This is a genomic window from Alcaligenes sp. 1735tsa3, from assembly GCF_024134565.1.
GTDB lineage: Bacteria > Pseudomonadota > Gammaproteobacteria > Burkholderiales > Burkholderiaceae_B > Alcaligenes > Alcaligenes phenolicus.
Window position 1 is genome coordinate 2,859,800 of the sequence record NZ_CP099862.1, and the last position, 115,343, is coordinate 2,975,142.

Annotated in this window: 104 protein-coding genes (2 of these 104 running past the window's edge); 33 read left to right on the forward strand and 71 right to left on the reverse strand. The window is 56.6% G+C overall.

Annotation, left to right across the window (positions count from 1 at the left end):
- From NIZ92_RS13340 to NIZ92_RS13360, 5 genes are all read left to right on the forward strand, one after another.
- Positions 1-86: the final stretch of a CopD family protein gene (locus NIZ92_RS13340; RefSeq protein WP_035272539.1), read on the forward strand. Its footprint begins 331 nt before the window's first position; 86 of the gene's 417 nt are visible here — the last part of the coding sequence; its start codon lies beyond the left edge, outside the window; it ends in the stop codon at positions 84-86.
- A 1,597-nt stretch (positions 87-1,683) separates the two neighbouring features.
- Positions 1,684-3,033, forward strand: coding sequence for a class I SAM-dependent RNA methyltransferase (locus NIZ92_RS13345; RefSeq protein ID WP_235332513.1), 1,350 nt, complete (start codon positions 1,684-1,686; stop codon positions 3,031-3,033).
- Between the two features lie 214 nt (positions 3,034-3,247).
- Positions 3,248-3,766, forward strand: a complete 519-nt coding sequence (locus tag NIZ92_RS13350) for an RDD family protein (protein ID WP_026483072.1) — start codon at positions 3,248-3,250, stop codon at positions 3,764-3,766.
- Between the two features lie 43 nt (positions 3,767-3,809).
- Complete coding sequence (hslO, locus tag NIZ92_RS13355) at positions 3,810-4,721, forward strand: Hsp33 family molecular chaperone HslO (RefSeq protein WP_009456504.1); 912 nt, start codon at positions 3,810-3,812, stop codon at positions 4,719-4,721.
- 79 nt (positions 4,722-4,800) lie between these two features.
- Entirely contained in the window at positions 4,801-5,628 is an 828-nt protein-coding gene (locus NIZ92_RS13360) for a hypothetical protein (protein WP_254002094.1), read from the forward strand.
- 210 nt (positions 5,629-5,838) lie between these two features.
- Here NIZ92_RS13360 and ftsB read toward each other — a convergent pair whose 3' ends face one another.
- The 4 genes from ftsB to NIZ92_RS13380 form a co-directional block, all read right to left on the reverse strand.
- Entirely contained in the window at positions 5,839-6,144 is a 306-nt protein-coding gene (gene ftsB / locus NIZ92_RS13365; protein ID WP_026483075.1) for a cell division protein FtsB, read from the reverse strand.
- A 45-nt stretch (positions 6,145-6,189) separates the two neighbouring features.
- Complete coding sequence (gene eno / locus NIZ92_RS13370; RefSeq protein ID WP_009456510.1) at positions 6,190-7,476, reverse strand: phosphopyruvate hydratase; 1,287 nt, start codon at positions 7,474-7,476, stop codon at positions 6,190-6,192.
- 354 nt (positions 7,477-7,830) lie between these two features.
- Positions 7,831-8,277, reverse strand: coding sequence for a MarR family winged helix-turn-helix transcriptional regulator (locus tag NIZ92_RS13375; RefSeq protein ID WP_052159446.1), 447 nt, complete (start codon positions 8,275-8,277; stop codon positions 7,831-7,833).
- A 2-nt stretch (positions 8,278-8,279) separates the two neighbouring features.
- Positions 8,280-9,854, reverse strand: a complete 1,575-nt coding sequence (locus tag NIZ92_RS13380) for an MFS transporter (protein ID WP_254002095.1) — start codon at positions 9,852-9,854, stop codon at positions 8,280-8,282.
- 157 nt (positions 9,855-10,011) lie between these two features.
- Here NIZ92_RS13380 and NIZ92_RS13385 point away from each other — a divergent pair, with 157 nt between their 5' ends.
- A complete protein-coding gene (locus NIZ92_RS13385; protein ID WP_254002096.1) occupies positions 10,012-10,737 on the forward strand; it encodes an SDR family oxidoreductase in 726 nt (241 codons plus the stop codon).
- A 125-nt stretch (positions 10,738-10,862) separates the two neighbouring features.
- Here NIZ92_RS13385 and NIZ92_RS13390 read toward each other — a convergent pair whose 3' ends face one another.
- The 8 genes from NIZ92_RS13390 to NIZ92_RS13425 form a co-directional block, all read right to left on the reverse strand.
- Positions 10,863-11,147, reverse strand: coding sequence for a DUF1330 domain-containing protein (locus NIZ92_RS13390; RefSeq protein WP_009456520.1), 285 nt, complete (start codon positions 11,145-11,147; stop codon positions 10,863-10,865).
- A gap of 18 nt (positions 11,148-11,165) precedes the next feature.
- Positions 11,166-12,017, reverse strand: a complete 852-nt coding sequence (gene kdsA / locus NIZ92_RS13395) for a 3-deoxy-8-phosphooctulonate synthase (protein WP_009456521.1) — start codon at positions 12,015-12,017, stop codon at positions 11,166-11,168.
- 76 nt (positions 12,018-12,093) lie between these two features.
- Positions 12,094-12,474 carry a VOC family protein gene (locus NIZ92_RS13400; RefSeq protein ID WP_009456523.1) on the reverse strand — a complete coding sequence of 127 codons (381 nt, stop codon included), beginning with the start codon at positions 12,472-12,474 and terminating at the stop codon, positions 12,094-12,096.
- 88 nt (positions 12,475-12,562) lie between these two features.
- The gene (locus NIZ92_RS13405) at positions 12,563-14,209 is read right to left on the reverse strand and encodes a CTP synthase (protein WP_009456525.1); all 1,647 of its coding nucleotides are present in this window, start codon (positions 14,207-14,209) and stop codon (positions 12,563-12,565) included.
- A 148-nt stretch (positions 14,210-14,357) separates the two neighbouring features.
- Positions 14,358-16,136: an aminopeptidase P family protein gene (locus tag NIZ92_RS13410; protein ID WP_254002097.1), complete on the reverse strand. Its 1,779-nt coding sequence runs from the start codon at positions 16,134-16,136 to the stop codon at positions 14,358-14,360.
- 93 nt (positions 16,137-16,229) lie between these two features.
- A complete protein-coding gene (locus tag NIZ92_RS13415) occupies positions 16,230-16,883 on the reverse strand; it encodes a CoA transferase subunit B (protein WP_009456529.1) in 654 nt (217 codons plus the stop codon).
- A 19-nt stretch (positions 16,884-16,902) separates the two neighbouring features.
- Positions 16,903-17,601, reverse strand: a complete 699-nt coding sequence (locus NIZ92_RS13420) for a CoA transferase subunit A (protein WP_009456533.1) — start codon at positions 17,599-17,601, stop codon at positions 16,903-16,905.
- A gap of 122 nt (positions 17,602-17,723) precedes the next feature.
- On the reverse strand, positions 17,724-18,146 hold the full coding sequence (locus NIZ92_RS13425) for a thioesterase family protein (RefSeq protein ID WP_009456536.1): 423 nt from the start codon (positions 18,144-18,146) through the stop codon (positions 17,724-17,726).
- A 182-nt stretch (positions 18,147-18,328) separates the two neighbouring features.
- Here NIZ92_RS13425 and NIZ92_RS13430 point away from each other — a divergent pair, with 182 nt between their 5' ends.
- The gene (locus tag NIZ92_RS13430) at positions 18,329-19,975 is read left to right on the forward strand and encodes an electron transfer flavoprotein-ubiquinone oxidoreductase (RefSeq protein ID WP_035272529.1); all 1,647 of its coding nucleotides are present in this window, start codon (positions 18,329-18,331) and stop codon (positions 19,973-19,975) included.
- Positions 19,976-20,059: 84 nt separating this feature from the next.
- Here NIZ92_RS13430 and NIZ92_RS13435 read toward each other — a convergent pair whose 3' ends face one another.
- The 3 genes from NIZ92_RS13435 to NIZ92_RS13445 all read right to left on the reverse strand — a co-directional run bounded on the left by NIZ92_RS13435 (position 20,060) and on the right by NIZ92_RS13445 (position 24,499).
- Complete coding sequence (locus tag NIZ92_RS13435; RefSeq protein WP_031232600.1) at positions 20,060-20,947, reverse strand: DMT family transporter; 888 nt, start codon at positions 20,945-20,947, stop codon at positions 20,060-20,062.
- Between the two features lie 164 nt (positions 20,948-21,111).
- A complete protein-coding gene (gene acs, locus NIZ92_RS13440; protein ID WP_254002098.1) occupies positions 21,112-23,097 on the reverse strand; it encodes an acetate--CoA ligase in 1,986 nt (661 codons plus the stop codon).
- A 97-nt stretch (positions 23,098-23,194) separates the two neighbouring features.
- Positions 23,195-24,499: an MFS transporter gene (locus NIZ92_RS13445; protein ID WP_254002099.1), complete on the reverse strand. Its 1,305-nt coding sequence runs from the start codon at positions 24,497-24,499 to the stop codon at positions 23,195-23,197.
- A 346-nt stretch (positions 24,500-24,845) separates the two neighbouring features.
- On the opposite strand from NIZ92_RS13445, the gene NIZ92_RS13450 reads away from it, so the two are divergent.
- Positions 24,846-25,565 carry a C40 family peptidase gene (locus tag NIZ92_RS13450; RefSeq protein WP_026483087.1) on the forward strand — a complete coding sequence of 240 codons (720 nt, stop codon included), beginning with the start codon at positions 24,846-24,848 and terminating at the stop codon, positions 25,563-25,565.
- Positions 25,566-25,678: 113 nt separating this feature from the next.
- On the opposite strand, the gene NIZ92_RS13455 is transcribed toward NIZ92_RS13450, so the two are convergent.
- The 3 genes from NIZ92_RS13455 to NIZ92_RS13465 form a co-directional block, all read right to left on the reverse strand.
- Positions 25,679-26,014 (reverse strand): DUF2325 domain-containing protein, encoded by a 336-nt coding sequence (locus tag NIZ92_RS13455; RefSeq protein WP_009456553.1) that lies wholly within the window; start codon positions 26,012-26,014, stop codon positions 25,679-25,681.
- A gap of 206 nt (positions 26,015-26,220) precedes the next feature.
- Positions 26,221-27,171, reverse strand: coding sequence for a CysB family HTH-type transcriptional regulator (locus NIZ92_RS13460; protein WP_009456554.1), 951 nt, complete (start codon positions 27,169-27,171; stop codon positions 26,221-26,223).
- An 86-nt stretch (positions 27,172-27,257) separates the two neighbouring features.
- The gene (locus NIZ92_RS13465) at positions 27,258-28,751 is read right to left on the reverse strand and encodes a CoA-acylating methylmalonate-semialdehyde dehydrogenase (RefSeq protein ID WP_009456555.1); all 1,494 of its coding nucleotides are present in this window, start codon (positions 28,749-28,751) and stop codon (positions 27,258-27,260) included.
- A 165-nt stretch (positions 28,752-28,916) separates the two neighbouring features.
- On the opposite strand from NIZ92_RS13465, the gene NIZ92_RS13470 reads away from it, so the two are divergent.
- Entirely contained in the window at positions 28,917-29,810 is an 894-nt protein-coding gene (locus NIZ92_RS13470; RefSeq protein ID WP_035272524.1) for a LysR family transcriptional regulator, read from the forward strand.
- 61 nt (positions 29,811-29,871) lie between these two features.
- Here the strand turns inward: NIZ92_RS13470 and lptF are convergent, their stop codons facing one another.
- Positions 29,872-30,981 (reverse strand): LPS export ABC transporter permease LptF, encoded by a 1,110-nt coding sequence (gene lptF / locus NIZ92_RS13475; protein ID WP_035272521.1) that lies wholly within the window; start codon positions 30,979-30,981, stop codon positions 29,872-29,874.
- Positions 30,982-31,037: 56 nt separating this feature from the next.
- Here lptF and NIZ92_RS13480 point away from each other — a divergent pair, with 56 nt between their 5' ends.
- The 4 genes from NIZ92_RS13480 to epsC all read left to right on the forward strand — a co-directional run bounded on the left by NIZ92_RS13480 (position 31,038) and on the right by epsC (position 34,944).
- Positions 31,038-32,531 carry a leucyl aminopeptidase gene (locus tag NIZ92_RS13480; RefSeq protein ID WP_035272520.1) on the forward strand — a complete coding sequence of 498 codons (1,494 nt, stop codon included), beginning with the start codon at positions 31,038-31,040 and terminating at the stop codon, positions 32,529-32,531.
- A 2-nt stretch (positions 32,532-32,533) separates the two neighbouring features.
- Positions 32,534-32,956, forward strand: a complete 423-nt coding sequence (locus NIZ92_RS13485; RefSeq protein ID WP_254002100.1) for a DNA polymerase III subunit chi — start codon at positions 32,534-32,536, stop codon at positions 32,954-32,956.
- 81 nt (positions 32,957-33,037) lie between these two features.
- Positions 33,038-33,748, forward strand: coding sequence for a Bax inhibitor-1/YccA family protein (locus NIZ92_RS13490; protein WP_009456559.1), 711 nt, complete (start codon positions 33,038-33,040; stop codon positions 33,746-33,748).
- Between the two features lie 266 nt (positions 33,749-34,014).
- Entirely contained in the window at positions 34,015-34,944 is a 930-nt protein-coding gene (gene epsC / locus NIZ92_RS13495) for a serine O-acetyltransferase EpsC (RefSeq protein WP_021446866.1), read from the forward strand.
- 245 nt (positions 34,945-35,189) lie between these two features.
- Here the strand turns inward: epsC and rarD are convergent, their stop codons facing one another.
- The 20 genes from rarD to NIZ92_RS13595 all read right to left on the reverse strand — a co-directional run bounded on the left by rarD (position 35,190) and on the right by NIZ92_RS13595 (position 52,471).
- A complete protein-coding gene (gene rarD / locus NIZ92_RS13500) occupies positions 35,190-36,095 on the reverse strand; it encodes an EamA family transporter RarD (protein WP_254002101.1) in 906 nt (301 codons plus the stop codon).
- Entirely contained in the window at positions 36,092-36,697 is a 606-nt protein-coding gene (locus NIZ92_RS13505) for a PIN domain-containing protein (RefSeq protein ID WP_254002102.1), read from the reverse strand. The genes rarD and NIZ92_RS13505 overlap by 4 nt, the downstream gene beginning before the upstream one ends.
- Position 36,698: 1 nt before the next feature.
- Positions 36,699-37,289 (reverse strand): DNA repair protein RecO, encoded by a 591-nt coding sequence (recO, locus tag NIZ92_RS13510; protein WP_026483095.1) that lies wholly within the window; start codon positions 37,287-37,289, stop codon positions 36,699-36,701.
- Complete coding sequence (gene era, locus NIZ92_RS13515) at positions 37,282-38,172, reverse strand: GTPase Era (RefSeq protein ID WP_009456562.1); 891 nt, start codon at positions 38,170-38,172, stop codon at positions 37,282-37,284. Before era ends, recO begins: the two co-directional genes overlap by 8 nt.
- Complete coding sequence (gene rnc / locus NIZ92_RS13520) at positions 38,169-38,927, reverse strand: ribonuclease III (RefSeq protein WP_009456563.1); 759 nt, start codon at positions 38,925-38,927, stop codon at positions 38,169-38,171. The genes era and rnc overlap by 4 nt, the downstream gene beginning before the upstream one ends.
- Positions 38,927-39,811, reverse strand: coding sequence for a signal peptidase I (gene lepB, locus NIZ92_RS13525; RefSeq protein WP_009456564.1), 885 nt, complete (start codon positions 39,809-39,811; stop codon positions 38,927-38,929). Before lepB ends, rnc begins: the two co-directional genes overlap by 1 nt.
- A 64-nt stretch (positions 39,812-39,875) precedes the next feature.
- Positions 39,876-41,669, reverse strand: coding sequence for a translation elongation factor 4 (gene lepA / locus NIZ92_RS13530; RefSeq protein WP_026483097.1), 1,794 nt, complete (start codon positions 41,667-41,669; stop codon positions 39,876-39,878).
- A 243-nt stretch (positions 41,670-41,912) separates the two neighbouring features.
- Complete coding sequence (locus NIZ92_RS13535; protein WP_203145617.1) at positions 41,913-43,421, reverse strand: DegQ family serine endoprotease; 1,509 nt, start codon at positions 43,419-43,421, stop codon at positions 41,913-41,915.
- Positions 43,422-43,445: 24 nt separating this feature from the next.
- Complete coding sequence (locus tag NIZ92_RS13540; protein ID WP_226349220.1) at positions 43,446-44,471, reverse strand: MucB/RseB C-terminal domain-containing protein; 1,026 nt, start codon at positions 44,469-44,471, stop codon at positions 43,446-43,448.
- Positions 44,468-44,965 (reverse strand): sigma-E factor negative regulatory protein, encoded by a 498-nt coding sequence (locus tag NIZ92_RS13545; protein ID WP_009456577.1) that lies wholly within the window; start codon positions 44,963-44,965, stop codon positions 44,468-44,470. The genes NIZ92_RS13540 and NIZ92_RS13545 overlap by 4 nt, the downstream gene beginning before the upstream one ends.
- A gap of 6 nt (positions 44,966-44,971) precedes the next feature.
- Positions 44,972-45,574 (reverse strand): RNA polymerase sigma factor RpoE, encoded by a 603-nt coding sequence (gene rpoE, locus NIZ92_RS13550; RefSeq protein WP_009456579.1) that lies wholly within the window; start codon positions 45,572-45,574, stop codon positions 44,972-44,974.
- Positions 45,574-45,759 (reverse strand): hypothetical protein, encoded by a 186-nt coding sequence (locus NIZ92_RS13555; protein ID WP_254002103.1) that lies wholly within the window; start codon positions 45,757-45,759, stop codon positions 45,574-45,576. Before NIZ92_RS13555 ends, rpoE begins: the two co-directional genes overlap by 1 nt.
- A 274-nt stretch (positions 45,760-46,033) precedes the next feature.
- Positions 46,034-47,266, reverse strand: a complete 1,233-nt coding sequence (gene fabF / locus NIZ92_RS13560; protein WP_021446869.1) for a beta-ketoacyl-ACP synthase II — start codon at positions 47,264-47,266, stop codon at positions 46,034-46,036.
- 140 nt (positions 47,267-47,406) lie between these two features.
- Positions 47,407-47,646, reverse strand: a complete 240-nt coding sequence (acpP, locus tag NIZ92_RS13565) for an acyl carrier protein (protein WP_003800961.1) — start codon at positions 47,644-47,646, stop codon at positions 47,407-47,409.
- A 184-nt stretch (positions 47,647-47,830) separates the two neighbouring features.
- Positions 47,831-48,574, reverse strand: coding sequence for a 3-oxoacyl-ACP reductase FabG (gene fabG, locus NIZ92_RS13570; RefSeq protein WP_247966611.1), 744 nt, complete (start codon positions 48,572-48,574; stop codon positions 47,831-47,833).
- Positions 48,575-49,513: an ACP S-malonyltransferase gene (gene fabD / locus NIZ92_RS13575; RefSeq protein ID WP_021446871.1), complete on the reverse strand. Its 939-nt coding sequence runs from the start codon at positions 49,511-49,513 to the stop codon at positions 48,575-48,577. It abuts the gene before it with no gap.
- A 46-nt stretch (positions 49,514-49,559) separates the two neighbouring features.
- A complete protein-coding gene (locus NIZ92_RS13580; protein ID WP_009456588.1) occupies positions 49,560-50,537 on the reverse strand; it encodes a beta-ketoacyl-ACP synthase III in 978 nt (325 codons plus the stop codon).
- A 25-nt stretch (positions 50,538-50,562) separates the two neighbouring features.
- The gene (gene plsX, locus NIZ92_RS13585) at positions 50,563-51,651 is read right to left on the reverse strand and encodes a phosphate acyltransferase PlsX (RefSeq protein WP_009456590.1); all 1,089 of its coding nucleotides are present in this window, start codon (positions 51,649-51,651) and stop codon (positions 50,563-50,565) included.
- Between the two features lie 41 nt (positions 51,652-51,692).
- The gene (gene rpmF / locus NIZ92_RS13590) at positions 51,693-51,875 is read right to left on the reverse strand and encodes a 50S ribosomal protein L32 (RefSeq protein ID WP_003800968.1); all 183 of its coding nucleotides are present in this window, start codon (positions 51,873-51,875) and stop codon (positions 51,693-51,695) included.
- Between the two features lie 74 nt (positions 51,876-51,949).
- On the reverse strand, positions 51,950-52,471 hold the full coding sequence (locus NIZ92_RS13595; RefSeq protein WP_009456592.1) for a DUF177 domain-containing protein: 522 nt from the start codon (positions 52,469-52,471) through the stop codon (positions 51,950-51,952).
- 340 nt (positions 52,472-52,811) lie between these two features.
- Here NIZ92_RS13595 and NIZ92_RS13600 point away from each other — a divergent pair, with 340 nt between their 5' ends.
- The 3 genes from NIZ92_RS13600 to NIZ92_RS13610 are packed head-to-tail and all read left to right on the forward strand — an operon-like array spanning position 52,812 to position 54,912.
- Positions 52,812-53,366 (forward strand): Maf family protein, encoded by a 555-nt coding sequence (locus tag NIZ92_RS13600; protein ID WP_254002104.1) that lies wholly within the window; start codon positions 52,812-52,814, stop codon positions 53,364-53,366.
- Positions 53,367-53,378: 12 nt separating this feature from the next.
- Complete coding sequence (locus NIZ92_RS13605) at positions 53,379-54,101, forward strand: SAM-dependent methyltransferase (protein ID WP_088450515.1); 723 nt, start codon at positions 53,379-53,381, stop codon at positions 54,099-54,101.
- Position 54,102: 1 nt separating this feature from the next.
- On the forward strand, positions 54,103-54,912 hold the full coding sequence (locus tag NIZ92_RS13610; protein WP_115633915.1) for an N-acetylmuramoyl-L-alanine amidase: 810 nt from the start codon (positions 54,103-54,105) through the stop codon (positions 54,910-54,912).
- Positions 54,913-54,954: 42 nt separating this feature from the next.
- Here NIZ92_RS13610 and NIZ92_RS13615 read toward each other — a convergent pair whose 3' ends face one another.
- From NIZ92_RS13615 to NIZ92_RS13630, 4 genes are read right to left on the reverse strand one after another with little or no spacing between them, the layout of a single operon-like run.
- On the reverse strand, positions 54,955-55,563 hold the full coding sequence (locus NIZ92_RS13615) for a sulfite oxidase heme-binding subunit YedZ (protein WP_203145615.1): 609 nt from the start codon (positions 55,561-55,563) through the stop codon (positions 54,955-54,957).
- The gene (msrP, locus tag NIZ92_RS13620) at positions 55,563-56,516 is read right to left on the reverse strand and encodes a protein-methionine-sulfoxide reductase catalytic subunit MsrP (RefSeq protein ID WP_026483107.1); all 954 of its coding nucleotides are present in this window, start codon (positions 56,514-56,516) and stop codon (positions 55,563-55,565) included. The genes NIZ92_RS13615 and msrP overlap by 1 nt, the downstream gene beginning before the upstream one ends.
- Positions 56,517-56,570: 54 nt before the next feature.
- Positions 56,571-57,224 (reverse strand): HAD family hydrolase, encoded by a 654-nt coding sequence (locus NIZ92_RS13625; RefSeq protein WP_009456607.1) that lies wholly within the window; start codon positions 57,222-57,224, stop codon positions 56,571-56,573.
- A gap of 2 nt (positions 57,225-57,226) precedes the next feature.
- Positions 57,227-58,129 (reverse strand): RluA family pseudouridine synthase, encoded by a 903-nt coding sequence (locus tag NIZ92_RS13630; RefSeq protein WP_254003222.1) that lies wholly within the window; start codon positions 58,127-58,129, stop codon positions 57,227-57,229.
- Between the two features lie 548 nt (positions 58,130-58,677).
- On the opposite strand from NIZ92_RS13630, the gene NIZ92_RS13635 reads away from it, so the two are divergent.
- Positions 58,678-61,989 (forward strand): Rne/Rng family ribonuclease, encoded by a 3,312-nt coding sequence (locus NIZ92_RS13635; protein WP_254002105.1) that lies wholly within the window; start codon positions 58,678-58,680, stop codon positions 61,987-61,989.
- Positions 61,990-62,483: 494 nt separating this feature from the next.
- On the opposite strand, the gene accD is transcribed toward NIZ92_RS13635, so the two are convergent.
- The 4 genes from accD to NIZ92_RS13655 form a co-directional block, all read right to left on the reverse strand.
- Positions 62,484-63,362: an acetyl-CoA carboxylase, carboxyltransferase subunit beta gene (gene accD / locus NIZ92_RS13640; RefSeq protein ID WP_035272491.1), complete on the reverse strand. Its 879-nt coding sequence runs from the start codon at positions 63,360-63,362 to the stop codon at positions 62,484-62,486.
- A gap of 117 nt (positions 63,363-63,479) precedes the next feature.
- Positions 63,480-64,313 (reverse strand): tryptophan synthase subunit alpha, encoded by an 834-nt coding sequence (gene trpA / locus NIZ92_RS13645; protein ID WP_009456611.1) that lies wholly within the window; start codon positions 64,311-64,313, stop codon positions 63,480-63,482.
- 16 nt (positions 64,314-64,329) lie between these two features.
- Entirely contained in the window at positions 64,330-65,529 is a 1,200-nt protein-coding gene (gene trpB / locus NIZ92_RS13650) for a tryptophan synthase subunit beta (RefSeq protein ID WP_009456612.1), read from the reverse strand.
- Positions 65,530-65,604: 75 nt separating this feature from the next.
- On the reverse strand, positions 65,605-67,899 hold the full coding sequence (locus NIZ92_RS13655; RefSeq protein ID WP_035272489.1) for a bifunctional (p)ppGpp synthetase/guanosine-3',5'-bis(diphosphate) 3'-pyrophosphohydrolase: 2,295 nt from the start codon (positions 67,897-67,899) through the stop codon (positions 65,605-65,607).
- An 83-nt stretch (positions 67,900-67,982) separates the two neighbouring features.
- Between NIZ92_RS13655 and NIZ92_RS13660 the strand changes: the two genes are divergently transcribed.
- On the forward strand, positions 67,983-68,501 hold the full coding sequence (locus NIZ92_RS13660; protein ID WP_254002106.1) for a flavodoxin family protein: 519 nt from the start codon (positions 67,983-67,985) through the stop codon (positions 68,499-68,501).
- A gap of 165 nt (positions 68,502-68,666) precedes the next feature.
- On the opposite strand, the gene pncB is transcribed toward NIZ92_RS13660, so the two are convergent.
- Complete coding sequence (pncB, locus tag NIZ92_RS13665; protein ID WP_035272486.1) at positions 68,667-69,842, reverse strand: nicotinate phosphoribosyltransferase; 1,176 nt, start codon at positions 69,840-69,842, stop codon at positions 68,667-68,669.
- Positions 69,843-70,082: 240 nt separating this feature from the next.
- Between pncB and fdxA the strand changes: the two genes are divergently transcribed.
- From fdxA to NIZ92_RS13695, 6 genes are all read left to right on the forward strand, one after another.
- Positions 70,083-70,406 carry a ferredoxin FdxA gene (gene fdxA, locus NIZ92_RS13670; protein ID WP_009456619.1) on the forward strand — a complete coding sequence of 108 codons (324 nt, stop codon included), beginning with the start codon at positions 70,083-70,085 and terminating at the stop codon, positions 70,404-70,406.
- Positions 70,407-70,617: 211 nt separating this feature from the next.
- Entirely contained in the window at positions 70,618-71,841 is a 1,224-nt protein-coding gene (locus NIZ92_RS13675) for a polyhydroxyalkanoate depolymerase (RefSeq protein ID WP_083053269.1), read from the forward strand.
- A gap of 52 nt (positions 71,842-71,893) precedes the next feature.
- Positions 71,894-72,535 carry an RnfABCDGE type electron transport complex subunit B gene (locus tag NIZ92_RS13680; protein ID WP_009456623.1) on the forward strand — a complete coding sequence of 214 codons (642 nt, stop codon included), beginning with the start codon at positions 71,894-71,896 and terminating at the stop codon, positions 72,533-72,535.
- The gene (nth, locus tag NIZ92_RS13685) at positions 72,532-73,170 is read left to right on the forward strand and encodes an endonuclease III (protein ID WP_026483118.1); all 639 of its coding nucleotides are present in this window, start codon (positions 72,532-72,534) and stop codon (positions 73,168-73,170) included. Before NIZ92_RS13680 ends, nth begins: the two co-directional genes overlap by 4 nt.
- A gap of 244 nt (positions 73,171-73,414) precedes the next feature.
- Positions 73,415-74,128, forward strand: a complete 714-nt coding sequence (locus NIZ92_RS13690) for an ATP-binding cassette domain-containing protein (protein ID WP_060186482.1) — start codon at positions 73,415-73,417, stop codon at positions 74,126-74,128.
- Positions 74,129-74,464: 336 nt separating this feature from the next.
- On the forward strand, positions 74,465-75,106 hold the full coding sequence (locus NIZ92_RS13695) for an OmpW family protein (RefSeq protein ID WP_009456629.1): 642 nt from the start codon (positions 74,465-74,467) through the stop codon (positions 75,104-75,106).
- Here the strand turns inward: NIZ92_RS13695 and NIZ92_RS13700 are convergent.
- The 4 genes from NIZ92_RS13700 to NIZ92_RS13715 form a co-directional block, all read right to left on the reverse strand.
- Positions 75,103-75,885 carry an ABC transporter ATP-binding protein gene (locus tag NIZ92_RS13700; RefSeq protein WP_026483121.1) on the reverse strand — a complete coding sequence of 261 codons (783 nt, stop codon included), beginning with the start codon at positions 75,883-75,885 and terminating at the stop codon, positions 75,103-75,105. The two genes, NIZ92_RS13695 and NIZ92_RS13700, sit on opposite strands and share 4 nt — an antisense overlap.
- Entirely contained in the window at positions 75,882-77,714 is a 1,833-nt protein-coding gene (locus tag NIZ92_RS13705) for an ATP-binding cassette domain-containing protein (RefSeq protein WP_254002107.1), read from the reverse strand. Before NIZ92_RS13705 ends, NIZ92_RS13700 begins: the two co-directional genes overlap by 4 nt.
- A gap of 5 nt (positions 77,715-77,719) precedes the next feature.
- A complete protein-coding gene (locus tag NIZ92_RS13710; protein WP_035272757.1) occupies positions 77,720-78,757 on the reverse strand; it encodes a branched-chain amino acid ABC transporter permease in 1,038 nt (345 codons plus the stop codon).
- Positions 78,758-78,896: 139 nt separating this feature from the next.
- Positions 78,897-80,066: an ABC transporter substrate-binding protein gene (locus NIZ92_RS13715; RefSeq protein ID WP_009456635.1), complete on the reverse strand. Its 1,170-nt coding sequence runs from the start codon at positions 80,064-80,066 to the stop codon at positions 78,897-78,899.
- Positions 80,067-80,405: 339 nt separating this feature from the next.
- On the opposite strand from NIZ92_RS13715, the gene msrB reads away from it, so the two are divergent.
- Genes msrB through NIZ92_RS13735 form a run of 4 tightly spaced genes read left to right on the forward strand, consistent with a single transcriptional unit; the run spans position 80,406 to position 82,420 of the window.
- Entirely contained in the window at positions 80,406-80,801 is a 396-nt protein-coding gene (msrB, locus tag NIZ92_RS13720) for a peptide-methionine (R)-S-oxide reductase MsrB (protein ID WP_009456637.1), read from the forward strand.
- Complete coding sequence (locus NIZ92_RS13725; protein WP_009456639.1) at positions 80,798-81,364, forward strand: septation protein A; 567 nt, start codon at positions 80,798-80,800, stop codon at positions 81,362-81,364. Before msrB ends, NIZ92_RS13725 begins: the two co-directional genes overlap by 4 nt.
- Positions 81,365-81,371: 7 nt before the next feature.
- Positions 81,372-81,635, forward strand: a complete 264-nt coding sequence (locus tag NIZ92_RS13730; protein WP_009456641.1) for a BolA family transcriptional regulator — start codon at positions 81,372-81,374, stop codon at positions 81,633-81,635.
- A gap of 8 nt (positions 81,636-81,643) precedes the next feature.
- Positions 81,644-82,420: a peptidylprolyl isomerase gene (locus tag NIZ92_RS13735; protein ID WP_026483124.1), complete on the forward strand. Its 777-nt coding sequence runs from the start codon at positions 81,644-81,646 to the stop codon at positions 82,418-82,420.
- 198 nt (positions 82,421-82,618) lie between these two features.
- Here NIZ92_RS13735 and ligA read toward each other — a convergent pair whose 3' ends face one another.
- The 3 genes from ligA to smc are packed head-to-tail and all read right to left on the reverse strand — an operon-like array spanning position 82,619 to position 89,295.
- Positions 82,619-84,706 (reverse strand): NAD-dependent DNA ligase LigA, encoded by a 2,088-nt coding sequence (gene ligA, locus NIZ92_RS13740; protein ID WP_021446881.1) that lies wholly within the window; start codon positions 84,704-84,706, stop codon positions 82,619-82,621.
- Positions 84,703-85,725, reverse strand: a complete 1,023-nt coding sequence (locus NIZ92_RS13745; RefSeq protein ID WP_035272478.1) for a cell division protein ZipA C-terminal FtsZ-binding domain-containing protein — start codon at positions 85,723-85,725, stop codon at positions 84,703-84,705. Before NIZ92_RS13745 ends, ligA begins: the two co-directional genes overlap by 4 nt.
- Before the next feature lie 45 nt (positions 85,726-85,770).
- Positions 85,771-89,295 (reverse strand): chromosome segregation protein SMC, encoded by a 3,525-nt coding sequence (gene smc, locus NIZ92_RS13750; RefSeq protein WP_226349206.1) that lies wholly within the window; start codon positions 89,293-89,295, stop codon positions 85,771-85,773.
- Positions 89,296-89,795: 500 nt separating this feature from the next.
- On the opposite strand from smc, the gene lplT reads away from it, so the two are divergent.
- The gene (lplT, locus tag NIZ92_RS13755; RefSeq protein ID WP_060186478.1) at positions 89,796-91,106 is read left to right on the forward strand and encodes a lysophospholipid transporter LplT; all 1,311 of its coding nucleotides are present in this window, start codon (positions 89,796-89,798) and stop codon (positions 91,104-91,106) included.
- A gap of 123 nt (positions 91,107-91,229) precedes the next feature.
- On the opposite strand, the gene NIZ92_RS13760 is transcribed toward lplT, so the two are convergent.
- Positions 91,230-92,153, reverse strand: coding sequence for a uracil-DNA glycosylase (locus NIZ92_RS13760; protein WP_083053265.1), 924 nt, complete (start codon positions 92,151-92,153; stop codon positions 91,230-91,232).
- Positions 92,150-93,382, reverse strand: a complete 1,233-nt coding sequence (gene tsaB / locus NIZ92_RS13765) for a tRNA (adenosine(37)-N6)-threonylcarbamoyltransferase complex dimerization subunit type 1 TsaB (RefSeq protein ID WP_254002108.1) — start codon at positions 93,380-93,382, stop codon at positions 92,150-92,152. The genes NIZ92_RS13760 and tsaB overlap by 4 nt, the downstream gene beginning before the upstream one ends.
- Positions 93,383-93,659: 277 nt before the next feature.
- Between tsaB and ompR the strand changes: the two genes are divergently transcribed.
- The gene (ompR, locus tag NIZ92_RS13770; RefSeq protein WP_003801024.1) at positions 93,660-94,394 is read left to right on the forward strand and encodes a two-component system response regulator OmpR; all 735 of its coding nucleotides are present in this window, start codon (positions 93,660-93,662) and stop codon (positions 94,392-94,394) included.
- Between the two features lie 35 nt (positions 94,395-94,429).
- Positions 94,430-95,839 (forward strand): ATP-binding protein, encoded by a 1,410-nt coding sequence (locus NIZ92_RS13775; RefSeq protein WP_162473399.1) that lies wholly within the window; start codon positions 94,430-94,432, stop codon positions 95,837-95,839.
- A gap of 62 nt (positions 95,840-95,901) precedes the next feature.
- Here NIZ92_RS13775 and ispF read toward each other — a convergent pair whose 3' ends face one another.
- Positions 95,902-96,387, reverse strand: coding sequence for a 2-C-methyl-D-erythritol 2,4-cyclodiphosphate synthase (gene ispF / locus NIZ92_RS13780; RefSeq protein ID WP_021446886.1), 486 nt, complete (start codon positions 96,385-96,387; stop codon positions 95,902-95,904).
- A complete protein-coding gene (gene ispD, locus NIZ92_RS13785; protein ID WP_254002109.1) occupies positions 96,384-97,085 on the reverse strand; it encodes a 2-C-methyl-D-erythritol 4-phosphate cytidylyltransferase in 702 nt (233 codons plus the stop codon). Before ispD ends, ispF begins: the two co-directional genes overlap by 4 nt.
- Before the next feature lie 17 nt (positions 97,086-97,102).
- Between ispD and mfd the strand changes: the two genes are divergently transcribed.
- Complete coding sequence (gene mfd, locus NIZ92_RS13790) at positions 97,103-100,594, forward strand: transcription-repair coupling factor (protein ID WP_254002110.1); 3,492 nt, start codon at positions 97,103-97,105, stop codon at positions 100,592-100,594.
- A gap of 199 nt (positions 100,595-100,793) precedes the next feature.
- Here mfd and serB read toward each other — a convergent pair whose 3' ends face one another.
- On the reverse strand, positions 100,794-101,645 hold the full coding sequence (gene serB / locus NIZ92_RS13795) for a phosphoserine phosphatase SerB (protein WP_254002111.1): 852 nt from the start codon (positions 101,643-101,645) through the stop codon (positions 100,794-100,796).
- 171 nt (positions 101,646-101,816) lie between these two features.
- Here serB and NIZ92_RS13800 point away from each other — a divergent pair, with 171 nt between their 5' ends.
- Positions 101,817-102,932 (forward strand): nitronate monooxygenase family protein, encoded by a 1,116-nt coding sequence (locus NIZ92_RS13800; RefSeq protein ID WP_254002112.1) that lies wholly within the window; start codon positions 101,817-101,819, stop codon positions 102,930-102,932.
- A gap of 131 nt (positions 102,933-103,063) precedes the next feature.
- Here NIZ92_RS13800 and NIZ92_RS13805 read toward each other — a convergent pair whose 3' ends face one another.
- The 11 genes in view from NIZ92_RS13805 to nuoE are tightly spaced (at most 18 nt apart) and all read right to left on the reverse strand, a layout consistent with a single transcriptional unit that may run on beyond the window.
- Positions 103,064-103,597: a DUF2818 family protein gene (locus NIZ92_RS13805; protein ID WP_009456672.1), complete on the reverse strand. Its 534-nt coding sequence runs from the start codon at positions 103,595-103,597 to the stop codon at positions 103,064-103,066.
- A 12-nt stretch (positions 103,598-103,609) separates the two neighbouring features.
- Complete coding sequence (gene nuoN, locus NIZ92_RS13810) at positions 103,610-105,088, reverse strand: NADH-quinone oxidoreductase subunit NuoN (protein WP_083053262.1); 1,479 nt, start codon at positions 105,086-105,088, stop codon at positions 103,610-103,612.
- A gap of 11 nt (positions 105,089-105,099) precedes the next feature.
- A complete protein-coding gene (locus tag NIZ92_RS13815) occupies positions 105,100-106,587 on the reverse strand; it encodes an NADH-quinone oxidoreductase subunit M (RefSeq protein ID WP_254002113.1) in 1,488 nt (495 codons plus the stop codon).
- 12 nt (positions 106,588-106,599) lie between these two features.
- A complete protein-coding gene (gene nuoL / locus NIZ92_RS13820; RefSeq protein WP_086061087.1) occupies positions 106,600-108,603 on the reverse strand; it encodes an NADH-quinone oxidoreductase subunit L in 2,004 nt (667 codons plus the stop codon).
- Positions 108,604-108,618: 15 nt separating this feature from the next.
- Positions 108,619-108,927, reverse strand: a complete 309-nt coding sequence (nuoK, locus tag NIZ92_RS13825; RefSeq protein ID WP_026483136.1) for an NADH-quinone oxidoreductase subunit NuoK — start codon at positions 108,925-108,927, stop codon at positions 108,619-108,621.
- Positions 108,928-108,929: 2 nt separating this feature from the next.
- The gene (locus NIZ92_RS13830; protein WP_009456678.1) at positions 108,930-109,571 is read right to left on the reverse strand and encodes an NADH-quinone oxidoreductase subunit J; all 642 of its coding nucleotides are present in this window, start codon (positions 109,569-109,571) and stop codon (positions 108,930-108,932) included.
- Between the two features lie 18 nt (positions 109,572-109,589).
- The gene (gene nuoI, locus NIZ92_RS13835) at positions 109,590-110,078 is read right to left on the reverse strand and encodes an NADH-quinone oxidoreductase subunit NuoI (protein ID WP_003801051.1); all 489 of its coding nucleotides are present in this window, start codon (positions 110,076-110,078) and stop codon (positions 109,590-109,592) included.
- Positions 110,079-110,095: 17 nt separating this feature from the next.
- Positions 110,096-111,169: an NADH-quinone oxidoreductase subunit NuoH gene (gene nuoH, locus NIZ92_RS13840; protein WP_009456680.1), complete on the reverse strand. Its 1,074-nt coding sequence runs from the start codon at positions 111,167-111,169 to the stop codon at positions 110,096-110,098.
- A 1-nt stretch (position 111,170) separates the two neighbouring features.
- Positions 111,171-113,501, reverse strand: a complete 2,331-nt coding sequence (gene nuoG / locus NIZ92_RS13845; protein ID WP_035272463.1) for an NADH-quinone oxidoreductase subunit NuoG — start codon at positions 113,499-113,501, stop codon at positions 111,171-111,173.
- Between the two features lie 14 nt (positions 113,502-113,515).
- Positions 113,516-114,883: an NADH-quinone oxidoreductase subunit NuoF gene (gene nuoF / locus NIZ92_RS13850; protein WP_009456684.1), complete on the reverse strand. Its 1,368-nt coding sequence runs from the start codon at positions 114,881-114,883 to the stop codon at positions 113,516-113,518.
- Positions 114,880-115,343, reverse strand: partial view of an NADH-quinone oxidoreductase subunit NuoE gene (gene nuoE, locus NIZ92_RS13855; RefSeq protein ID WP_026483139.1) — the 3' portion only. The gene runs 31 nt beyond the window's last position; 464 of the gene's 495 nt are visible here — the last part of the coding sequence; its start codon lies beyond the right edge, outside the window — the gene reads right to left on this strand; its stop codon occupies positions 114,880-114,882. The genes nuoF and nuoE overlap by 4 nt, the downstream gene beginning before the upstream one ends.

A 115,343-nucleotide genomic window follows, 5' to 3' on the forward strand; every position in this document is an offset into this window, starting at 1 on the left:
CACACGTATTCTTCCGCTGGTTCAATGAAATTCCGGTCATCGTTCTGCTGCTGGTCCTCATCCTGGTGGTTATAAAACCCTTCTAATACCTTATTCATGTCAGACCAATCTGAACGCAAGACACTAAGCCTGAACCCAGGCACTAAAAAGAAAGCCAGCAATGCGGAACCCCGCGTGCGCTCGGGTGCGCGCGCACGAGCAGCCAGCCTGCAGCAAGACCGCCAGGGCGGCCCCAAGCGCGAGACCCGCCCCTACGTAGAGAAACGTGACCAGGACCGCCGCGAGCGCCCTGCTTTCAACCGCGACCGCGCAGATCGTCCTCAATCGGGCGAGCGTCGCGAATTTTCAGGCGAACGCCGTGAGCGTCCCGCATTCAACCGTGATCGCGACAGCCGCCCACAATCAGGCGAGCGTCGTGAGTTCTCCGGTGAACGCCGGGAATTCTCCGGCGAGCGTCGTGAACGCCCCGCATTCAACCGTGACCGCGACAGCCGTCCGCAATCGGGGGAACGTCGTGAATTCTCCGGTGAACGTCGGGAATTCTCGGGCGAACGTCGTGAACGAACCGCATTCAATCGTGACCGCGACAGCCGCCCACAATCGGGCGAGCGTCGTGAGTTCTCCGGTGAACGCCGGGAATTCTCGGGCGAACGCCGGGAACGCCCCGCATTCAACCGTGACCGCGACAGCCGCCCACAATCGGGCGAGCGTCGTGAGTTCTCCGGTGAACGTCGGGAATTCTCGGGCGAACGTAGTGAACGACCCGCATTCAATCGTGACCGCGACAGCCGCCCACAATCGGGCGAGCGTCGTGAGTTCTCCGGTGAACGCCGGGAATTCTCGGGCGAACGTCGTGAACGACCCGCATTCAACCGTGACCGCGACAGCCGCCCACAATCGGGCGAGCGTCGTGAGTTCTCCGGTGAACGTCGGGAATTCTCGGGCGAACGTCGTGAACGACCCGCATTCAATCGTGACCGCGACAGCCGTCCCCACTCGGGCGAGCGTCCTGCATTCAACCGCGATCGCGACAGCCGTCCCCAATCGGGCGAACATCGTGAATTCTCCGGCGAGCGTCGTGAACGCCCCGCATTCAACCGTGATCGTGACAGTCGTCCGCAATCGGGTGAACGTCGTGAATTCTCCGGTGAACGCCGTGAGCGTCCCGCATTCAACCGTGACCGCGACGGCCGTCCGCAATCGGGCGAACGTCGTGAATTCTCCGGTGAACGCCGTGAGCGTCCTGCATTCAACCGTGACCGCGACAGCCGTCCGCAATCGGGTGAACGTCGTGAATTCTCCGGCGAGCGCCGCGAACGTCCTGCATTCAACCGCGATCGTGACAGCCGTCCTCAGTCTGGCGAGCGTCGTGAGTTCTCCGGTGAGCGCCGCGAACGTCCTGCATTCAACCGTGACCGTGACAGCCGCCCTCAGTCTGGCGAGCGTCGTGAGTTCTCCGGTGAGCGCCGCGAACGTCCTGCATTCAACCGTGACCGTGACAGCCGTCCGCAATCGGCCGAACGTCGTGAGTTCTCCGGTGAGCGTCGTGAACGCCCTGCATTCAATCGTGACCGCGACAGCCGCCCTCAAACAGGCGAGCGCCGCAATTTCTCGGGTGAACGCCGCGAGCGTCCAGCCTTCAAGGGCGACAAGGAATCTTCGGAGCGTACCCCTGCCGGCAAAATGCCCAGCAAGCTGTTTAGCCCGGCCGGTGACTCCGATGCCTTTCCTCAGTATGTCTCGCCTATTCAGCGTGTAGACAGCCCCCAGGCCCCCAAGCCCGGTCAGCGCCTGCCCGATAGCAATATCGAGCAAAACGAACGCGTCCAGGTCAAGGCCCTGCAAGGCGAACGCTACCGCCTGTTTGCTCCCTGCCCTCAAGGGCTGGAAGAAGCGCTGTCGCTGGAACTGCAGGCGCTAGGTTACGAGAACGTCCAAACCGGCCGTGCAGGCTGCCACTTTGATGCGGACTGGATCGGCGTCATGCGTGCCAACCTGTCCTCGCGACTGGCTACGCGCATTTTGCTGGAAGTCTCGCACGCTCCTGTCACCAATGAGGAAGACATTCTGGCCCTGGCTCGGGTGACTCCCTGGGAACGCTGGTTTGGCCCCGAGCAGACACTGCGTGTCGACACCTCGGCCGTACGCAGCCCCATGCAAAGCTTGCAGTACTGCAATCTGCGCGCCAAAGACGGGATTTGTGACCGCCTGCGTGATCTGGAAGGCGCACGTCCTTCCATCGATACCGTACGCCCGGATGCCAAGGTGCATTTGTTCCTGGACGAGACCAGTGCCACCTTCTACCTGGATACCAGTGGCGAGTCTCTGTTCAAGCGCGGCTGGCGTCACGACAAGGGCGATGCGCCTTTGCGTGAAAACCTGGCAGCGGGCCTGCTGGCCCTGTCTGGCTGGGACCCCAGCAAGCCTTTGATCGACCCCTTCTGCGGTAGTGGCACGATTCTGATCGAAGCCGCCTGGATGGCTTTGGGAGCGCCTCCCGGCATCTGGCGTCCCTTCCACTTCGAGCGTCTGCGCTGCCACGACCAGCGCTTGTGGCGTGATATCAAAGACGAAGCGCGTTCCATGATCGCTCCTCGTCTGGATACTCCATTGATTGGCTACGACATCAACCCCACCGTTCTGGATGCAGCCCGTTCCAACCTGGAACGCTCGCACCTGACGCTGGAGACGATTCGCTTCGAGCAAGGCGATGCCCTGAAGATTCGTCCAGAAACGGAAGCCGGCTGGATTGTCACCAATCCTCCTTACGGCGAGCGCCTGGAACATCAGGACGAGGACTTCTGGCCAAACTGGGCCAGCAACCTCAAGCAAAACTTCGCCAACTGGAGCGTGAACATGATCAGCAGCGACCTGGAGCTGCCACGTCATATGCGCCTCAAGCCCAAGCGTCGTTACCCGCTGTACAACGGTGCTCTGGATTGCCGTCTGTTCTGCTTTGACATGGTTCCGGCCAGTTATCGCAATAACGAGACAGCCTCGGACGCCAGCGAAGACTCAGCCAGCGCCGAATAAGCGTCAAGCCGTCTTGCACAAGGCGACAAGGGCCAAGTCCATGAAAATGGCTTGGCCCTTGTTTATTGAGACAAGCCCCCCATATCTTGATTACTTTTCTACCCTTCTGGGGCCCGCCCGACTCCATGCCTTCTGTTCCAGCCCCGAACCGGCAGCATTCCGTTAGGCAGCGATATACGCGATAATGGCAGTCTTCCCTGCCTCAAGACGCACCATGACACCCACTTTCACTACTCCTGGCCGCTGGCGACGCTTTGCCTGCATGATGTATGAATCCATCCTGCTGTTTGGCGTTATTTTCACCACCGGCTATCTGTTTGACACCTTGACCCAAAGCCGTAGCGGCCTGGATCTGCGTCATGTGCGTCAGGTCGTTCTATTTATTGCGCTGGGGATTTATTTCGTGCTGTGCTGGCGCAAAGTGGGTCAGACCCTGCCCATGAAAACCTGGCATATGCGACTGGTAGACGAGCAAGGTCAGATTCCTGCCCTGCGTACCCTGCTGCTGCGTTATATTCTGCTATGGCCCCTGCCCTTGCTGGGAGCTTTGCTGGTTCAGCTTCTGTCTGGCTACACAGGCTATGCGTCCACGGACCTGCTTATCGTGTTTACGCCTTTTCTGAACTTCATCTGGACCTGGTTCGACAAAGACCAGCAGTTCCTGCACGACCGTCTTAGCAAGACTCGCCTGATCGATGCGCGCCCTACCCGTGTTACTTCGGCAGCCACCTGAGCAGGCAGGCTGCCTCTTCATTTTTTAGTAGTACAGCAAAGTCATGACTGACATTTTAAAAAAATACTTGTTCGCCGACCAAAGCACACGAGCCCAAATTGTTCATCTTGAGCAAGCCTGGCAAATGGGTCTGGAACACCAGCACTATCCTGCCTGCATCCGCGACTTGCTGGGCGAGCTGGTAGCCGCTTCGGTACTGCTGGCGGGCAACCTCAAGTTTGACGGCTCCCTGATTTTGCAAATCCAGGGCGACGGCCCGATCGCCTTGCTGGTGGTGGAATGCACATCGGACATGGACATACGCGCAACGGTGTCGCTGCGTGAGAACCATCCGGTGCCCCAAACTGGCACCTTGCAAACCCTGCTGAACCCGCAAGGCCAAGGTCGCTTCACCGTAGTGCTGGCCCCGCGTCAAAGCAGCAAGGATTTCCGCCCCTACCAAGGCGTGGTGCCTCTGGAAGGCGAGACCGTTGCCGAGGTTCTGCAAACCTATATGCGCACCTCCGAGCAGTTGGATACCCACCTGTGGCTGGCCGCCGACGAAAACCGTTGTGCAGGGCTGTTGCTGCAACGTATCCCGCCCCAAGGCGGCCACAGCCTGGCGCAAAACCTGGACACCTGGGAACGCGCCCTGGCGCTGGGCTCCACCGTCCAGACACAAGAATTGCTGCAACTCGATAGCGACACCTTGATTCATCGCCTGTTCTGGGAAGAAGACCTGCAGGTCTTTGAACCTCAGTCCGTGCGCTGGCATTGCCCCTGTTCCCGTCAACGCGTCAGCAATATGCTGCGCATGCTGGGTCGGGCAGAAATCGAGCAAATGCTGGCAGAACAAGACACCATCAATGTGTCCTGCAACTTCTGCGGCAAGCCCTACCAGTACGATGCAATTGACTGCGCGTCCCTGTTTGTCGACAAGGGCGATACCCAGCCTGGTGACGATACCCTGCACTAAGCAGAAACCGCTACGAAGGACTACACCCGCACAAGTCCTTCTACCAAGCTAAAAGACACTCAGCCATGATGGCAGCATCATGGCTGATTCTTTTTCCTCACCCCATCCTCAATCTGGTTTGGCTGGCGCTCACATCATGGGAGCCCTGCTTGCGATCATCCTGCTGAGCTGGCTGGTGCTGGACGTGCTGACGCTGTACTCCTTGCGCGTACGCCTGCAGCACGGCCTGTTACAGGCGGCTCGCCAGGCCAGTGTGCAGCATGCCCGGCCTGAAACCATTGCCCTGGCATTCAGCCAAACACTGGCTGCTGCCAAAGTGCCACTGCACGATCAATGGCAGATCCAGATCCTGTCGCCCTCGCCACAGGCTTTTATGCTGCATGGTAGGCCTTCCCGGCTTCATGAGGGGCGTACAAGCATTACCCAGGGCTGGCAGGCACAACAAGCGGATCAAGCCAGCCACGGCGGCCCCAGCATCTACCAGGCCAACACATTGCACTTGTACCTGCTCTATGCCCATAAGCCGGGCCCTCTTTCCTTGCTTCGCCTGCTACCCAAGCTTGCTGCCAGCATGCCTGGCCCTTCAGGTTCGGCAGCGGTCTGGCTACGCCTGGAAATCAGACACCCTATGCAGTCCAATGCCGTGCAGTGGGATGACTTGGCTGACGGTCGGGTCGTCTATGCCCAGCAGACTGAAAACGAGCTTGCCTTGCCAGTTTCCCAAACAGGCTGGTCCACAGACCTGGAGCTAGCAGAACCGCCATCAACGGACGGGGATGGCCGTCTGCCATCATGGGATGGCCCTGCTCAAGGATCAGGTGATGCTTCCCCTTCTCCAGGGCCTGCCGCCCCCACACCAGACTCAGGAGGAGCTGACTACTCACCTCCAAACCCTGCTTGCTACTAATCGCCGAGCCAGTCAGAGCGGGTGGCGGGCGGCGGGCGGCGGCAGCATAGGACGCGATCAACGCATTCCTGCCCCAAGCGGGAAACAGACGTACAGTCGCCGCAATCAGCAGTTGTGGCCGTAGTCGGGACAGCAATAAGGGAAAAAAGAAGAATTATCAGAAAGGAACTGGCTGATCAGCCGTTCCAGCAGCGCCTTGCGCGCTACTTCTTAACGTGGGCTGCTTGTCGTGGCAGCCGAACCACCGGGAGGCACGATTTGCACAAAGATCTCGCCTTCACGCATCATGCCAAACTCGCTACGGGCGCGCTCTTCGACTGCGTGGGTACCCGAGCGTAAATCCTGAACCTCGGCCAGCAAGGCGTTATTACGCGCCGTCAGGGCTTCATTGGTTTCTTTTTGCGCAACCAGCTTGGTCTGCATTTGCCGTACATCCAGCCAACCGCCTTTGCCCCACCATAAAGCGTAATGGGTTACCAGGGTCAGGCACAGCAGAAGCAGGACGATAAGGCGCATGGCGATATAAGAACCGGGTCTTCCGACCCGGTTCATCAAACAGAATTAGCGCAGATTATAGAACGCTTCGCGACCTGGGAAGGTAGCAACTTCTGCCAATTCTTCTTCAATACGCAACAACTGGTTGTACTTGGACATGCGATCGGAACGGGACAGGGAGCCTGTTTTGATCTGCATGGCGTTCGTTGCCACAGCGATGTCCGCAATCGTGGAGTCTTCGGTTTCACCCGAACGGTGCGAAATCACGGCGGTGTAACCAGCGCGCTTGGCCATTTCGATGGCAGCAAAGGTTTCGGTCAGGGTGCCGATCTGGTTGATCTTGATCAGAATGGAGTTGCCGATACCCAGCTCGATGCCCTTCTTCAGGATCTTGGTGTTGGTTACAAACAAATCGTCACCAACCAACTGGATCTTGTCGCCCAATTGCTGGCTCAGAATGCGCCAGCCATCCCAATCGTCTTCGGCCATACCATCTTCAATGGAGATGATGGGGTACTTGTCGCACCAGTTGGCCAACAGATTGGCAAAGTCTTGCGAGCTCAGGGACACGCCGCCTTCGCCAGCCAGGTGATATTTGCCGTCGCGGTAGAACTCGGAAGCGGCGCAGTCCAGGGCCAGAGCGATCTGGGTGCCGGGTTCGTAGCCAGCTTGTTCGATAGCGCGCAGGATCAGTTCGATAGCGGCTTCGTGGTTGGCCACGTTAGGAGCAAAACCACCCTCGTCGCCCACAGCGGTAGACATGCCTTGATCGTGGATCAGGCCTTTCAGGGTGTGGAATACTTCTGCACCCATGCGCAGCGATTCGCGGAAGCTCTTGGCACCCACGGGCATGATCATGAATTCTTGCAGATCCAGGGTGTTGTTGGCGTGTGCACCACCGTTGATGACGTTCATCATCGGCACGGGCATGGCCATGGCACCACTGCCACCGAAGTAGCGGTACAGGGACAGACCCGAATCATCAGCAGCGGCACGGGCCACAGCCATACTGGCAGCCAGCATGGCGTTAGCGCCCAGGCGGCTCTTGTCTTCGGTGCCGTCCAGCTCGATCAGGGTACGATCGATAAAGGTTTGTTCTTGAGCATCCAAGCCCATCAAGGCTTCGGAGATTTCTGTGTTCAGGTTCTCGACAGCGCGCAAAACACCTTTGCCCAGGTAACGGCTCTTGTCACCATCACGCAGCTCCAACGCTTCGCGAGCGCCAGTGGATGCACCAGATGGAACGGAGGCACGCCCCATAGCGCCCGATTCGAGCAATACATCACACTCCACCGTTGGATTACCACGGGAGTCCAGAATCTCGCGGCCAATAATATCTACGATTGCACTCATGATTTTGACAGTCCTGCCTGAAGTAGCATTAAGCTAGATAAGTTAAACAATCCTGCTGCCGGGCATATCGCCGTAAGTCGATGTGAAAATCAGCTTGAAAAGGCGCCTAGCCTGGAAGTTGAAAAGATCAGCAAGCGCGACAGCTATAGTGCAATCAGCGCCCCCTGCCCTCCTGCTAAAACAGGATTGTACCTGCCCATGACACAGCCGTGCCATGTCTGGTCCCGAAAGCTGGAAAAAAGCCTGGATTCAAGACCCTGCCTTCATCCTGATCGAAACCGGCACGTGTTTATTATCACCAGAAATTCCGAGACTAGGCGGCGTCTCTGTAAATACAAAAAGTACCGATACGTCTCAAAGTAAATCTTTGTCGGCCGCTTTCAACAAGGCGCTTTCCCAGTTGCCCAGCAAGGTGATCAACTGATTCAGATCCTGATCAGAGAAGTCTTGCAGCATGGCTTCCACCAGACGACGACGCCGGGGCAAGGTGGCTTCCACCAGCTCGCGGCCAGCGGGGCTTAGACGCACATTGGTCAGCCGGTTGTCCTGCTCATCCGTGAAACGCTCGACCAGCCCCAGGGACTCGATGCTTTTAAGCTGCCGTGTCACCGCAGCCGGATCAATGCGCAGCAGACGCACCAACTGCTTTTGAGACAGACTACCCTCTTCCTGGTACAAGGAAATCAGGATACGCCAGCGTGGCAAGGGCATCCCCAACTGCTGATCAAATGCCGCCATCAGGCTGCGATACGTGCGCCCCAGCTGCTGAGCCGCTTGAAGTTGCGGAAATTCATTCATCATGTTCAAGACTGTTCTTGACGATTAAAACGTATCGGTGGCACTTTGCGTACCCAATAAAAACACCAAATTATCAGCAGCAAGGTCACGGCCATCCCCATATTGACGGCATGTGCCAGGGCGTCGCGGGCCAAGCCCAGATACACCTGCCCTTCCTGCCCGGCCTGCTCCAGAAACTGCGTCTGCTGACTCACACTCATCAGAACTTGCGGATCTTGCAGGGAGTTGACCAGGCTTGTGGGCAAAGCCGCCAATTGCGTGCGGATGGCCTCCCCATACTGATAATTGATCAGGGTTCCGACCACAGCAGTACCCAACATGCCACCCACCATGCGCATGGACTGTAGCATGGCCGTGGCAATGCCCAGCATGGAGCGTTCCACAATTTCCTGCGCAAATACCGTCAGATTGGGCATGATGCAACCGACCCCGGTGCCAGCAATAGTGGCATAGATCACAAAATGCCAGTGCGGATCGGTCTTCTTGATGAACACCATACCCAGGCAGGCGATCGTCAACAGCACCAGGCCCAGATACAGCATCAAGGTAGGACGACGCAGGCGTGTAATCGTACGGCCATTAATGATACTGCCCACCGTAATGAACACGACCAAGGGTGTGATCAACAAACCGGCGGTTTGTGGTCGCAGGCCATACCCCCCTTGCAACAACAAGGGCGCATAGAACAAGAGACCAAACAGAATAAAGCCCAAGCCCGCAGACAGAACCAGCAAAGAGAATTGGGCTGGGCTACTGAACAAGACCAGGGGCAGCAAAGGTTCTGCCACCCGTCGCTCCCAGGCCACCAGCAGAACAAAAGCGGCCACACTGCACAGGCCAAGCAAAACCATTAAATAGCTGCCCCCATATTGCGGCAGCAACTCTACCAGCAACTGGATACAGGCCAAACCGACCATCAACAAGAAAGCACCCAAGTAATCCATGCGGACCTGGGTTTGACGAAAATGACGGATCTGCGGCAAATAGCGATAGACAAAATACAGGCTTAACAAACCCACGGGCAGATTCACATAAAACACGGAGCGCCAGCCATAGTGCTCGGTCAGAATTCCGCCCAGAAAGGGCCCTATCCCGTTCGCAATCCCAAAGGAAGCGCTCAGCATGACTTGCCAGCGCAAACGCACACGGGGGTCAGGAAACAGATCAGGCACACAGGCAAATGCGGTCCCCACCAGCATGCCCCCCGCAACTCCTTGCAAGGCACGTGCCAGTACCAGCTGCAACATGCTTTGCGCCATGCCGCAGAGCACGGAAGCCAGGGTAAACAAAACGATGGACACCAGCACAAAGCGGCGGCGTCCATAAAAATCTCCCAGACGGCCAAAGATAGGCACGGTAATCACTGAAGTCAGCAAATACGCCGTTGCCACCCAGGCATACAGTTCAAAACCATGCAGCTCGGAGACAATGGTGGGCAAGGCTGTCCCGACCACGGTCTGATCAATTGCCACCAACATCACCACAAAGCACAGCCCCATCATCGCCAGTATGGATTCTGTGACTGACAAGACCCGCCCCGGCGTCTTTTGTGCTGTTTCCGATACGTTTACCATTTCCATTGACCATGCAATTATTGCCTAGTCAACAATTTTACGAGAGTGATAAAAACCTGACAAGCGCTGCCTGAATCAACCCTTATCCCGGCATCCCGGTACACAATAGCGACCATCCGGAAAGCACCGCTTTCCAAGCACATCCTCCCCACAGGAAAACAGTATGAATATCATGATTGTCGGTGCCAGCATGGGGCTGGGACGCGCCTTGATGGACGGCCTGGCCCAAGACGGCAACACGCTTTATGGCGTGGCTCGCCGGACACCTGCACCATCGGCCAGCCCGCTCAGTCCCGATCCCGGCATCAATCAACACTGGATCAGTGCCGACTTGTCCCAGCCTGACGCCGCCAGCCAATTAGCAGCCGCCTGCCCGGAATCACTGGACGTGCTGATTTATAACCTTGGGATTTGGGAAGACACTGCCTTCAGTGAGGATTACGATTTTCTGTCGCAAAACGATCAGGCTATCCGTCGTCTGGTCGATGTGAATCTGACTGGAGCCTTATTGGCCATACGTCATCTGCTGCCTCATTTACTGCGCAGCAAACAGCCCCGCCTGATTCTGACTGGCTCCACCTCGGGTCTGCGTCAAAGCGGTCGCCCAGAAGTTGCCTTCGGAGCGACAAAATTTGCCTTGAATGGTTTGGCAGACAGTCTGCGTGAAGGCTATAGAGATCAAGGCCTGGCCGTCACTTGCCTGCAACTGGGCTACCTGAATACGGAAGACGGCCTGGATGTGCCACTGCACGCCGCCGCAGAGCGTGACCAGGGCGAGACGATTCCAGTGCATGACGTGCTCACGATTGTGCGTAGCCTGCTGCAACTGTCTCCCGCCAGCTTCATACGTGAGCTGACCCTACCAGCCCTGCGTGATCCGCGTTTCTAAACAGCCACACAACTCCTTCCTGCCATCGTGCTCAAGAAGGTCGGACTGTGTCCCTGCAAGCATCAAAAAAGGGAGTGTTTTCACACTCCCTTTTTCCTGCCTGACTACATGGCGTAGTCCGCTTCTTACAGACCCTGCACCACGTACATCGTCATGTTGGCAGCACCCTCACGTGCTTGACGAGCACGGCGGTATTCCTCGGAATCGTGGAACGCCTGGGCCTGTTCCAGTGTGTCGAACTCCATAACCACGGTACGCAAAGGCGCATTGCCTTCCAGAGTGACCGTTTCACCGCCACGTACCAACACTTTCACGTTGTGGGTTTTCATGGCAATGCTGGAAAACTCCTGGTACTGCTTGTACTGCTCGGGGTTGGTTACTTCGACATTAGCAATCAAAAATGCGGACATAGTGTCTCCAAACTACTTTTAATAGCCGTGCTGCAAGGCACCGCTGTTTTTAACAATCGAATCGATCTGCTGCAATGTCCGCAGCAAGTCTGCCATCTGCGACAGAGGGACAGCATTCGGGCCGTCAGACAAGGCCTTGTCCGGGTTAGGGTGAGTTTCCATGAACACGCCCGACACACCCGCTGCGACAGCAGCACGCGCCAGGACGGGCACAAACTCACGCTGACCACCCGATGTCGTGCCCTGCCCGCCCGGCAACTGTACCGAGTGCGTGGCATCAAACACGACCGGGCAATCCGTGGCGCGCATGATCGCCAGGGACCGCATATCGGACACCAGGTTGTTGTAGCCAAAGGAAGCACCACGCTCACAGACCATGATGGTGGAGCCATCTCCGCCCATTTCCATCGCTGCCGCACGTGCTTTTGCCACCACCTGCACCATATCCTGAGGAGCCAGGAACTGGCCCTTCTTGATATTCACGGGTTTCAGGGTAGCAGCGCAGGCCTGAATAAAGTCGGTCTGACGGCACAGGAAAGCCGGGGTTTGCAGCACATCCACGACGGCCGCCACATCATCGACCTGGTCCTTGTCGTGCACATCGGTCAGGACCGGCACTTTGTAGTGCGAGCGCACATCCGCCAGAATCTGCAGACCTTCGGCCATGCCGGGGCCACGATAAGACTTGTCCGAACTCCGGTTGGCCTTGTCAAACGAGCTTTTGTAGATAAAGGGGATACCCAGAGCCGAAGTAATCTCGGCAAGCTGGCCCGCTGTATCAAACGCCATTTGACGCGATTCAATCACACAAGGGCCAGCGATCAGAAAAAAGGGCCGATCCAGGCCAACGTCGTAACCGCATAAATCCATAATAGACCTCGTTTCAGTATTTCTGCATTCTCCCACATTCCTGACGGCGCTGCTGCACCGCAGTGCAGCAAGCCTGTCAGCCCAATCGTTCGGAGATTTCGATCAGGTTCAAGTCCGGGTCGCGCACATAGACTGAGCGAATCGGGCCGGTAGCTCCTGTACGCTGCACCGGCCCTTCAATAATGGGCCAAGCTTGTGACTGCAGATGCGCGATCACCTGCTCCAGCGGAATACTGGCAATAAAGCACAGGTCCAGCGCCCCGGGCACCGGCAAATGCGCCTTGGGCTCGAACTCCTGCCCACGCACATGCAAATTGATCTTTTGCGAGCCAAAGCTGAAGGCAATGCGTCCTTGCCCAAAGACTTCCTGCTTCATGCCCAACACTTGTGTATAGAAATGGGTCGTGGCTTGCGGGTCGGTACAGGTCAGCACCAAATGATCCAGCTGTTCGATCATGATTACTCCCAGGAAAGCGGGCAACACACTCTGTCGCCCCGAATGAAAAAGCCCGCGTAGCGCGGGCCTTTTCAGTCATACCAAATTATCAGGCTGATTTTTTCTGGTGGTCCAGAGCAGCTTTGATATAGCTGGTAAACAGCGGATGGCCATCACGCGGAGTGGAAGTGAATTCCGGATGGAATTGCACGCCCATGAACCAGGGATGATCAGGCAGTTCCATGATTTCTGGCAGGTTCTCGGTAGGAGTACGAGCGGAAATCACCATGCCCACTTCTTCCAGACGTGGCACATACAAGGTATTCACTTCGAAACGGTGGCGGTGACGTTCATTTACTTCCGGACCGTAAATGGCTTCAGCACGCGAACCTGGCTTCACTGGGCAACGCTGTGCGCCCTTGCGCATGGTGCCACCCAAATCGGAGGAACCATCACGGTGCTCAATCTTGCCTTCGCGGTCTGCCCATTCGGTAATCAAGGCCACAACCGGGTGCACGGCCGATGGATCGAATTCGGTCGAGTTCGCGCCCACCAGATTGCCCACATTGCGAGCAAATTCAACCACCGCCAATTGCATGCCCAGGCAGATACCCAGGAATGGCACGCCGTTTTCACGAGCGTATTGAATGGCGCGAATCTTGCCTTCGGTACCGCGTTTGCCAAAGCCGCCTGGCACCAGAATGGCGTCCAGACCTTTCAGGCAATCGGTGCCTTCGTTCTCGATGACTTCGGAATCCAGGTACTCGATATTGATACGGGTACGGGTGTGAATACCGGCGTGAACCAGTGCTTCGCTGAGCGACTTGTAGGATTCGGTCAGGTCTACGTACTTGCCGACCATACCGATACGCACTTCGTGCTCCGGATTTTCCAGGGCCTGTACCAGACGATCCCACATGGACAGATCAGCCGGTGGAGGCGACAGCGCCAATGCATCGCACACCAGGCTGTCCAGGCCTTGCTTGTGCAGCATGGCTGGAATCTTGTAGATGGAATCCGCATCCCACACCGAAATCACGGCGTCCATGGGCACGTTGGAGAACAGCGAAATCTTGGCCAGTTCGTCGTCAGGAATGACGCGATCCGCACGGCACAGCAAAGCGTGTGGATGAATACCGATTTCACGCAGCTTTTGCACCGAGTGCTGGGTAGGTTTGGTTTTCAGCTCGCCTGCCGATGCAATGAAAGGCACCAGCGTCAGGTGAACAAAAGCGGTGTTGTTGCGGCCCAGGCGCAGATTCATCTGGCGGGCAGCTTCCAGGAAAGGTTGGGATTCGATGTCACCCACTGTGCCGCCGATCTCGACGATGGCAACATCGGCCTCACCATTGTAGGCAGCCTTGGCGCCACGAATGATGAAGTCCTGGATTTCGTTGGTGATGTGCGGGATAACCTGCACGGTCTTGCCCAGATAGTCCCCGCGACGCTCTTTGCGCAGCACGGATTCGTAAATCTGGCCCGTGGTGAAGTTGTTGACCTTGCGCATGCGAGCGGAAATAAAGCGCTCGTAGTGGCCCAGGTCCAGGTCGGTTTCCGCACCATCCTCAGTAACAAACACTTCACCGTGCTGGAAGGGGCTCATGGTGCCCGGATCTACGTTGATGTAGGGATCCAGCTTGAGCATAGTCACGCGCAAACCGCGGGACTCCAGGATGGCAGCCAGGGATGCAGCCGCAATACCTTTGCCCAGGGAGGACACAACGCCTCCCGTTACGAATACATATTTGGTGGTCATTATAAAAGGCGCCTGAGGTCAAATCAGGCGATAGCGGGAAATTTGGATTATAACGGCAAGCGCCCATGCTTGGCGACCCGACTAGTGGCATTTCACAGCGGAAATACCACTAGCCCTTGCAGCTATTGACAAGAGCAGAGGGTGGCGATCAGATCGCCTGCGTCCTTTGCTCAAGCCACTTGCGTGCATCCCCCTGAACACGAGGCAAGAGACGTTCACGCACTTGCTGATGATATTCATTGAGCCAGTTACGCTCGGCAGCCGTCAGTAGTGCGGCATCTATACAACGCGTATCAATGGGGCACAGGGTCAGGGTTTCAAAACGCAGGAACTGCCCGTACTCGCTGCGCAGGGCCGGAACCGCCGCCACCAGATTCTCGATGCGAATGCCCCATTGGCCGGGACGATACAAGCCAGGCTCGTTGGAGGTAATCATGCCGGCACGCATGGCGGAATGAGGTCCGATACGACCGCGCCAGGAAATGGACTGCGGGCCTTCATGCACATTCATGAAGTAACCCACGCCATGGCCAGTGCCATGACCGAAGTCCAGGCCCTGCTCCCACAAAGGCTGACGGGCCAGTACATCAATTTGCTGACCGGCAATGCCTTCCGGGAACACCAGCATGGACAAGGACACCATGCCTTTGAGCACCAGCGTGAAGTCACGAATCTGCTCGGCAGACACCTGGCCTACCGGCACCACACGGGTAATGTCGGTGGTCCCGCCCTGATACTGCCCACCTGAGTCGATCAGCAACAAGCCATTGCCCTCAATACGGGCATGGGACTGCGGGGTAGCCTGATAATGCGGCATGGCACCATTGGCGTTATAGGCGGCAATCGTGCCAAAGCTGGGGCTGACAAAACCTTCCTGACGAGCACGGGCGGCGCAGATATGTTCATCCACATCCAGCTCATTGACATCGCTTTGCTGTTCAAACCAGGCAAAGAACTCGCACAAGGCAGCGCCGTCTTTTTCCATGGTTTCACGCACATGATCCAGCTCGGCATCGGTCTTGCAGGACTTGAGCAATTGAGCCGGGTTGATGTATTCGACCACATTCAAATGCGCAGCCAGTTGGGCGGCCCAGGCCGTGGTCCGAGCCATATCCAGCAAGATGGGCATGGAGGCAGGCAAGGCGCGCATGAAGGAGGACAGTTCGGTATAGCCTTGAACTTGCACGCCATCCGCAGCCAGCGCCTCCTGTATGCCTGCTGACAGCTTGTTGCTATCCACAAACAGAAACGCCTGATCCGGGCCTATCAACAGGTACGACAGGAACACCGGGTTATAGGACACATCGCTGCCGCGTAAATTCAAGGTCCAGGCAATATCATCGAGCGCACTCAGCAAATGCCAATGTGCGCCCTGCTCCTGCATGGCCGCCCGCGTGCTGTTCAAGTTTTCTTGACGAGTGCGGCAGGCAAACGGGGGTAAATGCTCCACCACCTGACCAACAGGTGCAGCAGGTCGCTCCGTCCAGATCGGGCTGAGCAAGTCGGCCTCCAGCACCCACTCCAGCTCTGGCGTCGATTTTTGCCAGGCCAGCAGACTTTGTGCCGACACCGACTGGCTATCCAGCGCGACTCGCGACTGGGCAGGTAAATGTTCCGCCAGCCAGTTGGCAGGCTCGGGCACCCCGGCCTCGCCCGCACGTTGCAATTGAATGCCGCTACCCTCCAGCTCCTTGGCAGCCTGCTCCCAATAACGGCTATCGGTCCACAAACCGGCCCAATCTGCCGTCACCACCAGGAGCCCGGCCGACCCGACAAATCCGCTTAGCCACTGACGGCTTTTCCAGCGATCAGGCAGGTATTCAGACAGATGAGGGTCAGATGTAGGCCAGATACTTGCCTGCACGGACTGAAATTGCATTTGTTCGCGCAGCGCCTGCAAGCGTGCGGCAACGGGGGGATGGGCCATGCCAACTTCCTTTACATAAACAGCGTTCACGCACCGATCAAGCATAAAAAAAGCTCCGACTCGCGCCGAAGCTTTTTTAGCCAGAGAGACCGATCAGGCCAAAGCACTGACGTCCAGCGGGACGCCTGTCTTGGACTGAATGTACTCAAGGCTGACTTCTGGTGCCAACTCAAGCAACTTTAAACCATTTTCCGTCACTTCCATCACCCCCAGATCGGTAATGATGAGGTCAACTACCCCCACGCCCGTCAGGGGCAAGGTGCAAGAAGGCAGAATTTTCAGGTCTTCTGTGCCGTCTTTCTTGGTGGCCACGTGTTCCATCAGAACCACGACACGGCCAACGCCTGCGACCAGGTCCATGGCACCACCCATACCCTTGATCATCTTGCCGGGGATCATCCAGTTGGCCAGATCACCCTTTTCCGACACCTGCATGGCGCCCAGAATCGCGATATTGATCTTGCCGCCACGAATCATGGCAAACGAGTCTGCCGAGGAAAAGATGGACGAACCGGGCAAGGTGGTGATGGTTTGCTTGCCGGCGTTGATCAGGTCAGCGTCAATCTTGTCCTCAGTCGGAAAGGGGCCGATACCCAGCAAACCGTTTTCCGACTGCAGCCAGACCTCAATGCCTTCGGGCACGTGGTTGGCAACCAGCGTAGGCAAACCGATACCCAGGTTGACGTAAAAGCCGTCCTGAAGCTCCAGAGCGGCGCGTGCCGCCATTTGATCTCTATTCCAAGCCATTATTATCTTGCCTCGCTAATCAGGAAGAACGAACGGTACGCTGTTCAATGCGCTTTTCGGGCTGGGCATTGAGCACGATACGGTGCACATAAATACCGGGCAAATGCACATCATCCGGGTCCAGGCTGCCGGTCTCGACAATTTCCTCGACCTCGACAATGGTGATTTTTCCAGCCATGGCCACGTTCGGGTTGAAGTTGCGCGCGGTCTTGCGAAACACCAGGTTGCCGCTGCGGTCAGCCTTGTAAGCTTTGACCAGCGATACATCGGGCACCAGGGCCTCTTCCATCACGTATTGCTGACCATTGAACTCGCGGATTTCCTTACCGTCAGCCACGATAGTACCCACACCCGTTGCGGTAAAGAACGCAGGGATGCCTGCGCCACCGGCACGCAGCTTTTCAGCCAGTGTGCCCTGAGGAGTGAACTCCAGTTCCAGCTCGCCCGCCAGATACTGGCGCTCGAACTCCTTGTTTTCGCCCACATAGGAGGAAATCATCTTGCGGATCTGGCGTGTTTCCAGCAACTGACCCAGACCAAAGCCATCCACCCCGGCATTATTGCTAATGCAGGTCAGGTTTTTGACTCCGCTATCGCGCAGCGCAGCAATCAGCGCTTCGGGAATTCCGCACAGGCCGAATCCACCTACCGCGACTGTCTGTCCGTCGGCAACGACCCCCTGCAACGCCTCCTTGGCGCTTGGATAGACTTTATTCAATTGACTCTCCAATAACTCTTTAATTGGCCTAAACAGCAAACTTTGTCCAATAATGCCGCTATGCACCATACAGTGCTATCAGGCATTCTACGACTTGACTATGCTTTCCGTATACGTAAAGCTTAACCCTGAAAAACCGAGTGTATCTGTTTACGCTCATCTTCGGTCCAAGGTTGTGAGCCGCCTTGGGGGTTAATGGACACTAGCACACAGCGGCCACGTGCATAAATGACATCAGCTTGATTTGCGTCACATACAAAGACTTCCAACTCAATGCTGCTGCCACCGACTTTCAGCAATTTGTGCACAATCCGCACAGTGGCCGGATACAGGACCGAACGCAGGAAATCCAGGCTGGCGTGCGCCAGCACCCCGGTACGTGGAGAAGGTGGCACCATGCCCAGCTTCATCATTAACTGGACACGGGCTTCCTCGATGTAGCGAAAGTAGACCGTATTGTTAACATGATTCATGGCATCCAGATCGCCCCAGCGCACGGCAATATCAAAAGTGGCTCCTGCACCAGAATCTACTACTTGTGTCATTACATGCTCTCCTTACTGATATTTACTGATGAAGCCGGAAGCCAAGGGGCACTGCCTCTGGCCTCTGAACTCAAAACGGGATTGCTCAGACTACAATACAATCGACCGTACGCACAGTACACGAATTTCACCTGCCAACAATCAAGAACAAAGCGCTAAGCCGTAATAGGAGATCAGCAGCAATGTCTGAACGTGAATCGATGGAATATGACGTTATTATCGTCGGCGCTGGCCCTGCAGGCCTGGCCACTGCGATACGTCTTAAACAGCTCGCCCAAGAAAAAGAACAAGAAATCAGCGTCTGTGTCCTGGAAAAAGGCGCTGAAGTGGGTGCCCATATCCTGTCAGGCGCTGTCATGGACACGCGCGCTCTGGACGAGCTGCTGCCAGACTGGAAAGCGCAAGGCGCTCCTATTTCGGTAGAAGTGACTGAAGACAAATTCCTTTTCCTGACCGAAAAAGGCGCACGCAGCACCCCGATGTGGTTGCTGCCTGACTGTTTTAAAAACCATGGCAATTACATTGTTCGCCTGGGCAATGTCGTGCAATGGATGGGTGAACAGGCCGAGGCCCTGGGCGTGGATATTTTCCCCGGCTTTGCCGCTGCCCACATTCTGTATGACGACAACGGCGCGGTCCGTGGCGTCCTGACGGGCGATATGGGTGTGGCCCGTGACGGCACGCACACCGCCCACTATCAACCCGGCATGGAACTGCTGGCGTCCTACACCATTTTTGCCGAAGGTTCGCGTGGCCACCTGGGCCGTGAACTGACCGAGCGTTTCAAGCTGGACGAGTCCCGCAATGCCCAAAGCTACGGCATTGGCATTAAAGAATTGTGGGAAGTAGACCCCTCCCAATCGCAGCCCGGCCTGGTGATCCACACCGCTGGCTGGCCACTGGATTCGGACACCTACGGCGGCTCTTTCCTGTACCACCTGGATAACAATCTGGTCATGGTCGGGATGGTAGTCGGTCTGGATTACGCCAACCCCTGGCTGTCTCCCTTTGAAGAATTTCAGCGCTACAAAACCCACCCTGCCCTGCGCGCCACGTTTGAAGGTGGCAAGCGCATTGCTTACGGGGCTCGCTCCCTGACCGCCGGTGGTTTGCTGGCATTACCCAAGCTCAGCTTCCCCGGTGGTGCTTTGGTCGGTTGTGATGCCGGTTTCCTGAATGCTTCGCGCATCAAGGGTAGCCACGCTGCGATCAAATCCGGCTCCCTGGCCGCTGAAGCCGCTTTTGAAGCCTTGCAAGCCGGACGCAAGCAAGACGAGCTGTCACAATTTGCCGAAAAGTTCAAACAGTCCTGGCTGCATGAGGAGCTGAACAAGGCCCGCAACTTCAAGCAATGGTTCAAGAAAGGCCGCTCGATTGCATCCGTCATGACCTTTGTGGAGCAAGGCCTGTTCAAAGGAAAAATGCCTTGGACACTGCGCAACAACAAGCCTGACCACGCCTGTTTGCAGCCTGCAGCCGAATGCGCGCGTATCGACTACCCCAAGCCAGATGGCAAGATCACCTTCGATCGTCTCAGCTCCGTGTTTATTTCAAACACCAACCACGAAGAAGACGAACCTGTCCACCTGACGCTGAAAGATCCGTCCGTTCCTGTGGCGGTGAACCTGGCTCGCTACGGTGGCCCCGAAGCCCGTTTCTGTCCGGCTGGCGTATACGAGTTCATCAAGACTGAAACCGGCGACGACAAGCTGCAGATCAATGCACAGAACTGCGTGCACTGCAAAACCTGTGACATCAAGGACCCCACCCAGAATATCGTCTGGGTTCCCCCGCAAGGCGGCGAAGGTCCGGTGTACAACGGCATGTAAAAACAAATCTGGCCTTGGTGTCACCGCCAAGGCCAGAAGTATTAATGTCGAAAAAGCCCCCCTCAGGGTGGCTTTTTTTTTGCTCTATGACTTGCGAGATCGGCTGGGCCAGTTCACTACGAACAGCCCCAATAGAATCAGGCCTGTCCCCATTAACTCCAGTTGAGTTGGCCATTCGTCCAACAACAGCCAGGCCAGCAAAACAGTCAGTGCAGGCACGCCCAGACTGGACATCCCCGCCAAGGTCGCGCTGACACGACTGACTACCGCCATCCACAGCAGCCAACCTACCCCAGTTGCAATCACGCCCAGGTACAGAACGCCACTGAACATCTGCCATTCCATCACGATAGGACGCTGGGAAATCAGGAAGCTCAAGGGCAGAACAATCACAATCCCCAGAAGACACTGCCAGACTGTGGCATTGAGCAGCTCCACCCGATGACGCTCAAATAGCTGTTTGGAGAACACCGCCCCCAAGGCCCAGCTCACGCCACTCAATGTCGCCAGAACCGAACCAAGTATGCCGCCCATTCCTTCCCAGGGCGCAATCAGAAGCATCAAGCCCAAAATCGCGGGCACCATACCCATTACGTGACGTTTCTGAGGTCGTTGCCCCAACATGGGCCAGGACAACAGCAGAATCCAGATTGGCATGGTGTAGGCCAGGGCCACCATCTTGCCTGCCCCACCGGCTTGCAAGGAAAACTGGCTAAGCAGTTGAAAGCCGGTAGTCTGGAAAATGGCAACACCCAGGCTCAGCTTCCATGGCGTAGGCCGTAAATGCCCGCCTTTAAGACGCAGCACCAGCCATAAAAAAACAAATGCCACCGCATAGCGTGCTGCAATCAGATCCACTGGCCCGATGTAGACAGTCATCGCCTTCATCACGACCCAGCTCATGCCCCAGGTCAGTACCACCAAGCCCATCAGCGCCAAAGCGCCCCTGTCTGCCTGCTGTTCCCCGCTCAAACCTTTCCCCTTTTCTTTGAATTCATGGACCGATGTTTTGGCCACGGACTCAATGCTAGGCTAATTCCACACTGCGCAGGTTTTCAGTAACAAAATAATCAGGAGAAATAAAAAAACCCTGGCTCTGCAAAGAAACCAGGGTCAAACAGGAACTACCAAAAAAATTAGTGTGCTTCGGACAACTGATCCAGAATGGCCGGATTCTCCAGCGTGGATACGTCTTGGGTGATCGGCTCGTTATTGGCAACAAAGCGCAGCAGACGACGCATGATCTTGCCCGAACGTGTCTTGGGCAGGTTTTCACCAAAGCGGATCTCACGAGGCTTGGCGATAGGACCGATTTCCTTGCCTACCCAATTGCGCAGCTCAGTGGCAACCTTGTCGGCCTCTTCGCCGGAAGGCAGATCGCCATTCAGCACCACAAAGGCCACAATGGCTTCACCTGTCGTTGGGTCAGGCTTGCCCACAACAGCGGCTTCAGCGACCAGCGGGTGTGCCACCAGAGCAGACTCCACTTCCATCGTGCCCAAGCGGTGACCCGAAACGTTCAGCACGTCGTCGATACGGCCCATGACCCAGAAGTAACCGTCAGTATCACGCTGTGCGCCGTCACCGGCCAGGTAATAGCCTTTCAGCTCGGGTGGGAAATAGCTTTTCACGAAACGGTCTGGATCGCCCCAGATGGTGCGGATCATATTGGGCCAAGGCTTGCGAATGACCAGGAAGCCGCCATTGCCGCGTTCCGCTTCTTCACCCACCTCGTCCACAATGGCAACGTCCATGCCGGGGAACGGCAGGCCGCAGGAACCGGGTTTCAGAGGAGTGGCACCAGGCAAGGGAGTAATGACGTGACCGCCGGTCTCCGTTTGCCACCAGGTATCCACAATGGGGCAACGCTCGCGGCCCACATTCTTGAAATACCACATCCAGGCTTCGGGGTTGATGGGTTCACCCACCGAACCGATGATGCGCAGGGTATCCAGATTGTATTGCTTGGGATGAATGGCCTCGTCCGCTTCGGCTGCCTTGGTCAAGGAGCGAATAGCGGTAGGTGCGGTGTAGAACACCGTCACGCCGTGGCGTTCAATCATGTTCCAGAAACGGCCGGCATCCGGGTAGGTAGGCACGCCTTCAAACACAACCTGCGTCACGCCGGCAGCCAGAGGGCCGTAAGTAATGAAGGTGTGGCCTGTTACCCAACCGATATCGGCGGTACACCAGAACACATCGCTGTCCTTGGCATCGAAGGTCCACTGCACGCTCAGCATGGCACCCAGCAGATAACCTGCCGAGGAGTGCTGCACGCCTTTAGGTTTGCCCGTAGAGCCGGAGGTGTACAGAACAAACAGAGGGTGCTCTGCATTCACGGACACGGCTGGGCACTCGCTACCTTGACCTTTGACAACATCTTCCCACCAAAGATCGCGACCTTCATGCCAGGCAACGGGACCGCCCGTGCGCTTGTACACAATGACGTGACGCACGGCTTCGCAGTCACCGCCACTCAGGGCTTCGTCAACTGCATTTTTCAGGGGGATGGCACGGCCACCACGACGCTGTTCGTCAGCGGTAATGACCAGAGAGGCACCCACGTCCACGGCACGTTCGTGCAGGCTCTTGGCCGAGAAACCACCAAACACGACGGAGTGAGTAATACCCAAACGGGCACATGCTTGCATGGCCACAATGGCCTGCACCGACATGGGCATGTAGATCAGGGCACGTTCGCCCGTCTTGTAACCCAGGGCTTTCAAACCATTGGCAAACTGGCAAACCTGTTCATACAGTTCGCGGAAGGTCACTTTGGTGACTTCACCACCGTCGGCTTCAAAGATCAGTGCAGTTTTGTTTTCAGTGGGGGTGCCAAGGTGCTTGTCCAGACAGTTGGCCGAGACGTTCAGCTCGCCATCATGGAACCACTTGTAAAACGGGGGCTTGCTGTCGTCCAGAACCTGGGTAAAAGGCTTGGTCCAGACCAGACGATCGCGGGCCAACTCCGCCCAGAAACCGGGGTTGTCCTGCTCGGCTTTCTGGCAAAGCTCCTGGTAGGCCGCCATGCCAGCAATGCTTGCTTCGCGTTCCAGTTTGGGGAACACGGGAAAGACTCGGCTTTCCGACAGGACGGATTCAATAGACGTTGGACCGCTCATGGTGTTGGCTCCTTTATTTTCCAGATTTGGTGTTTTTTTTGGGCCACGCATGGGCAGCCCAGCTTAATTTTATATAAACGTAACGCGCCTTACTTACTCAATCCTGACAACTGAGATCGGCTTGATTCTTGGCCAAAATGCCGCGCTGAAAATTCAAACGCGACAGGATCAGCAGGCCCGCCAGAAAGAATAATCCCGTGCAGGCCAGAGCCAAGCGGTGGTTCCCGCCGCTTAGCCAAGTCACCAGACCGTAAGACAGCGGACCACATACTGCGGCCAGTTGAATGGCAAAGGTCCACAAGGCAAAAAACTCAGCCAGACGACTCTTGGGAGCCAGCAGTCCAACCATGGCTCGCCCCGCACTTTGGCTACTCCCTATGCATAGCCCGGCGACGGCTGCCGCCGCCCAGAACCCGGCCAAGGAACGCGTGCTGACAGCAATTCCCACCATGACCAGCCAGGCACACAGCGTCAGTGCCAGAGCACGTCTATGGCCGATGCGATCTTGCACATGTCCAAACAACAAAGCCCCCACGGCAGCCGCAATATTGACGGTAAAGATCAGCGTCATGGTTTGCGCCATGGTGAAACCCATGGCCTCGGTGGCGTACACCGCCGACAAAGTAATAATGACGGCAATTCCGGCTTGATAGGCAGCACCACATAACAACAAGGTGCGGAAATCGGGAAAATGCTGATGCACGTCACGCGCCGATGCAATCAGGCGCGACAACATGCCCTGCTGCTCTGCCCCGCTGGGTGCACTGCGTTCGCGCAGAAACAGAAAAGAAGGCAAGGCCGACAAGGCAAACAAGGCAGCCGTAATCAGGGCGATACCGGGCACATACTCTTGAGCCGTCCATCCTTGCGATGTCGCCCAGGTCAGAAAAGCCAGGGAAAGGCCCAAGGCCAACATGCCACCAAAATAGCCAAAACCCCAGCCCCAACCGGAGACACGCCCCAAGGCGTCAGGCCGGGCAATTTCCGGCAAGAAAGCACCGATGATGGACTCGCCTATGCAATAGCAATAATTGGATAAAGCGATGAAAACCAGGGCCCAGACGATGTCATTGGGACCGGCCCAATACAGCATCACGGTTGCCGACACACAGCCTATGGTGCTGCTGAACAAAAGCCGCCTTTTGCCTTGACGTGCATCGGCTTTTGCACCGAGCCCCGGCATGGTCAACATGATGCTCAAATACGAAGCGGACAAGGCCAAGGTCCACGCCAAGGTAGCCCAGCTGCGGCCTTCGGCGACGATACCAACAAAATAGGCACTGTAAACACTGGTCAAAATGACGGTGGTGTAGCCAGAGTTTGCGAAATCATACATAGCCCAAGCCCACAACTCGCGCAGCCGTACTCCTTCGTTTAGGGCTTTCCCTAGGGCTTGTCCCATAAATCGCATCATTCAATCCCTATAAACAGTAAAACTTCGTTCTATTTCGGCTAACTTTCAACAAGTCAGCAAGAACAGCACTGGACCCATGCACAGGGCCTGAAAACCGCTGTCAGCCGCACTTTGCAACAGTATGATTCAATCGCAAAATACACTCCTACAATGCTTTACGGTGCAATTATCATCCGGTACACTGCCAAACATTCAACGCACAGCAACGTCCGGCAAAGTATGGTGCTTTTAGCCATACTTACAGCCCTGATACCCATCAATTGCTGCTACTTTCAGCAAAAATAGGCATCAAGGTTGTGCTGCTGCCCACCAAGTCCTTAAAAAAGCCCTGGTCATGCCGCCACATTACCTGAATCCACCCGCACTTTTGCACATTACCTATCGCAGCGCCAAGTATCTTTTGTTGGCCGGCGCGCTCGCTCTGACAGGGTGTGCCACCACTGGAACTCAACAGTCCAGCCAGAACAAAGATCGTGCAGAACTGGATCACGGCTATTACGCCGACTACGAATTCCAGACCGAGTCCGACCCGCTGGGTACATATCTAGCTAACCGCGCTCGCAATGACATCAATATTGCTTACAGCAGCGATCGTCGCCAGGGGCGCGCCGAAAGCCGCAGTAGCCAAGCTTCTTCCTCTACCCACGGCCTTGCCAACGCCGCCCTGAACTTCCTGGGCGTGAAGTACAGTTTTGGTGGCGATGCTCCCAGCACTGGCTTTGATTGCAGCGGTCTGGTGTCCTACGTGGCTGAAAAGTCCCTGGGTCTGAAGCTACCCCGCCAATCCAAGGACATTGCCAAAGAAGGCACTTCGGTTAACCGTAGCGAGCTGCGCAAAGGTGACCTGGTCTTCTTCAATACTCGTGGCGCTCGTTTCTCTCACGTAGGCATTTACCTGGGTGATGACAAATTTGTCCACGCCCCTCGCACTGGCGCTGTTGTCCGCGTCGAGAGCATGGAAGTGGGTTACTGGAAAAAACGCTATAACGGCGCACGCCGTCTGGCGGCTGCCGATACGCAGCAGTCCGAAGCTCGTTTGCGTAGCGTCAAATAAGACCGCCCTGCTGCCAAACTGGCAGCACACAAAAAAGCCACTGTTTTATAACAGTGGCTTTTTTTTTAATCTGTAAAGATTCCTTCTTTGCCCCAGTAAGTCATGCCGCCAATCTAGTGGCTCTTGGACTTACCGAGCGGACAAGATTCACAATAGCCGCATTGGGTTAAGGCTTGCTTCATGCTACAAACCGAGCGTCGGCAGGCAACTACTCGTATACCGGACTTCAAGGCAGCAGCCCGGAAGGTTTTCATGACGTTGTGACCCAGGAAGTCGGTCAGCAAAATCAGCAAATCGGTGCCGGAAGGCAACTGCAGGGTTTTTTTCTGGTGGGCTGGATCACGCCCGCTAATATGATGTTTGATCGAGATATTGTGGATCTTGAGCAAGTCGGGAATGTTCCCCAGACGGTCTGCTCCAACCACGACTGCACTGACGTATTGAGACACAGGAAGCTCCATTGGCTAAGAAAGTTGGATAATGATAATCATTCTTATTATCATAGTCAATTGAGTCGATAGCTTGTTTCAATTTTTACTTATAGCCTTTGACCATAAGCTCTCACCTGCCCTGCCAAACCACGCCGACCGCACAAACAATAAGGGCCACCGTGTAATCACGATGGCCCTTATTGCCAACTAAACAGTGGCTAGCTCTACAACGGGCCACCAGCTTGTTTCTCGTCCAGAGCGCTCAGCACCACATCCCGGGTCAATTCCGGTGCCAGCATCTCCAGCAGTTCAAAAATATAGTCACGCAGGAAAGCCCCGGCTTTCACCGCCACCTTGGTGTGGTGTGCGCCAAACAAATGCCCTGCTGGCAGGCCCACCAGACCCTTATCACGACGCGGATCGAACGCGATGCCCGCGATGATACCGATACCCAGACCGACATCAACGTAGGTTTTGATCACGTCAGCATCAATAGCTTCCAGCACAATATCCGGAGTGATGCCGTGCTTGGCAAAGGCCTCGTCGATCGAACCTCGGCCCGAGAAAGCATGGTCGTAAGTCACGATGGGGTATTGCGCCAGGGTTTCAATGGACAGCTGCTTGTTGGCAGGCAGATCAGCCAGTGGATGGTCCGGCGTCACCACCACCGTATGCTCCCAGGTGTAGACCGGCAAGGCGACCAGGCCCGGCGTCAGCGCCAGGGTTTCGGTAGCGATGGCCACGTCAGCCTGCTCGTGTATCACCATCTGGGCCAGCACAGGCGGGCTGCCTTCAGCCAAGGACATATGGACCTTGGGAAAGCGACGGCGGAATTCAGGGATCACCTTGGGCAGCAAATATCGTGCCTGGGCGTGGGTACAAGCGATAACCAAGGTGCCTTCATCGCGGCGGGCGAAGTCGTCGCTGACACGCTTGAGGTTGTCGATCTCGCGCATGATGCGGTCAATCACCTCGGCGACAGCTTCGCCCGGTCGGGTCAAGCCCTTAATGCGTTTTCCATGACGTTCAAAAATCTTGATGCCCAGTTCATCTTCAAACTCGATGATCGCTTTGGACACCCCCGGCTGGGAGGTATAAAGCGAGCGAGCGGCTTCAGTCAGATTGAAGTTACGTCGGATGGTCTCTCGGACAAAGCGGAATTGTTGAATATTCATATGTTAATAGCCCCAGGTACAGGGCTATTATATGTAATAAGGAACAGCTCGCTTATTGCATTAAGTTATATATATAGATTCAACAATTACGTCATGCTGATTGTTGTATTCATCGTATTGGCATGAGCTTGCCAACGGGCCGTCACGGTTTTGGTCTGTGTCCAGAACTGAACGGCTTGTTTGCCGTTCGGACCCAGATCACCCAGCTTGGACGCACGCGAGCCAGTAAAACTGAACCAGGCCACCGGCACAGGGATAGGAATATTGATACCGATCTGGCCTACGTCAATACGGTTCTGGAAGTAGCGCGCATGGCCGCCGTCCTGGGTGAAGATGGACACGCCATTACCGTTGGGGTTGCGGTTGATGAACTGCACCGCCTCTTCCAGCGTATTGACACGCACAATGCACAGCACGGGTCCGAAGATTTCTTCTTCGTAAATGCGCATATCGGCTTTCACATCATTGAAGATGGTTGGGCCGACAAAGTTACCGCTTTCATAGCCAGGCACTTTCACGCCACGACCATCCAGCAAGAGGCTGGCACCTTCCTGTACACCGGCTTCAATCAAGGATTCCACACGCTGGCGAGCACGCGGCGAGACCAAGGGGCCCAGATCGGCCTGACGGTCCGTACCTACGTTGACCTTCATGGTGGCAGCACGTTTGACCAGTTCATCAACCCACTCGCCAGTTTCGCCGACCATCACGGCTACCGAGATCGCCATGCAGCGCTGGCCGGCCGCGCCAAAAGCAGCGCCCAGCAATTGGTTGATCGCCACATCACGATCCGCATCAGGCATCACAATGCAGTGGTTCTTGGCGCCCATCATGGCTTGCGAGCGCTTGCCAGCTTCAGTGGCACGACGGTGAATTTCGGTGCCAACGGCCGTCGAACCAATAAAGGACACAGCCTTGACTTCAGGATGGGTCACCAGGGCATTGGCAATATCTGCACCGCCGTGGACCACGTTCAGCACTCCTGGAGGCAGGCCAGCTTCCAGAGCCAGTTCAGCCAGCATCAGACTGGCGCTAGGATCCTGCTCGGAAGGCTTGAGCACGAAGGTATTACCGCAAGCCACAGCCAGCGGGAACATGAAGCAGGGCAGCATCACCGGGAAGTTGAACGCGGTCACACCGGCACACACGCCCAAGGGCTGGATCAGGGTGTAGACATCAATACCGCCCGCAGCGTTTTCTGCGTATTCGCCCAATTGCATCGAAGCAATGGAACACGCGTATTCGATCACTTCCAGGCCGCGGCCTACTTCACCTTCAGCGTCAGGCATGGTCTTGCCGTGTTCACGCGAAATGGCTTCAGCCAGCTTGGCACTGTTTTCACGCACCAGACGCTGCAGATTCAGCATGACGCGCATGCGCGCGCCCTGGCTGGAATGGCGCCAGCTCTCATAAGCCTTGGCCGAGCTGGCAATAATGGTTTCCAGCTCTTCCATCGTGGCGTAAGGCACTTGGGCCACGACTTCCTGGGTGGCTGGATTGAGCACATCGTCCCAACGGGTGCTCTTGGATTGAACATGTTGTCCATCGATCAGCAAAGGTACACGAACCACTTCCGTCATAGCATGTCTCCAATGAATTGCTCAGGCGGCTAAGCCTTATTTGTTATCCCACTTGTATGAGGGTTCTCATCGAGTGTAGAAGCCTCAAGACCCGTTTACCATGTTGAAAAATGCACAGGAGCTGGGCATTTATGCACAAGTCTTTTTCAGGGCGGGCCCATCACGATGGACTGGGATAATCTGCGTTACTTTCTGGAAGTGGCCCGCTGCCAGCGTATCAGCGTTGCCGCTCAACGGCTGGGCGTTCAACACAGCACCGTGGCACGCCGTATCCAGGCACTGGAGCAGGAACTGGGCTTGCGGCTGTTCCACAAGTCCACGGTCAGCGGCTATAGCCTGACCAGCGAAGGGCAGAATCTGCAGCAACGCATGGAGCCGGTAGAAAGCCGCTTGCTGGCGGCTCGCGATGCGATTACGGGCAAGGCCAGACCCTTGACCGGCAAGCTGCGCCTGGGCTGCACTGAAGCCTTTGGCAGTTATGTCCTGACGCCCTTGCTCAGCATTTTCCAGGCCCAGTATCCGGAGCTGACCTTGGAGCTGTTGCCTGTACCCCGCCCTATCAGTCTGTCACGCCGGGATGCCGACTTGGCCATTGCACTGGAGCGCCCCCAACGCGGCCCTTACTGGTGTACGCGCCTGGCAGACTACAGCTTGCGGCTCTATGCCCATCAGGATTATTTGAACAGCCATCCGCCCATAGAAAGCGTGCAGGATTTGTCCCAGCATCGCTTTATTGCCTATGTGGATGATCTGGTGTTCAGCGACAGCCTGCGCTATCTGGAAGAAATCGTCAGATCGGCCGCCGTACGCTTTCGCAGCACCAGCGTGATTGCGCAGTATCAGGCTACCTTGCAGGGACAAGGAATTGCCGTTCTGCCCTGCTTTCTGGCAAAAACCGATCCGCGCCTGCGTTGTGTTCTACCCGACCAGGTGGAATTGCGTCGACGCTTCTGGATGTTCTGTCATGAGGAGCAGCGTCAAAATCCCAGCCTGACCCGGCTCTGGCACTTTCTGAAGCAGTCTGTTCAGGAGCGACAAGATTTGCTGGATGGAGCTTGAATCGCTCAATCAAGCTAGAAGTAACAGGTACAAAAAAGGGGCGTCACGCCCCTTTTCTACTTCAGCTTGTCGCTGGTGGTTTAGGTGCCTTGATGCGCAATTTACGCCACATCATGAAGACCATGATCAGCAAGAAGATCGCGTGGACCAGCCACAAACCGATTTCAAAACCCAATTGGCCATTACGAATCCAGCCGCGCGAGAGGTTGATCAGGTTCATATAGAGCAGACCTACCAGACCAGCTACCAGAATATTGCCTGAGCGTCCCATCCTGGGATTCACCGCTCCCAGAGGAATCGCCAGTAAGGCCAGATTCAGTGCCGCCAGGGGCAAAGCCAAGCGCCACATGATCTGTGAGCGCGCCTCGGCATCGTCATCACTGAGTAACAAGGTGGTTTGACGAGCCTTGATCTGCTGCTCGGCACGGGCGCGAATCGTTTCAGCGGTATTGCCTGCATCACGGCTCTCCAGACGCATGCCGTAACTTTCGAAGTCCACCATACGGAATTCGGCCTGACCGGGCTTCAAGTCGTAGCGATGGCCTTCGCTCAAGACCAGAAAGCGATCGCCATTGGGCTGCTCTTCCATGCGAGCACTTTGCGCAGTCACAATGCTGAGCCACTGCGGGTCGATCACGCGGGCGATCACATTACCCAGCTCATCCCCTTCTTTTTCTGGGGAGTCGGCGTAAAACACGCGGGCACCATCATCGGACTCGATAAACTGCCCGGCGGTCACTTTACTCAGGTCCGAGCGCTGCTCAAAACGCTGGCGGTACTCGGCAATCTGACGATAAGCCCAGGGCGAAGCCTGCAAGGTCAGAACGGCAATCAGAATGGCAACCGGCACGGCACACTGCAAAACGGGCGTTACCCAGTTTTTCAAGGACAGGCCGCTGGCAAACCAGACCACCATTTCGGATTCCCGAAAGCTGCGCGTCACCGTAGTGAGCACGGCAATGAACAGGGAAACGGCCAGAATAATCGGCAAGGCGGTAATACTGGAAAAGGCGGCCAGACCCAGCACCACATCAGGGCCAATCGTGCCATTGGCCGCTTCGCCTAACAAACGCACCAGAAGTACACTAAGCCACACAATCAGCAAAGTGGACAGTACAACGCCACTGTGACTTAAGATTTCGGATACCGCAGAGCGTTTAAATAGAGACATATGAGAATTTGCGAGATAATCGCAGGTACGATTTGCGACACACTGAGGATAGTTGAATGGAATTTAGCACACAGACATCCGCTTCTTTGCACCAAATTAAGACGGCCGCACTAGGCGTAGGCGTCTTTGCCGAGGGCATTCTAAGCCCCGCAGCGGAACTTATCGACCGCGCCAGCAACGGAGCTGTGAGCGCTGCTGTCAAAGCCGAGTTTAAAGGCAAGCCCAATACCCACCTGGTGCTGCGCAATCTGCCCGGTGTTAAGGCCGAACGCGTTATTTTAGTCGGCTTAGGCGCTCAAGAGGAATACAAAGCAGCAACTCATACGCAAGCCCAGGCCTGCCTTGCTTCTTACTGCCTGAAAGCAGACCTGAAAGAAGCCGTTTCGGCCCTGGCCAGCATTGATTGCAAAGGCACCACCTTGCGCAGCCGCGCTCAGGACGCTGCCGTGGCCGTATGCCGCGCCAGCTACCGCTACACCGCCACGTTCAGCAAGCCCGAACCTGCTCCCCAGCTGAACCAGTTCCTGCTGTGGACGGCCCGCACCCAAGCCAGCGAAGCCAAGGCGGGTCTGGAGCAAGGTCAGGCCATTGGTAACGGTGTGAACCTGACCCGTTTGCTGGCTGACCTGCCCGGCAATATCTGCACTCCTACCTACCTGGGCAAAACCGCCAAGCAGTTGGCCAAGGAGTTCAAGACACTGAAAGCCGAAGTGCTGGAGCGCAAGCAGATCGAAGCCTTGAAGATGGGTTCGTTCCTGTCGGTGGCCAAGGGTTCGGATGAACCGCCTGCGTTCATCGTGCTGCGCCATACCCCCAACACCAAGACCAAACACGAGGACGGTCCTATCGTTCTGGTGGGTAAGGGCCTGACCTTCGACTCGGGCGGTATCTCCATCAAGCCAGCCGGCAATATGGACGAAATGAAGTACGACATGGGCGGTGCTGCCAGCGTTTTGGGCACCATGCGCGCCATTGCCGAACTGAACATCGACCGTGAAGTGATCGCTGTGGTGGCTTCTTGCGAAAACATGCCCAGCGGCCGCGCCAATAAACCGGGCGACGTCGTGACCAGCATGTCTGGCCAGACCATCGAGATCCTGAACACGGACGCCGAAGGCCGTCTGGTTCTGTGCGATGCCCTGACCTACGTCGAGCGCTTCAAACCCGCTGCCGTGATCGATATGGCCACCCTGACCGGCGCTTGCGTGGTCGCTCTGGGCCACGTCAACACCGGCCTGTTCTCGACCGACGACGACCTGGCTGATGAACTGATGCAAGCTGGCAAGCAAACGGGTGACACGGCATGGCGCATGCCCATGGACGACGCCTACCAGGAGCAACTGCGCTCGAACTTTGCTGATATGGCCAATATTGGTGGCCCACCAGCCGGTTCGGTAACCGCCGCCTGCTTCCTGTCCCGCTTCACCAAAGCGTACCGCTGGGCTCACCTGGACATCGCCGGTACTGCCTGGCGCAGCGGCAAGGACAAGGGCGCCACAGGCCGTCCCGTGCCTTTGCTGGTTCAGTACCTGCTTAATCAGTGTCGCTAAGCATGAGCCGCGTCGATTTCGCTTTCGGCGCGCCAGATCGCTTGCGTATGGCCTGCGAGGTCGTGCGCAAGCACTACGAGGCGGGCCGTCAGGTGGTGGTGTATCTTTCCGATGCCCGCCAACTGGCCCGTTTCGATCGCCTGCTCTGGGGTTTTGAATCCACGGCTTTTGTCCCGCACGTCGGAGTGGAAGACCCCTTGGCAGCCACCACCCCTGTTTTGTTGACCAGTGCCGCCCCCGTGCCCGCAGGTGAGCAAAGCTGGCTGTTGAATCTGGATGCCCAATGCCCGCCCGGTTTTGAGCTATTCCCGCGTATATTGGAAATTGTCTCCGAACGGGAAGCTGACCGTACCCAGGCTCGCGAACGCTGGCGTGTCTACCAGGCGCAAGGCTGCCAAGTGCATGCTCATAAACTGGGTGCTTGAATAATAAAGAAGATTCTTGATTATTCAGGTAGTTGTCAGTTATTCTTGACCACTGATCTCTCTGTATTCTAAGGACTCATCATGAGCGAATTTCGTCAATCAAGCTTGCCTGAGCATAACGGCACCCTGGGCGCCCAGTCGCTGATTGCTCGCAATCGCGTCCTGCGCAACACCTACTGGCTGCTGGCCCTGTCCATGATTCCCACCGTGCTGGGAGCCTTGCTGGGCCTGTCCTCCGGCATTAACCGGGTTATGGGCGCCAGCCCAGGCCTGAGCGCCATTGTTTTCCTGGTCGGTGCCTTTGGCCTGATGTTCCTGATCGAAAAGAACAAGAACAGCTCGCTGGGTGTCGCCCTGCTGATGGCCTTTACCTTCTTCATGGGTGTGATGCTGTCCCGTCTGCTGGGCTTTGTCCTGGGCATGGGTAATGGCGCACAACTGATCATGCTGGCCTTTGGCGGTACCGCCGCAGTCTTTGGCGCCATGGCAACTATTGCCAGCACCACCAAGCGTGATTTCTCCGGCATGCAGAAATTCCTGTTTGTCGGTGCCGTTATCCTGCTGGTTGCGGCCTTGGCCAACATCTTCCTGCAACTGCCTGCGCTGATGCTGACCATCTCCGTGATGGCTATCGGTATCTTCTCGGCCTTCTTGCTGGTTGATCTGCAGCGCGTCATCAACGGTGGTGAAACCAACTACGTGTCGGCCACCCTGGCGATCTATCTGGACGTCTACAACATTTTCAGCAACCTGCTGGTGCTTTTAGGCGTGCTGGGCGGTAACCGCGAATAAGATCGCGGACCCCGCACTCCCCAAGCCCCCTTTTCGAAGGGGGCTTTTTTTATTATCCGCACGCTCAAGCACGCTGGCTTGAAAACCTGACCATGCCCCTCATCTGCTTGATCTTGCCCCAAGCTCATGGCGCCTTGAAGCGGCACGACCAGGCCTGAGCCATGGCAAAGGGAATCACCCTGACGCAGCGCCCTGTTTTTCGTGTCCTTGCTCAGACGCGCGGGTATAGTAAACCTTGTAGAAAATTTCCCCTTTGGAGAACACTGGTGGCAGTCTTTGAAACTCAACATATCGTCGACAATCTGCGCGGGGCCCGCGAAGAATGGCGACAGGCGCATCAACGCTTGAACGAGCTTGAAGGCCAGGAATTTCCGTCGGTACAAGCTTTGATTCAAGTGACCGAGCAGCTCAAAGGCATCCTGTTTCCCATGCGCCTGGGCAGCCCGGAGCTGCGTCGCGAGTACGAAGATCACTTTGTCGGCCACCACCTGGGCCAGGCGCTCAATACGCTGCTGCAACAGGCGCGTATCGAGCTGCAACGCGCTGCCCTGCTCCGTGGTGACAAGTACGATCGCGAAACCATTGAAGAGCAGGCACACAAGGCCATACAGGCTTTTGCCAACAAGCTGCCAGACTTGCGCCGCACCCTGGATCTGGACGTGGTCGCCGCCTATCAAGGCGACCCGGCTGCCCGCAATGTGGACGAGGTACTGCTGTGCTATCCCGGTCTGCTGGCCATGATCCATCACCGCATCGCCCATGCTCTGACCAATCTGGGGCTGCCCCTGACGGCGCGCATTATTGCAGAACTGGCCCACAGCCAGACCGGTATTGATATTCACCCCGGCGCGCAAATTGACCATTCCTGTTTCATCGACCACGGCACCGGCGTTGTTATTGGCGAGACCGCCATCATCGGCAAGCGGGTTCGTATTTATCAGGCCGTCACCCTGGGTGCCAAGCGCTTTAGCAAGGACGAAAAAGGCTTGCTGCTGAAAGGTCAGCCACGTCACCCCATCGTGGAAGACGACGTGGTTATTTACGCGGGTGCAACCATCCTGGGGCGCGTCACTCTGGGTGCGGGCTCCACGATTGGCGGTAATGTCTGGATTACGGAAGACGTACCAGCGGGTTGTTCGGTGACCCAGGCCAATTTGTTGCGCAATCAACCTGACTGCCCGGAGAAACTGCGCTAAGCAGCCTGCTTATATCGCGCAGGACCCAGTCTGGTACGGCCCGGACTATCTCCTCTAGAAGAGCCCCGTAGTAAAAAAAACGACTCCTGTCATGTCCTTCCCAAAAGCATGGATAGCTATCCAACTTTGGAGAGGGTCTTTCAGGAGTCGTTTTATATTGGGTTCTGCTTCACTCAGGAAGCCCCCAGAACGTCTGGGTAGACGCTAACTGCCCTTCGGCACTAGCTGGTACTAACAAGCAGAGTTTACGCCTTGGGAGGCGGCACAGGCGGTCCGGGTCGCCACATCTTGATGAAACCTTCCGTAGCCATCAAGGAAATGGCAATCCAGATCGGAATATAGGTCCACCACTGATTCGCGCTCATGGGCTCGTCCAGCAGCAAATACGCCACCCAGAACAAGAGCACCGGCTCCACATAGCCCAGAATGCCAAACAAGGCCAAAGGCAACTGACGACTGGCAGACAGATAGCTGACCAACGCAACCGAGCTGATCAGGCCCAGAACCGGGACCTGCCAGATCAAGCGAGGCTGATCCGCGAACAGGCCCCACATCTGCGTGTCTTGAACAAATAGCAGCCAGCAAGCTGGCAGGAACAAGAAGCTCAGATCAAACCAGAGTGAAGCCAGCGAGCCCAGACGCAGATAACGGCGCAGCATGAAATAAGGTGGATAACCCACAACCACCACCGCTGTCGCCCAGGAGACGCTCCCTACGCGGAACAGCTCGTGCAGCACACCCACGCCGGCCAATGCCACAGCAATCCACTGAATAGTGCTCAATCTGTCTTTGTAGATCACCCGCCCTACCAGCACCATCATCAGCGGCAAGAGGAAGTAGCCCAGGGACACGTCCAGCGCCATCTGGTGCAAAGGCGCCCAGACAAAAATCCAGAGCTGTACCCCGACCAGGGCTGCAGCCAGCAAGAGCAAGGCAAAATAGCGCCAATTCCCGGGCCAGTGACGCAATACCCAACGCACTTCCCGCCAGCGCCGTGCCCGAGTGATCACCAAAGCCAAAGCAGGCAGCCCCAGCACAATACGCCAAGCAAAAACCTGCTCGCCACTAAGCGGCTGCAAGACGGTGGCGTAGTAGTACAGGCAGGCAAATAACGCTGAGGCCAGGACCGACAGCAAAACACCTTGCTTCATGAGTGCGCCTCGCCCATTTTCTGACGCCGCAAATAAGCCTGCCCCACACTGAACAGACGATCACGCTTTAACAAGGTATGCGTATCCAGTGCCTGCGCTTCGGGCGTCAGCATCAAAGCGGGCAAACCATCCAGCAAACGCTGCATCAAATCCGGGTGCGCGGCCATGTACAAACTCAAAAGCTGATCCGGCTCCCACAAGCTGATCCCCAGGCGACGCAGCTCGGAACGATTAAAGTCTTTCAGATTACGGGTCAGGATGCCGACCGGCTGACCGGAATAACGCTGCTGTGCCAAACGGGCAGTGGCGATCACATGCCAGTCTTTGGCATCGGAGTAACGCAAGTCCTTCTTGAACTCGCTGCTATCGCCTAAATCGGCTTCGGGGTAACGCTGTTGCAGCGCTTCCCACTGCTCCTCGATAGAGGTGGGCATGACTTTCCACAGCCTGCCCGCATTGCGCCGCCATTCGTCCCCGATCACCGGACTCCAGACAGGCTTGAACAACTGCTCGTCAGCCAGGGCCAGGAGCAAGCGGCGCAGTACGTTGGAGATCAGTACGCAGGTATCCAGAACCAGCACGGAAGGAAGGGAGACGGCCATATCAATAGCGTTGCAGCTGCATAAGAACGGAGCGGGTATGCAAGGGACGACCCAGCAAGCTGTTCAGGCGTTCACGCAAGCGTATGCGCAACTCAGGCTCACCAACAGGATCGTCGAAGTCTGGCGTGGCTTCATCAAAGCCATACCCGGTTTCGGTCAGCAGCACCCACTCAAAGCGCCGCAAGGCCCCCGCCACGGGTGGACGAGGTATCTGGGCCAAGTGCACCAGAGCCTCTTCGTAGGCATCGAACAAAACAGGATGTGGGTCTTCACGCGGCAACAAACGAATCAACAATTCGTTCATGTACCAGGCCGACATCAGAGCACGACCTTTCAAGGGGCGAATCCCGGCGCAGTCCGCCCGTGTCAGCGTTTTGACTTCATTTTTGCCCGACCAGGCCAATAACAAAGGCTGAAACACAGACAAAGCAGGCCGCAAAATGGAATGCGGCCTCTTGGCGCCTTTCGCGACCAGGGGCACCAGCCCGTGGTTACGCGTAAAGGCATGACAGATCAGGGACGTTTCACGCCAGGCACTGGTGTGCAGGATATAGCCCGCTTCGTCCTGAAAGCGATGACGGGGATTACTCATACCCCAGGTCGCGCAGGACCGCTTCACGATCGGACCAGCCCTTGCGCACCTTGATATACACATCCAGGAACACGGGCTTGTCGATCAGCTTGGCAATATCTTGGCGAGCTTCCGTAGCAATGCGCTTCATGTGCATGCCACCCGCTCCCAACAGAATCGGACGGTGGCTTTCACGTTCTACGACCACGCAGGCCGAAATACGCGCGCCCTGCTCGTTCTCGTCCCATTGTTCGATAACCACGGTACACCCGTACGGCAGCTCGTCACCCACCAGGCGGAAGATCTTCTCGCGCAGCAGCTCCGAGGTAATGAAGCGCACCGAGCGGTCGGTAATGGTGTCCGCGTCAAACATGGCCTCGCCCTCAGGCAGGCGGGAGGCGATCTCGTTCAGCAAAGGGTCCAGTTGCAGGCGCTTGGCAGCACTGACCGGAATCACGGCACCATAGTCGAATTCCTGGGACAGGCGGGCGATATAGGGCAGCAAGTCATTCTTGCTTTTCAAGGCATCAACCTTGTTGATGACCAGAATGGTCTTGCCGCCTTTAGGCAGCATAGGCAGCAGCTCGGCGTCCGAAGCGGACCACTTCCCGGCTTCGACCACGTGCACTACTACGTCCACGTCGGCCAGGGCCTGGGTCACGACGCGGTTCATCATGCGGTTCATGGCCCCGCCGTGCTTGGTCTGAAAACCGGGGGTGTCCACAAACACCATTTGATCGTGATCACGCGTCAGCACACTGTTGATGCGGTGACGCGTGGTCTGCGCCTTGCGCGACACGATCGAAATCTTGCTGCCGATCAGGGCATTAGCCAGCGTGGACTTGCCGACATTCGGTCGTCCAACAATAGCCACGAAGCCGCAGCGAAAAGGGGTCTCTGTCATTCTGTTTCCTGCGACACTGCCACGGGCAATGTCAATTGTGAGGGGCGACGATGGCGACTGGCGCGCGTCGTCTTGGCTGGAAATTCAGCTTCTAAAATAGCAATGGCCTGCGTCGCGGCGGCTTGTTCAGCAGCGCGACGGCTGCTGCCACTGGCACGAACATGGATGTTGAGCTTGGCGATCGTGCATTCGATATCGAAGAGCTGATCGTGGGCTGCGCCATGGGTGGCCACCACGGTATACACCGGCAAATCCAGCTTGCGACCTTGCAGCAGCTCCTGCAGCAAGGTCTTGGGATCTTTCCCCAAGGTTTTGGGGTCCACATCTACCAGCATGGGCTCATAGAGCTGGGTGATGACGGTTTGGGCTTGCGTAAAGCCCGCGTCCAGAAAGACAGCGCCAAAAATGGCTTCCAGCGCGTCTGCCAGAATGGAGGGACGACGGAAACCACCGCTTTTCAGCTCCCCTTCCCCCAGACGCAAATAATCCGACAAACCCAGACGGGTAGCGATTTCCGCCAGAGCGGCCTGTTTGACCAGATTCGCTCGCAGGCGGGACAGATCGCCTTCATCAATGCGTTGGAAACGGTCGAACAACAAGGCCGCAACCGTGAAGTTCAAGACCGAATCCCCCAGGAACTCCAGCCGCTCGTTATGGCGAGCGCTGTGGCTACGATGGGTCAAGGCCTGCTCAAGCAGGCCTGTGTCTTTGAAGGAGTAGCCGATAGCGGCTTCAAGCAAAGCAAGACGTTTCATTAATGGAAGCGACCTATACGGCTAAGTTCGCGGAAATTCATCCAGATAAAGAAGGCGCGTCCCACAATATTCTCATCGGGCACAAAGCCCCAATAACGACTGTCCAGACTATTGTCGCGATTGTCTCCCATGACGAAGTAATTACCTTCGGGCACCACACAAGAGATACCGTTGGAGAAATACTCACAGGAGTCGCGGTTGGGGAACGCCACGATAGGCATCAAACCCTGAGGCTGAGTCTTGTTCAGCAAGATGTTGTGCTGCACTTTGCCCAGCTCTTCCAGATAGCGCCCAATGTAAGCGGAGCGATCCGGTTCGTAGTAATCGCCACTGCGCACTTGGGTAATGACTTGACCATTCACGGACAATACCTTGTCGCGGTACTCCACGCGGTCACCCGGCACACCAACCACACGCTTGATGTAATCCACAGTGGTATCAACGGGGTAACGGAACACAATCACATCGCCACGCTCGGGATGACCCAAAGGCACAACCTTGGTACCACTGACGGGCAGGCGAATGCCGTACTCGTATTTGTTCACCAGAATCAAATCGCCATTTTTCAGCGTGGGCAACATGGAGCCCGACGGAATGCGAAAAGGCTCGATGATAAAAGAGCGCAATACAAACACGAACAGAATGACTGGGAAAAAACTGACGCCATACTCAATCCACCACGGCATGCGGTTGGCCTGGTCATAAGCGTCCTGGCGCAGTTGCTGCAAGTGCTCGGGGTCTTGAGCTGCCGTTTCCGGTACCGCCTGCATCGCGGCCTGCGCACGCGCCAGACGGCGCGAGCGCAGGGAAAAACGATCCAAAAACCAGATTGCGCCGGTCAGTATCAGCAGTACAAACAAAATCAGAGCGAAATCCCAGCTCATCGGTTTCCTTTAAAGAAATTAAAGCAGTCCTGGCTGTGGTCGGCTTGAGCTGCCGACCAGAGCATTACTTATCCTCGACCTGCAAAATTGCCAAAAAGGCTTCCTGCGGAATTTCCACGTTCCCAACTTGCTTCATCCGCTTCTTACCGGCTTTTTGCTTCTCAAGCAGCTTTTTCTTACGAGAAATATCGCCGCCATAACACTTGGCCAGCACGTTCTTGCGCAATGCCTTGACGTTTTCGCGAGAAATAACTTCGGCGCCAATGGCAGCCTGAATCGCAATATCAAACATCTGCCGCGGAATCAGAGAGCGCATCTTGGCAACCACTTCGCGTCCACGGTAACGGGCGTTGCTACGGTGCACAATCATGGACAGGGCATCAACCCGGTCGCCGTTGATCAGGATATCCACCTTGACCACATCGGCCGAACGGTATTCCTTGAACTCGTAGTCCATGGAAGCGTAGCCGCGCGATACCGATTTGAGTCGGTCAAAGAAGTCCAGCACGATCTCGGCCAGAGGCATCTCATAGACCAGGTTCACCTGACGGCCATGATAGGTCATATTTAACTGCAAACCGCGCTTGGCTGTACACAGGGTCATGACCGGGCCCACGTATTCCTGCGGCATTAGCAGCGAAACCACAACAATAGGCTCGCGCACGTCTTCGATATGGGACACCTCCGGCATGCGGGAGGGACTTTCAATCATCAGGACTTCGCCGTCACGACGTTCGACCTCGTACACCACCGACGGCGCAGTGGTGATGATGTCCATGTCAAATTCACGTTCCAGACGCTCCTGGACGATTTCCATGTGCAGCAGGCCCAGGAAGCCGCAACGGAAACCGAAGCCCAGCGCCTGAGACACTTCGGGCTCAAACATCAGGGAGGAATCGTTCAGCTTGAGCTTTTCCAGGGAATCGCGCAGTTGATCGTACTCGCTGCTCTCCACCGGGTACAAACCGGCAAACACCTGAGGCTTCACTTCCTTGAAGCCCGGCAAGGCTTTTTCAGCCGGTTTGCCGGCCAGAGTGATGGTGTCACCCACCTTGGCGTGTTCCAGCTCTTTAATACCGGCAATGATGAAACCCACCTCGCCTGCAGACAGATGAGGACGGTTTTCAGACTTGGGGGTAAAGACACCGATATGCTCGACCAGGTGCGTCGCACGGGTGGCCATCAGCAGAATTTTTTCCTTAGGCTTGAGCACACCGTTGACGATGCGCACCAGCATGACCACGCCCACGTAATTGTCAAACCAGGAGTCAATGATCAGGGCTTGCAAGGGAGCGGTCGGATCACCCACTGGCGGGGGAACACGCGCCACGATGGTTTCCAGGATCTCGTCGATACCCAGGCCGGTTTTCGCACTGGCGGCAATTGCGTCACTGGCATCAATGCCAATCACGTCTTCCACCTCCTGGCGAGCGGCATCCGGGTCAGCCGAGGGCAAGTCCATTTTGTTGAGCACTGGAATCACTTCCACGCCCTGATCCAAAGCGGTATAGCAGTTGGCTACAGTCTGCGCTTCCACACCTTGGGAAGCGTCCACAACCAGCAAGGCACCTTCACAGGCCGACAAGGAGCGGCTGACTTCATAGGAGAAGTCAACGTGGCCGGGGGTGTCGATCAGGTTCAGGTTGTATACCTTGCCATCCTGAGCCTTGTAGTGCAAAGCGGCGGTCTGGGCCTTAATCGTGATGCCACGCTCTTTCTCGATGTCCATCGAATCCAGAACCTGGGTCGACATCTCGCGGTCGGCCAGGCCACCACAGCGTTGGATCAGGCGGTCAGCCAAGGTCGATTTGCCATGATCGATGTGGGCAATAATAGAGAAATTGCGGATGTGATCCATAAACCCGTTAATAAACAAAGAAAATGTTGAGGCGCAATGCCAGAGAGACGGCACAAGAAAGGGGCGCCCATGACGCCCCTTTTCAGTCCACGCGCCGAAAACGCAAGACCCGTCCTGTCAGACGGGCGCACGTGGAGCCAGTATCCATTCGGGGCAAACTGCCCCCGCGAATAGCGGCGGAAAAACTCCGGCCCCTGGCCGGAGTTCATCAATGACTACCATTTTAGCCGTTTTACAGAATTTTTATTTCGATGGCGTAATCAAAACCCATTGCGACTGGCCCGCACGCAAAACCAGCAAGGCTGCTGCTTTGGATTTATCCAAGGAAGCCACCATTTTAGCGTATTGATCCGGCGTCCCTACGTCTTTATCGTTGACACGCAAAATAAGGTCACCAGGCTGCAGACCGGCTTCGCTGGCAGGGGCCGTGGCCTCTGTTACCTGAACCGCACTTTCCACGCCCAAACGCTTCAAATCAGCGGCGGGAACTGCCGTCACTTTCAAGCCAAAGGCATCGGCCGTGCTGGCAGCAGGATTGTCTTTCTCGTCCTTGGCGGCAGCAGTTGGGCTACTGGAAGGCATTTCTTCGACATCAATCTTGATGGTCTGCAACTTGCCCTTGCGCCAGATTTCCAGCGTGGAACTTTGACCTGGCTTGGTACCACCCACAATACGGGGCAGGTCTGTCATTTGATCAATGGTGCGACCGTTGAACTTCAGGATCACGTCGCCAGACTGGATACCGGCCTTGGCGGCAGGACCGCCCTCTTCCACGCTGCTGACCAAGGCACCCTTGCTGTCTTTCAGACCCAATGCGGTAGCGACATCATCGGCCACCGGAGTGATCTGTACACCAATACGGCCGCGAGTCACCTTGCCGTCAGACTTGAGCTGCTCGACCACATTCATGGCTTCGTCGATAGGAATGGCCAGGGAAATACCCATGAAGCCACCGCTACGCGAAATGATCTGGGAGTTCACACCCACTACTTCGCCATTCAGATTGATCAGCGGCCCCCCGGAGTTACCGGGGTTCACAGCCACGTCGGTCTGAATGAAAGGCAGGTAATCGCCGGTTTCACGGTTGATAGCGCTGACAATCCCGGAGGTCACGGTGGATTCCAGACCGAAGGGCGAACCGATAGCCAGAACCCACTGCCCTTTCTTGAGCTGTTTGGAGTCCCCTATCACCATGGGCTTCAGGTCTTTGGCTTCGATCTTGATCAGGGCCACGTCGGTGCGCTCGTCAGTCCCGATGATCTTGGCTGGATATTCCTTGCCATTGCTTAGCGTGACGAAAATGCCGTTGGAGTCGGCCACCACATGGTTATTGGTCAGGATGTAGCCATCAGCAGAGATGATGAAACCCGAACCCACACCACGCGGCACAGTGCGCTCTTGAGGCTGCTGGCCTTCATTGCCACCGCCACGTGGGCGCTGAGGCGCCATGCCTGGCGGCATGAAATCGGGCCCAAAGAACCAGCGGAACATATCGTAAGGATCCGAACCCGGACCCATGGCGGGGGAGCGCACCCGGACGGCCTCGGTGGTACGGATATTGACTACTCCATCCTCGGTCTTGGCAACAACGCCAGTAAAGTCAGGCAGCCCCAGCGTCGTGCTCTGGACTTGCTCGGTTGTCGTGACAGGCTGAGCCTGCGCGTGGGCCATAGGCGCACCCGCCGCCAGCATCACGGCCACCGTCAAGGCCGAGAGAACAGGAATACGCATTTTTTGACTCGATTTTTCCATTCAAATACTCCTGGTGGACGATAGTCAATGTGTCCGGGATAGAGGGGTGAACTGGGTACCTTCCAGCAAGGCGCGCAAGGTCTGTACAGGTACGGCACCCGTGCTGGTCAAAACATAATCATTAATGCGACTGCGGTACATATTCATGGAGCCACGGTGAAAGGCCCCCAGGCTGTTTTCTTCTGCTTCGGGGGTGCCTACCTTCTCCAGAAACACGGATATGGCAGCCAGACCGTCAGACAGCATCAAATGGGTAACCTGACGCCCCGCACGCATGGGTCGGAGCATTTCAGACCGCAAGGTAAAACCGGCAGGCATGGCCAGATGCCAACCCAGCTCGTTCAAATCTATTTTTCGTACTTCGGGTTCGACCACTTCCCACTTGCTGGGGTTCCAACTGGTACGCAGCTCCTGCAAATCCACCTGCTCGCCAAAGGCAACAGAGGCAAAAGCGATCTGATCCACTACCGCTTGTTGTGGGTCCAGAGTCTGCATTTTCAATAGCAAATGATGATCGGTATCGGCACACACGCGGTAGCCGTAACGCTGATCATCCTTGGGAACCAGCTCGATCAGGTCGCAAGGGCGACCGGCCACACGCTCGCGCGATGGCAAGCGGCGCATATCGTAAAAATTGGGTAATTGGCTGACATCACCGACCAGAAAACTGGGAAAGCGCTCGTTTTCACGACGCTCGATCACCACCATTTTCTTTTCGGGAATCAGGCATTGGGTGACTTCGTTCTGACGCAGAAACTCACGCGGCTCGCCGTCCAGAATTTCCAGACGCTCGCGCTCGCCGGTGCCGTCAATAATGTGGACCAGTTTCATGGACTGGCTGGCCTGATCCTGGGTGTAAATAATGACCCCGGAGTAATCCAGGTCACGCGCCGCTTTATGGACTTTCTGCAACCAGGGCAGATCCAGGGGCTCCAGCCCGCTGGCATCCTGAGCCAGTACAGGTGTGCACAGCACCGCCAGAGAAAGGGCAAACAAGCCCTTATAGAGACGCGCCAGGCCCATCTGCGACGGCATACGTACAGACCTCATTGACCCAGGGCTCCACTTTCAAAGGAAACATGGCGTACCGGACCGGTACCAACAAAGTCGCGGTGCAAATCCGCGTAATCATTCCAGAGCTGATCATCCTGGGCGCTGGCCACCAGTGTGCCTGGCACGGAGTTCACCCCCATATACGGCAGACCCACCCACAAGGCGGCAGCCACGGCAGCCACCACGGCCAGGCCGCTGACACCATAGCGCTGCACCAGGGGCCGTTTCATGGCATTCGGGGCGAGCACGGTAGGCTCCTCGTCAATTGCTTTGGACAGACGCGCGTAAAAGCGATCCGACGTACGGATCGCCAGCGCATCGGTACGCATGACGTCACCAATCAAATGGTAGGTATCCCAGACTTGACGCCCGTAGGGGGAGTCCAGTTCCTCGGGGCGTATTTCAGCCTCGCCATCCACCCAGGAAGACACGGCGGCCTCCCAGGCATTGAGTTGATCATCATCGGAATGGGATTTCAGGGCTTGCATCATCAATCCTTACCACCGTCGTTCACTATCTTCACCATCGAGTATGGGACGCAATTGCGCAGCAATGGCGTCACGGGCTCGAAAGATGCGTGAGCGTACAGTTCCTATAGGGCAGTCCATGGTCTGAGCAATATCTTCGTAGCTCATACCTTCTATTTCACGTAGCACGATAGCCGTCCGCAACTCTTCGGGCAGTGCCTGGATCGCTGTATTTACCGTTTCAGCAATCTGGCGACTGACCATCATGGATTCTGGCGTGCTTATATCGCTTAGGTTGTCGATTCGGTCAAAAGTTTCACCTTCTTCAGTTTCGACGTTCTGCAAAGTATTGGGACGTCGGGCGGCCGAGGCCTGCCAGTTACGGGCCGTGTTGATCGCAATGCGGTACAGCCAGGTGTAAAAAGCACTCTCGCCCCGGAACTGGGGAAGAGCTCGGTACGCTTTGATGAAGGTTTCCTGAGCCACGTCCTCGACTTCAGACGGGTCACGTACCATGCGGCTGAGCAGACGCATGATCTTGCGCTGGTACTTCAGTACCAGCAGGTCAAAGGCTCGCTTATCCCCACGCTGAACACGTGCAACTAGTTCGGCATCGGTATCGCGTTCACTCATTAAGAATCCTTATTCTGAGCACGGACCTGATGAGACAGTCGGTTGGCACATAGAGACAAGGCCCACCAGTCCTGCTGCGACTGGGCGCGGCGCCATACGGTCACGGTACGGCAAGCCTTGATGCAATCACGGCGCAAACGCAAGGTCATGAACCAGGCACAACGCCAGATCTGCTCTATTTGCACGGACTCCTTTGCTGCCCCCTCGCACTGCAAGGAGTATAGCCCTGCACGATGCGCTAGTGTAGCGCGCTCATCCCATGCCCCACGACTGCGAGCATACAAAAAATAAGCCCACAAAGCACCTGCCAATATTGCCAGGCCCCAGGGCCATTGCCAGCTAGACATTGTCCAGGCCAGGGCTGCTGCAAGCAAGGCACAGACAAAAGCGCCCAGTCGGCGCACCGGAGCCGGAGCTCCGATCGACCAGGACTGGGCGTTACGAGTGGGGCAGTCTAACTTAGCGAAGACGACGAACCACCATCGAACCGTTAGTGCCGCCAAACCCGAAAGAGTTGGACAGAGCGACATCAATCTTCATGTCACGCGCCTGGTTGGCGCAGTAATCCAGGTCGCAGGCAGGGTCCTGGTTGAAGATGTTGATGGTTGGAGGCGAGATCTGGTTATACACCGCCAAGGTGGTGAACACCGCTTCAATACCACCGGCCGCACCCAGCAGGTGACCCGTCATGGACTTGGTGGAGTTGACCACCAGCTTGTAAGCGTGATCGCCAAAAGCCAGTTTCAATGCTTCGGACTCGTTCACGTCGCCCAGTGGCGTAGAGGTACCGTGTGCGTTGACGTACTGAACTTCGTCAGCGTTGATGCCACCGTTACGCAAGGCATTCATCACGCCACGACGCGGACCGTCACGGTCAGGCGAAGTAATGTGGTGAGCGTCAGAGCTCATGCCGTAGCCGGAGAACTCGCCGTAAATGCGTGCGCCACGTTTCTTGGCATGTTCGTACTCTTCCAGCACCAGCACACCAGCGCCCTCACCCAGTACGAAGCCGTCACGGTCCATGTCCCAAGGACGCGAGGCTGTTTCAGGATCGTCGTTACGGGTGGACAGAGCACGCATGGCGGCAAAACCGCCAATGCCCAGAGGGGACACGGTGGATTCGGCACCGCCGGCAATCATCACATCAGCGTCGCCATACTCGATCAAGCGAGCAGCGTCACCAATGGAGTGCAGACCGGTTGTACATGCCGACACAACAGCGTAGCTAGGACCTTTCAGGCCCAGGCCGATGGACAGCTGTCCCGACACCAGGTTGACCAGGGAGCCAGGCACAAAGAACGGGGAAATCCGACGTGGGCCCCGTTCCAGATAATCTTTTTGGGTTTCTTCAATGCGGGGCAAACCACCAATCCCCGAACCGACGATAACGCCCACACGCTCAGCATTGATGCTGTTGATATCCAGACCGCAATCCTTCCAGGCCTGCATACCTGCCACCACGCCGTAATGGATAAAGGTATCCATCTGCTTGGCTTCTTTGGACGAAATGTATGGTGTTAAATCAAAATCCTTGACCTCACCCGCTATCTGGGCTGTTAGGGCCGAAGGATCGAAACGGGTAATACGCCCGATGCCCGAACGCCCATTGACGATGTTATCCCACGCGGTAGGAATATCGTTGCCGACCGGGGAAACAATACCCAGCCCGGTAATCACGACACGTCGTTTCACGGATGACTCCTAAACACAAAAAAAGCGGTTTAAAGGGAATAACTGCGTCTTGCAAGCTAAAGCCGCCGGGCACAGGCTACTCTCTGGAAACCGCTCTGGAGCGAGGGCGTGCACAATGCCGCCCACCCTCTTAATTGAACTTACTGCTTGCTGTGAGAATTGATGTAGTCCACAGCTTGCTGGACCGTCGTGATTTTCTCAGCTTCTTCGTCTGGTATTTCGGTTTCGAATTCGTCTTCGAGCGCCATCACGAGCTCGACCATGTCGAGCGAGTCGGCACCGAGGTCGTCGAGAAAAGAAGATTCGTTTTTGATCTCGGCTTCGTTAACGCCAAGTTGTTCAGCGACGATCTTCTTGACGCGCTGTTCGATGCTTTCCATGCAGATTCTCCAAGTTGGGAAAAATTCCCGCAAATTATAGCCAATCCATACTGCTAAGAGGGATAAGCTATGACAAAAAACGGCGTTCTTGTATGAGGCCCAACGTTATTCTTACAACGCCGGCTCAAGCAATAGGCCCCAAATAATCCCGCAATTTTACCTCAGCCGGGCGCGATGCCAAGCCTTACATGTGCATACCACCATTCACATGGATGGTGCTGCCCGTAATATATTGCGCTTGCGACCCGGCCAGGAAGGCTACCGCATTAGCGATATCTTCAGCAGCACCCAGTCGTCCCAGGGGGATTTGCGACAAAATTGCCGCCGACTGCTCAGGGGTCAGAGAGCGTGTCATGTCCGTATCAATAAAGCCCGGAGCGACACAATTAACTGTAATGTTACGGCTACCGAGCTCGCGCGCCAAGGCACGGCTCATGCCGGCGACACCGGCTTTGGCAGCTGCGTAGTTGGCTTGACCGGGGTTACCGCTCTCGCCCACCACCGAAGTGATGCTGATGATACGGCCCCAGCGGGCTTTCATCATGGGGCGGATAACGGCACGCGACAGGCGGAACACGGCACTTAGATTGGTCTGGATAACGGCGTCCCAGTCTTCATCTTTCAAGCGCATGGCCAGATTGTCACGCGTAATACCGGCATTATTAACCAGAATGTGCGGGCCACCGTCTTCTTTGCTCAAAGCCGAAATCAGCGCTTCGCAAGCAGCCGGGTCGTCCACGTTCAAAACATGGCCGTAGCTGCCATTCTGATCCAGCACAGCGGAAATCGCCTGTGCGCCGGACTCGGAAGTAGCAGTACCAACCACCTTGGCACCACGTACCATCAATTCTTTAGCAATCGCCTGACCGATACCGCGCGATGCGCCGGTTACCAGGGCAGTCTTGCCGCTTAGATCCAATTCTTGCATTTATGCTCCCTCCAAGGCTTCCAAAGTGGCCTGCAAGGACGCAGGGTCGCTGATCGACAAGGCGACCAGATCACGGTCAATACGCTTGACCAGCCCCGTCAGCACTTTGCCTGGACCACACTCGACCACGTGGGTGACTCCTTGAGCCTTCATGGCCTGGATAGTCTCAACCCAGCGCACGGGATGCCAGGCCTGACGGACCAGCGCATCTTTAATCTGTTCGGGGTCGGTAGGCGCGGCTACGTCCACGTTATTGATCACGGAAATAGCAGGCGTTTGCACTTGAACCGAGGCCAGAGCCTGGGCCAGCACAGCAGCTGCCGGTTCCAACAGACTGGAGTGGAAAGGAGCCGATACAGGCAGCACCAAGGCACGCTTGGCACCGGCTTCTTTAGCCAGCGCACATGCACGATCTACCGCTTCCACATTCCCGGCTATCACAACCTGAGCAGGCGCATTGTAGTTAACAGCCTGAACAATCTGCTGTCCCTCAGAGGCACGAGCACACACATCGCGCACTTGATCGTCATCCAGACCCAGCACGGCAGCCATGGTACCGACACCCACAGGTACGGCAGCTTGCATGGCATCGGCACGGATGCGAACCAGCGGAACTGCTTGTTCCAGGCTCAGAGCACCGGCAGCAGTCAGGGCCGAGTATTCACCCAGGCTATGACCGGCCATCACGGCAGGGGCGGGGCCACCGGCCTGAATCCAGGCCTGGTACATGGCCACGGCGCTAGCCAGCATGACAGGTTGAGTATTGGTAGTCAGGTTCAGAGCCTCGGCAGGCCCTTGTGCCATCAACTGAGCCAGGTCCTGGCCCAGCGACTGGCTGGCTTGTGCAATGGCTTGCTGTACGACAGCAGACTCGGCCCAGGCATCGAGCATGCCTACGGACTGCGAGCCTTGTCCTGGAAAGACAAACGCAATTTTCATGGTAGAAAAACCCAAAGAGATGAGGCGGTAATCCGGATCGCGCTACTTAGCAGCGGACCAGCACCGAACCCCAGGTAAAGCCGCCACCCACGCCTTGCAACAGCGCCAGATCACCGGCACGGATACGACCATCCCGGCGAGCGGCATTCAGGGCCAAAGGCACACTGGCTGCCGAGGTGTTGGCATGTTGATCAACCGTGATAACCACCTTCTCGGAGGGGATACCCAGCTTACGACCTAGAAAATTGATGATACGAACGTTGGCCTGGTGCGGCACCAGCCAATCGATATCGGCCAGAGAGACGCCAGCCTGTTCGCAGACTTGATTGGCCGAAGCGGCCAGAGAAGTGACAGCCAGCTTGAACACAGCCTGACCATCCATACGCAGGAAGGGATCGCCCACTACCTGACCGTGCGAGACATTGCCGGCCGCGCACAAAATACCCATTTGACTGCCATCCGCATTGAGCTGGGCAGCCAGAACACCGGGCTCATCGCTGGCTTGCAGAACCACAGCGCCCGCACCGTCGCCAAACAGGACGCAGGTAGAGCGGTCGTTCCAGTCCAGGATGCTGGAGAATACTTCGGCACCGATGACCAGCGCATTGCGCGCACGGCCGGCCTTGATCATGGCGTCGGCAGTCGTCAGTGCATAGACAAAGCCGCTGCACACCGCTTGTACGTCGTACGCGGCAGCGCCCTTGTTGCCCAATTCGGCCTGCACCAGACATGCAGTGCTGGGGAAAACGTAATCGGGAGTGGAAGTAGCCACCACAATCAGGTCCAGATCCTGGGCAGCAATGCCTGCATCTTCCAGCGCCTGACGCGCGGCCTGGGTTGCCAAGTGGCTGGTACGGACACCGGGATCGGCAAGATGACGCTGGTGAATACCGGTGCGCTCGACAATCCACTGATCGGAGGTTTCGATACCCTTTTGAGCCAGCTCCACCGCTAGATCATCGTTAGACACAATCCGAGGAGGCAGGTAGCCGCCTGTACCGATAATCTTGGCAAATATCGTCATTTTATGTTCCCGATCAAGCCCGTTCTTATGAGGACGAGGGCTCTGAAGTATGGCGTGTATCTGGTTCGCCGCTTTGCTCTTCATGCAAGTTCACACTTTGCATGATGCGTTCGACTGCCTGGCTGGTACCGCTGAGCAGACCATTGAGCACCGCACCGCGGGCCCGTTGCAAAGCATAACCGAAAGCGTAGGCATCAGCAGAACCATGACTCTTGATAACAATACCGCGTAAACCCAAAAGGGCCGCACCGTTATGACGGCGATTATCCACCCTGTCGCGGAAACGATTCAAGACAGGACGAGCCAGCAAAGCGGACACTTTGCTCAATGGGTCACGGGTAAATTCGTCGCGCAGCATACTGCCGACCATCTTGGCCAGCCCTTCAATGGATTTAAGGACCACATTGCCCACGAAACCGTCGCACACGACCACGTTGACGGTACCTTTGCAGATATCGTCACCTTCTACGTTGCCGTAAAAATTCAGTCCGCTGGAGCGCAACAGTTCAGCCGCCTTTTTGACGACCTCGTTGCCTTTGATGACCTCTTCCCCAATATTGAGCAGACCCACGGTGGGACGCTCATGGCGATCCACAATACTGGCCAGGGCAGATCCCATAATGGCGAACTGCAACAGGTGTTCTGCGGAGCAATCCACATTGGCACCCAGATCCAGCATGATCGTGGCCCCGCCCTTTTGGTTCGGGATGGACGTGGCAATGGCTGGGCGATCAATCCCATCCAGAGTTTTGAGTACGTAGCGCGAAATTGCCATCCATGCGCCGGTATTGCCCGCAGAAATGCAGGCATCAGCTATCCCATCCTTGACGGACTGGGCAGCCACTCGCATGGAGGAGTCTTTTTTGCGGCGCAGGGCCACCTCGACCGAATCGGCCATGGTGACAACTTCGGATGCGGGAAGAATGTCGTACCAGGAGGTATCGACATTACCTTGCGCACGCAATGTTTGCTCGATGGCCTGAGGCTCGCCAACCAATAAGCAGTGCACATCCGGATAGCGCTTGGCAAAAAGCAGCGCTGCAGGGACAGTGACGGATAAACCGATATCGCCGCCCATGCAATCGATGGCAATACGTATTTTTTTGTTAGACATCAAGCATGCAACCTATGTTGCTTGCAACGACAAAGAGACTATTACTCGTCGTTCTTTGTTTTCAGCACTTTACGGCCACGGTAGATGCCGTTAGGGCTGATGTGGTGACGCAGGTGCAGTTCGCCAGTCGTAGGCTCGATAGCCGTCGAAGGACCAGTAAGCGCGTCGTGCGAACGACGCATGTTACGCCGGGACGGGCTCTTTTTATTCTGCTGAACAGCCATGATGACTCCTGTAGATGGACAACCCCGAATAAATGGGTGCAGCCCGAAAAAATTAACGAATTAGTAACAAACAATCAAGACTTCTTGAGCGAGCCCAATACGGCAAACGGGGACGGCCGCTCAAAGGCGGACTCATCCAGGTCGTCAGACTTGGCTTCCATGGACAGCGACTGCGCGTCGGGACAAACCTCATGGCGCGGCACATAAGGCACGCTAAGAATCAGCTCGTCCTCGACCAGTCCCAGGACATCCAACTGGCCTTCACACAAGATGCGATCAGGACCTTCCGTATCGTCATCATCCAGCTCAAGTTCGTCCTCGGTTGCCACAATCTGTACTTCGTTGGAAATATCGATGGGCCACTCAAAAGGCTTCACACAGCGCTGGCATTCCAAAATGACACTACCTTTGGCCTGCACATGCACAAAACGACGCCGGGCAGAATCTTCCCGACCCGACACACTCCAGTCAATGCGCAAATCGCCTTGATCGGGCAAATCGGATACCAGACGAGACAAATCTTCCACCAGCACCTGACCCGACATTTCCTGAGGGGCACGGGCTAGATTCAAGGTGTCGATATACTGTGTCGTCATAAGTATGCTTAGGGCATCAAACCACGGTTTTACCAGGATCTGGAACCGCTTGTTTGTTCTGCTTTATTTGTCGCTTTCGCTTGTTTGCTGCTTGCTTGTTTCACTGCCTTGGTATCGCTTGGGGGCTCTACCACTTTTTCTTGTACTGCTTTTTTTCCTGCCCCTCGGTATTGAAGCATGTAAAGCGCAGCCAGCAAACCGCCAAGCTAGCCCACAACCATTTCAATAACGAAGAAAACATTAGATAATACCGTGCTAAGCACAAGGCAGTCAAACCAAAGCACAGCTAAAACACACTATGCGTCTCATCCTTGCATCAAGCTCAGTCTATCGCCGCGCTATGTTAGCGCGTTTGGGCTTGCCTTTCACCTGTCAGTCTCCTGACATTGATGAAACCCCACTTCCCGCAGAGGCTCCCGCCCAGCTCAGCCTGCGTCTGGCGCGTGAAAAAGCGGCTCGTATCAGCCAGTTGAACCCAGGCGCCCTCGTGATCGGCTCCGATCAGGTCGCCACATCGGGCCAGGATGTTATTGGCAAGCCTGGCGACCATGCCGGTGCGCAGAAACAACTGCGTCGCCTGAGCGGTCAAGACATCGATTTCCATAGCGCTTTATGCGTGACGGATGGCCAGGAATTTCTGTGCAGCGATATTGTTACCAATTGTCGTTTTCGCGCATTGAGTGATGAAGAAATCGAGCACTATTTGCTGCAGGAAAAACCGTATGACACCGCTGGCAGCGCCAAGGCCGAAAGCCTGGGTATTGCCCTGATGGAGTCCATGCGCTCGGACGACCCAACCGCTATCATTGGCCTGCCGCTGATCGAGCTGTGCACCATGCTGCGTCACTTTGGCTTGAACCCCTTGCGCCCCACCCTTTTGCCCCCTTCCGTTTAGGACTGATACGCCATGCCCCAAGCCGCCCCTTTGCACCTGATCCCCGTAGGCTTAAGTGAGAGCCCGATCAGCGGCTGGCTACCCGCCGACGTCAAGGCTTTGACGCGCGAACTGACCGTCTTTATTGCCGAGAACGCCAAAACCGCCCGCGCCTTCCTGAAACTGGTTGAGCCCGTGGTACCTCTGCAAGAAATCACTATTCACACGCTGGACAAGCGCGGCAACAAACCCGGTGAAATGCGTGAGTGGTTGAAAACAGCCCTGCAAGGTCAAGCCATTGGTCTGGTATCGGAAGCTGGCTGCCCCGCCGTCGCCGACCCCGGTGCGCTGGTGGTTGCCATGGCCCACGAAATGAAGATCCCCGTGCGCCCTCACGTTGGCCCCTCTTCCATTTTGCTGAGCCTGATGGCCAGCGGCTTGGACGGTCAGCAGTTTGTATTCCACGGCTATGCGCCCGTGGATGGCGGCGCACGCGCCAAGCAGCTCAAACAATGGGAAAGCCAGTCCCAAGCCCTGAAACAAACCCAGATCCTGATCGAAACACCTTATCGCAATCAGGCCATGTACAGCACCTTGCTGCAGTCCCTCAAGCCCACAACACGCTTGTGCCTGGCTCGTGACCTGACAGGTACGCGTGAGTTGATCCAGACTGCCACAGTTGAACAATGGCGCGAGCGCCAGCCGCCTGCCCTGGACAAAACCCCCTGCATTTTCCTGTTTCTGGCTGGTCGTTAAGATGAAATCCCTGTCTTTTCTTACACCCGCCTTGAAGCGCAGCGTTCAGATTGGCGTACTTAGCCTGACGGCCTTATTGGCGGCCTGTGGCAGTAGCGGTCCCTTCAAACTTGATGACAGCTATAGCGCTCAGGGCCAGAACAGCCGAGTGCGTTATCTGGTCATGCACTACACCGCTGGCGACCACGCTACCTCCTTGAAGGTGCTGACGCAGCGTGATGTCAGCGCCCATTACCTGGTCAGCGACGAGCGCCGTCCCACTGTCTACCGTCTGGTTCCAGAGGAACGCCGCGCCTGGCATGCAGGTCTGGGCTCCTGGTACGGTTTCACAGACCTGAATACCGGCTCTATCGGCATCGAAATCGTTAACATGGGCCGCTTGGCAGATGGTCGCTGGGCTCCGTATACGTCCGGGCAGATTGAAGCAATCAAAGCACTGCTGAAAGACCTGGCTCAGCGCCATGGCGTGTCTGCCCGCAATATTATTGGCCACAGCGATGTTGCCCCACAACGCAAGCTGGACCCCGGCCCTCATTTCCCCTGGAAGGAACTGGCCCAAGCAGGCATAGGCCGCTGGTACAAGGAATCACAGGCCCGAGCACTGCAGGCGCAGTACGCCACGCGCCCCCTGCCCTCTGCTGCTCAAACCCAGGCCCTGCTGCGCAAAGCAGGCTACGAAACGCCTGACAGCGGCGTGTTCGACAAGGCCACACAAAACGTGATCGCCGCCTTCCAGATGCACTACCGCCCAGCCCGCTACGACGGCACTTTGGATGCCGAAACAGCCGCCATTCTGCAAAGTCTGGATTGACAAAAAAACAGGTAATGGGCTTATGCTCATTACCTGTTTTGCTTAGTGCACTGTCTTATTCAATACGGGCCAGCGGCGCAAAACCAGCAAGCCCACCAGAACCAAACCATAGACATAAACTTCCACCACATCATTTTTACCAGTACGAATCAGGTAAAAGTGCAGGATGGAAAGGACCGCCGCCAAATACACGGTTTGATGCAAGCGGCTCCAGCCACGACCCAAACGTTTCTGCCAGCCATGCGTGGAGGTCAGGGTCAGGGCCAATAAAATCAGCACAGCCACTACCCCGATCGCAATCAAGGGCCGCTGCATCACGTCCTGCCACATGGACAGCCAGTCGCCCGAGCGATCCCACCATGCCCAGGCCAAGGTATGCAAAGCTGCATAAAAAAAACTGAACAAGCCCAACATGCGGCGCCAACGCACCAAGGCGGGCTGAGCCAGCAAACGCCTTACAGGACTTAAAGCCAGGGTCAGCAGCAAGAGTACCAAGGCCCAGATCCCACTGGATCGGGTCAAAAATTCAGCTGGATTGGCACTTAGGCCATTGTTGAAACCCAACCATACCCAGCGCCCCAAGGGAAACAAGCCCAGCAAGAATACCAAGGGCTTGAGCCTATCCAACTGCGCAGCCTTCCAGGTACTCATCAGTAGTAACGCCTTAAGTCCATATCGGCATACAGTCCTGCCACGTCTTCGGCATAGCCGTTAAAAGGCAAAGTCGGCTTTTTGGTGGCGAAGAATCCCGAACCGATGACACGTTCAGTGGCCTGGCTCCAGCGGGGATGCGGAACTTCCGGGTTCACATTGGCGTAAAAGCCATACTCATGCGGAGCCACCTTCATCCAGCTGGACTCGGGCATGGTGTCCGTCAAGGTGATGCGCACCAAAGACTTGGCCGATTTGAACCCATACTTCCACGGCACGATCAGCCGCACCGGCGCTCCATTCTGAACAGGCAGGCTTTTTCCGTACAGACCGGTAGCCAGCAGAGTCAAAGGATGCATGGCCTCGTCCAACCGTAGCGCCTCCACATAGGGCCAGGCCAAGATACGAGAGCGTAGACCCGGCATGGTTTCCGGGTCCGCCGCTGTTTCAAACCGAACAAAGCGGGCCGAGCCCTGGGGCGACGCCTGCTTTAGCAAGGCCGACAAGGAATAGCCCACCCAGGGCACCACCATGGACCAGGCTTCAACACAACGCAGACGATAAATACGCTCTTCCAAAGGGGCCAGCTTCAAGATCTGGTCCATATCCAAGGTAAGCGGCTTGTTCACCAAACCGTCAATCTGCAAAGTCCAGGGTTCAGTCTTGAATTTCCCCGAATGGCGGGCAGGATCTTCCTTGCCCGTGCCAAATTCGTAGAAATTATTGTAGGAGGTGACATCGGACTCGCTGGTGGGCATATCGTCCAGTTTCCAGCGCTGGGAAGGCGTGAACGACAAGTCCTGCCCTACCGGGACCGCCTGAGCCCGACCCGGCAAGCTGGCCGCCAGGGCCAAGGCGCCGGGAGCCTGCAAAAGCAGGCGGCGGCGCGCCCGCCAGACCGACTCGTCGGTAATTTCAGAGGGACGTATGGGCTGCGAACGTGATTTGAACATCTCCATCTCCTGAACCTGTCTGGCAAGATGGTCGTCAAACCGACTTGCCGCCTATTAAATCCGTGCCAATACCCAATCGCGCATTTGCGCCACATTATCAACCATGACCGTGGGCTCAGCCTTGGCCAGGGTTTGAGGATCATGCGCGCCGTAAGTGACAGCCACGCTATCCATGCCCGCATTGGCCGCCATATGAATATCGTGCACGGTATCGCCCACCATCAAGACCTGCTCGGGCTCCAACATCAATTCGGCCAGCAATTGATGCAGCATTTCCGGGTCCGGCTTGCTGCGGGTTTCATCTGCACAACGGGTAGCATCAAAAAAAGTGCTGAGATTGACCTGCTGCAGCACTCTATCCAAACCTTGACGACTTTTACCCGTTGCCACTCCTAAGGCAATCTGGCGGCCCCGAAGTTCACCCATGAAAGGCAAAATTCCGTCAAACAGCTTGATATGCGGGTCGCGCTGCATAAAGTGATGTCGATAGCGCTCCAGAAACAGCGGCATCTGCTCGGCAGTCAAATCCGGCACAGCGCGATACAAGGCGCTTTCCAGCGACAAACCAATAACCCAGCTGGCTTGCTGAATCGAGGGCACAGGCAATTGCAGATCCGCACTGGCCAACTGAATAGAACTGGCAATTGAGTACGTCGAATCCATAACTGTGCCGTCCCAATCAAACAGAACGGCGGCGTAACGCGTCATAACTACTTCTCCAAACGCTCAAGAACGGCCTGACAGGCAGCCGGCAAGGCGGCCTCCAGAACCAGAGGCTGTCCGGTGACAGGATGATTGAACTCCAGGCGTCCCGAATGCAGGAACATGCGCTTGAAGCCCTGGCGGGCGAATTGATCGCGAATGGCGTCGTCGCCATACTTGTCGTCGCCCACAATCGGAAAGCCCGAATGGGCCAAATGAACCCGGATCTGGTGAGTGCGGCCGGTTTTCAGCTCCGCCTGTACCAAAGTAAAGCGACCAAAACGGCGCTGCATGGTGATGATGGTATGCGCAGGCTTGCCTGTGGGGTCAACCTTGACGCGCCGCTCCCCACTTTCGGTCAGCCAGCGCAGCAAGGGGAAACGGATATGCTGGCGATCGTTCACCCAATCGCCCTGCACCAGCGCCCAATAAAACTTGCGTGCACGGATTTCGCGGAACATATCGTGCAGGCCAACCAGCGCAGCACGACGCTTGGCGATAATCAGCAAACCGGAGGTATCCCGGTCCAGACGGTGGGCCAGTTCCAGAAAGGGCTCCTGAGGACGGGCAGCACGCATCTGCTCGATGACACCGAAAGACACACCACTGCCACCATGCACGGCAACACCGGCAGGCTTGTCGATGACCATCAGGTGCTCGTCCTCGAACACCACCGGGAAAACGGCAGCGGGAACATGACGCGGCTGCTCGGGCTCGGGCAGGCGCAGCGGCGGAATCCGCACCATATCGCCGTCCTGCAAACGATAGTCACTGCTGATACGGCCTTTATTCACGCGCACCTGACCGCCACGGATAGCTTTGTAAATGTGGCTTTTTGGCACCCCTTTACATTCACGTAACAAAAAATTATCTATACGCTGACCTGCCCGCGTTTCATCAATGCGTAATATTCGCACTTGAGGGGCTGATCTTTGTGATTCATGAGGTTTGCACATAACAAAAAGGGGCATATAATCGCTTCAGCCTATGGAAGCTGAGACTGGGTCCAGCGTAGAGATGCAAAGGGTGCGTCTCCGTTGGATGACCAAGGACTGATAATTGTATCCTTGAGTTCCAGCTTCCGGGTCATAAGGTCGCCGGGGTGAGTCCGAAATAGCGAAAGTCGTGTGGCAAGAAGGCCCGCTTTCCAAGAGATGTTTTCCTCCCGCGTGCGGCGCTGAATTCCTGCACAGATTGTCCCGCTCTTTTGCACCAGCCGCATGATTTATGCGGCTGCCGTTCCCCCAGCAATTTTATATTCGTCAAACACACACCGTGACTCTGACCCCCCTGCTGATTGAACTTCGCGCTTTGGCGCGACTCGTGCCTCCCAGACTATAAGCCGGTAGGCCGATTTTGCCTGCCTGCACCAAACTGATGCAGCTATAGCGCTACACACCTGTGACCCGCGGTCGTGCGCCGATATTTCGGTGCTCCATGACAACGGAGATCCACACTCATGAAACGCATGTTGTTCAATGCGACGCATCAAGAAGAACTACGCGTCGCCATTGTCGACGGTCAAAAACTGATTGACCTCGACATCGAAACAGCCGGGCGCGAACAGCGCAAAGGCAATATCTACAAAGGGGTCATCACCCGCATCGAACCCGGCCTGGAAGCCTGCTTCGTCAGCTACGGTGAAGAGCGTCACGGCTTTCTGCCATTCAAGGAAGTAGCTCGCAGCTACTTCAAGGAAGGGGTTGATGTACGCAGCGCCCGCATCCAGGACGCCCTGGTTGAAGGCCAGGAACTGATCATCCAGGTTGAAAAAGAAGAGCGTGGCAACAAGGGCGCTGCCCTGACCACCTTCATTTCCCTGGCAGGCCGCTATCTGGTTCTGATGCCCAACAACCCCCGTGGGGGTGGCGTATCGCGCCGCGTTGAAGGCGAAGACCGCCAGGAACTGCGCGAAGCCATGGACCAGCTGGACATCCCGCAGGGCATGAGCATCATCGCCCGCACCGCAGGTATCGGCCGCAGCGTCGAAGAGCTGCAGTGGGACCTGAACTACCTGATGCAGTTGTGGACCGCCATTGACGGCGCAGCCCGCGACAATGCAGCCCCCATCCTGATTTATCTGGAATCCAGCCTGGTTATCCGGGCAATCCGTGATTACTTCTCGCCCGATATTGGCGAAATCCTGATCGACACGGACGAGATTCACGAGCAGGCCGCCGCTTTCATGAGCGTGGTCATGCCCGACAATCTGCATCGCGTGAAGATGTACCGCGATGACATCCCGCTGTTCTCGCGCTTTCAGATCGAACACCAGATCGAAACCGCCTACTCGCGTACCGTGCAATTGCCTTCGGGCGGTGCTGTCGTTATCGACCACACCGAGGCCCTGGTTGCCATTGACGTGAACTCGGCTCGCTCCACGCGTGGTGCCGACATTGAAGAAACCGCCCTGCGCACCAACCAGGAAGCCGCTGACGAAGTGGCCCGCCAGTTGCGTTTGCGTGACTTGGGTGGCCTGATTGTTATCGACTTTATCGATATGGAAGACAGCAAGAACCAGCGTGCTGTCGAACAACGCCTGCGCGATGCCCTGCACCTGGACCGTGCTCGCGTCCAGATGGGCAAGATCTCGCGCTTTGGTCTGATGGAACTGTCCCGTCAGCGCCTGCGCCCTGCCCTGAATGAAGGCTCCCACATCACTTGCCCACGATGCACCGGCACTGGCGTCATTCGCGATGCCGAATCCAGCGCTCTGCATGTACTGCGTCTGCTGCAAGAAGAAGCCATGAAAGAAGGCACGGCCGCCCTGCACGCTCAGGTGCCGGTGGATGTGGCTACCTTCCTGCTGAACGAAAAACGCGCTGACATCACCAAGATCGAATCGCGCCTGAACATTGCCCTGATCCTGATTCCGAACAAGAATCTGGAAACCCCGCACCACATCATCGAGCGCCTGCGCCACGACGACCCACGCCTGGATGAACTGCGCAGCAGCTACGAGCTGGTCCAGCAGCCTGAGCAGCAAGACAGCCTGGTGCCGCACCGCAGCCACGAAATCAAGCCTCGTCCAGAAGCCCTGGTCAAGAGCACCACACCGGCCCAGCCAGCTCCCATGAGCAAGCCTGCTGCCGCCGCAGCCGCCAGCGCCGCTGCTAGCGACAACAAACCCGGCCTGCTCAAGCGCCTGCTGAACTGGTTGTCCGGCGCACCTGCCGAACCCGTGGCCGAGACCACCAAATCCGAAGGCAGCAAATCCTCCTCTGGCCGCCGCCAAGGTCGTCCCGGCCAATCCAATAGTGGCCGTGGCCAAGGTGGTCGTGGCCGTCGCCAGTCCAACCGCCCGGAAGCGGCTCAGGAAGAGAAGGCCAGCACGGAGAGCACCGGCGGTAATACCCGTGGTCGCCGCCGTAACGCCTCAGCAGGTAACGAATCTGCTCTGGAAACCCCACAAAGCGCCCACACCACGCCCGCCACTGCCGACGAAGGCAGCAGCAACAGCCGCAACCCACGCAACCGCCGTGGCCGTGGCCGTCAACGCCGTGAAGAAGGCAGCGCAGAAAACGTCGAGCTGAACAAAGACGTCGCCAGCACAGAAGCCCAGCCCGATCAGGCTGCTGCCGCAGTGGCCAGCGTCGCCGCAGTGGCTGCCGTGGCCGCCACCAAGCAAGAAGCGCAAAACCGCGCTGAACAGCTGGCCGAGGCTGACAGCTCTGATACCAGCGACAACTCGGATGCCGAAACCGACGAGAACAGCGAAAACGGCGCTCTGGACCCAGAGCGCAAACGTCGCCGTCGTCGTAGCCGTCGTGGTCGTCGCAATACCGACGCCAACGCCGTAGCCGAGAACGAAGAGAACAACGAAGAAGGCAATACCAGCGCCTACGTTGCTCACGAAACACCTAGCTTCAACCCCGCTGCCCTGGATGCCCAGGAACAAGCTGCCGCCCAAACCGCAGCAGCCGAGCCTGAACAGCCACAAGCAGCCGTAGAGGCACCGGCAGCCCAAGAAGCCGCTCCTGCCGCTGCTCAAGCCGCACAACAAGCTGAAGAAGTCGCTACGACCCCGGTAAACGCTGTTGAAACCGCTCCAGCCCAGGAAGAAGTAGCCACTCCAGCCGTTCAGGCCGAAGTTGCTCCAGAAGCTCCAGCCGCAGAAGAAACCGTTGCTCCTGTGCAAGCAGAAGCTGCCGCCGAACCTGCCAAAGCAGAAGTGACCGAAGCTCAAGCTGAAGCTGTAGAAACAGCCGCAGCGCCCGCAGAAACGCAAGCCGCAGCAGAAACCCCAGCCGTTGAAGCCGCTCCAGTGGAAACTGCAGCCGTAGAAACCGCTACTGCCCAGGAAGAAGTTGCTGCTCCAGCCGCTCAGGCCGAGGTAGCGCCAGAAGCTCCTGCCGCTGAAGAAGCTGTTGCTCCTGCGCAAGCAGAAGTTGCTGTCGAACCAGCCAAAGCAGAAGCCACCGAAGCTCAAGCTGAAGCCGTGGAGACAACTGCTACTCCCGCAGAAGCACAACCAGCAGTTGAAGCCCCGGCCGTTGAAGCCACTCCAGTGGAAACCACAGCCGTAGAGACTCGCGTTGAGACTCAAACGACTGCAGCTGCAAAAGCCCCTGCTGCCGAACAAGCACAGAAGCCCACAGCCGCCCCTCTGGAAGCCGTACTGAACGCAGCGGGCATCGAACTGGTGGAAACTGTTCGCTCGGCAACACAGGACGACTACCAGCCCGCACCAGTGCGCCTGGGTCGCCCACGCAAGCAACGTGCTGCAGAAACCGAGAACAGCGAGCCGCTGCAACAGGTCGAAACGCAGTAAACAGCAAGACTAAAAACGCCGCCCTTTGGGGCGGCGTTTTTTTTTCCTCTCGTATCCATAAAGAGCAGCCATCTAGGCTCCTTCTCCCTCTTCTTGAGCCCTCTGCGATATTCCTTTTTTCTTGGTGTGGGGAGTACGACTCTGGGGCGAGTCAGGGACTTGGCCGCGGGCTATTGAACAATCCAGGGTGCAAGCCCAGTGCTGTTCGAGCCAGACGCTTGTACTTGGTCCGGGGGACCAAGTACCTGGCGAGTTCACTGGGCGCCTGGATTGTTCAATAGCCAAGGGTACCCGTGCGCAGCACGGGCCAGGGCCCCGCCCCAGGGTCGTACTCCCCACACCAAGAAAACCAAGCCAATCTCGCCCTGAAGCTTCAACTCACAAGCCAACGCCTCAATACCAAAAACCGCTTTGCAAAAAAACAAAAACACGGCAGCCCAAAAAAAACGCCACCTAAACCCAGGTGGCGTTCTTCTTTAGCAATTCCTTGGCAATCAAGAATGCCGCGACACAGCCTCAGCCGGCTGACGAGTCAGCAAAGCCAGCAACTCGGCCAGCTCACGCTGCAGCTCGCGACGATCAACCACCATATCGATAGCGCCCTTCTCCAGCAAGAACTCGGCACGCTGGAAGCCTTCGGGCAGTTTCTCGCGCACAGTCTGCTCAATCACGCGAGGACCGGCAAAACCGATCAAGGCATTAGGCTCGGCAATCACCACATCGCCCATAAAAGCGAAACTGGCCGACACACCACCCATGGTGGGGTCAGTCAAAATGCTGATAAACGGCAAACCCGCATCGGACAATTCAGCCAAAATAGCCGTCGTCTTGGCCATCTGCATCAAAGAGAACAAGCTCTCCTGCATACGCGCGCCACCCGAAGCGGCCACGCAAATAAAAGGACTACGGTTGGCAATAGCTGCCTGCACGCCACGTGTGAAACGCTCGCCTACCACGGAACCCATGGAACCGGCCATGTATTCAAATTCGAAGCAGGCCACCACGGCAGGCACAGACAGAATCGTGCCGCTCATGACCACCATGGCTTCAGTTTCGCCCGTCTGCTTGGCCGCCTCGGAAACGCGCTCGGTGTACTTGCGCGAATCGCGGAACTTCAAGGGGTCCATAGGACGGGTGTTGGAACCAATCTCGGTCTGGCCTTCGGGGTCCAGCAAGGACTTGATCCGGGCACGAGCACCAATGCGCATGTGATGGCTGCATTTGGGGCAGACATTCAAGGTGGCCTGGAGATCTTCCTTGTAGAGCACAGACTCACACGACGGACATTTCACCCACAGCCCTTCGGGAACACGACGGCTGCTTTCGGGGTTACGGTTAATTCGCGGCGGGAGTATTTTCTCGATCCAGCTCATTGTTAGATCCTGTTTTCGCCTGGCCGGCACCCGGCCCACCAAGCTCTTTATTCTGAAAAAAAGCGCCTGTTCCTAAAGAACAGGCAGATGATTCTATACGCGGAATAGGTATTTAGGCTAATTATCCAGTGCCTGACGTATCTGTGCGAGCCATTGGCTGGCTGCTGCAACCGCAGCCGCATCCATATCCTTTTGCTCTTTGCCAGCGTTCTCCTGCACAGCCTGTTCCATGGTCTGGATCAGCTTGGAGCCAATGACAACTGCATCCGCACTACGGGAAATAGCTTTGGCGCTTTGCGCGTCCCGAATCCCGAAACCCACTCCGACCGGAATTTTGACGTGCTGACGAATACGCTGCAAGTGGTGTTCCACATCAGCCACATCAATCTGGGCCGAACCGGTCACACCTTTCAGGGACACATAATACACATAGCCCTGCGCCAAAGCGGCTACCTTGGCAATACGCTCGTCCGTGGACGTAGGCGAGAGCAGGAAAATAGTATCCACGCCCTGCTCGGTCAGCAAACGGGTGAAATCCTCGGACTCCTCAGGTGGGTAGTCCACCGTCAGCACACCGTCCACACCCGCCTTGCCTGCCATGACAGCAAATTCAGCCTGACCGATACGCTCAATAGGATTGGCGTAACCCATCAGAACAACCGGCGTTTCCTCGTCGATCAAGCGAAACTGCTGCACAATCTCCAGCACTTTACGCAAGCCCACACCACGGCTGATGGCACGTTCAGCCGCTTGCTGAATCACCGGGCCATCGGCAGTGGGATCAGAAAACGGTACACCCAATTCAATGACATCTGCCCCGGCCTGACGCAAGGCATGCATCAAGGCCACGGTAGCGGGCACCGAAGGGTCTCCGGCCGTAATATAAGGCACCAGGGCACAGCGCCCGTTCAAACCTTCAAACGTCTTTTTCAGACGCACATTACTCGACATATCCGTTCCCGATTGCTTACAGAGTCAAGCCGCCGTACTCGGCGACCGTGTGCATGTCCTTATCACCGCGACCGGACAAACTGACCAGGATGATTTTATCCTTGGGCAAAGTCGGGGCAATGCGAGCCGCATGCGCCAGCGCGTGCGAGGACTCCAGCGCGGGCATGATGCCTTCGATGCGGCAGCAATCGTGAAACGCTTTCAGGGCGTCTTCATCGGTGCAGGTGGCGTATTGCGCACGGCCACAATCTTTCAGCCAGGCGTGCTCGGGACCCACACCGGGGTAATCCAGGCCAGCCGACACCGAGTGCGTAGGCATGACGTTACCGTCATCGTCCTGCAGCACATAGGTACGGTTACCGTGCAGCACACCCACCATGCCCTTGTTCAGGGAAGCCGAGTGCTCCAGCGTATCCAGACCGCGGCCAGCCGCTTCCACTCCGATCAGCTCCACATCCTTGTGCTCGATGTAGGGGTAGAAAATGCCCATGGCATTGGAACCACCGCCCACCGACGCCAAAACGTAGTCCGGCTGACGACCGGCGTCCTGAGGCATTTGCTCCACGCACTCGTCACCGATCACGCATTGGAAGTCGCGCACCATCATCGGGTAAGGATGAGGACCAGCCACCGTGCCAATAATGTAGAAGGTATTGCTGATATTGGTGACCCAGTCGCGCATGGCTTCGTTCAGCGCGTCTTTCAGCGTGCGCGAACCGGATTCCACAGGAACGACCGTCGCACCCAGCAACTTCATGCGGTACACATTGGAAGCCTGACGGCGTACGTCTTCGCTACCCATGTAGACCACACACTCCAGACCATAGCGGGCGGCGACCGTAGCCGTTGCCACGCCGTGCTGGCCTGCACCGGTTTCAGCAATAATGCGTGGCTTGCCCATGCGGCGAGCCAGCAGAATCTGACCGATACAGTTGTTGATCTTGTGTGCGCCAGTGTGATTGAGATCTTCGCGCTTGAACCAGATCTGAGCTCCACCTAGTTGCTCCGACCATCGACGGGCATGGTACACGGGGCTGGGACGACCGACAAAATGCTTGAGTTCGTAGTGAAACTCGCGCAGAAACTCAGGATCGTTCCGATACTGTTCGTAGGCTGCTTTCAACTCGTCCAGGGCGTGGACCAGCGTTTCAGCGACAAACGAACCACCAAACTGACCAAAATGTCCATCCGGGTCGGGCAAGGTATAGGTTTTCAAAGCTCGCTCTCTTGATTGACAAGAACAATCGCGGGCACAACGCCCGCGAGGTTTAGGTTTACCGATTTTAGCAGTTCAGGACGAGTAGCGGCGGGCGCTGACGCCCGATAACTCGTTCAAGGCCGCTAAAGCCTTTTGAATTTGCTCGCCATCACGCACTTCAATAGTAAATATCATGCGCGTCAACGAGCGGCGACTCAAGGTGTTGATACCCGTTACGTTCAAACGCAGGCGGGCAAACACTTCCGAGAGATCACGCAAGAGGCTGGGATGCTCCTGAGCCTCAATGGCCAGATCCACGGGATACTGAGTATCCCCCGTATCGCCCCAATCGACGCTAATAGCCCTTTCAGGTTGTCGATCAGCCAGTTCCTGGTAGGACTTGCAGTCGGCACGGTGTATGGACACCCCCCGGCCACGAGTCACAAAACCAGCAATCAGATCAGGGGGTGCGGGACGGCAGCAACGGGCCAGTTGCGTCATTAGCGAATCTACACCCACCACTAGCACGCCGCTTTTCCCGGTCTTGGAAACACTTTCCCGGGCCGCATCAAACACACGCTGTACGGGTTCTTCCTCCTGCACATCCTCACGGAACAAGGCATCCACCTGGCGCAGGCTGAATTCATCCTTGGCCACGGCAACATACAAGTCATCCGCCTTGGCAAAGCCCAGCTGTTGCGCCATCTGCTCCAGATTCACGGCCGTACGACCCAGCCGTTGCAACTCTTTTTCGACCATGCTCTGGCCTTGGGAGATGCGCTGCTGCAACTCAATCGCGTTGAACCAGGCGCGCACCTTGGAGCGCGAGCGTGGGCTGGCCAGAAAGCCCAACTGCACGTTCAGCCAGTCACGCGATGGACCGCCGGATTTGGCCGCCACAATCTCTACCGTCTGACCAGTCGACAAGCGCGTGGACAAAGGCACCATCTGCCCATCAACCCGCGCACCCCGGCAACGATGGCCCAGATCGGTATGCAGGTAGTAGGCAAAGTCCACCGGCGTCGCCCCCACAGGCAGCTCGATAACCCGAGCCTGCGGCGTCAGCACATAAATATGTTCGTCTTCCTGAGCCTTCAAAGGCCTGGCAACAGCTGGTTTCTTGCTGGCAACGGGCTCTACTACCTTTTCGGAAGCCGAATCTTTGCTGCTGTCTGCTTGCAGGCCAGGCTCGGTAGCGTTCGAGGTGGACGCCTCCCTGTCCCAGGCCAGCAATTGACGCATCCAGGCGATCTTTCTATCGTCCTCACCATCGGCCACCTGCTGTCCGCCCTGGGCTCCGGCTTCCTTGTAGCGCCAGTGGGCAGCCATCCCGTATTCCGCGAACTGGTGCATGTCGCGCGTGCGGATCTGAATTTCATAACAACGCCCCTGTGCATCCGCAATAACGGTATGCAGGGAACGGTAGCCATTGGGCTTGGGCCGGGAGATGTAATCGTCAAACTCTTCGGGCACCGGCGTCCACAGCGAATGCACCACCGCCAGGGTGTGGTAGCAGCTGCGCTCGTCATCAACAATGACACGCAAGGCGCGCAGATCAAACAACTGATCGAAATCCAGATGCTTGTTGCGCATCTTGTTCCAGATACTGAAGATATGCTTGGGCCGGCCTGAAACCTCAGCCACGATATGCTCGCGTTTCAAGGCTGCCAGCAGTTGGTCGCGCACCTGACTGATCAGGGTTTCGCGCTCTACGCGCTTGTCTTCCAGCTTACTGGCAATATTCTTGTAGACCTCGGGATTCAGAAAGCGAAAGGCCAGATCTTCCATTTCCCACTTGATCTGCCAAATCCCCAAACGATTCGCCAAGGGCGTATAAAGCTCCAGCGTTTCACGCGCAAACTCGACCGGGCAGACGGTCTTGGACTGCCGATACCAGCGCAAGGACTGCAGGCGAGAAGCCAGACGCATCATCACAATGCGCAAGTCAGCGGCCATCGCCAGCAGCATCTTGCGCTTCATTTCCTTTTGATCGCCCCCGCCTGTCTGCTCCTTGGCCTGGCCTGTCAGCGAACCCAGCCGGTACAAGGCGCGCGAGCCACGTACCAACGTCATGACTTCGGCACCAAAGGCTTTCTGAACAGGGTCCTGCTTGACCTCCGGCCCAGGAGCAGGAGTGACGGCCAACAAGGCGCTGGCACGGGTTTGAGCGTCCACACCCAAGCCAGCCAAAATAAGCGCTACCTGAGCGCAATGGCTGTCCAAGGGTTCGCCGGTACTTCCGGCCAGATCCAGCAAAATAGGCCCCGCCCAGTCGGCAGCCGCCTGCAATAGCGTACGCCCTGCTTCATCCAGTCCGTGGCTGGCTTGCGCGAACCATTGAGGATTGAAGGCCGACTCGGCCATAGGGGGAGAAGCGGTGTGATTCATGTGGATTACGTCGATGTGGCCACTCAGCGCTGAAGTGGCTCTCTATACTGTAGACGCTAGTCTATCACCGCGAGTAAGAGCTTATGAGTCTGAACACATGCCGCCAGCTTCTGTTGATTTGGCACTCCCGTACCGGCGCCGCCCGTCAACTGGCCGAACAGGCCGAGGAAGGCGCGCTGCAGATACTCAAAGAACTGGGCGAGACAGAGCAGGTCTGTATCAAACGCTTGCATTGTGATCAGGTGCAAGCACAGGATTTGCGCGATTCCCACGCCTATTTGTTCTGCGCGCCCGAGAATCTGAGCAGTCTGAGCGGTGCCATGAAAGAGTGTCTGGACCGGAACTACTACGAGGTGCTGGATCAACTCAACGGGCGTCCCTATTCCGCCCTGATCAGTGCGGGTAGCGATGGGCAAGGTGCACAACGGCAACTGGAGCGGATTTGTACCGGCTGGCGGCTGGAGCTGGCCGCCCCCATCCGTATCTTCAATTTTCACGCCCAGACGCCAGAAAGCATTCTGGCCCCCAAGACCTTGAGTGAAGAGCAAATTGCCCAGGCTCGGGAAGCCGGTGGGCATCTGGCGGCACTGCTGTGTCTATGAAAAAGCCCTTTGCATGTGCAAAGGGCTTTGATTCAAACTTTTAGTGCTATAGCTTTATCGCTTTAAAACGATGCCGCCCGTCTGAAATCACGAGCATCACTGACTACGATGCCCTTAGCTCCCCTACCCAAGCAGCATTTGCCTCAAGAAGGGAAGCCTCAAGCTCTAAGCCGGAGGCAGCTGAAAAACCTGCCGCAAATACGCCAGATACGCCGGATCGTCGCACATGGTCTTTTCCGGAGCATCGGACACTTTCGCCACGGGCTGGCCATTGCAACGCACCATCTTCATGACGATCTGCAGCGGCTCATGGCCCAGGTCATTGGTCAGGTTGGTGCCAATCCCGAAGGACACCTTGCAGCGGCCTGCAAAACGCAGGGCCAGCTCAATGGCTTTGGGTATGGTCAAACCGTCAGAGAACACCAAGGTCTTGGTACGTGGATCGGTACGGTTGGCCTGATAGTGCGCCAGCAAGCGCTCGCCCCAAATGAATGGGTCACCCGAGTCATGGCGAGCACCGTCAAACAGCTTGCAGAAGTACATGTCAAAGTCGCGCAGGAAGGCATCCATGCCGTAGACATCCGACAAGGCAATACCCAAGTCACCGCGATACTCTTTGGCCCACACTTCCAGAGCAAAAATCTGCGAGTCACGCAAACGGGGGCCCAGAGCCTGACAAGCCTGCAAGTATTCGTGACCCATGGTGCCCAGCGGCGTCACCCCATACTTCATGGCCAACCAGACGTTGCTGGTGCCCGCAAAGTGCGGCTTCATCTGCTCGATCATGGTAGTGACCACTTCTTCGTGCCACTGCTTGGAAAAGCGGCGGCGCGTACCGTAGTCAGCCACACGAAAGTCGCTCAGGGCCGGATCATCCACCACCAGCCGCATCTTGGACTGCAGACGCTCGCGCCCTTCTGCCCATGGTGGCTGCGGACATTCGTTGCGAAAGTAAACCTCGTTCACAATGGCCAGCACCGGGATCTCGAACAGGATCGTGTGCAGCCAGGGCCCCTGAACCGAAATTTCGATCTCGCCGGGCACATCACCGGCCTGCACCTGAATGCAGCGCTCGGGCAGGTGGAACAGGCCCAGAAAATCGACGAAGTCGCTTTTGATAAAGCGCAGGCTACGCAAATAATCCAGCTCGGCGTCTGAAAAACGCAACTGGCACAGCGCGTGAATTTCCGCCCGAATCTCGTCCAGGTACTGGCTCAAATTAATATTGGGAGTACGGCACTTATAGCGATACTCCACGTGCGCAGCCGGGAAATGATGCAAAACAACCTGCATCATGGAAAACTTGTACAGGTCCGTATCAAGTAAAGAGGTAATGATCATCACAAACCTACCGATTTTGATTGCGCAACCATAGCACGGGCGCCAGTTCTTGCGTACAGCTATCTAGCAGGTGAGCTATTGCGCCATCTCAATAAGCAAGAAGCTGAATATTCGTTAAAATCGAAAGATTCGATTTAAATCCCATTTTTATCGTTCAGGCCCTGTGCGTTGTCGCGCACCCCATCCACGGCCCTTTGCCGTGACTGACCGCCTTAGCGATACCGCAGGAGTGTTACTGAAATGACCCACGTCGTCACCGAAAACTGTATCAAGTGCAAATTCACCGATTGTGTGGATGTGTGCCCCGTCGACTGTTTTCGTGAAGGCCCGAACTTTCTGGTGATTGACCCGGACGAGTGCATTGACTGCGCCGTCTGTATTCCCGAATGCCCGGCCAATGCCATTTTTGCTGAAGAAGATGTGCCGCAGGATCAAGTTCCCTTCATCGAACTGAACGCAGAACTGACGCCTATTTTTGCCAGCATCAACCGCTCCAAGAAACCGCTGGAAGATGCGGACGACTGGAACGGTGTGGAGAACAAACTACAGTATCTGGAGCGCTAAGCCCTTCGCTCGCTCTATAGAAGTCCGACCCGGTGGCTGCGTTCCTATCCAGCCACTCTTGCGCCCAATCTCGCCTTTTGATAAAAAACTTGCCGCACTGCAGCAAGGGAAAATCCCAAGTACAGAGGAACGGTAAACGTCGTATTGTTTCCCACAGGAATAAGCATATACATTCCTCTGTATCAAATTAGGCAACACCAAGGCGCACACTATGCTTTACGATCTGCACGAACTTCAGCGGTCCTTTCTGGCCCCGCTGGCTGCCTTTACCGGCACCAGCTCCCAATGGTTCTCCAACCCATACAGTCCACTGGCCTACACGCCCCTGTCGCGCCAACTGGCGGCGGCCTCTGAACTGGTACACCGTATCGGCAAGGATTACGAAAAGCCAGCCTGGGGGCTGAACGAAACCCAGATCGACGGCCAGACCGTTGCCGTGCGCGAGGTCGAACACCTGAGCAAGCCCTTCTGCAAGTTGATCCACTTCGAGCGTGATCACCCCAAAGCCGCTCAGGACCCCACAATTTTGCTGGTAGCCCCTTTGTCCGGCCACCACGCCACCTTGCTGCGTGAAACCGTACGTGCGCTGTTGCCCGATCACTCCGTCTATGTCACCGACTGGATTGATGCCCGCATGGTGCCCCGTTCGGCCGGCCCCTTCCATCTGGACGATTACGTTCTGTATGTGCAGGAGTTCATCCAGGCGCTGGGCTCGAAGGTGCACGTCATGTCGGTTTGCCAACCCACAGTGCCAGTACTGGCTGCCGTCTCGCTAATGGCGACCCGCCGCTCGGCCGTGATGCCGCGCAGCATGATCATGATGGGTGGTCCCATCGACACGCGTCAGTCGCCTACGGAAGTGAACCGTCTGGCCACGACCAAGTCCTACTCCTGGTTTGAAAACAATCTGATTCATCGCGTGCCCACCAAGTACCCCGGTGCTCACCGTCGCGTGTACCCCGGCTTTTTGCAGCATGCCGGCTTTGTGGCCATGAATCCGGATCGTCACGTCAGCTCGCACTACGACTTTTATCAGCACCTGATCAAGGGTGATGATGACGACGCACAAGCACACCGCCGTTTCTACGACGAATACAATGCCGTGCTGGATATGCCCGCCGAGTTCTATCTGGACACGATCCGCATTGTGTTCCAAGAGCACCGCCTGCCCAAGGGCCAATGGCACGTGCATGGCGAACAGGTTCGTCCACAAGATATTGATGGCGTAGCCTTGTTCACCATTGAGGGCGAACTGGACGATATTTCCGGCCAGGGCCAGACCCATTCGGCTCAAGCGCTGTGCGCAAAAATTGCCCCTGAACTCAAGCAACAATTCACCGCACCCAACTGTGGGCATTACGGGATTTTCTCCGGAAGTCGCTGGCGCACGCTGATCTGTCCTAAAATCAGGGACTTCATCCGTCAGCACAACTGATATTTGGCTTAGGCCGTTTCTGACGGGGCCAGATGGCCCCGTTTTTGCATTCATGTCCGACACCTTAATACGGCGCATTGACGCCCTGCTCCCTCAAACCCAGTGCACCCGCTGTGGTTACGACGCCTGTCTGCCCTATGCCCAAGCCATCGCGCTTGAGGGCGAGGCCATCAACCGCTGCCCGCCAGGCGGGCAGGAAGGCGTACAAGCCCTGGCCGAGCTGCTGGGTCGTGAGGCCCTGCCCCTGGATCCGTCCTGTGGCGAATTCACCGGCCCCAGTCGGGCGGTGATTATCGAAGAACACTGTATTGGTTGCACCTTGTGCATCCAGGCCTGTCCGGTGGACGCCATTATTGGCGCCAACAAGCTGATGCATACCGTGCTGGCCGATCGCTGCACGGGCTGTGAGCTCTGTGTACCACCCTGTCCGGTGGACTGCATCAGCATGGTGCCCACCGACGACTGGAGCGCCGAACAGGCCGCTCAAGCACGCCTGGATACCGAACAGCGCCGGGAGCGCCTGCTGAATCGCCACAAGGAAAGCTCGGATCTGGCGGCCCGTACCCTGGCCAATAAACCCGTTCTGGCCAATGATGCCGATCAGGCTGATAAACGCGAGGCATCCATCGCCTCTGCCCTGGCTCGCGCCCGTGCCCGCCGTGCCAGCAAGACTGCAAGCGGAACCACACCATGAACGCTGCCAAGCGCTACGAGATTTTCAGTCGTTTTCAGGCTGCCAACCCCAAACCCACCACCGAACTGGAATACGCTGACACCTTTCAGCTGCTGATTGCCGTGATTTTGTCGGCCCAGGCCACTGATCGCTCCGTGAACCTGGCCACAGCCCGATTCTTTCCCGAGCATGGCACGCCCGAAGGAATTCTGGCCATGGGTGAAGAAGGCTTGCGCGAGGCCATCAAGACCATCGGTCTGTACAAGACCAAGGCCGCCAATGTCATCAAGACCTGTCAGATGCTGCTGGACTTGCATCAAGGCAAGGTTCCCTGTGATCGCGCCGCTCTGGAAGCGCTTCCCGGTGTAGGTCGCAAAACCGCCAACGTGGTCTTGAACACCGCGTTTGGCCTGCCCACCATTGCGGTAGACACACATATTTTCCGTGTAGCGAACCGCACCGGCATTGCGCCCGGCAAGAACGTGGTCGAAGTGGAAAAGAAGCTGGAGAAAGTCATACCCAAGCCTTTTTTGCTGGACGCCCACCACTGGCTGATTTTGCATGGCCGCTACATTTGTGTAGCCCGCAAGCCCAAGTGCCCCCAGTGCGGCATCTCGGATTTGTGCGACTTCAAACCGAAAACCGTTAACACTTAAGTAACACATACCCGGTTTAACAACATTTGTTTACCAAACAGTGCATTAAACCGGACCATCCTATGACAAACCCGCATAGTTTTGCTTCGTCGGCGCTTCCATACTGAAACGCATGAAGGACTCTGCCTATAGTTTGCTGGCGATGGAATCACCGCGGTAAGAGGCAAAGGACGCGTAACGGGTTCCTGCGCCGACCAGCCAACGTACAGGCCCATATTGACGACTCACGACAAGGAGCGTTCTCATGACACGGGCTGCCCTGGATATTGAGAATCTGTACGCCTGGCACCGAGAGTTCCCGCTCTTGCGCGGTTTGAATTTGCAGGTCGCTTCCGGCGAAATCTGCACTGTCTTGAGCCGCAACCGGGCCGGCCGCAGCGCCATGCTACGCGCCATCGTGGGTTTAACGGATAGCCGCCGCGGCTCCATCCGTATCCAAGGCACCGAAGCCATTCACCTGAACCAGCATCAGCTGGCAGATCTGGGCGTGGGCTACAGCCCCTACGAACAAAGCATTTTTACCGGCTTGAGCTGCGAGGAAAACCTCCTGCTGCCGCCTGCCATAGGAACAGCCCTGGGTGGTGGAATGTCGCTGGTACAAATCTATGAACTATTGCCCAGTCTGGAGCAGCGGCGCCACCATATGGCTACCCACCTGTCTACTGGGGAACAAAAGATACTGGCGATTGCGCGCTTGCTGCGCACGGGTGTGAATCTGCTGCTTCTGGACAAGGTATCCGAGGGCTTGGCCCCGGTGCAGGCCCAGACACTGAGCAAATTGATCTGCACGCTGCGCAATGAGGGCTACACCATTGTGCTGGCCGAACAATGCCCGCATTTCTCGGCAGAGTTCAGCGATCAGTTTCATGTGCTGGAACAAGGGCAAATTATCGAGCGATTCAGCCGCAACGAATTAAGCCATAAATACGAAGCCCTGCACGCACTCCTGAATGTATGAGCACTTGATTCGCCAAGCTCCAAACCTGCGTTTTCCCCCTGCTTGTCCTTGCCTGGAAGGCAGGTACAGGATCCCAGGATCCCAATAAACAGGCATCCCGAAAAGTGGAAAAACGCCCAGAAATAACCGGACGGGTTCCAAGGCTTTCCATTTCCGGACTGTTACCAGGTGATGCTAAAAACAGACATAGCGGCCAAATTGGCCCCGCATGAATTCTGCTTACTTGATCTACAACAAGGTCAGGCGGCCAACTACCTCTGAAGCTTGCTTTGGATCAAATCCGCAGGCCCAGCCCTCATGCACTCTGTAGGCTTTACACACACCTACGGAGCTCCTATGAAATCCCGCCACTTGATTCCAGGTCTGCACCTGTCCTTGCTTGCTGTTGGACTGGCCGCTGTTTTGTACGCGCCTCAAGGCCAAACACACGAAGCGGGTGATTTCTTGCTCAAAGGTGGCGTGACCTGGGTATCCCCAAAATCCAATAACGGCTCTGTGGCTGATGGCACCGTCAAGCTGGACGTAGGCAATAATGCCCGCCCCAGCTTCTCGCTGACTTACATGGCCACCCGCAATATTGGTATTGAGCTGCTGGGCGCTTTCCCCTTCCAGCACAATATCGACAGCAATCTGGGTCGTATCGGCAAGACCAAGCACTTGCCCCCAACCCTGAGCCTGCAATACCACTTCCTGCCTGACAGCGACTTCCAGCCCTATGTGGGCGTGGGCGTGAACTACACCATGTTCTTTGACACCGAGTCGCGCGGTGCTCTGGCGGGTTCCGACCTGAAGCTGAAAAACAGCTGGGGTTTTGCAGCCCAGGTCGGTGTGGATTACAAGCTGGACAAGAACTGGTTCCTGAATGCTGACGTGCGTTACATCAGCATCCGCCCAGACGTGAAGCTGAACGGCCAGTCCATTGGCAAAGCCAAGCTAGACCCCGTGGTTGCCACCATCGGGGTCGGCTACCGCTTCTAAGCTGTCGCCTCTTCCTGCTCGCGTTTGCCCTGCCCCAAGCCCAGATAACTTTCTATCACTCGGGGATTATGAGCCAGGTCAGACGCGGGCCCTTGCAGCACCACATCGCCCGTCTCCAGAACATAACCGTAGTCAGCCACTTGCAAAGCGGCACGCGCATTTTGCTCGACCAGCAAGATGGCCACGCCGGTACTGCGCAGTCGGGCAATGATCATGAAGATCTCCCGCACCACACGCGGCGCCAGGCCCAGACTGGGTTCATCCAGCATCAGCACTTTGGGTTGCGCCATCAAGGCACGGCCTACGGCCAGCATCTGCCGTTCCCCACCTGACAAAGTCCCTGCCAGCTGTGTACGACGCTCTTTCAAGCGGGGAAACAAGGTGTAGACCTTGTCCATGGTGTCGCGCCAACCGGGATGGCGGGCACGATACAGGCGAAAACCGCCCAACAGCAGATTGTCTTCTACTGTCATGCTGCCAAACAGCTCGCGGCGCTCTGGCACCAGGGAAATACCGGCCGCAACACGACGCTCCACTTCCCAATGGCTGATCTCCTGCCCTTCGTACTGCACCGAGCCTGTGCTGCGGCCCACGCTGGGCAAAGAACCCATCATGGAATTGAGCAAAGTGGACTTACCGGCGCCGTTGGCACCAATCACGGTCACAATGCTGCCGGCACGCACGTCCAGGCTGGCACCCATCACGGCACTGACTTTGCCGTACTGAGCCGCCAGATTGTCTACCTTCAGAATAATGTCTTTCGATTGTGCCGAACTCATAGCGCTGCTCCTGCCGAGGCGGGCTCATTGACCTGATCCAGATCCAGGTCGTCATCAATACCACCCAGGTAGGCTTCCAGCACGGCTGGATTTTCCTGAATTTCCTTGGGCAAACCTTCGGCCAGCTTGGTGCCAAAGTCCATGACCACCAGCTTGTCCGTCAAATTCATGACAAAGTCCATGTCATGCTCCACCAGCAGAATGCTCATGCCTTCGCTACGCAGCTGATCCAGCACTTTGGCCAGTTCCTGCTTTTCCTTGTAGCGCAAGCCGGCAGCCGGTTCGTCCAGCAGCAAAAGCAGCGGATCAGAAGCCAGAGCACGGGCAATTTCCAGAATACGCTGTTGGCCCAGGGCCAGATTGCCCGCCTCTTCGTACAGGTAGTCACCCAGACCCACACGCTGCAGCTGAACAGCCGCTTCGTGCAACAGCTCGGCTTCGCTGCGACGCTCGGTATGCAGGACGGCGGACACCACACCGACATTCCGACGCAAGTGAGCGCCCAGTGCCACGTTCTCCAGAACCGTCATGGTAGGCAGCAATTGCACGTGCTGGAAGGTACGGCCCACGCCCAGACGAGAAATCTCGCGTGCAGGTTTGCCATCAATCCGCTGCCCCAGAAAGCTGACCTGGCCACTGGTGGCCGACAGCACGCCGGTAATCAGGTTAAAGGTCGTGCTCTTGCCCGCACCGTTAGGACCGATCAGGCCCATGATCTGACCTGCGTTCAAGGTGAAGCTGATGTCGTTCACAGCCACCAGACCACCGAACTCCTTGCGAATCTTGTTCACTTCCAGAACCAGCGAACCGGCCTGCGGACGCTCACGTTGAGGCAAAGCCTCGGTTTGTGGGGGGGCAGCCTGATGACGCTTCTGTGCACCGAAAACCTGTTCCCAGGCCTTGTGCAGGATGGGCCACAAACCGTCGCGCGCGTACTGCAAGATCAGAACCATCAAGATACCGAAAACGATCAGCTCGAAGTTGATGTCGGTATTGAGCAGCTTGGGCAACCAGTTCTGCAACTGGTCTTTCAGGCTCAGCACCAGGGCCGAACCCAGAACGGCACCCCAGACACTGCCTGCTCCGCCCAACACGGCCATGAACAGGTATTCAATACCGTAGTTCAAACCGAAGGGGCTAGGCGAGACGGCGCGCTGGTAGTGCGCGTAGAGCCAACCGGACACACAAGCCAGCAAAGCGGCGTAAACGAACACGATGACCTTGTAATTGGCCATGTTCACACCAAAGGACTCGGCCATGCCGCTGCCGTGCTTCAGAGCGCGAATAGCACGTCCGGGACGGGAGTTCAGCAGGTTACGCGTACCCCACATGGCCAGCAAGGCAAAGGCCCAGATCAGGTAGTAAATATCCCGACCGGAGGACAGGGAAATACCGAAGAACTCCAAAGGAGCAATACCGGAAATACCATCGTACTGCCCCAGGAACTCCAGGTTACCGAACAGGTAGTACAAGGCCAGGCCCCAGGCCAAGGTACACAGGGGCAGGAAGTGACCGGACAAGCGCAGTGTGATCGCGCCCAGAATGTAGGCCACCATCATGGTAATGGCCATGCCAATCAGCAGATTGAACCAGGGCGACCAGCCCAGGCGAGCCGTCAGGTACGCCGTAGTGTATGCACCCAGGCCCACAAATGCAGCCTGACCAAAAGAAGTCAGACCACCCACGCCAGTCAACAACACCAGACCCAGCACGACCAAGCTGGTCAAACCAATATAGTTAAGCTGGGTAATCCAGAATTCGGGCGTTGCGCCCAGCTGCGGCAAAACCAATAGAACCGCAATAAATAGTAGCGTCAGCCAGTGTCTCATGTGATTTACTCCTCATCATCCACGTGCTTGCTACCGAAGGAGCGCCACAACAACACCGGTATCACCATGGTAAATACAATAACTTCTTTGTAGGCACTGGCCCAGAAAGAGGAAAACGCTTCCAGAACACCCAGGAACAAGGCACCCAAGAGGGTGACGGGGTAGCTGATCAGGCCGCCAAAGATTGCAGCCACAAAGCCTTTAAGACCAATCAAAAAGCCCGTGTCGTAGTAGATGGTCGTTACAGGCGCAATCAGCATGCCTGACAAGGCACCGATGGCCGCAGCCAGAGTGAAGGTCAGGGATCCGGACATATTGGTACTGATACCCACCAGACGGGCACCACGACGGTTCACCGCCGTGGCACGCAGGGCGCGACCGTAAAGAGTCTTACCAAAAAAGCCCCACAAGGCCAGAATCAGGACCACGCAGGCGCCCATCACAAAGAAGGTTTGAGCGGACCAGCTCACTGCACCCAGGGACACTTCACCTTCCATGAAGGGAGGCGTGCGCCAGCCTTCCGGACCGAAGAACACCAAACCCAGACCCGTCAGCGCGAAGTGCACGGCGACCGAGGTAATCAGCAGCACCAGCACACTGGCTTCGGCGATAGGCTGGTATACCAGGCGGTAGACCATAGGGCCCAGAGGAATCACCACCGCCAGCGAGAACAGCACGGCCACCCACAATGGCAGCTCCGAGCTGACAATGGCGGGAGCGGCAAAGTAAACCGCGACGGGGATCACGATATTGACCAGAAACTTGCGGGGCATGCCGGCCAGGCTGCGGCTGCGCAAGGCAGAGAGCAACTCCAGCAAGAACACCAGCGCACCGGCGATCAATAGCAAAATAACGGTTCCCGGCATGCGGCCATTGACCACAAAGGCCAGGGTCAAGGCGCCAAAGGTGACGAACTCACCTTGCGGGATAAAGATAACGCGGGTAACCAGGAAAACCAGAACCAGGGCGAGCCCGAGCAAGGCATAGATGGCGCCATTCAATATGCCATCCTGCAACAAAATTAAAGCGATGGTGGTATCCATGTCGGACAACATCCTGTACAACAAAAAAGGGCAAAGGGCTTACGGCAAACGCAGGCCTGTAGCGGGAACGGGTGCCAGGATCAGCCAGCACCCGCCTTGGAAAAAACCGGCTCTTGAGCCGGTTTTTGCCTGTCAGATATTACAGATCAGGCTGATACGTCCATTTACCGTCGACCACTTTCACAATCACGTGGGCACGCTTGTCCAGACCGGCGTGGTCCGTTGCAGACATATTGAACACACCTTGGGAAGCAGCCAGTTCCTTGGTTTGCTCCAGAGCATCACGCAGGGCTGCGCGGAACTCGGGGGTACCTGGCTTGGCGCCGGACTTCAGGGCTTCCGGAATGGCTTCGGTCACGAGCAGACCGGCATCCCACATGTGACCACCAAAGGTATTGATGGAGCCAGCGCCGTATTTGGCTTCGTATTTTTCCTTGTAGTCCATGGCGGTCTTTTTCACCGAGCTGCTGTCAGGCAGTTGTTCGGCAACCAGCAAAGGACCGGCTGGCAAGATCATGTCGTTACAGTCTTTGCCACACACACGCAGCACGTCGCTGTTGGCGGCACCGTGTGTCTGGTAAATGATGCCAGCGTAGCCGCGACCTTTCAGTTCGCGCTGGGGCAAGGCAACAGGGGTGCCGGAACCGGCGATCAGAACGGCATCAGGCTTGGTGCCCAGCAGCTTCAGAACCTGACCGGTCACGCTGGTGTCGTTACGACCGTAGCGCTCGGCGCCCAGCACTTTGATGCCTTTGGCTTGAGCGGCTTCGGTAATCACGTTCAGCCAGCCGTCACCGTAGGCGTCGTTGTAGCCGATAAAGCCCAGGGTTTTGACGTTCTGCTTGACCATGGCATCGGCCAGGGCACCGGCCATCAACTGGTCATTCTGAGGGGTCTTGAACACCCAGGTACGGGCGCCTTCCACAGGATCAACAATCTTGGCGTTGGCGGCCACACTGATCATGGGAGTCTTGGTTTCGCCGGCAACGTCCACCATGGCCAGGGAACCGGGGGTCACGGAAGTACCGATCACCACGTCCACTTTGTCATCGGTGATCAGCTTGCGCATATTGCGTACAGCTACGGTGGTATCGGTTGCATCGTCCAGAACGATGTACTCGATTTTCTGGCCGGCCACTTCAGTAGGCAGCAGGCTGACTGTATTGCGCTCAGGAATGCCCAGCGAGGCCGCCGGTCCTGTCGCTGCCACCGTCACACCCACCTTGATCTGCGCGGACACGGCCACGGGCAGGCTCAAGGCCAGGGCTGCAGCCAATGTCGTCAGGCGACCAGTAGTAATGCAGTTCATCCTTTTCTCCCAAATTTTGTTCATTGTTGTGGACCGATTTAACGGTCAAAAAATCGTAATACAGATAATCACCAGCACATACCAGAAACGTATCAAGTCACGAGAATTTCAGATATTGGTGTTTACCTTAAATATTAAAAGTTTAAATAGTGCACTAACTAAAGTGATAGCTCACTAATTAAGTGCCCTGTGCCGCGATTTTCTTCACTGGAGAGCCCACTGGAGGTCAGGAAGATCTGCACTTTGGAACCCTCTGTTCCAAACGCACTCTAATTGTCGATTACTATGTAGGACTGCACCTCCTGTAGGCATTGAACTGTTTTTCATAAGGCAGCACACGTGGAAAAAGTACGTAAAACAGACGCTGAGTGGCGCGCCCAGCTCAGCCCCGAAGAATTCTATGTCACCCGTCAGAAAGGGACGGAGCGCCCCTTTACCGGCCGCTACTGGGACACCACCACGCCCGGCATCTACCGCTGCGTCGGTTGCGGCACACCCCTGTTTGCCTCGGACACGAAGTTTGATGCCGGTTGCGGCTGGCCCAGCTACTTCACGCCCCTGAACCCGGACAATGTGCGCGAGGAGCTGGATACCAGTCACGGCATGCGCCGTACCGAAGTGCTTTGCAATGTCTGCGATGCTCATTTGGGGCACGTCTTTGAAGACGGTCCCCCACCCACTGGGCTACGATATTGCATTAACTCTCTATCCATGACTTTTGAACCCGAAGCATGAAGAAGCTCTTATTTGATCTATTCCCGCTCGTACTGTTCTTTCTGGCGTTTCGCTTCTCCGACATTTATGTCGCCACCGGCGTGGCCATGGCCGCCTCAGTCCTGCAGATACTGTGGCTGAAGCTCACCAGCAAGGCGATCGAGACCTCGCACTGGATCAATCTGGCCGTCATTGTGGTCTTTGGCGGTGCCACCCTGTTTTTCCACAATGATGTCTTCATCCGCTGGAAACCCACGGTGCTGTACTGGATCTTTGCTCTGGTGCTGCTGGGCGGACGTTACCTGATGCATCGCAATCTGATGCAAAAATTCATGGGCACCCATCTGGTCTTGCCCGGCCATGTCTGGGACAAATTAAACCTGGTCTGGGCAAGCTTTTTTGTCGCCATGGGCCTGGTCAATCTGTACGTTGCCTTCTCGGGCCACTTTACCGAATCCCAATGGGTCAACTTCAAGGCCTTCGGCCTGCTGGGTTTGATGCTGGTGTTTGTCGTTGCCCAATCCTTGTGGCTAGGCCGCTACCTGCAAGACTCTTCCGACAACTCCACTCCCCCAAAATCCTGATTTCACCATGACAGACGCACTTGCTTCCCTGATTCACGAACGGCTCCAGGCACTGGAACCGTCGGAGCTGGACATCATCAATGAGTCCCATCTGCACGCTGGCCACGCCGGTGCACAAGGTGGTGCAAGCCACTTTCGGGTGATCATCGCCTCGAAACAATTTGATGGAATTTCAACACTGGCACGACACAGACTTGTGTATGATCGCGTCCACGATCTAATGCCTTTCCCGATTCACGCATTGGCTATTCAAGCCAAAACCACCGCTTAAGGATGCTCATGAAACGTATTGCCGCATTTGCCCTGACCTGCGCTATGGCTGCTCCCGTCTATGCACAGACGATTGCCACCGTAAACGGCAAAAACCTCACGCAAAAAGACCTGGATCAGTTCGTCGCCGTTCTGGTCGAGCAAGGCGCCAAGGACTCGCCCGAGCTGCGTGAACAAGTCAAACAGGAAATGGTCAACCGTCTGGCTGTGGTGCAAGCCGCTGAAAAAGCCGGTATCGACAAGACCAACCAGGTTCAGCAAGAGCTGGAACTGGCCCGCCAGAGCATTCTGGTCCGTGCCCTGATGGCTGACTACCTGAAAAAGAACCCTGTCACCGACGCCGACCTGACCAAGGAATACAACACCATCAAGGCGATGGAAGAAGGTCAGCAGGAATACAAGGTCCGCCACATTCTGGTCAAGGACGAAGCTGCCGCCAAAGATTTGCTGGCCAAGATCAAGTCCAAGAAAATCAGCTTTGCTGATGCCGCCAAGAAAGACTCCATCGACACCGGCAGCGGCCAGCAAGGCGGCGATCTGGGCTGGGCTCCTAGCTCCACCTACGTGCCCGAGTTCGCTCAGGCTGTAGAGAAGATGAAAAAAGGCGAGCTAAGCGCTGCACCTGTGCAGTCGCAGTTTGGCTGGCACATCATCCAGGTGGACGATGCTCGCCCTGTGACCTTCCCCGCCATGGCCGAAGTGAAGCCTCAGCTGGAAGAAATGATGCGTCAGCGCAAGCTGGCCGAGTACCAGCAAAAAATCCTGAAAGAAGCCAACATCAAGTAATGGCTTTGACAGCCGCTTTGTCTTCCTGATAAAGCGGTTTGCGGGGAAAACAAATATGGCGCCTCAAGGGCGCCATATTTGTTTGTAGTGAAGATCTCCTTCACTGGAGGTCGTTCATGAGGTGACGACCAGCCCAGATCACTACTGAATCACTACCGGGACGATTCAAGCCACCAGAACTTCACGGCTCACCCCGTGCTATTCACCCGCCAGTAAAGCCAGGAACTGGGCTTCGTCCAAAATAGTCACGCCCAACTCCTGCGCCTTGGTGAGCTTGGAACCCGCCTCTGCACCTGCCAGCACATAGGCCGTCTTTTTGGAGACCGAGCCACTGGCCTTGCCCCCTGCTTCCAATACACGGCGTGTAGCTTCGTCCCGGCTCATACTGGGCAGCGTACCCGTAATGACCACCGTTTTGCCCGCCAGCGGCAGATTAGCGCTATTGGCGCGGGCTTGCGCCTGTTGAGGTGTGACCCCAGCCGCCAGCAGCGCATCCAGGGCCTCCCGATTATGCGGCTCCTGGAAAAAGTGCCGTACGGAAGCTGCTACAACCGGGCCCACCTCATTGACCTGCAGCAGCGCTTCTTCATCAGCCTGCTCCAATGCCTGCAAGGAGCCAAAATGCTGTGCCAGATCGCGTGCCGTGGTCTCACCCACATGGCGGATGCCCAAGGCGTAAATCAGACGATTCAAGGCCGGTTCGCGCACTTTATCAATCGCCTCGATCAGATTCTCGGCCGACTTGCGTCCCATACGCTCCAGTAGCACCAGCTTTTCAACTTGCAGCTTGAAGATATCGGCCAAGGTACGCACCAGCCCGGTTTCCACCAACTGATCCACCAGCTTTTCACCCAAGCCTTCAATATCCAGCGCTTTACGGCTGGCGGCGTGAATCAGGGTTTGCTTGCGCTGGGCAGGACAAATCAGACCACCAGTACAACGCCAGGCAGACTCTCCTTCCAGACGCTCCAGTGCCGACTGACAAGCGGGACACTCCTTGACCATCTCGAAAGGCACGCTGCTCTCGGGACGCTGCTCCAACACCACAGCAACCACTTCAGGGATCACATCACCGGCACGGCGTACCACGACGGTATCGCCTGCTCGCACATCTTTGCGACGCACTTCGTCTTCGTTATGCAGCGTGGCATTAGTGACTGTGACACCGCCCACAAACACCGGCTTCAAACGTGCGACGGGTGTGACAACCCCGGTACGGCCCACTTGAAACTCGATACTCTCCACACGCGTCATTTCTTCTTGCGCGGGGAATTTATGAGCAACGGCAAAGCGCGGCGCACGGGCCACATAGCCCAGAACACGCTGCGCAGCCAAAGAGTTGACCTTGTAGACCACACCGTCAATTTCAAAGGGCAAACCGGGACGACGTTGCTGGGTTTCACCATAGAAATCCAGCAAGCCCTGCACGCCCTTCACGACTTTACGGTCGCGGCTCAACGGCATACCCAGGCTTTCCAGCCAGTCCATCATGCCCGATTGGGTATCACGAGGCAGTGCCTCGCCAGCGGGTTCCGCAAACAAGGCACTTTGTGGCTGATTCGCGGCAGGCATGGGGCTGACCTCACCCCAACCATAGGCAAAAAAGCGCAAAGGCCGTTTGGCAGTTATTTTCGGGTCCAGCTGACGCAAGCTGCCTGCGGCCGCATTGCGCGGATTCACAAATACTTTCTCGCCACGCTTGGTCTGGTTCTCGTTCAGGCGCTCAAAGTCCGCCCGGTTCATCAGAACCTCGCCTCGCACCTCCAGCACGGCAGGCAATTGTGCCGCATCGCCACGCAAGCGCAGAGGAATGGACTTGATGGTGCGAATATTGCTGGTGACGTCCTCGCCCGTGGTGCCATCACCGCGAGTCGATGCCTGTACCAACAGGCCTTGCTCATAGCGCAAGCTGATCGCCAGGCCGTCAAACTTGTATTCGGCCAGATAATCTACCCGACGATCCAGTCCCACCACACCTGCCTCGACCAGGGTATCGGCGACACGCTTGTCAAAGGCCTGAACTTCTTCAGCATCAAAGGCATTACCCAAGGACAGCATGGGGACAGCGTGCTGAACCGTATCAAAACCGTCCAGAGGCGCTGCACCCACACGCTGTGTGGGCGAGTCCGGAGTAATCCATTCCGGGTGCTCGGCTTCCAGCGCCAGCAGCTCGTTCATCAATGCGTCGTATTGCGCGTCCGAAATGCTGGGCGCATCCTGAACGTAATAGGCCCAGTTATGCTGGGCCAGTTCTTCATGTAACTGCTGTACTCGCTTCAAGCTCACGAAAAAATCCTGCCTGTACGTTCCTGGCCTGCTGTAAAGCCAGCCTGCTCCAGGCGTTCGTACAGATTACTTAGTTGTTCATCAATGTTTTGGTCGGTGCTCTCGGGCAAGGGGCGGCCTTGATCATCCAGCACCACGCCGTCCAGACGGCTGGCCAGATCACGGGCCACCGTTGCCATGCGGCTGAAGGCATGATCGTCCGCAGGGCTGTTGGGCAAATCCAGCAGCAAGTCGATACGCTCAATGCTGGCCGACTGAATATCTTTGGGCTGGGCACCATCGAACATGGCGGTGAAACGGGGCTGTCCCGAATCTGCCAACCAGGCCAGTTGCTGGCCAAAGGGCAGAAAGCCGGCATCCTTGACCATTTGAATCACGGACGAGGCAGGCATGGGGCCAGGCAAGCGCACCGACACGCCCACCAGGGCATCCAGATCAGCGCAGGTATTATCCAGGGCAGCCGCACGACGCAGCACATCATCCTGTTCCGGACCTTCTACCGAACCATCAAACTGCTGTGCCAGCGCTTGCGCAGCCATCCAGACCTGCGACCACTCGATCGCCGACAAGGGGCCACTACGGTTGGCCAGTAAAACGGCAATCTGCATGCTGGCGTAGGACTCGCCCGAACGCAGGCGAGCACGATGACCGCCCCCTTCGCATTCCGCGAAATAACGCACAGGCTTGGCACCGGTACGCGATACCGATTGCAAGGCCTGAGCCAGATCCTGAGCATCCACGGGCTGGCTGAAACTGATATCGATAACGGCCTCGGTCGTGCAGTCGGCCTCGGCCGCATCGTGCTCACCGTCAGCAGACGCAGAATCGCCGCCACGCGTCATGCTGGGCTCGCGGCGTTCCAGCTCGGTGAGCTGGCTCATCAAGGGATCGGTATCCCCATCCGGGAATTGGCTTTGCATCTGCTGGCGCACTCGGCGGTCTTGCCACCAGTTAAAGACCACCACGAGCAAGATGAGCAAAATGCCCAATAAAATCAGTGCGATTTGCAAATCACTCATTGTCAGTTCCGTCGAATCAACACTAGCGGATTAAAAAAAACAGGCTTACACACTGCTCATTTGCATGGCAGCGTCTACGTCCACTGCCACAATTCGGGATACACCTTGCTCTTGCATGGTGACCCCGATCAGTTGTTTGGCCATCTGCATGGCAATTTTATTGTGAGAAATAAATAAAAACTGGGTTTGGTCACTCATGCTGGCCACCAGATTGGCATAGCGTTCGGTATTCGCATCATCCAGTGGCGCATCCACCTCGTCCAGCAAACAAAAGGGTGCGGGATTGAGCTTGAAGAAGGCAAAAACCAGCGCTGTCGCTGTCAATGCCTTTTCACCACCAGAGAGCAAATGAATCGTGCTATTGCGCTTGCCTGGTGGCTGAGCCATGACCTGCACCCCAGCTTCCAGCACTTCATCGCCCACCATCGTCAGTTTAGCCTCTCCACCACCAAATAGCCTTGGGAAAAGCTCGCCAAAGTGCTGATTAACGATGTTGAATGTTTCCATGAGCAACTGGCGCGTCTCGCGGTCAATCTTGCGAATCGCATCTTCCAGGGTCTCGATGGCATCACTCAAATCTTTATGCTGAGCATCCAGATAGGTCTTGCGTTCCTGGGCCGTAGTCAGCTCCTCAAGGGCCGCCAGGTTCACCGGACCCAGGCCTTCAATCTGGCGCGAGATGCGCTGCACTTCAGACTGCAACCAGCCCACACGCTGCCATTCCGGTGTCTTTTCCTGTAACAAGCTCCACAGTTCGGAACGGTTTACCTTTCTGCTGTCCAGCTGTTCAGCAAACTGTTCGACCGCCAGACGCGACGCTTGTTCCTGCAACTGCAATTCAGTGACTTGCTCGCGCAAGGGTGCCAGATTCTTTTCGTTCTCGGCACGGGCCTGTTCATGCTCACGCAATTGGGCAGCCAGCGTATCGAGTTGAATTTTTGCCAGACGAACGGCTTCTTCACGTTCGGCACGCAACTCCAGGGCATCTTGTAAACCGGCTTGTGCAGCGGACGCATCCAGATCCAGCAGTTCGCCTTGCAAACCTTCCAGCTGACCGGCCGTGCGTTGTGCCTGCTCCTGCGCCAGGGCCAGATTGCGCTGCAGTTCGGCCATGCGCTGCACCAAAGCACGCTCGGCAAATTGGGCATCATGCACGGCGCGCTCACGCTCGTGTACGGTACGGCGGGCCTGTTCTGCCTGTTCGGCGCCCTTCTCGCCTTCCATCTGCGCTTCGGCAAACACGCCCTGATGTTCGGCCAGCTCTTCATCCAGCGTTTCAAAGCGGGCCTCGAACTCCTCGCGGTTCGCCTGCAGCTCTTCGCGCTGTACTGCCAGTTCTTCCAGCTCTTCGTTGATGCGACTACCACGCTCTTGCGACTGCTGCGCCTGTTGGGCCAACTTGGAGTGCTCCAGCTGCACATCGTGCATCCGAGCTGTCAGCTCGCCCACGCGGGCTCGGGCCGGAACCAGGCCGTTACGCACTTGCTGCAAGGCCATTTCGGCCTGGGTGCTTGTATGGCCCAGTTCATCGACAATCAGTTGAGCGCCGCGCAGCTCGCGCTCCAGATGAGCAATTTCCTGCTGACGTGCCAGCATCCCGGCTTGTTCGGAGTCGGGTGCATAAAAGCGAATGCTGTGCTTATCCACCAAATGGCCGTCACGCACCACGATTGCCATTTGATCTGTCAGTTGATCGCGCAAGCTCAGGGCCTGCTTCAAGTCCTGACAGACATAAACCTGGTGCAACCAATTATCCAGCAAGCTGCGCAAGCCGCCCTCTTGCTGACGCAGCACCGAAGTCAACAAGGGTAAATCCAAGGCAGGCTTGGCCGGCGCTCCCGCCTCGGGCAACTGATAAAAACTTAAACGGGCCGGTGGTGCATCACTGGCGAAAGCTGCGGCCATATCCAGGCGGCGCAGCTCCAAGGCCGTCATGCGCTCGCGCAGCACAGCCTCCAGCGCAGTTTCCCAGCCTTTTTCCACGTCCAGGCTTTGCCATAGACGCTTCATGCTCTCCAGTCCATGCTTGGCCAGCCAGGGTTCCAGAGTTCCCTTGCGCGCCACATCCTCCTGCAAACGACTCAAGGCCAGATGACGTGCTTCCAGACGGGCCATATCCTGCCCGCCTTGCAAGGCTTGCTCCTGCGCCTTCTTGCGCTCCTCTTCCAGTCGAGGAAGTTGGGCTTCCAGTTGCTGCATATGCTCCTGAGCTTGCTGCAACTGGTTTTGCAGCATGTTCAGATCGCCTTGCAGGCGCTCAAGATTGTCCGGGTCCGGAGCATTAAGTTCGCGCAACTCCTGTTTCAAGCGCTCCTGACGCTGCTCCACGCCTTGAATCTGGCGGTCGGCATCACGCTGCGATTGCGCAGCCAAGGCCAAATTCTGTTCCAGACGCGCCAAAGCCATGCGCATTTCGTCCCGACGCTGGGCCTGTTCGCGTACACGCAGCTCCAGATCGGGCAAGGCGCCTTGCGCCTCCTCCAGCAGAATCTGTAATTCTTCCAGCTTTACCGCGGCTTCTTCGCGCTGCTGCTCACTGTTTTCCAGTTCTTGCTGGCAATGTTCTTGTTGTTCAATCCAGTCATGCTGCTGTTGTTCCAGTTGCTCACGGCGCTGCGCCATGCGGCTGCGCGAATCCAGCACGTGGCGGATTTCCGCTTCCAGGCTGGACACTTGAGAGCCCGCCTCATACAACTGGCTTTGCGCCAGATGCAAGGCATCGCCAGCCTGTAAATGAGCTTGTCGCTGCGACTCCAACGTGGATTCGGCATGCCGCAAACCGGCAATGGATTCTTCCAGCTTGGTCTGAGCCTGTTCAATCGCCAGGAAACGGGCTTTTTGATCGCTCTGTGCATTGGACTCTTTCAGCAGCCACAGCAGGTTTTGCTTGAGCTCACCGTCTTGCTGCAAGTCACGATACTGGCGTGCCACTTCGGCCTGCGCCTGCAATTTCTCCAACTGCGCATCCAGTTCTCTTTGAATGTCTTCCACTCGCAGCAGGTTTTCACGGGTATCGCGCAAGCGGCTTTCTGTTTCGCGGCGACGCTCCTTGTAGCGCGACACGCCTGCGGCTTCTTCCAGAAACACACGCAGTTCTTCCGGCTTGGCTTCAATCAGGCGGTTGATCATGCCCTGCCCGATGATGGCGTAACCCCGCGCCCCCAAGCCCGTACCCAGGAAGATGTCGTGAATATCACGCCGGCGAACAGCCTGATTGTTCAGAAAGTAGCTGCTGGTCCCGTCCCGGCTCAGGACACGCCGTACCGAGATCTCGGCATAGGTGCTCCACTGACCCGAGGCCCGCCCTTCAGAATTATCGAAAACCAGCTCAACCGATGCGCGGCCCGCCGGTTTGCGTTGCGAGGAGCCATTGAAAATCACGTCCTGCATGGACTCGCCACGCAGCTCGGAGGCTTTGCTCTCGCCCAGCACCCAGCGCACCGCATCGATGATGTTGGATTTTCCACAGCCGTTGGGCCCGACAACGCCAACCAACTGACTGGGAGTTGGGATGGAGGTCGGGTCCACAAAGGATTTGAAACCAGCTAGTTTGATCTGGGTTAGACGCACAGGGTAGAAGTCAGCTCAGAAAAGACCAATTTGAACAGGCGCACAGGCGCATCTTGATCTGCCCGGCACCGCGAGTCGTATGATACCGCAGCACCTGCCACCCACAGCAAAACACGCCAAAAAACAAATGAAAACCACGGCACGGCTGCTGGGATGATAAGGCAGTAAACTCCCCCTTGCCGTCAAGTCCTGTTTACCCTGCTTGGCAAGCAGGACAAGAGTGTCAGACAGGGCATTTACAATAGCGCTTTGCCAGCGCCCGCCCGGCCAGAAAATCCGCGCAGACAGATAGCCGCAATGAATTTCTGATACCACTGCCCCCGCAGTCCCTGTTATTCTTGCTCCCCATCTCTCTTCGTAAATTTCACACCGGCTCAGGCTTGGTCAGAAAAACCATGAGGAGCCGCCTTGAAAAAGCTCCCCAGGCCTGACACCTGGCTTTGATTCGTGCTCTGCAGTCCCGAGACTGCACCTGTGGGCACACGTATTCGGGATGTATTTTGAATAAAGGATTTTATCTGGTCATGGCCGCGCAGGCATTGTCGTCAGTTGCCGACAATGCCTTGCTGATTGCCGCCATCGCCCTGATCGCTGACCTGCACGGACCTATCTGGATGGTCCCCATGATGAAATGGTGGTTTGCGCTGTCCTACGTGCTATTGGCCGCTTTTGTAGGGGCCTTTGCCGACTCGTATCCCAAGGGCCGGGTGATGTTCGCCACCAATGCCATCAAGCTGATAGGCTGTATGTTGATGTTCTGCCACCAGTACTTTGGCATGAACGACTCCCAGCAGCTGGTTCTGGTCTTTGTCTCCTACACCCTGGTAGGTATCGGTGCTGCTGCCTACTCTCCCGCCAAATACGGCATCGTCACCGAAATGCTCAAGCCCGAACAGTTGGTCAAGGGCAATAGCTGGATTGAAGGGCTGACCGTTCTGTCCATCATCGGCGGCACCGTGCTGGGCGGCATTCTGATCAACCCGTCGATCGCCAGTTCGCTGGCCGAACACCCCCTGATTGCACCTTTGGCCCAGACGCGTGCCGAAGTCGCTATCTTGCTGATTTCCTTTATCTACCTGTCGGCAGCGCTGTGCAATCTGCTAATTCCCCGCACCAATATCGACTACCCGCCCCAACAAAAGAACCCCATTCTGCTGCTCAAGGAATTCCGTACCTACGTACATATTCTGTGGCGTGACAAGCTGGGCCAGATCTCGCTGGCGGTAACCACTTTATTCTGGGGGGCCGGTGCCACACTGCAATTCATTGTGATCGAATGGGGCGCTCAACATCTGGGCTACCGTCTGGACCAGGCCTCGGTGCTGATGGGCGTAGCCGCATTGGGTACGGTCTTTGGCGCCGTTTTTGCGGCCCGCGTCCCCCTGAAGAAATCACTGGCCGTTCTGCCAGTGGGCGTGGCAATGGGCTTTGTGGTTCTGCTCATGCCCTTGGTGCACGAGAAATGGGCGGTCTACACCCTGCTCATGGGCATTGGCGGCTTGTCCGGCTTTTTCGTCGTTCCCATGAATGCCCTGCTCCAACATCGCGGGCACGTCATGTTGTCGGCCGGTCACTCCATTGCCGTGCAGAACTTCAATGAACAGTTGAACATTCTTTTCATGCTGGCGCTGTACAGCCTGCTGTTGTGGCTGCGTTTGCCCATCAACTACATCATTGTGTTCTTTGGCCTGATGGTAGCGTCCTTGATGACGGTATTCATCATCTGGAAAAACGCCAATCTGCGCGCGCACCCCGAGCTGGAAGCCTGCATAGGCCAGGAAGGTCATGGGCAGGCCTTGACGGCCAAGTAAGGGACAGCCCCAAAAAGGCACTACACCCCAAAAGTTGGACATGAATCCAATCTTTGGGGTGTTTTTCCATGATGACGTCTGACGAGGCAACTCAGCGCTAAAAGCCACCTGCAAGAACTGAGATCAGGACTGGCCCTGCAACTCGCGCAACAAGGACAAATCCCGCCAGGCATTGGCTTTGTGCTGCGGGCGCAGCAACAGCGAGGCAGGATGGTAAGTCACCACCAAAGGCAGGCTACGACCCTGGGCATCGGTATACGTCAGGGCCTGGCCCCGCAAAGCCTCCAGATCTTCATCACGACCACTTAATGCCACCGCCGCCAAATGGCCAACGGCCAGCAAGCGACGTGGCTGTACCAAGCGAATCTGCGCATCCAGAAAGGCCCGACACGCGGCCAGCTCCTCTTGGGTAGGTGGACGGTTGCCCAAGGGGCGGCATTTCACCAGATGCGTTTTATAGACCGAAGCATCAGGAATCGCGCTATTGAGCATGGCTTGCAAAAGCAGCCCGGCTTTGCCGTCAAAAGGCTGGGCGCTGCGATCATCACTGGTGCCCGGCGCTTCACCAATAATCATCCAGTCCGGTTCAGATAAGAGTTCTGAACCAAATACCACTTGAGCGCGGCCCGTATGCAAACCACATTCCTGACAAGCCTGTACCTGCTCCAGCAAGCTGGCCATATCCTGGGCTTTTTCGGGCTGAATCAGTACAGCAGGCCGCTGCACGACCTCCTCCACAGGAGCCGCTGCAACAGGTCGAGCGCCGGATTTACGCAAAACTGCTAGCGCCTGATCACGCGCCGACATGGCATCAGTAGCCGCTGCGGGAGCTGAAACAGGCGCAGGGCTGCCTGCATCATCCAGATTTCGGCCTGCCAACTGAGCCGTCTGCGGTGACGCTGCGGCCTCTTGCGCAGGGGCTGCGGTAATGGCGGCGGATTGAACCAGAGGCTGTGCCTGCGGCAGACGCGCCAGAAAAGCACGCTCCAGCCCCAACTCCAAAAGCCAGGTGCGCTGCAAAGGAGAGATAGGCTGAAAATCGATCATGCCCCAGCCCTGCTGGCCAGGTTCAGACTCATCAAGACCGCGTCTTCACGCTGTCCATCGCCCAGCGGATAGTAGTTTTTACGCAGACCATCCGCCTTGAAACCGTACTTCTGATACAGACCAATAGCTGGCGCATTCGAGGCCCGCACTTCCAGAACCACGCGCTCCAGCTGATGCTGACGAGCCCACTGCAGGCCGTCATCCAGCAATTGTCGAGCCAGACCGCGCCGCTGCTGTTCAGGGGCCACCCCAATCAGCAAGAGTTCGATCATATCGGGAGCTTGCAGCCAGATGGCATAGCCTTGCACCAAGCCTTGTTTGTGAATGATCCGGGAGCAGTACGCGCTATTGCCCAGGGCATCCGTGAAGTTGCCTGCCGTCCAGGGATGGCTTTCCACACGACGCTCAATATCCAGCACAGCGGACACATGCCCGGCCTGCATGGCTTCAATTTGTAGAGGTTGATCCAGAGCCGCCGGGTTTCCGCCCAGGCCCTGCTCACGCTCCTGGATGGTGTAGGCGACTTTCTCGCGCACATACAGCGGCATGGCCAGATCCGGGGAGATACCCCGCCCTTCATCCAGATCATGCAGAGCCAAATGCGCCACGCTGGCACCTGTTGCACGCCATGTCTGGCCCACTTCCCAGCCCTGCGCAACGATAGCTGGGGCCAGATCAGGAAACTGCTCCAATGCGTCACCGACGACTTGAATGGGCTGCTGCTCTGCGATCAAACCCTCAGCCTGCAAACGGGCGATCCAGGTAGTGACCTGCGCGGCATCCAGCAAGACCGGGCTTTGCAGCACAGACCAGGACTTCTCAGCTGTCCAGCAGTACACAGCCGCGTAGACCTCTTGCATGCGCGCATCCTGTGCCACCACATAGGCGGTGCCTTCTACAGGCGTACCGCAAGCAGCAGCCGCCAGTAAGGACGAGACCGGCAGCACCGGCAGGTCCAGAGCAAAAGCCATACCTTGAGCTACACCACAGGCCACGCGCAGGCCGGTAAAACCGCCAGGGCCTTGGCCGAAAGCAATCGCCGTCAGGGCGTGCCTATCCAGACCGGCCTGCTCCAGCAGTTGCTCGGCCATGGGCAAAAGGCGTTCGGCATGATCGCCAGTCCCCTCGTGGCTCAGCTCCACCAGCGAAATACCCGCTTGGGTGCGAGACAACAAGGTCAGTTCACAGAGATTGGAGGAAGTCTCCAGGGCAAGTATATGTGCATCCATCGCGCTATTTTAGTTTAAGCAGACTCAAAATAGGCAGCTCCCTGGGATCGGACAAGGACAAAGCAGTCCATCATGGAATTTCGGGTGTATTTGCCCTCTGGCCGCTCTTTTTTTGACCTGACTCAAGCCGGGCTATCAAACTATTTGCCACCATATAATCCTCTGTGAAGCCAGTCCAAATCCGCTGCAAGGCGCATAAATAGTACAAAACGCTTAATGTGTAATATTTTTCTACACCCCCCTATACGCGGTTTCTGATGCCTGTTACATTTTCGCTATGAATACGCCGACCCCCCCCCTCACCCGCAAAATCCTTGTCGTTGACGACGATCCCCGGCTGCGCGATTTATTGCGCCGCTACTTGTCTGAACAAGGGTTCAACGTTTTCGTCGCCGAAGACGGTAAAGAAATGGCCAAACTCTGGCAACGCGAGCATTTCGATCTGCTGGTACTGGATCTGATGCTGCCAGGCGAGGATGGCCTGTCCATCTGTCGTCGGCTGCGCGGCGGACACGACAACACTCCCATCATCATGCTCACTGCCAAGGCCGAAGAAATCGACCGTATCGTGGGCCTGGAGATGGGTGCCGATGACTACCTCATCAAACCTTTCAACCCCCGCGAACTGCTAGCCCGTGTCAACGCTATCTTGCGACGCCGTGGTACCGAGGAACACCCCGGCGCACCTAGTCAGGAAAATGAATCGATCGAGTTCGGCCCCTATGTGCTGAACCTGTCCACACGAACACTGACACGCAACAACGAAGTCGTCCCCATCACAACGGGCGAGTTCTCCGTGCTGAAGGTGTTTGCCCGTCATCCCAAGATCCCCTTGTCGCGCGACAAACTGATGGAACTGGCGCGTGGCCGCGAATACGAAGCTTTTGACCGCAGCCTGGACGTGCAGATTTCGCGTCTGCGCAAGCTGATCGAACCCAATGCCTCCAAGCCCGTGTTCATTCAAACGGTCTGGGGTCTGGGCTACGTTTTTGTTCCAGACGGCGGTAACTGACCTTGTCTTCCGGTCAGCAAGAAGGGCGGCCCGCCGTGGCCGCCCAACGCCGAGCAACAAAAAACTCAAGTATCCGGCTGGGTTTATTCAGCCGGTCTTTTTTATTGCTCGCAGCGTTGATGCTCGTCAGCCTGGGTGCCTGGCTGCAAGTATTCTTCAGTATGGAAGAAGGCCCACGCGCAGCCCAAATGGCGCAGCGCGTGGCGTCCATCGTCAGCATCACCCGCTCGGCCCTGGTGTACGCGCCCCCGGCGGTACGCCCTGCCCTGTTGCTGGATCTGGCCACCAAGGAAAGTCTGCGCGTGCAACCACGCGAGAACACGGACGAACTGGAACCCTTGCCACGCTCCAACTACTGGCAGCACGTCTCTACCGAAGTGCGTGGCGCACTGGGCAGCCAGACTTTGATCATGTGGTCGGTCAACAGCGTGCCCGGCATCTGGGTTTCCTTTGATATCAATGAAGATCAGTATTGGCTGGTCTTTGATCGCGAACAATTAAGTCTGACTGCCGGCGTGGAATGGCTGGGCTGGGGCGCTACCGCCTTGCTGCTGGCCTTGATTGGTGCCGCTGTCAGTGTGCGTTTTGTGAACCGGCCTTTGGCTCAGTTGGCCAAAGTGGCTCAGCAACTGGCCCGTGGCGAAACCCCCAGTACCCTGCCTGAAAAAGGTCCGGTTGAAATCCGCGACATGAATATTGCCTTTAACCGCATGGCGCGCGACATTCGCCAGACGGAGGCCGACAGGGAAATCATGCTGGCCGGCATTTCGCACGACTTGCGCACACCGCTGGCGCGCATGCGTCTGGAAATTGAATTAAGCCAGGTATCGGACGAAACCCGCGCCGCCATTGACGAGGACCTGGCCCAGATTGACCACAGTATTGGTCAACTGATGGAATACGCCCGCCCCGCTGCTGCCGTTCCTGAACATGGCATTGATGTTTCCGCCGTGCTCAATGATGTCTACGAACGCGAACGCACGCATACAGAATCGCTGGGTGGAATTTTGACGGCCTCCGTCGAACCCAATCTGTATGCTCGCATCAGCGCTCACGACTTGAAGCGTATCGTCTCCAACCTGATCGAAAATGCCCGTCGCTATGGACGCAGTCCTGAGGATGACCGGGCACGCATCGAGCTGTCGGCGCATCAGCACGGCAATATTCTGGTGATTGCCGTCAAGGATCAGGGAGCCGGTATTGAAAAAGGCGATATCCAGCGCCTGCTGCGCCCCTTCTCGCGCGGCGTCTCTGCACGCACAGGCGTCAGTGGTGCAGGCTTGGGACTGGCTATTGTGGAGCGTTTGCTGGGACAAGTTGGCGGCCACTTCGAGCTGGTCAGTGCTCCGTCCGAGGGCTTGACCGCCCGCATTCAATTGCCCCGCATCCGCGCCAGTCGTAATGCGCCTGGAACCCAGGGCGATAAAGACACCAAAGCTTCCTGAGTACCATGAGCCTTGGGCAGGGGACAGCCCTTGCCCAAGGCCGGACTCAGTCCCGCAGTCGATCAAGCACGGTACAACAAGGCAACTGAGGTCACTGCAATCCCTTCCTGGCGTCCAACAAAGCCGATCGCCTCGTTTGTTTTTCCCTTGATGTTCACACTGCCGGGTTCCAATTGCAGATCGGCCTCGATATTGGCCACCATCGCCGGAGCATGTGGTGCAATCTTGGGTTTTTGCGCATGAATCGTGGCATCCACATTGCCTACCAACCAGCCAGCCGCACGTACCTGCTCATAAGCATGGCGCAGCAGCACTCGACTATCGGCCCCCTTGTATTTTGGGTCCGTGTCCGGAAAGTGACGACCAATATCTCCCAGACCCGCCGCCCCCAGAATCGCATCGGTAATCGCATGCAGCAAGGCATCAGCATCCGAATGCCCCATCAGGCCATGCGTATGCGGAATAGTGACGCCGCCCAAAATCAAAGGTCGGCCTTCGCACAGCACATGCACATCAAAACCTTGTCCTACGCGAATCGGCATGCTCATAACCATTTCTCCATCAATTCAAAATCTTCAGGCCAGGTGACTTTAAAATTCCGCGCCGAACCCAATATCAATAAGGGTTGGCTGCCCGCCAACTCCATGGCGCTGGCCTCATCCGTCACCGCAAAACCCTGTTCTTTAGCCGCTAGCAGAGCCTCACGCAAAGTATGGGCAGGAAACAGCTGGGGAGTCTGCGCTAACCACAGTCCATCTCTATCCACTGTTTCCTGCACCGCAGCTGGCTCGGCGGGCGTTGCGCGCTTGACGGTATCAGGCACGGGTAAAGCCAGCAAGCCACCGCGTTGCGCCTGCAAGCAGGCATCAATCAGCCCCGCCAAAGCCTTCCTGGGCAAACCGGGACGAGCAGCGTCGTGAACCAGAACCCAGGCTTGTTCGTCCTTATCCAGGCTCTGCAAGGTATTGAGCACTGTTTCTGCCCGCGTTTCCCCACCACAAGGCAGACAAATCGTGCGCGGCAAGCCTTCCAGTGCGGAGGCGGCCCAGATATCACCGGGGGCCACGGCCACCCGCACCTGGCTGATGCGCTCATCAGCCAGCAAAGCCTGTACCGAGCGGCGCAACATGGGCTGCCCACCCAGCAAACGGTATTGCTTGGGCAAGCCTTGCGCCTTCGTGGCAGAATCCAGGGCGCGCGAGCCAATACCGGCGGCTGGAACAATTGCAATCAAGGTAGTCTTCATAGGTGGGTGATTTTATAATGACAATCCTGATGGAAACCGAAAAACAGCACTCCCTGTCCCTGCCCAGCACCCAAGATGTGCTGGCTGCCTTACGCCCCGGTCAACGCTACTCGCAGCCCATGCCCCCCGGCTCGGGTGATGCCTGCCTGATTGCCGACCTGGCCCGCCAACATAAAGCGCCTATTCTGGTGCTCTGCGCCGATCCCTTGACGGCCCAAAGGCTGGCCGAGGAGATCCTGTTGTTTGGCCCCGCCCTGCGCGTTCGCCAACTGCCGGACTGGGAAACACTGCCATACGACAGCTTCTCTCCGCACCAGGATCTGATCTCCGAGCGTTTGCGCACCTTGCATGCCCTGACCATGCACGAGGTCGATGTACTGACGGTCCCCGTCACCACCGCCTTGTATCGTCTGGCACCGCCCTCCTTTCTGGCCGCCTACACCTTCTCATTCCGCCAGGGCGACGAGCTGGATGAGGCGCAACTGCGCGCCCAGTTGATGTTGGCCAACTACACCCATATGACACAGGTCAGCGCTCCAGGCGAATTCAGCATTCGCGGTGGCCTGATTGACCTGTTCCCTATGGGTTCAGTGCTGCCTTACCGTCTGGACCTGTTCGACAACGAAATTGAAAGCATACGCAGCTTTGATATCGACACCCAGCGCAGCCTGTATCCGGTCAAGGAAATCCAGCTGCTACCCGGCCGTGAATTCCCCATGGATGAAGAGGCGCGCACACAATTCCGGGCTCGTTTTCGCGAGTTCTTTGAAGGCGATCCTTCACGCGCCCTGCCCTATAAAGATGTAGGCAATGGCATTGCCTTTGCCGGTATTGAATACTATCTGCCGCTGTTCTTTGAAGAAACGGCCACCTTGATGGACTATGTGCCCCAAGGCAGCCTGGTCATTACTCACGGGGATGCACAAAACGCGATTGGCCGCTTCCAGAGCGATACTCATAGCCGTTTTTCCTTCCTGAAGAACGACCGTGAACGCCCGATTCTGCCGCCAGAAAGCCTGTTTTTGTCAGACGAGCAGTTTTTCAATGGCATCAAGCCTTTCAGCCGCCTGAGCCTGAGCGCCCAGGCTGACAACCAGCCTATCGCTCATCCCGATTTCGAGCCTTTGCCTGTGGTCGCGGTAAACCGACGCGACAAGGATCCATTGTCTCAACTGCGGCAAGAAGTGCTGGACCCGAAAAACCGGACCGTGCTGTGTGCGGATTCGGCAGGTCGTCGGGAAACGCTGCTGCAGATGCTGCGTGAACATGATCTGTCACCCGCAACAGACTGCCAGAGTCTGGCCGATTTCCTGGAGTCAGACGCGGCTTTTGCCCTGGTCGTCGCGCCTTTGGCACGTGGCTTTGCCTTGGTGCATGACAGCCTGAGCCTGCTGACTGAAAACGACCTTTACCCCACCCAGACTCGCACCCAAAGCAGCCGTCGCCGCAACGAGCGCAGCAGCGATGTGGAAGCCATGGTGCGGGACCTGTCCGAACTGCGTGAAGGCGACCCCGTCGTTCACGCCGAGCACGGGATTGGACGCTACTGCGGCCTGAAAGAAATGGACCTGGGCGAAGGCCCGGTCGAGTTCCTGCACCTGGAATACGCCAAAGGCAGCACTTTGTATGTGCCCGTAGCCCAGTTGCACGTGATTGCCCGTTACAGCGGTGCTGATCCCGAGCATGCACCTTTACACCAGCTCGGCTCCGGCCAATGGGATAAGGCCCGCCGCCGCGCAGCGAAACAAGCACGTGACAGCGCTGCGGAATTGCTGGCCCTGTACGCTCAGCGCGCCGCTCGTGAAGGCTTCAAGTTCAAGCTGCCGCTCAATGACTATCAAGCCTTCTCCGAAGGGTTTGGCTTTGAGGAAACACCGGACCAGGCTGCTGCCATTGAAGCCGTCGTGAACGACATGACGTCCGGCCAGCCTATGGACCGTCTGGTCTGCGGGGATGTGGGCTTTGGTAAAACCGAAGTCGCCCTGCGTGCCGCCTTTCTGGCCGTGGCCAATGGCAAACAGGTTGCCCTGTTGTGCCCAACCACTCTGCTGGCCGAGCAACATGCGCAGACCTTCTCGGACCGTTTTGCCGACTGGCCTATCCGTGTTGCCGAACTGTCCCGCTTCCGTTCGACCAAGGAAACGCAGGCCGCGATTGCGGGCCTGCGCGATGGCAGCGTAGATATTGTGATTGGTACGCACAAAATCCTGTCCTCGGATGTGCGTTTCAAACAACTGGGTCTGGTCATCATCGACGAGGAACACCGCTTTGGTGTGCGCCAGAAAGAGGCCTTGAAACAGCTGCGTGCCGAAGTCGATATCCTGACCCTGACCGCTACACCTATTCCACGCACCTTGGGCATGTCCCTGGAAGGCATACGGGACTTTTCCGTCATTGCCACGGCACCGCAAAAACGTCTGGCGATCAAGACCTTCGTGCGTCGTGAAGATGGCAGCACCATACGCGAAGCGCTGCTGCGCGAATTGAAACGCGGTGGTCAGGTCTACTTCCTGCATAACGAAGTCGAGACCATCCACAATCGCCGTGCTCGTCTGGAAGAGCTGGTGCCCGAAGCCAGTATTGCCGTGGCCCACGGTCAAATGCCCGAGCGCGAGCTGGAAGCCGTCATGAAGGGCTTCTACCAGAAACGCTACAACGTGCTGCTGTGTACCACGATTATTGAAACCGGCATTGACGTGCCCACCGCCAATACCATCGTCATCCACCGTGCAGATCGCCTGGGTCTGGCTCAGCTGCACCAATTGCGTGGACGAGTAGGACGCTCTCACCACCAGGCTTATGCCTATCTGCTGACCCCTGGCGAGGATGCCATCACCAGCAATGCGAAAAAGCGGCTGGAAGCCATTCAGGCCATGGAAGAACTGGGTGCAGGCTTTTTCCTGGCCATGCACGATCTGGAAATTCGGGGTGCCGGTGAAGTGCTGGGCGAATCCCAATCCGGCGATATTCAGGAAGTGGGCTATTCCATGTATGCGGATATGCTCAACACCGCCGTCAAAGCCCTGAAGGCCGGTGAAGAACCTGATCTGGACTCGCCCTTTGCCTTGCAGTGCGAAGTGAATCTGCATACTTCTGCGCTGCTGCCAGCCAACTACTGTCCGGATGTGAATGCCCGTCTGGGACACTACAAAGCCCTGTCACACGCCCGTACCGAAGACGACCTGATCCATATCCATGAGGAGCTGATCGACCGCTACGGCCTGCTACCAGAAGCGGGCGAAAACCTGCTGGCCGTGCATCGCTTGCGCATCAAGGCCGAACCGCTGGGTATTGTGAAAATCGATGCCAGCGAAGCTCAAGCGACGATTCAGTTTTCCTCCAAGCCCAATGTGGACGCGGTCAGCATTATTGAACTGGTGCAAAAGAACAAGCAGGTACGCCTGGCTGGGCCGGACAAGCTCAAGGTTGAAATTACCAAAGGCGAGGAAATCAAGAACCGTATTCAAGCCGTGCATAATGTCTTGAACAGCTTGCGCAAAGAGAAGTAAGCCTTAACAACAAGGCTAGGATATAAAAAAGAGCGCTGCCCAAGGACAGCGCTCTTTTATTTTTGACAGCCAAACTCCTGCCTTGTGCGTTTACGCTGGTGAGCTGGAAGGCCTATATACAGACCAACTCTTGGTAAGCCTTGAGTTTGCGGCGCCCACCTTCGTTTTTTCGCCATACTACGCTGACGATCCGCCAACATCAAACGTCCAAACGGAACCAGTTCAACACGGCATCCAACGGAGAGTGATTCAAGGCAAAGCTGGCTTGCTCCTGCACCACCGGTTTGGCACGATAAGCCACCGAGTACTTGGCCTTGGACATCATGGGCAAGTCATTGGCCCCATCTCCAATCGCAATACACTGCTCTGGACCTGCACCCAGCTCAGCCGCCAGTTCCTGCAGGAAACGGGCTTTAGCCTGACCATCTACAATTGCGCCCAACACTTTACCGGTCAGCTTGCCGTCCACCACTTCCAAGGTGTTGGAGTGGGCGTAGCTCAGACTGAAACGGTCTTTCATGCGCTCGGTGAAGAAGGTGAAGCCCCCCGACACCAGCAAAGTTTTCACCCCGTGGGCATGGGCCGTCGTAATCAAACGATCCGCACCCAGGTTAGGCTGCAAGCGCTCTTCATAGACGCGAGTCAGATCGCTGACGGGCACACCTTCCAGAAATGCGACACGGCGATTCAGACTTTCGGTGAAGTCCTTGATTTCGCCGCGCATGGCCGCTTCGGTAATTGTGGCAACCTGCTCCTTGCGGCCAGCCATATCAGCGATCTCGTCAATACACTCGATATTGATCAGCGTGGAATCCATGTCCATTGCCAGCACACGCATTTCTTTCAGGCGATCAATCTGCTCCAGAAAAGCAAAGTCCATCGCGCCGGTCTTGCACAGGGCCTGCACCTCAGCGCGTTGCGTAGCATCTGCACCCAGCAGGCGCACGGCGGTAGGACCCAGCTCCTGGACTCCATCGGCCTGCACCACTGCCGCAATTTTTTCGATGATGGCGCTATCCAGGCGCGGCCCTTGAAGAATGAGATGAGACATCAGATCGTCCACAAAGCAAGAAAATACAGCACAGCCACTGTGCCAAAAGACGATTATTGTAGCCTGCTGCAGCCCCGGCACGGCCCTGCCAACAGGCGACAATGTCAGTTTTCAGCCTGAACTCATCCTGCTACGATAAAAGCTATCGCGAAATGACCGAGGACGCCCTCCATGTACATCTGGCCCAACAATACCTTGCTGGATCTGCTCCACATCGAACATCCCATCGTTCAAGCCCCTATGGCCGGCGCCCAAGACAGCGAACTGGCTATTGCCGTTGCTCGTGCTGGGGGCCTGGGCTCTTTGGCCTGCGCCATGCTCAGTCCGGAGCAGATTCGGGAACAAGTAGGCTTGTTCCGGCAAGCCGTATCGGCCCCTATCAATCTGAACTTCTTTTGTCATGAAGACCTGCGCCTGGAGCCTGAGGCTCTGCAAGAGTGGCGTCTGCGCCTGATGCCTTACTACCAGGAATACGGCCAGGACCCCAATCAGGAATTGCCCAAAGCGGCACGCGCGCCCTTCTCCAGTCAGCATGCAGAGTTGGTCGAAGACCTGAAACCCGAAGTCGTCAGCTTCCACTTTGGCCTGCCCTCCCCCGAGCTGATCCAGCGCGTGAAAAAAGCCGGTGCCCTGGTCATGTCCAGCGCTACCACGACGGCTGAGGCGGTCTGGCTGCAAGAGCACGGCGCCGACATCATCATCGCCCAGGGTCTGGAAGCCGGTGGCCACCGTGGCATATTCCTGGACGATAAAGTGCATACACAAGTGGGCACCATGTCTTTGGTTCCCCAGATTGCCGATGCCGTCACTATTCCTGTGATTGCGGCCGGTGGTATTGCCGATGGACGCGGTATTGCTGCCGCCCTGGCCTTGGGCGCCAGCGCAGCTCAAATTGGCACGGCCTACCTGTTCTGCCCTGAATCCAAGATCACTCCACTGCATCGCGAAGCCCTGTCCAATAGTCGCTCGGACGGCACAGCCTTGACCAATCTGTTCTCCGGTCGCCCTGCCCGCAGTATCCGCACTCGTCTGATGGATGAAATCGGTCCTTTAAGTGCCAGCGCTCCGGTATTTCCCCATGCGGGTTCGGCTCTCAGCCCGCTGCGTATCGAAGCCGAAAAACAAGGCCGTACCGAATTCAGTTCTCTGTGGAGCGGACAAAGCGCTGCCTTGGGTCGTGCCCTGCCTGCCGAACAACTGACGCTGGTTCTCGCTCAAGAAGCTCAGGGCGTCTGCAAGCGTCTGGGCGTGGCTGGCGCTACCCATGCCCCCCTGGACAAACCTTGATCGATTCTGGGGGCTGCACACGCGGTATGCAGCCCCTCACATGGATCAAAGCCCGCCGCTGACGGCATGGCCCAGACATTCAGGACAAAAAAACCTCGCAATCTTGCGAGGTTTTTTTCATGCATTCAGCACTATTCAAACTTGCCCTTGGGGTGGCGCATCAAATAGCGATACACAAAGCCGGGGTACGCCATCACCAAGAATAAAGCAAAGGTAATGGTGTAGAACACCCAAGTCTGCTTGAACGGGTTACCGATGCTGGCTTCAAAAGCAAAGCCGAACGCACCCATAATCCCGTAAAACGCACAGACTTCCAGAAGACGAGAAAAAAAGCCTTTGGAAACTTTCTGATGGCGAGAGCGCCAGGCCGGGAAGTAAAACATGGCCCCCACCAAAGCCAGACCCAAAAACAACTTGCCCAACATGACTGGCAAGGAGCTCAGGCCAGAGCTGGAGGCAATCACCGTGTAGATTCCCAAACCCAAAGCAGCCAGCACGGCCAGGTACACAAGGCCAACAATCAGTTGCAGCCAGGGCGAGAGACCTGAGCGCTCGCCCGGCATGGACCAAGGCAAAACCAGCAAGGGCTTTTCCACGAGAAACGGCAGATTAGCCGTAATCACGGAAAGAACTATCAAGACCCAGATGGAAAGGCTTTGGTCCATAGTGCTACCTACTTAAAACTGCAAGGAAGACTGAATCACACGGATGCAGGTGTCCATCAAGCCACCAGGCAACACGCCCAGGCCGATAATCAGAACGCCGTTTACCAGCATGACCAGCTTGGTCAGCAAGCCCGTTGCCACAGGATGCTCTTCGCCTTCTGGTTCGTCGAAGTAAACAACCTTCACGACACGCAGGTAGTAGAAAGCACCAATCAAGGACATGATCACGGCAAACACAGCCAGCCAGACATAGCCTGCACCCACCACAGCTTGCAGAACACTCAGCTTGGCAGCAAAGCCGGACAGCGGAGGAATACCAGCCAGGGAGAACATGGACAGCAGCCAGATCAAAGCCAGACCAGGGTTACGGCGGTTCAGGCCTTTCAGGTCGCTGATGTTTTCGCATTCAAAACCACGACGGCTCAGAATCAGGATCAGACCGAAAGTGCTCAGGGTGGTCAGAACGTAGATCACCACATAGAACAACGAAGCACCGTAGGCTTGAGAGTGAGTCTCGCCATTGAACACGCCAGCCAGCAAGCCCAGGAAAATGAAACCCATGTGCGAGATGGTCGAATACGCAAGCATACGCTTGAGATTCTTTTGCATGATCGCAGTCAGGTTACCCAGAGCCAGCGACAGCACAGCCATGATCAGCAACATGGGCTGCCAGTCCACGGCAATACCGTGCAGGGCTTCAACCAGGAAGCGCATGGTTACGGCAAAAGCAGCCAGTTTGGGAGCAGCACCGATGATCAGGGTAACGGTAGTAGGAGCGCCTTGATAGACGTCCGGTGTCCACATATGGAAAGGAGCAGCCGTCAATTTGAAGGCCAGACCTGCCACAACAAACACCACACCGAAGACCAGAGCCAGACGCTCGGCTTGACCGTTAGCGATGACCTCAGCGATACGTGGGAATTCCAGATGGCCGGTAGCGCCAAAAATCATGGACATACCGTACAGCAAGATACCCGATGCCAAGGCACCCAGAACGAAGTACTTCAACGCCGCTTCAATGGACTGACGGTGTTCACGACGCAGCGCAACCAGTGCGTACAGCGCAAAGGACATCAGCTCCACACCCAGATAAGCGGTCAACATGCTGTTGGCCGAAATCATGATCATCTGGCCCAGCAGAGCCATCAGAGTCAGAGTGTAGAGTTCACCACCGCGTTCCATCATGTCGCGCTGTTCGGCGTACTCACGACCGTAGATCAGGGTAGCAGCCACGGCCACACACGAAAGCAGCTTCAGAAAGTGCGCCAACTCGTCTGCGACGAACAGGCCACCAAACGAGACACCGCTCACGCCCTTGGACCACTGCCAGGCTACGCTGGCCGCAACCACGGCAAGCGTCAACAGGCTCAGAACAAACGTCGAGTGGCGCTGTTTGTGTTTGCTGAAAGCATCAAAAATCAGCACACACGAAGCCAGAACCAGGAGCAGGATCTCGGGCAAAGCCAGAGAAAAGTTAAAGGTAGTATCCATAGTGATTCGGCCTACAGTTTCGAGATGGAGACGTGTTGCAGCAACGCTTCAACCGAAACGTGCATGACCTCGGTAAATGGCTTGGGATACACACCCATGCCCAGCACCGCAATCGCCATTACGCCAAGAACGAAGAACTCACGGCCACTCAGGTCGCTCATGCCGGCAACATTGTCGTTACCCACGGGGCCAAAGGCCACGCGCTTGAGCATCCACAGCGAGTAAGACGCGCCTGTAATCAGCGCTGTTGCAGTCAACAGACCGATCCAAAAGTTGTACTCCACCGCGCCCATGATGACGGTGAACTCACCGATAAAGCCGCTGGTGCCTGGCAAACCGCTGTTGGCCATCGAGAACAGCACAAAGAAGGTAACGAAACGAGGCATCACCTTGACCACACCACCGTAATCGGCGATTTGGCGGCTGTGCAGACGGTCGTACAGAACACCGATACACAGGAACATGGCACCGGACACGAAACCGTGCGAGATCATTTGCATGATCGCGCCTTCCATACCCGTGGTGTTGAACACGAAAAAGCCCAGCGTGACAAAACCCATGTGAGCCACAGAGGAGTAAGCCACCAGCTTTTTCATATCGTCCTGAACGATGGCGACCAGACCAATGTAGATCACCGCGACCAGAGACAGGGCAATGATGATTCCGGCCAGACCTTGCGAAGCATCAGGAGCGATGGGCAGGGAAAAGCGCAGGAAACCGTAAGCACCCAGTTTCAACATGATGGCAGCCAGCACCACGGAACCACCAGTAGGTGCTTCCACGTGGGCATCCGGCAACCAGGTGTGGACAGGCCACATAGGCACTTTCACAGCAAAAGCCATGAACAGAGCAGCAAAGATCAGCACCTGAGTGGTGTAATCCAGCGGCACTTTATGCCAGGTCAGGATATCGAAAGTACCGCCGGACACATTCCACAAGTAGATGAATGCGATCAGGGTCAACAGCGAGCCGAGCAAGGTGTACAAGAAGAACTTGACCGATGCATACACGCGGTTCGGCCCCCCCCAGATACCGATGATCAAGTACATCGGGATCAGCGTGGCTTCAAAGAACACGTAGAACAGCAAGCCATCCAGAGCGGCAAACACGCCAACCATCAGACCCGACAGGATCAGGAAGGCACCCATGTATTGCGCCACGCGGTTCTTGATTACCTGCCAGCCCGCCAGCACCACGATCACCGTGATGAAAGCGGTCAGCAGAACAAACCACATGGAAATACCGTCCACGCCAAGGTGGTAATTCACCTTGAAGGCATCAATCCAGGGGGCCAGCTCGACAAACTGCATGTCGGCCGTACCGGGATTGAAGCCCGTGTACAGAGGAATAGTGACAACAAGACCGGCAATCGAACCCAGCAGAGCCAGCCAGCGGGTGAAGGAGGGACGATCATCACGCCCCAGAGCCAGCACCAACAGGCCAGCGACGATAGGTACGAAAATCGCCAGCGTTAACCAAGGAAGAGTAGAAGACGCCATATCGCTAGCCATTTACCGAACCGTCAGTACAAAAAAGGATAAGAGCGCCAGGATCCCGAGGATCATGGCAAAGGCGTAGTGATAGACATAGCCGGACTGGATATGACGGCTGATTGCAGCCACCCAGCCCACTACGCGTGCACTACCGTTGACCACCAGGCCGTCAATCAGACCGCGGTCAGCACCTTTCCAGAGGCCCGTACCCAGGCAGCGAACGCCACGAGACAGCACTTGCTCGTTGAACCAGTCAACGTAGTACTTGTTCTCCAGGATACGGTAGATAAAAGAGCAGTTCTTTTTGATAGCGGCAGGCAAAGCAGGATTAACCAGGTACATGTACCAGGCCACCACAGCACCAGCCACAACCAGCCAGAATGGCAGTGTGCCAAAACCGTGTACGGCGTAAGCCATCCAGTCGGTCCAGTGCTCGGCCAGCGTTGCCATTGCAGGGTGTTCAGGCAGAACCGTCACAATGCCTTCAAAGTAGCCACCGAACAGCAATGGATCAACGAACCAGATACCGGCGAAGATCGACGGAATGGCCAGCAGAACCAGAGGCAGCGTAACCACCCAAGGCGACTCGTGAGGATCGCCACCGTGAGCGTGATGGTCGTCGTGGCCATGCGACTCGTCGTGCTTGACGTCACGGAAGCGCTCTTTGCCGTGGAATACCAGGAAGTACAGACGGAAGGAGTACAGCGAGGTGACGAACACACCGATCAGTGTGGCGTAGTAAGCGTAGGTCGAACCCCAGATACCGGCTTCGCCTGCGGCTTCGATGATGTGCTCTTTCGAGTAGAAACCAGAGAAGAACGGCGTACCCACCAGAGCCAGCGTACCGATCAGGAAAGTCAGCCAGGTAATAGGCATGTACTTGCGCAGACCACCCATATTGCGGATGTCCTGATCGTGGTGCATACCGATAATCACCGAACCAGCGCCCAGGAACAGCAAGGCTTTGAAGAAAGCGTGTGTCATCAGGTGGAACACAGCAGCCGAGTAAGCCGAAGCACCCAGAGCTACCGTCATGTAACCCAGCTGGGACAAGGTGGAGTAAGCCACAACGCGTTTGACGTCGTTCTGGATAATACCCAGCAAGCCCAGGAACAAGGCACCCGTTGCACCGATCACGATGATGAAGGACAGCGCGGTTGTCGACTGTTCAAACACAGGCGAGAAACGAGCCACCATGAAGATACCGGCCGTCACCATGGTCGCGGCGTGAATCAGCGCCGAGATAGGAGTAGGACCTTCCATGGAGTCAGGCAGCCAGCTGTGCAAAGGAACCTGAGCCGATTTACCCATGGCACCCACAAACAGGGCCAGAGCAGCAACGGTCAGCAATTGCCAGTCAGTACCGGGGAATGTCATGGTGCTCAGTTCCTGAACCTTGGCGAACACGTCGCTGTAGTTCATGGAGCCGGTGTAGGCGTAGAGCAAGCCAATACCCAGAGCAAAACCGAAGTCACCCACACGGTTGACCAGGAAGGCCTTCATGTTGGCAAAAATGGCAGTCTTGCGCTCGTACCAGAAACCGATCAGCAGGTAAGACACCAGACCCACCGCTTCCCAACCGAAGAACAACTGCAGCATGTTGTTGGACATGACCAGCATCAGCATCGAGAAGGTAAACAGCGAGATGTAGGAGAAAAAGCGCTGGTAGCCCGGATCATCCTTCATGTAGCCAATGGTGTAGATATGCACCATCAGCGACACGGACGTCACCACCACCATCATCAGGGCAGTCAGCTTGTCGATCAGGAAGCCGATATCCCACTGAATGCTGCCAATGGTGATCCAGGTGTAGACCGGACCGTTGAAGGTCTGGCCTTCCAGAACCTGCAACATGACCATGACCGAGCCGATAAAGGAAATCAGCACGCCCGCGATCGTAATCAGGTGAGCGCCTGTCTTGCCGATAAATCGACCCAGAAAGCCGGTACCGAACAAACCGGCTAGCGCCGAACCCACCAGGGGAGCAAGCGCAATCGTTAAGTAAAGATTTATGGAGTTCATTAGTGTGCTATCCCATCAACCCTTGAGCTGGTCGAGATCCTGGACATTGATCGAATTAAGGTTACGGAACAACAGAACCAGAATTGCAAGACCAATGGCCGCCTCGGCCGCAGCGACCGTCAGGACGAAAAAGACAAACACCTGACCTGCCTCGTTGCCCATCCAGGTGGAGAAGGCCACAAAGTTCATGTTGGCCGACAAAAGAATCAGCTCAACAGACATGAGCAAGATAATCAGGTTGCGACGGTTCAGGAAAAAGCCGAACAGGCCGATCGTGAACAGCACAGCGCCCAGGACCAAATAGTGCGCAAGCGTCAGCGTCATCATCATTTGTCTCCTGGCACGACAGCGTCAGCCGAACTGGACGCCGACGGCTTTTCGGTTTGAGAAGGAATGGAAACCATGCGCAGACGGTCTTGCGAACGAACCTTGACTTGTTCGCTGGAGACGGTGCGTTTGACACCTTCACGTTTACGCAGAGTCAGTGCAATGGCCGAGATCATGCCAACCAGCAGCACAATGCCACCGAGCAACACCGCCAGCACGTACTGGGAGTACATCAACTCGCCAATAACACGGGTGTTGTTGTAGTCCGCAGCCACCGCGGCAGCAGGTGCCGTTGTGAACCACAGCTTGGTCAGCACAAAGCCCATTTCCAGAACCATGATGGCGCCGATCAACAGCCCCATAGGCACGTGAGCCTTGAATTTCTTGGCAGCGGATTCCTGACGAACGTCCAGCATCATGATGACGAACAGGAACATCACCATCACGGCGCCCACATAGACCACCACCAGCAAGAGGCCCAGGAACTCGGCGCCCATCGTGATCCACATCATGGCGGCCGTGAAGAACACCAGAATCAAATGCAATACGGCTGTAACCGGATTCTTGGCAGCGATCACGCGATACGCGGCCACCACCATCACCAGCGCCAGCACATAAAACAGAACAGTAGTAAATAACATGAGTGTAGAGCTCCGGCCTTAGCGATAAGGTGCATCTGCGGCACGACGACGAGCGATCTCGTCTTCGTAACGGTCACCGATAGCCAGCAGCATGTCCTTGGTGTAGTACAAATCGCCGCGTTTTTCACCGTGGTACTCGTGAATGTGCGTTTCCACGATCGAATCGACCGGGCAGCTTTCTTCACAGAAACCACAGAAAATACACTTGGCCAGATCGATGTCATAACGCGTAGTACGACGGGTACCGTCCTCGCGCTCTGCCGATTCGATCGAGATGGCCATGGCGGGACATACGGCCTCGCACAGTTTGCACGCGATGCAACGCTCTTCGCCGTTTTCGTAGCGACGCAAAGCGTGCAGACCGCGAAAACGTGGCGAAGCGGGCGTGGTTTCAACGGGATAACGCAGGGTTACCTTGCGCTTGAAGAAATACTTCCCCGTCAGGCGCATGCCTTTGAGCATCTCGGACAGCATCAGGCTGCCAAAGAAATCTTTGATTGCTTCCATAATCTTGCCCCTTAGCCTTAATGCCAGATGTTCCAGGGCGTCTGCATCCAGATCGCCACAATAACCAGCCAAACACCGGTCAGCGGGATAAATACTTTCCAGCCCAAACGCATGATCTGGTCATAGCGGTAACGTGGGAACGTTGCACGGAACCAGATGAACATGGAGACCACGACAAAGGTCTTCAGACCCAGCCACAGCCACCCCGGAATCCAGGTAAATGGAGCGAACTCGACAATGGGAGTCCAGCCACCCAAGAACATGATGGACGCCAGAGCCGACAGGAAAATCATGTTGGCGTATTCGCCCAGGAAGAACAGAGCGAAACCAGTACCGGAGTACTCCACCATGGGACCGGCCACAATTTCCGATTCGCCTTCCACCACGTCAAACGGGTGACGGTTGGTTTCAGCAACGGCGGAAATCACGTAGATCACAAACAGTGGCAGCAGTGGCAGCCAGTTCCAGGACAGGAAGTTCAAGCCCTTGTCCGCAAAGTAACCCTGAGTCTGACCGACCACGATGCCCGACAGATTCAGCGTGCCGGAAACCAGCAAGACAGTAATCAGGACAAAGCCGATGGCCAGTTCGTAGGACAGCACCTGAGCGGCTGCACGCAGACCACCCAGCAAGGCGTACTTGGAGTTGGAAGCCCAACCGGCCACGATCACGCCGTACACACCCAGCGAGGTAATCGCCAGGATGTACAGCAGACCGGCGTTAACGTCGGACAGAACCACATCGGGGCTGAAAGGAATCACAGCCCAGGCAGCCAGAGCAGGCATCAGCGTCACAACCGGAGCCAACAGGTACAGGACCTTGTTGGACTTGGCTGGAACGATCAGCTCTTTGGTCAGCAGTTTGAAAACGTCAGCGAAAGGCTGCAGCAAGCCACGGTAACCAACACGGGTTGGTCCCAGACGAACGTGCATGAAGCCGATCATCTTGCGTTCCCAGTAAGTCAGGTAGGCAACACACAGAATGACGGGCACAGCGATGGCAACAACCTTCAGCAGCGTCCACACCACATACCATGCGGTCGGACCCAGCAGGTCCGTGCCGTAGCTATTGATGGCAGAGAGAAATTCCATGTTATGCACGCTCCACTGTCAATTGACCGAATGCGCTACCCAAAGCGGCTGTTTCAGAAAAAGCGGTGGCAACACGCACCGAGTTCAATGCCACGGTGTCATCCAGCTGAGCTGGCAGGCTGACTTCGCCTTGCGAAGAACGAACCTTTACCAGATCGCCGTCAGCCAGACCCAGTTGGGCCAGCGTGGCAGCGGCCATGCGAGCCGTAGGTGCTGCCGAAGCAGGTGTTTCCTGCAAGGGAGCCGAACGGCGCACCAGCGCATCGCTACGGTAGATAGGCACATCTGCCACACGCTCCAGACCGCTTGCTGCAGGCAGAACGCTGGCAGCCAGATTGATCTGGTTGGACAGACGCGATTCCACACCGGCAGCCATGACCGAGTCACGAACCGATTCCGAGGTTTCATCGTCAAAACCATCCAGCTGGAACAGATTGCCCAGCACGCGCAGAACCTTCCAGGCCGGACGTGTATCGCCCACAGGAGCAGCAGCACCCTTGAAGCTTTGTACACGGCCTTCGGCGTTCACGAAGGTGCCGGAGGTTTCAGTGAAAGGAGACACAGGCAGCATCACATCGGCCCACTGCTCGGCAGCGGAACGATAGGAAGTCAGCGCGACCGAGAAGGTGGCGGACTTCAGTGTTTCTACTGCACGTTCGCCCAGATCGCTGTCCAGTGCTGGCTCAACATTCAGAACCAGGTAAGCACGCAGGGTTTGAGCCAGCATTTGCTCGGCAGTCAAACCGCCCTTGCCCGGTACGGCGTTAGCCAAGTAGCCACCCACGGTGTTACCACCGGCAGTCAGGAAGCCCAGCTTGGCACCGCTAGCCTGTGCAATCGCATTGGCGTTGGCAGCAATTACGCTAGCCTGATCCGAGTTGACAGCCATATTGCCCAGCAAGATAGCCACGCGTTCGCCGGAAACCAGGCTGTCAGCAATCTGCTGAGCTTCAGCAGAAACTTGCACGCCTTCCAGACCCGCAGGAACTGCGCTGTCTTTGGCTTTGGCAACGGCAACCAGCACTTGAGCCAGAGAGTTGGCCAACTGGCTGGGAGCCACCGTCATGCGGCCAGCAATCGCATTGAACAATGGATTATCGGCAGCCGAATCAATAAAGGAAACTTGAGCGCCACGTTTGACAGCCTGACGCAGACGCTGGGCCATCAAGGGGTGATCTTTACGCAGGAAGGAGCCCACGACCAGGACGCGATCGAGCTCGTTCAAGGCGGTCAGAGGCATACCCAACCAAGGCACACCGGCCAGAGCACCATCCAGACGGGCATCGGTCTGACGCAGACGGAAGTCCACGTTTTCGGTACCCAGAGCACGACCCAGACGAGCCAGCAAAGCCAGTTCTTCGGTCGTGGAGGTAGCCGAACCAATACAGCCCAGCTGATCTGCACCAAACTTCTCGCGCACGGCGTTCATGCCGGCAACGATGGTTTGCATGGCGTCGTTCCAGGAGGCTTCGCGCCACTGGCCGTCATCACCGCGCACCATGGGGCGAGTCAGACGATCTTCGGTGTACAGGCCTTCGTAGGAGAAACGGTCACGGTCGCTGATCCAGCACTCGTTGACTTCGTCGTTCTCGAAAGGAACAACACGCAGCACCTTGTCCATCTTGGCTTGCAGCACCAGGTTGGCACCCACGCTGTCGTGCGGGCTAACGCTGCGACGACGAGCCAATTCCCAGGTACGGGCATTGAAGCGGAAGGGTTTGGACAGCAAGGCACCCACGGGGCAAACGTCAATCATGTTGCCCGACAATTCAGACTCGACTGCGCGACCCACAAAGGTGGTGATTTCAGCGTGCTCGCCGCGGTTGAGCATACCAACCTCTTGAACGCCGGCGATTTCTTCGCCAGTACGCACACAGCGGGTGCAATGAATGCAACGCTGCATGGCTTCGGTCGAGATCAGTGGGCCCATGGATTTGGCGGCCACAACGCGCTTTTCTTCCTTGTAGCGCGACTCGGAGCCACCGTAACCCACGGCCAGATCCTGCAGCTGACACTCACCGCCCTGATCGCATACGGGGCAATCCAGGGGGTGGTTGATCAGCAGGAATTCCATGACGCTTTTTTGAGCGGCAATGGCTTTTTCCGAACGAGTACGCACAACCATGCCGTTGGTGACGGGAGTGGCGCAAGCAGGCAAAGGCTTGGGCGCTTTTTCCACGTCCACCAAACACATGCGGCAGTTGGCGGCAATACTCAGTTTTTTGTGATAACAGAAGTGCGGCACGTAGACCCCGGCGTCATGGGCAGCCTGAATGACCATGCTGCCTTCCGGGGCGTCAACTTTAATGCCATCGATGGTGAGTTCTACCATTACGTTGTCCTGGCCTACAAATATTGAGGCACCACACAGCCTTTATGCTCGATGTGGTGTGCGAACTCGTCGCGGAAATGCTTAACGAAACTGCGCACCGGCATGGCAGCAGCATCACCCAGGGCGCAAATGGTGCGACCCATGATGTTCTGTGCGATGTCATCGAGCATGTCCAGATCTTCTGGGCGACCTTGACCGTTCTCGATACGATGCACCATGCGCCACAACCAGCCTGTGCCTTCCCGGCACGGCGTGCACTGGCCGCAGCTTTCGTGATAGTAAAAATAGGACAGGCGCAGCAGGGACTTGACCATGCAACGAGTCTCGTCCATCACGATGACAGCGCCCGAACCCAGCATGGAACCAGCCTTGGCAATGGAGTCATAGTCCAGGTTGGTCGCCATGATGATGTCGGCGGGCAAAACGGGCGAGCTGGAACCACCAGGGATCACAGCTTTCAGTTTGCGACCGTCGCGCATGCCGCCTGCCAATTCCAGCAAGGTGGCAAACGGTGTACCCAGAGGCACTTCGTAGTTACCGGGACGCTCTACGTCGCCAGTAATGGAGAAGATCTTGGTACCGCCCGCATTGGGGATACCCACTTCCAGGTATTCCTGACCGCTGTTGCGCAAAATCCAGGGGACAGCCGCGAAGGTTTCGGTGTTGTTGATGGTTGTCGGCTTGCCGTACAGACCAAAACTGGCCGGGAATGGTGGTTTGAAGCGAGGCTGGCCCTTCTTGCCTTCCAGGGACTCCAGCAGCGCAGTTTCTTCACCGCAAATATAGGCACCGTAACCGTGGAACGCATGCAGCTGGAAGCTGAAATCCGAACCCAGGATCTTGTCACCCAGGAAGCCAGCCGCACGGGCCTGTTCCAGCGCTTCTTCAAAACGCTGATAGATTTCGAACACTTCACCGTGGATGTAGTTGTAGCCCACGGTAATACCCATGGCGTAGGCTGCAATGGCCATGCCTTCGATCACGATGTGCGGGTTGAAACGCAGGATATCGCGGTCTTTGAAAGTGCCGGGTTCGCCCTCGTCGGAGTTACATACCAGGTACTTTTGACCGGGCAAGCTGCGGGGCATGAAGCTCCACTTCAAACCCGATGGAAAACCTGCACCACCACGACCGCGCAAGGCCGAAGTCTTGACTTCAGCAATCACGTCTTCGGGCTTCATGCCGGTAGTCAGTACTTTACGCAGAGCTTCATAGCCACCACGCTTGACGTACTCTTCCAGGCCCCAGTTATCGCCGTTCAAACCAGCCAGAATCTGTGGCTGAATATGACGATCATGAAAAATCATGCTGCGCGACAGGTCGCCACCAGGGTTAGGTTCCAATCCCTGTGCGAACTTGCGCAGAATGTCCGGTGCAATCATGCCGATTCTCCGTGTGTCTTCAATTCTTCGAGCATGGCATCAATGCGCTCGGCTTCCATGCGCACGCACATGTGCTGATTGTTCAGCAGCATGACGGGCGAATCACCACATGAACCCATGCACTCTCCCATGATCAGGGAGAACTGGCCGTCCGCCGTGGTTTCACCGTATTCGATACCCAGTTTCTCTTTCAGGTACTCGCCAGCCTTGACGCCATCACGCAGCGCACAGGGCAAGTTGGTGCAAACGGAAATGGTGACGCGGCCAACGGGCTTGGTGTGGAACATGTTGTAGAAGGTCGCAACCTCCTGCACAGCGATAGGCTCCACGCCAATGTATTGGGCCACATCCTCGATAATTTCTGGCGATACCCAGCCTTTTTCCTGCTGGGCAATGGCCAGGGAGGCCATGATGGCAGAGCGACGTTGATCTGCCGGGAACTTGCTCAGTTCCTTATCTA

Coding starts and splice junctions, on each gene's coding strand:
- ompR (WP_003801024.1), top strand. CDS start 93,660: ATGAATACGCCGACCCCCCCCCTCACCCGCAAAATCCTTGTCGTTGAC.
- NIZ92_RS13800 (WP_254002112.1), top strand. CDS start 101,817: ATGTACATCTGGCCCAACAATACCTTGCTGGATCTGCTCCACATCGAA.
- lptF (WP_035272521.1), bottom strand. CDS start 30,981: ATGTCTCTATTTAAACGCTCTGCGGTATCCGAAATCTTAAGTCACAGT.
- pncB (WP_035272486.1), bottom strand. CDS start 69,842: ATGATCATTACCTCTTTACTTGATACGGACCTGTACAAGTTTTCCATG.
- NIZ92_RS13505 (WP_254002102.1), bottom strand. CDS start 36,697: ATGGCCGTCTCCCTTCCTTCCGTGCTGGTTCTGGATACCTGCGTACTG.
- NIZ92_RS13350 (WP_026483072.1), top strand. CDS start 3,248: ATGACACCCACTTTCACTACTCCTGGCCGCTGGCGACGCTTTGCCTGC.
- mfd (WP_254002110.1), top strand. CDS start 97,103: ATGACAATCCTGATGGAAACCGAAAAACAGCACTCCCTGTCCCTGCCC.
- rpmF (WP_003800968.1), bottom strand. CDS start 51,875: ATGGCTGTTCAGCAGAATAAAAAGAGCCCGTCCCGGCGTAACATGCGT.
- NIZ92_RS13725 (WP_009456639.1), top strand. CDS start 80,798: ATGAAGAAGCTCTTATTTGATCTATTCCCGCTCGTACTGTTCTTTCTG.
- NIZ92_RS13580 (WP_009456588.1), bottom strand. CDS start 50,537: ATGACGATATTTGCCAAGATTATCGGTACAGGCGGCTACCTGCCTCCT.
- NIZ92_RS13400 (WP_009456523.1), bottom strand. CDS start 12,474: ATGATCGAACAGCTGGATCATTTGGTGCTGACCTGTACCGACCCGCAA.
- nuoK (WP_026483136.1), bottom strand. CDS start 108,927: ATGACGCTGACGCTTGCGCACTATTTGGTCCTGGGCGCTGTGCTGTTC.
- NIZ92_RS13615 (WP_203145615.1), bottom strand. CDS start 55,563: ATGAGTACCTGGAAGGCTGCGCAGTTGGATAGGCTCAAGCCCTTGGTA.
- NIZ92_RS13490 (WP_009456559.1), top strand. CDS start 33,038: ATGAGCGAATTTCGTCAATCAAGCTTGCCTGAGCATAACGGCACCCTG.
- NIZ92_RS13715 (WP_009456635.1), bottom strand. CDS start 80,066: ATGAACTGCATTACTACTGGTCGCCTGACGACATTGGCTGCAGCCCTG.
- nuoG (WP_035272463.1), bottom strand. CDS start 113,501: ATGGTAGAACTCACCATCGATGGCATTAAAGTTGACGCCCCGGAAGGC.
- NIZ92_RS13385 (WP_254002096.1), top strand. CDS start 10,012: ATGAATATCATGATTGTCGGTGCCAGCATGGGGCTGGGACGCGCCTTG.
- nuoL (WP_086061087.1), bottom strand. CDS start 108,603: ATGAACTCCATAAATCTTTACTTAACGATTGCGCTTGCTCCCCTGGTG.
- NIZ92_RS13700 (WP_026483121.1), bottom strand. CDS start 75,885: ATGAGTTCGGCACAATCGAAAGACATTATTCTGAAGGTAGACAATCTG.
- NIZ92_RS13360 (WP_254002094.1), top strand. CDS start 4,801: ATGGCTGATTCTTTTTCCTCACCCCATCCTCAATCTGGTTTGGCTGGC.
- NIZ92_RS13425 (WP_009456536.1), bottom strand. CDS start 18,146: ATGACACAAGTAGTAGATTCTGGTGCAGGAGCCACTTTTGATATTGCC.
- tsaB (WP_254002108.1), bottom strand. CDS start 93,382: ATGGATGCACATATACTTGCCCTGGAGACTTCCTCCAATCTCTGTGAA.
- fabD (WP_021446871.1), bottom strand. CDS start 49,513: ATGAAAATTGCGTTTGTCTTTCCAGGACAAGGCTCGCAGTCCGTAGGC.
- NIZ92_RS13655 (WP_035272489.1), bottom strand. CDS start 67,899: ATGAATCACACCGCTTCTCCCCCTATGGCCGAGTCGGCCTTCAATCCT.
- NIZ92_RS13735 (WP_026483124.1), top strand. CDS start 81,644: ATGAAACGTATTGCCGCATTTGCCCTGACCTGCGCTATGGCTGCTCCC.
- NIZ92_RS13480 (WP_035272520.1), top strand. CDS start 31,038: ATGGAATTTAGCACACAGACATCCGCTTCTTTGCACCAAATTAAGACG.
- NIZ92_RS13405 (WP_009456525.1), bottom strand. CDS start 14,209: ATGACCACCAAATATGTATTCGTAACGGGAGGCGTTGTGTCCTCCCTG.
- lepB (WP_009456564.1), bottom strand. CDS start 39,811: ATGAGCTGGGATTTCGCTCTGATTTTGTTTGTACTGCTGATACTGACC.
- NIZ92_RS13695 (WP_009456629.1), top strand. CDS start 74,465: ATGAAATCCCGCCACTTGATTCCAGGTCTGCACCTGTCCTTGCTTGCT.
- NIZ92_RS13410 (WP_254002097.1), bottom strand. CDS start 16,136: ATGGCCCATCCCCCCGTTGCCGCACGCTTGCAGGCGCTGCGCGAACAA.
- NIZ92_RS13610 (WP_115633915.1), top strand. CDS start 54,103: ATGAAATCCCTGTCTTTTCTTACACCCGCCTTGAAGCGCAGCGTTCAG.
- NIZ92_RS13595 (WP_009456592.1), bottom strand. CDS start 52,471: ATGACGACACAGTATATCGACACCTTGAATCTAGCCCGTGCCCCTCAG.
- NIZ92_RS13815 (WP_254002113.1), bottom strand. CDS start 106,587: ATGGCGTCTTCTACTCTTCCTTGGTTAACGCTGGCGATTTTCGTACCT.
- acs (WP_254002098.1), bottom strand. CDS start 23,097: ATGAGCGGTCCAACGTCTATTGAATCCGTCCTGTCGGAAAGCCGAGTC.
- acpP (WP_003800961.1), bottom strand. CDS start 47,646: ATGGAAAGCATCGAACAGCGCGTCAAGAAGATCGTCGCTGAACAACTT.
- NIZ92_RS13730 (WP_009456641.1), top strand. CDS start 81,372: ATGACAGACGCACTTGCTTCCCTGATTCACGAACGGCTCCAGGCACTG.
- nth (WP_026483118.1), top strand. CDS start 72,532: ATGAACGCTGCCAAGCGCTACGAGATTTTCAGTCGTTTTCAGGCTGCC.
- rpoE (WP_009456579.1), bottom strand. CDS start 45,574: ATGAGTGAACGCGATACCGATGCCGAACTAGTTGCACGTGTTCAGCGT.
- msrP (WP_026483107.1), bottom strand. CDS start 56,516: ATGTTCAAATCACGTTCGCAGCCCATACGTCCCTCTGAAATTACCGAC.
- ispD (WP_254002109.1), bottom strand. CDS start 97,085: ATGAAGACTACCTTGATTGCAATTGTTCCAGCCGCCGGTATTGGCTCG.
- rarD (WP_254002101.1), bottom strand. CDS start 36,095: ATGAAGCAAGGTGTTTTGCTGTCGGTCCTGGCCTCAGCGTTATTTGCC.
- NIZ92_RS13445 (WP_254002099.1), bottom strand. CDS start 24,499: ATGGGACAAGCCCTAGGGAAAGCCCTAAACGAAGGAGTACGGCTGCGC.
- era (WP_009456562.1), bottom strand. CDS start 38,172: ATGACAGAGACCCCTTTTCGCTGCGGCTTCGTGGCTATTGTTGGACGA.
- hslO (WP_009456504.1), top strand. CDS start 3,810: ATGACTGACATTTTAAAAAAATACTTGTTCGCCGACCAAAGCACACGA.
- NIZ92_RS13660 (WP_254002106.1), top strand. CDS start 67,983: ATGAGTCTGAACACATGCCGCCAGCTTCTGTTGATTTGGCACTCCCGT.
- nuoF (WP_009456684.1), bottom strand. CDS start 114,883: ATGATTGCACCGGACATTCTGCGCAAGTTCGCACAGGGATTGGAACCT.
- eno (WP_009456510.1), bottom strand. CDS start 7,476: ATGAGTGCAATCGTAGATATTATTGGCCGCGAGATTCTGGACTCCCGT.
- kdsA (WP_009456521.1), bottom strand. CDS start 12,017: ATGGATTTATGCGGTTACGACGTTGGCCTGGATCGGCCCTTTTTTCTG.
- NIZ92_RS13690 (WP_060186482.1), top strand. CDS start 73,415: ATGACACGGGCTGCCCTGGATATTGAGAATCTGTACGCCTGGCACCGA.
- NIZ92_RS13625 (WP_009456607.1), bottom strand. CDS start 57,224: ATGACGCGTTACGCCGCCGTTCTGTTTGATTGGGACGGCACAGTTATG.
- NIZ92_RS13470 (WP_035272524.1), top strand. CDS start 28,917: ATGGACTGGGATAATCTGCGTTACTTTCTGGAAGTGGCCCGCTGCCAG.
- NIZ92_RS13805 (WP_009456672.1), bottom strand. CDS start 103,597: ATGGACCAAAGCCTTTCCATCTGGGTCTTGATAGTTCTTTCCGTGATT.
- NIZ92_RS13760 (WP_083053265.1), bottom strand. CDS start 92,153: ATGATCGATTTTCAGCCTATCTCTCCTTTGCAGCGCACCTGGCTTTTG.
- accD (WP_035272491.1), bottom strand. CDS start 63,362: ATGAGCTGGATCGAGAAAATACTCCCGCCGCGAATTAACCGTAACCCC.
- NIZ92_RS13675 (WP_083053269.1), top strand. CDS start 70,618: ATGCTTTACGATCTGCACGAACTTCAGCGGTCCTTTCTGGCCCCGCTG.
- fdxA (WP_009456619.1), top strand. CDS start 70,083: ATGACCCACGTCGTCACCGAAAACTGTATCAAGTGCAAATTCACCGAT.
- serB (WP_254002111.1), bottom strand. CDS start 101,645: ATGTCTCATCTCATTCTTCAAGGGCCGCGCCTGGATAGCGCCATCATC.
- nuoI (WP_003801051.1), bottom strand. CDS start 110,078: ATGGAAGCAATCAAAGATTTCTTTGGCAGCCTGATGCTGTCCGAGATG.
- nuoN (WP_083053262.1), bottom strand. CDS start 105,088: ATGGATACTACCTTTAACTTTTCTCTGGCTTTGCCCGAGATCCTGCTC.
- NIZ92_RS13540 (WP_226349220.1), bottom strand. CDS start 44,471: ATGAGGTCTGTACGTATGCCGTCGCAGATGGGCCTGGCGCGTCTCTAT.
- NIZ92_RS13345 (WP_235332513.1), top strand. CDS start 1,684: ATGCCCAGCAAGCTGTTTAGCCCGGCCGGTGACTCCGATGCCTTTCCT.
- fabG (WP_247966611.1), bottom strand. CDS start 48,574: ATGCAAGAATTGGATCTAAGCGGCAAGACTGCCCTGGTAACCGGCGCA.
- rnc (WP_009456563.1), bottom strand. CDS start 38,927: ATGAAACGTCTTGCTTTGCTTGAAGCCGCTATCGGCTACTCCTTCAAA.
- NIZ92_RS13485 (WP_254002100.1), top strand. CDS start 32,534: ATGAGCCGCGTCGATTTCGCTTTCGGCGCGCCAGATCGCTTGCGTATG.
- ispF (WP_021446886.1), bottom strand. CDS start 96,387: ATGAGCATGCCGATTCGCGTAGGACAAGGTTTTGATGTGCATGTGCTG.
- recO (WP_026483095.1), bottom strand. CDS start 37,289: ATGAGTAATCCCCGTCATCGCTTTCAGGACGAAGCGGGCTATATCCTG.
- NIZ92_RS13545 (WP_009456577.1), bottom strand. CDS start 44,965: ATGATGCAAGCCCTGAAATCCCATTCCGATGATGATCAACTCAATGCC.
- lepA (WP_026483097.1), bottom strand. CDS start 41,669: ATGGATCACATCCGCAATTTCTCTATTATTGCCCACATCGATCATGGC.
- trpA (WP_009456611.1), bottom strand. CDS start 64,313: ATGTCGAGTAATGTGCGTCTGAAAAAGACGTTTGAAGGTTTGAACGGG.
- NIZ92_RS13680 (WP_009456623.1), top strand. CDS start 71,894: ATGTCCGACACCTTAATACGGCGCATTGACGCCCTGCTCCCTCAAACC.
- NIZ92_RS13600 (WP_254002104.1), top strand. CDS start 52,812: ATGTTAGCGCGTTTGGGCTTGCCTTTCACCTGTCAGTCTCCTGACATT.
- NIZ92_RS13705 (WP_254002107.1), bottom strand. CDS start 77,714: ATGAGACACTGGCTGACGCTACTATTTATTGCGGTTCTATTGGTTTTG.
- NIZ92_RS13830 (WP_009456678.1), bottom strand. CDS start 109,571: ATGTTATTTACTACTGTTCTGTTTTATGTGCTGGCGCTGGTGATGGTG.
- plsX (WP_009456590.1), bottom strand. CDS start 51,651: ATGTCTAACAAAAAAATACGTATTGCCATCGATTGCATGGGCGGCGAT.
- NIZ92_RS13745 (WP_035272478.1), bottom strand. CDS start 85,725: ATGAGTGATTTGCAAATCGCACTGATTTTATTGGGCATTTTGCTCATC.
- NIZ92_RS13430 (WP_035272529.1), top strand. CDS start 18,329: ATGTCTGAACGTGAATCGATGGAATATGACGTTATTATCGTCGGCGCT.
- NIZ92_RS13375 (WP_052159446.1), bottom strand. CDS start 8,277: ATGATGAATGAATTTCCGCAACTTCAAGCGGCTCAGCAGCTGGGGCGC.
- NIZ92_RS13390 (WP_009456520.1), bottom strand. CDS start 11,147: ATGTCCGCATTTTTGATTGCTAATGTCGAAGTAACCAACCCCGAGCAG.
- NIZ92_RS13450 (WP_026483087.1), top strand. CDS start 24,846: ATGCCGCCACATTACCTGAATCCACCCGCACTTTTGCACATTACCTAT.
- NIZ92_RS13465 (WP_009456555.1), bottom strand. CDS start 28,751: ATGACGGAAGTGGTTCGTGTACCTTTGCTGATCGATGGACAACATGTT.
- NIZ92_RS13380 (WP_254002095.1), bottom strand. CDS start 9,854: ATGGAAATGGTAAACGTATCGGAAACAGCACAAAAGACGCCGGGGCGG.
- NIZ92_RS13415 (WP_009456529.1), bottom strand. CDS start 16,883: ATGGCTTGGAATAGAGATCAAATGGCGGCACGCGCCGCTCTGGAGCTT.
- NIZ92_RS13635 (WP_254002105.1), top strand. CDS start 58,678: ATGAAACGCATGTTGTTCAATGCGACGCATCAAGAAGAACTACGCGTC.
- NIZ92_RS13460 (WP_009456554.1), bottom strand. CDS start 27,171: ATGAATATTCAACAATTCCGCTTTGTCCGAGAGACCATCCGACGTAAC.
- nuoH (WP_009456680.1), bottom strand. CDS start 111,169: ATGGAATTTCTCTCTGCCATCAATAGCTACGGCACGGACCTGCTGGGT.
- NIZ92_RS13535 (WP_203145617.1), bottom strand. CDS start 43,421: ATGGAAAAATCGAGTCAAAAAATGCGTATTCCTGTTCTCTCGGCCTTG.
- NIZ92_RS13605 (WP_088450515.1), top strand. CDS start 53,379: ATGCCCCAAGCCGCCCCTTTGCACCTGATCCCCGTAGGCTTAAGTGAG.
- ftsB (WP_026483075.1), bottom strand. CDS start 6,144: ATGCGCCTTATCGTCCTGCTTCTGCTGTGCCTGACCCTGGTAACCCAT.
- NIZ92_RS13710 (WP_035272757.1), bottom strand. CDS start 78,757: ATGGATACCACCATCGCTTTAATTTTGTTGCAGGATGGCATATTGAAT.